Annotated in this window: 108 protein-coding genes, 2 tRNA genes and 1 pseudogene (2 of these 111 only partly in view); 50 read left to right on the forward strand and 61 right to left on the reverse strand. The window is 70.0% G+C overall.

Translation table 11 applies throughout. The annotated features are described in order from the left end of the window. Window positions 1-185, reverse strand: the 5' portion of a protein-coding gene (locus CLV67_RS05555; RefSeq protein ID WP_106316055.1) for a 4a-hydroxytetrahydrobiopterin dehydratase. It extends 127 nt beyond the left edge of the window; only the first 185 of its 312 coding nucleotides appear in the window; its start codon is at window positions 183-185; its stop codon lies off the left edge, out of view. Between the two features lie 183 nt (window positions 186-368). On the opposite strand from CLV67_RS05555, the gene CLV67_RS05560 reads away from it, so the two are divergent. Continuing rightward, complete coding sequence (locus CLV67_RS05560; RefSeq protein ID WP_203736872.1) at window positions 369-794, forward strand: (deoxy)nucleoside triphosphate pyrophosphohydrolase; 426 nt, start codon at window positions 369-371, stop codon at window positions 792-794. Here CLV67_RS05560 and CLV67_RS05565 read toward each other — a convergent pair. Continuing rightward, complete coding sequence (locus CLV67_RS05565; protein WP_106316057.1) at window positions 791-2,326, reverse strand: long-chain-fatty-acid--CoA ligase; 1,536 nt, start codon at window positions 2,324-2,326, stop codon at window positions 791-793. The two genes, CLV67_RS05560 and CLV67_RS05565, sit on opposite strands and share 4 nt — an antisense overlap. 100 nt (window positions 2,327-2,426) lie before the next feature. Between CLV67_RS05565 and CLV67_RS05570 the strand changes: the two genes are divergently transcribed. The 4 genes from CLV67_RS05570 (at window position 2,427) to CLV67_RS05585 (ending at window position 6,433) form a co-directional block, all read left to right on the forward strand. Next, window positions 2,427-3,056, forward strand: a complete 630-nt coding sequence (locus CLV67_RS05570; protein WP_106316058.1) for a TetR/AcrR family transcriptional regulator — start codon at window positions 2,427-2,429, stop codon at window positions 3,054-3,056. Beyond that, window positions 3,053-4,462: an aldehyde dehydrogenase family protein gene (locus tag CLV67_RS05575; protein WP_106316059.1), complete on the forward strand. Its 1,410-nt coding sequence runs from the start codon at window positions 3,053-3,055 to the stop codon at window positions 4,460-4,462. Before CLV67_RS05570 ends, CLV67_RS05575 begins: the two co-directional genes overlap by 4 nt. Window positions 4,463-4,532: 70 nt before the next feature. After that, window positions 4,533-5,609: an alcohol dehydrogenase catalytic domain-containing protein gene (locus CLV67_RS05580; RefSeq protein ID WP_106316060.1), complete on the forward strand. Its 1,077-nt coding sequence runs from the start codon at window positions 4,533-4,535 to the stop codon at window positions 5,607-5,609. 278 nt (window positions 5,610-5,887) lie between these two features. Beyond that, on the forward strand, window positions 5,888-6,433 hold the full coding sequence (locus tag CLV67_RS05585; RefSeq protein WP_106316061.1) for a DUF6886 family protein: 546 nt from the start codon (window positions 5,888-5,890) through the stop codon (window positions 6,431-6,433). 2 nt (window positions 6,434-6,435) lie between these two features. Here CLV67_RS05585 and CLV67_RS05590 read toward each other — a convergent pair whose 3' ends face one another. From CLV67_RS05590 to CLV67_RS05645, 12 genes are all read right to left on the reverse strand, one after another. Further along, entirely contained in the window at window positions 6,436-7,032 is a 597-nt protein-coding gene (locus tag CLV67_RS05590; protein WP_106316062.1) for a TetR/AcrR family transcriptional regulator, read from the reverse strand. Then, window positions 7,029-8,234 carry an acyl-CoA dehydrogenase family protein gene (locus CLV67_RS05595; RefSeq protein WP_106316063.1) on the reverse strand — a complete coding sequence of 402 codons (1,206 nt, stop codon included), beginning with the start codon at window positions 8,232-8,234 and terminating at the stop codon, window positions 7,029-7,031. The genes CLV67_RS05590 and CLV67_RS05595 overlap by 4 nt, the downstream gene beginning before the upstream one ends. Next, window positions 8,234-9,214: a phosphotransferase family protein gene (locus CLV67_RS05600; RefSeq protein WP_203736871.1), complete on the reverse strand. Its 981-nt coding sequence runs from the start codon at window positions 9,212-9,214 to the stop codon at window positions 8,234-8,236. The genes CLV67_RS05595 and CLV67_RS05600 overlap by 1 nt, the downstream gene beginning before the upstream one ends. Then, window positions 9,211-9,981: an SDR family oxidoreductase gene (locus tag CLV67_RS05605; RefSeq protein WP_106316445.1), complete on the reverse strand. Its 771-nt coding sequence runs from the start codon at window positions 9,979-9,981 to the stop codon at window positions 9,211-9,213. The genes CLV67_RS05600 and CLV67_RS05605 overlap by 4 nt, the downstream gene beginning before the upstream one ends. 53 nt (window positions 9,982-10,034) lie before the next feature. Beyond that, window positions 10,035-10,781: an SDR family oxidoreductase gene (locus CLV67_RS05610; protein ID WP_106316064.1), complete on the reverse strand. Its 747-nt coding sequence runs from the start codon at window positions 10,779-10,781 to the stop codon at window positions 10,035-10,037. A 44-nt stretch (window positions 10,782-10,825) separates the two neighbouring features. Further along, window positions 10,826-12,097, reverse strand: a complete 1,272-nt coding sequence (locus tag CLV67_RS05615) for an ABC transporter substrate-binding protein (RefSeq protein WP_106316065.1) — start codon at window positions 12,095-12,097, stop codon at window positions 10,826-10,828. Next, on the reverse strand, window positions 12,094-13,119 hold the full coding sequence (locus CLV67_RS05620) for a branched-chain amino acid ABC transporter permease (protein ID WP_106316066.1): 1,026 nt from the start codon (window positions 13,117-13,119) through the stop codon (window positions 12,094-12,096). The genes CLV67_RS05615 and CLV67_RS05620 overlap by 4 nt, the downstream gene beginning before the upstream one ends. Next, on the reverse strand, window positions 13,116-13,994 hold the full coding sequence (locus CLV67_RS05625; protein ID WP_106316067.1) for a branched-chain amino acid ABC transporter permease: 879 nt from the start codon (window positions 13,992-13,994) through the stop codon (window positions 13,116-13,118). Before CLV67_RS05625 ends, CLV67_RS05620 begins: the two co-directional genes overlap by 4 nt. Beyond that, window positions 13,994-14,713 carry an ABC transporter ATP-binding protein gene (locus tag CLV67_RS05630; protein ID WP_106316068.1) on the reverse strand — a complete coding sequence of 240 codons (720 nt, stop codon included), beginning with the start codon at window positions 14,711-14,713 and terminating at the stop codon, window positions 13,994-13,996. The genes CLV67_RS05625 and CLV67_RS05630 overlap by 1 nt, the downstream gene beginning before the upstream one ends. 261 nt (window positions 14,714-14,974) lie before the next feature. Further along, entirely contained in the window at window positions 14,975-15,682 is a 708-nt protein-coding gene (locus tag CLV67_RS05635; protein WP_106316069.1) for an ABC transporter ATP-binding protein, read from the reverse strand. A gap of 128 nt (window positions 15,683-15,810) precedes the next feature. Continuing rightward, entirely contained in the window at window positions 15,811-16,458 is a 648-nt protein-coding gene (locus CLV67_RS05640; protein WP_106316070.1) for an alpha-ketoglutarate-dependent dioxygenase AlkB, read from the reverse strand. 9 nt (window positions 16,459-16,467) lie between these two features. Next, window positions 16,468-18,033: an MFS transporter gene (locus tag CLV67_RS05645; RefSeq protein ID WP_106316071.1), complete on the reverse strand. Its 1,566-nt coding sequence runs from the start codon at window positions 18,031-18,033 to the stop codon at window positions 16,468-16,470. A gap of 89 nt (window positions 18,034-18,122) precedes the next feature. Between CLV67_RS05645 and CLV67_RS05650 the strand changes: the two genes are divergently transcribed. Further along, window positions 18,123-18,869 (forward strand): TetR/AcrR family transcriptional regulator, encoded by a 747-nt coding sequence (locus tag CLV67_RS05650; RefSeq protein ID WP_106316072.1) that lies wholly within the window; start codon window positions 18,123-18,125, stop codon window positions 18,867-18,869. Between the two features lie 100 nt (window positions 18,870-18,969). On the opposite strand, the gene CLV67_RS05655 is transcribed toward CLV67_RS05650, so the two are convergent. From CLV67_RS05655 to CLV67_RS05690, 8 genes are all read right to left on the reverse strand, one after another. Further along, window positions 18,970-19,548, reverse strand: coding sequence for a GNAT family N-acetyltransferase (locus CLV67_RS05655; RefSeq protein WP_106316446.1), 579 nt, complete (start codon window positions 19,546-19,548; stop codon window positions 18,970-18,972). A 120-nt stretch (window positions 19,549-19,668) separates the two neighbouring features. Continuing rightward, window positions 19,669-20,658, reverse strand: coding sequence for a succinate dehydrogenase/fumarate reductase iron-sulfur subunit (locus tag CLV67_RS05660; RefSeq protein WP_106316073.1), 990 nt, complete (start codon window positions 20,656-20,658; stop codon window positions 19,669-19,671). Further along, window positions 20,655-22,550 carry a fumarate reductase/succinate dehydrogenase flavoprotein subunit gene (locus CLV67_RS05665; RefSeq protein ID WP_106316074.1) on the reverse strand — a complete coding sequence of 632 codons (1,896 nt, stop codon included), beginning with the start codon at window positions 22,548-22,550 and terminating at the stop codon, window positions 20,655-20,657. The genes CLV67_RS05660 and CLV67_RS05665 overlap by 4 nt, the downstream gene beginning before the upstream one ends. Window positions 22,551-22,561: 11 nt before the next feature. Then, on the reverse strand, window positions 22,562-23,356 hold the full coding sequence (locus CLV67_RS05670; RefSeq protein ID WP_106316075.1) for a hypothetical protein: 795 nt from the start codon (window positions 23,354-23,356) through the stop codon (window positions 22,562-22,564). A 190-nt stretch (window positions 23,357-23,546) separates the two neighbouring features. Continuing rightward, window positions 23,547-25,004, reverse strand: a complete 1,458-nt coding sequence (locus tag CLV67_RS05675) for a TldD/PmbA family protein (protein WP_106316076.1) — start codon at window positions 25,002-25,004, stop codon at window positions 23,547-23,549. A gap of 349 nt (window positions 25,005-25,353) precedes the next feature. Beyond that, a complete protein-coding gene (locus tag CLV67_RS05680; protein WP_106316077.1) occupies window positions 25,354-26,790 on the reverse strand; it encodes a TldD/PmbA family protein in 1,437 nt (478 codons plus the stop codon). 31 nt (window positions 26,791-26,821) lie between these two features. Continuing rightward, window positions 26,822-27,049, reverse strand: a complete 228-nt coding sequence (locus tag CLV67_RS05685; protein WP_239166017.1) for a hypothetical protein — start codon at window positions 27,047-27,049, stop codon at window positions 26,822-26,824. A gap of 67 nt (window positions 27,050-27,116) precedes the next feature. Then, window positions 27,117-28,877, reverse strand: a complete 1,761-nt coding sequence (locus tag CLV67_RS05690; protein WP_373873118.1) for an alpha/beta hydrolase family protein — start codon at window positions 28,875-28,877, stop codon at window positions 27,117-27,119. A 92-nt stretch (window positions 28,878-28,969) separates the two neighbouring features. Between CLV67_RS05690 and mshB the strand changes: the two genes are divergently transcribed. The 3 genes from mshB to CLV67_RS05705 all read left to right on the forward strand — a co-directional run bounded on the left by mshB (window position 28,970) and on the right by CLV67_RS05705 (window position 30,912). Continuing rightward, entirely contained in the window at window positions 28,970-29,848 is an 879-nt protein-coding gene (mshB, locus tag CLV67_RS05695) for an N-acetyl-1-D-myo-inositol-2-amino-2-deoxy-alpha-D-glucopyranoside deacetylase (protein ID WP_203736870.1), read from the forward strand. Next, window positions 29,845-30,375 carry a hypothetical protein gene (locus CLV67_RS05700; RefSeq protein ID WP_239166016.1) on the forward strand — a complete coding sequence of 177 codons (531 nt, stop codon included), beginning with the start codon at window positions 29,845-29,847 and terminating at the stop codon, window positions 30,373-30,375. The genes mshB and CLV67_RS05700 overlap by 4 nt, the downstream gene beginning before the upstream one ends. Before the next feature lie 66 nt (window positions 30,376-30,441). Further along, window positions 30,442-30,912 carry a hypothetical protein gene (locus CLV67_RS05705; protein WP_106316081.1) on the forward strand — a complete coding sequence of 157 codons (471 nt, stop codon included), beginning with the start codon at window positions 30,442-30,444 and terminating at the stop codon, window positions 30,910-30,912. Here the strand turns inward: CLV67_RS05705 and CLV67_RS05710 are convergent. Further along, complete coding sequence (locus tag CLV67_RS05710) at window positions 30,909-31,880, reverse strand: GNAT family N-acetyltransferase (RefSeq protein WP_106316082.1); 972 nt, start codon at window positions 31,878-31,880, stop codon at window positions 30,909-30,911. The genes CLV67_RS05705 and CLV67_RS05710 overlap by 4 nt on opposite strands. Before the next feature lie 78 nt (window positions 31,881-31,958). Between CLV67_RS05710 and fdxA the strand changes: the two genes are divergently transcribed. Genes fdxA through CLV67_RS05730 form a run of 4 tightly spaced genes read left to right on the forward strand, consistent with a single transcriptional unit; the run spans window position 31,959 to window position 35,366 of the window. After that, window positions 31,959-32,285, forward strand: coding sequence for a ferredoxin (fdxA, locus tag CLV67_RS53140; protein ID WP_106316083.1), 327 nt, complete (start codon window positions 31,959-31,961; stop codon window positions 32,283-32,285). Continuing rightward, complete coding sequence (gene dapC / locus CLV67_RS05720; RefSeq protein WP_239166023.1) at window positions 32,282-33,379, forward strand: succinyldiaminopimelate transaminase; 1,098 nt, start codon at window positions 32,282-32,284, stop codon at window positions 33,377-33,379. The genes fdxA and dapC overlap by 4 nt, the downstream gene beginning before the upstream one ends. A 32-nt stretch (window positions 33,380-33,411) precedes the next feature. Beyond that, on the forward strand, window positions 33,412-34,068 hold the full coding sequence (locus CLV67_RS05725; RefSeq protein ID WP_106316085.1) for an SIMPL domain-containing protein: 657 nt from the start codon (window positions 33,412-33,414) through the stop codon (window positions 34,066-34,068). Window positions 34,069-34,118: 50 nt separating this feature from the next. After that, complete coding sequence (locus tag CLV67_RS05730) at window positions 34,119-35,366, forward strand: DUF4407 domain-containing protein (protein ID WP_106316086.1); 1,248 nt, start codon at window positions 34,119-34,121, stop codon at window positions 35,364-35,366. Window positions 35,367-35,370: 4 nt separating this feature from the next. On the opposite strand, the gene CLV67_RS05735 is transcribed toward CLV67_RS05730, so the two are convergent. Next, on the reverse strand, window positions 35,371-35,934 hold the full coding sequence (locus tag CLV67_RS05735; protein WP_106316448.1) for a hypothetical protein: 564 nt from the start codon (window positions 35,932-35,934) through the stop codon (window positions 35,371-35,373). Between the two features lie 623 nt (window positions 35,935-36,557). Between CLV67_RS05735 and CLV67_RS50940 the strand changes: the two genes are divergently transcribed. Further along, the gene (locus CLV67_RS50940) at window positions 36,558-36,854 is read left to right on the forward strand and encodes a hypothetical protein (protein ID WP_146168992.1); all 297 of its coding nucleotides are present in this window, start codon (window positions 36,558-36,560) and stop codon (window positions 36,852-36,854) included. Window positions 36,855-37,101: 247 nt separating this feature from the next. Here the strand turns inward: CLV67_RS50940 and CLV67_RS05745 are convergent, their stop codons facing one another. From CLV67_RS05745 to CLV67_RS05765, 5 genes are all read right to left on the reverse strand, one after another. Then, window positions 37,102-37,581: a hypothetical protein gene (locus tag CLV67_RS05745; RefSeq protein WP_106316088.1), complete on the reverse strand. Its 480-nt coding sequence runs from the start codon at window positions 37,579-37,581 to the stop codon at window positions 37,102-37,104. Between the two features lie 64 nt (window positions 37,582-37,645). Next, window positions 37,646-38,134: a hypothetical protein gene (locus tag CLV67_RS05750; RefSeq protein WP_106316089.1), complete on the reverse strand. Its 489-nt coding sequence runs from the start codon at window positions 38,132-38,134 to the stop codon at window positions 37,646-37,648. 520 nt (window positions 38,135-38,654) lie between these two features. Then, on the reverse strand, window positions 38,655-39,404 hold the full coding sequence (locus CLV67_RS05755) for a class I SAM-dependent methyltransferase (protein WP_106316090.1): 750 nt from the start codon (window positions 39,402-39,404) through the stop codon (window positions 38,655-38,657). 97 nt (window positions 39,405-39,501) lie between these two features. Next, a complete protein-coding gene (locus CLV67_RS05760; RefSeq protein ID WP_106316449.1) occupies window positions 39,502-40,539 on the reverse strand; it encodes a DNA polymerase III subunit beta family protein in 1,038 nt (345 codons plus the stop codon). A 47-nt stretch (window positions 40,540-40,586) separates the two neighbouring features. Beyond that, entirely contained in the window at window positions 40,587-41,186 is a 600-nt protein-coding gene (locus tag CLV67_RS05765) for a LysE/ArgO family amino acid transporter (protein ID WP_106316091.1), read from the reverse strand. Between the two features lie 71 nt (window positions 41,187-41,257). Between CLV67_RS05765 and CLV67_RS05770 the strand changes: the two genes are divergently transcribed. Continuing rightward, window positions 41,258-42,058 carry a LysR family transcriptional regulator ArgP gene (locus tag CLV67_RS05770; RefSeq protein WP_106316092.1) on the forward strand — a complete coding sequence of 267 codons (801 nt, stop codon included), beginning with the start codon at window positions 41,258-41,260 and terminating at the stop codon, window positions 42,056-42,058. Between the two features lie 3 nt (window positions 42,059-42,061). Here CLV67_RS05770 and dapD read toward each other — a convergent pair whose 3' ends face one another. After that, complete coding sequence (gene dapD, locus CLV67_RS05775; protein ID WP_239166014.1) at window positions 42,062-43,048, reverse strand: 2,3,4,5-tetrahydropyridine-2,6-dicarboxylate N-succinyltransferase; 987 nt, start codon at window positions 43,046-43,048, stop codon at window positions 42,062-42,064. Between dapD and dapE the strand changes: the two genes are divergently transcribed. Further along, on the forward strand, window positions 43,047-44,117 hold the full coding sequence (gene dapE, locus CLV67_RS05780) for a succinyl-diaminopimelate desuccinylase (protein ID WP_106316093.1): 1,071 nt from the start codon (window positions 43,047-43,049) through the stop codon (window positions 44,115-44,117). The two genes, dapD and dapE, sit on opposite strands and share 2 nt — an antisense overlap. On the opposite strand, the gene CLV67_RS51690 is transcribed toward dapE, so the two are convergent. Next, window positions 44,114-44,284: a hypothetical protein gene (locus tag CLV67_RS51690; RefSeq protein WP_170153743.1), complete on the reverse strand. Its 171-nt coding sequence runs from the start codon at window positions 44,282-44,284 to the stop codon at window positions 44,114-44,116. The genes dapE and CLV67_RS51690 overlap by 4 nt on opposite strands. Window positions 44,285-44,457: 173 nt before the next feature. On the opposite strand from CLV67_RS51690, the gene CLV67_RS05785 reads away from it, so the two are divergent. The 4 genes from CLV67_RS05785 to CLV67_RS05800 all read left to right on the forward strand — a co-directional run bounded on the left by CLV67_RS05785 (window position 44,458) and on the right by CLV67_RS05800 (window position 53,322). After that, window positions 44,458-45,222, forward strand: a complete 765-nt coding sequence (locus CLV67_RS05785; RefSeq protein ID WP_106316094.1) for an LOG family protein — start codon at window positions 44,458-44,460, stop codon at window positions 45,220-45,222. Window position 45,223: 1 nt separating this feature from the next. Continuing rightward, entirely contained in the window at window positions 45,224-45,814 is a 591-nt protein-coding gene (locus CLV67_RS05790) for an LOG family protein (protein WP_106316095.1), read from the forward strand. Between the two features lie 192 nt (window positions 45,815-46,006). Then, window positions 46,007-49,696, forward strand: coding sequence for an ATP-dependent DNA helicase (locus CLV67_RS05795; protein ID WP_106316096.1), 3,690 nt, complete (start codon window positions 46,007-46,009; stop codon window positions 49,694-49,696). After that, window positions 49,693-53,322 (forward strand): ATP-dependent helicase, encoded by a 3,630-nt coding sequence (locus CLV67_RS05800; RefSeq protein ID WP_106316097.1) that lies wholly within the window; start codon window positions 49,693-49,695, stop codon window positions 53,320-53,322. Before CLV67_RS05795 ends, CLV67_RS05800 begins: the two co-directional genes overlap by 4 nt. A 33-nt stretch (window positions 53,323-53,355) precedes the next feature. Here CLV67_RS05800 and CLV67_RS05805 read toward each other — a convergent pair whose 3' ends face one another. Further along, window positions 53,356-53,760, reverse strand: a complete 405-nt coding sequence (locus CLV67_RS05805) for a pilus assembly protein CpaE (protein WP_106316098.1) — start codon at window positions 53,758-53,760, stop codon at window positions 53,356-53,358. 223 nt (window positions 53,761-53,983) lie between these two features. Between CLV67_RS05805 and cspE the strand changes: the two genes are divergently transcribed. Beyond that, complete coding sequence (cspE, locus tag CLV67_RS05810) at window positions 53,984-54,187, forward strand: transcription antiterminator/RNA stability regulator CspE (protein ID WP_093619181.1); 204 nt, start codon at window positions 53,984-53,986, stop codon at window positions 54,185-54,187. A 114-nt stretch (window positions 54,188-54,301) separates the two neighbouring features. Here the strand turns inward: cspE and CLV67_RS05815 are convergent, their stop codons facing one another. Further along, the gene (locus CLV67_RS05815) at window positions 54,302-55,021 is read right to left on the reverse strand and encodes a lysophospholipid acyltransferase family protein (RefSeq protein ID WP_106316099.1); all 720 of its coding nucleotides are present in this window, start codon (window positions 55,019-55,021) and stop codon (window positions 54,302-54,304) included. A gap of 129 nt (window positions 55,022-55,150) precedes the next feature. On the opposite strand from CLV67_RS05815, the gene CLV67_RS05820 reads away from it, so the two are divergent. Continuing rightward, window positions 55,151-56,026, forward strand: a complete 876-nt coding sequence (locus CLV67_RS05820) for a hypothetical protein (protein WP_106316100.1) — start codon at window positions 55,151-55,153, stop codon at window positions 56,024-56,026. Here CLV67_RS05820 and CLV67_RS05825 read toward each other — a convergent pair. From CLV67_RS05825 to CLV67_RS05840, 4 genes are all read right to left on the reverse strand, one after another. Next, complete coding sequence (locus CLV67_RS05825) at window positions 56,023-56,931, reverse strand: ABC transporter permease (protein WP_106316101.1); 909 nt, start codon at window positions 56,929-56,931, stop codon at window positions 56,023-56,025. The genes CLV67_RS05820 and CLV67_RS05825 overlap by 4 nt on opposite strands. After that, the gene (locus CLV67_RS05830; protein WP_106316102.1) at window positions 56,921-57,667 is read right to left on the reverse strand and encodes an ABC transporter ATP-binding protein; all 747 of its coding nucleotides are present in this window, start codon (window positions 57,665-57,667) and stop codon (window positions 56,921-56,923) included. The genes CLV67_RS05825 and CLV67_RS05830 overlap by 11 nt, the downstream gene beginning before the upstream one ends. A gap of 89 nt (window positions 57,668-57,756) precedes the next feature. Continuing rightward, the gene (locus tag CLV67_RS05835) at window positions 57,757-58,836 is read right to left on the reverse strand and encodes an ABC transporter substrate-binding protein (protein ID WP_106316451.1); all 1,080 of its coding nucleotides are present in this window, start codon (window positions 58,834-58,836) and stop codon (window positions 57,757-57,759) included. 8 nt (window positions 58,837-58,844) lie between these two features. Further along, window positions 58,845-59,258, reverse strand: coding sequence for an RrF2 family transcriptional regulator (locus CLV67_RS05840; RefSeq protein WP_106316103.1), 414 nt, complete (start codon window positions 59,256-59,258; stop codon window positions 58,845-58,847). A 279-nt stretch (window positions 59,259-59,537) separates the two neighbouring features. Between CLV67_RS05840 and CLV67_RS05845 the strand changes: the two genes are divergently transcribed. From CLV67_RS05845 to CLV67_RS05860, 4 genes are read left to right on the forward strand one after another with little or no spacing between them, the layout of a single operon-like run. After that, window positions 59,538-60,845 (forward strand): M16 family metallopeptidase, encoded by a 1,308-nt coding sequence (locus CLV67_RS05845; protein ID WP_106316104.1) that lies wholly within the window; start codon window positions 59,538-59,540, stop codon window positions 60,843-60,845. Further along, window positions 60,842-62,158, forward strand: coding sequence for a M16 family metallopeptidase (locus CLV67_RS05850; protein WP_106316105.1), 1,317 nt, complete (start codon window positions 60,842-60,844; stop codon window positions 62,156-62,158). The genes CLV67_RS05845 and CLV67_RS05850 overlap by 4 nt, the downstream gene beginning before the upstream one ends. A 41-nt stretch (window positions 62,159-62,199) precedes the next feature. Continuing rightward, complete coding sequence (gene nudC, locus CLV67_RS05855; RefSeq protein ID WP_106316452.1) at window positions 62,200-63,153, forward strand: NAD(+) diphosphatase; 954 nt, start codon at window positions 62,200-62,202, stop codon at window positions 63,151-63,153. 59 nt (window positions 63,154-63,212) lie between these two features. Beyond that, entirely contained in the window at window positions 63,213-64,094 is an 882-nt protein-coding gene (locus tag CLV67_RS05860; RefSeq protein ID WP_106316106.1) for a phytanoyl-CoA dioxygenase family protein, read from the forward strand. 39 nt (window positions 64,095-64,133) lie between these two features. On the opposite strand, the gene CLV67_RS05865 is transcribed toward CLV67_RS05860, so the two are convergent. Further along, window positions 64,134-64,376 (reverse strand): mycoredoxin, encoded by a 243-nt coding sequence (locus tag CLV67_RS05865; RefSeq protein ID WP_106316107.1) that lies wholly within the window; start codon window positions 64,374-64,376, stop codon window positions 64,134-64,136. An 83-nt stretch (window positions 64,377-64,459) separates the two neighbouring features. Here CLV67_RS05865 and CLV67_RS05870 point away from each other — a divergent pair, with 83 nt between their 5' ends. The 3 genes from CLV67_RS05870 (at window position 64,460) to CLV67_RS05880 (ending at window position 67,568) form a co-directional block, all read left to right on the forward strand. Further along, window positions 64,460-66,607, forward strand: a complete 2,148-nt coding sequence (locus tag CLV67_RS05870; RefSeq protein ID WP_106316108.1) for an ATP-dependent DNA helicase UvrD2 — start codon at window positions 64,460-64,462, stop codon at window positions 66,605-66,607. Window positions 66,608-66,725: 118 nt separating this feature from the next. Further along, window positions 66,726-67,061: a hypothetical protein gene (locus tag CLV67_RS05875; protein ID WP_106316109.1), complete on the forward strand. Its 336-nt coding sequence runs from the start codon at window positions 66,726-66,728 to the stop codon at window positions 67,059-67,061. 144 nt (window positions 67,062-67,205) lie between these two features. Beyond that, window positions 67,206-67,568: a WhiB family transcriptional regulator gene (locus CLV67_RS05880; protein ID WP_106316110.1), complete on the forward strand. Its 363-nt coding sequence runs from the start codon at window positions 67,206-67,208 to the stop codon at window positions 67,566-67,568. A 284-nt stretch (window positions 67,569-67,852) separates the two neighbouring features. Here CLV67_RS05880 and CLV67_RS05890 read toward each other — a convergent pair whose 3' ends face one another. The 6 genes from CLV67_RS05890 to CLV67_RS51695 all read right to left on the reverse strand — a co-directional run bounded on the left by CLV67_RS05890 (window position 67,853) and on the right by CLV67_RS51695 (window position 73,091). Next, window positions 67,853-68,686, reverse strand: coding sequence for a hypothetical protein (locus CLV67_RS05890; protein WP_106316112.1), 834 nt, complete (start codon window positions 68,684-68,686; stop codon window positions 67,853-67,855). After that, window positions 68,683-69,639 (reverse strand): hypothetical protein, encoded by a 957-nt coding sequence (locus CLV67_RS05895; RefSeq protein ID WP_106316113.1) that lies wholly within the window; start codon window positions 69,637-69,639, stop codon window positions 68,683-68,685. The genes CLV67_RS05890 and CLV67_RS05895 overlap by 4 nt, the downstream gene beginning before the upstream one ends. Then, entirely contained in the window at window positions 69,636-70,013 is a 378-nt protein-coding gene (locus tag CLV67_RS05900) for a hypothetical protein (protein ID WP_106316114.1), read from the reverse strand. Before CLV67_RS05900 ends, CLV67_RS05895 begins: the two co-directional genes overlap by 4 nt. Window positions 70,014-70,224: 211 nt before the next feature. Further along, entirely contained in the window at window positions 70,225-71,571 is a 1,347-nt protein-coding gene (locus tag CLV67_RS05905) for an ABC1 kinase family protein (protein ID WP_106316115.1), read from the reverse strand. 27 nt (window positions 71,572-71,598) lie between these two features. Beyond that, the gene (locus CLV67_RS05910; protein WP_106316453.1) at window positions 71,599-72,723 is read right to left on the reverse strand and encodes a hypothetical protein; all 1,125 of its coding nucleotides are present in this window, start codon (window positions 72,721-72,723) and stop codon (window positions 71,599-71,601) included. Window positions 72,724-72,929: 206 nt separating this feature from the next. Next, a complete protein-coding gene (locus CLV67_RS51695; RefSeq protein WP_170153756.1) occupies window positions 72,930-73,091 on the reverse strand; it encodes a DUF5679 domain-containing protein in 162 nt (53 codons plus the stop codon). Between the two features lie 471 nt (window positions 73,092-73,562). Between CLV67_RS51695 and CLV67_RS05915 the strand changes: the two genes are divergently transcribed. Continuing rightward, window positions 73,563-74,090 carry a M48 metallopeptidase family protein gene (locus CLV67_RS05915; RefSeq protein WP_106316116.1) on the forward strand — a complete coding sequence of 176 codons (528 nt, stop codon included), beginning with the start codon at window positions 73,563-73,565 and terminating at the stop codon, window positions 74,088-74,090. A gap of 12 nt (window positions 74,091-74,102) precedes the next feature. Next, window positions 74,103-74,699 (forward strand): hypothetical protein, encoded by a 597-nt coding sequence (locus tag CLV67_RS05920; RefSeq protein WP_106316117.1) that lies wholly within the window; start codon window positions 74,103-74,105, stop codon window positions 74,697-74,699. 1 nt (window position 74,700) lies between these two features. Here CLV67_RS05920 and CLV67_RS05925 read toward each other — a convergent pair whose 3' ends face one another. Continuing rightward, window positions 74,701-75,936 carry a zinc-dependent metalloprotease gene (locus CLV67_RS05925; RefSeq protein ID WP_106316118.1) on the reverse strand — a complete coding sequence of 412 codons (1,236 nt, stop codon included), beginning with the start codon at window positions 75,934-75,936 and terminating at the stop codon, window positions 74,701-74,703. 90 nt (window positions 75,937-76,026) lie between these two features. Between CLV67_RS05925 and CLV67_RS05930 the strand changes: the two genes are divergently transcribed. From CLV67_RS05930 to CLV67_RS05940, 3 genes are all read left to right on the forward strand, one after another. Next, the gene (locus CLV67_RS05930) at window positions 76,027-77,055 is read left to right on the forward strand and encodes a YlbL family protein (RefSeq protein WP_106316119.1); all 1,029 of its coding nucleotides are present in this window, start codon (window positions 76,027-76,029) and stop codon (window positions 77,053-77,055) included. Window positions 77,056-77,160: 105 nt separating this feature from the next. Beyond that, the gene (locus CLV67_RS05935; RefSeq protein WP_249037933.1) at window positions 77,161-80,163 is read left to right on the forward strand and encodes a UPF0182 family membrane protein; all 3,003 of its coding nucleotides are present in this window, start codon (window positions 77,161-77,163) and stop codon (window positions 80,161-80,163) included. Between the two features lie 62 nt (window positions 80,164-80,225). Beyond that, a tRNA-Met gene (locus CLV67_RS05940) sits at window positions 80,226-80,299 on the forward strand. A gap of 461 nt (window positions 80,300-80,760) precedes the next feature. On the opposite strand, the gene CLV67_RS54160 is transcribed toward CLV67_RS05940, so the two are convergent. The 4 genes from CLV67_RS54160 to CLV67_RS54685 all read right to left on the reverse strand — a co-directional run bounded on the left by CLV67_RS54160 (window position 80,761) and on the right by CLV67_RS54685 (window position 81,898). Next, window positions 80,761-81,033, reverse strand: a complete 273-nt coding sequence (locus CLV67_RS54160; RefSeq protein ID WP_346265169.1) for a transposase family protein — start codon at window positions 81,031-81,033, stop codon at window positions 80,761-80,763. Continuing rightward, the gene (locus tag CLV67_RS54165; protein WP_275414865.1) at window positions 80,934-81,164 is read right to left on the reverse strand and encodes a hypothetical protein; all 231 of its coding nucleotides are present in this window, start codon (window positions 81,162-81,164) and stop codon (window positions 80,934-80,936) included. The genes CLV67_RS54160 and CLV67_RS54165 overlap by 100 nt, the downstream gene beginning before the upstream one ends. Further along, window positions 81,161-81,601, reverse strand: coding sequence for a transposase family protein (locus CLV67_RS53150; RefSeq protein WP_239166013.1), 441 nt, complete (start codon window positions 81,599-81,601; stop codon window positions 81,161-81,163). Before CLV67_RS53150 ends, CLV67_RS54165 begins: the two co-directional genes overlap by 4 nt. A 138-nt stretch (window positions 81,602-81,739) precedes the next feature. Next, window positions 81,740-81,898 carry a helix-turn-helix domain-containing protein gene (locus tag CLV67_RS54685; protein WP_428839480.1) on the reverse strand — a complete coding sequence of 53 codons (159 nt, stop codon included), beginning with the start codon at window positions 81,896-81,898 and terminating at the stop codon, window positions 81,740-81,742. A gap of 780 nt (window positions 81,899-82,678) precedes the next feature. Between CLV67_RS54685 and CLV67_RS51700 the strand changes: the two genes are divergently transcribed. Next, window positions 82,679-82,828: a hypothetical protein gene (locus CLV67_RS51700; RefSeq protein ID WP_170153757.1), complete on the forward strand. Its 150-nt coding sequence runs from the start codon at window positions 82,679-82,681 to the stop codon at window positions 82,826-82,828. Between the two features lie 745 nt (window positions 82,829-83,573). Continuing rightward, the gene (locus CLV67_RS53155; protein WP_239166022.1) at window positions 83,574-83,729 is read left to right on the forward strand and encodes a diguanylate cyclase domain-containing protein; all 156 of its coding nucleotides are present in this window, start codon (window positions 83,574-83,576) and stop codon (window positions 83,727-83,729) included. Here CLV67_RS53155 and CLV67_RS05955 read toward each other — a convergent pair. Next, window positions 83,687-84,517: pseudogene (locus CLV67_RS05955) on the reverse strand (alanine--tRNA ligase-related protein); the annotation flags it as partial. The gene CLV67_RS53155 and the pseudogene CLV67_RS05955 overlap by 43 nt on opposite strands. A 195-nt stretch (window positions 84,518-84,712) precedes the next feature. On the opposite strand from CLV67_RS05955, the gene CLV67_RS05960 reads away from it, so the two are divergent. From CLV67_RS05960 to CLV67_RS05990, 7 genes are all read left to right on the forward strand, one after another. Continuing rightward, window positions 84,713-85,591 carry an AAA family ATPase gene (locus CLV67_RS05960; RefSeq protein WP_106316122.1) on the forward strand — a complete coding sequence of 293 codons (879 nt, stop codon included), beginning with the start codon at window positions 84,713-84,715 and terminating at the stop codon, window positions 85,589-85,591. Further along, complete coding sequence (locus tag CLV67_RS05965; protein ID WP_106316123.1) at window positions 85,588-86,682, forward strand: vWA domain-containing protein; 1,095 nt, start codon at window positions 85,588-85,590, stop codon at window positions 86,680-86,682. The genes CLV67_RS05960 and CLV67_RS05965 overlap by 4 nt, the downstream gene beginning before the upstream one ends. Further along, on the forward strand, window positions 86,679-89,126 hold the full coding sequence (locus CLV67_RS05970; RefSeq protein ID WP_106316124.1) for a CHAT domain-containing protein: 2,448 nt from the start codon (window positions 86,679-86,681) through the stop codon (window positions 89,124-89,126). The genes CLV67_RS05965 and CLV67_RS05970 overlap by 4 nt, the downstream gene beginning before the upstream one ends. A 64-nt stretch (window positions 89,127-89,190) precedes the next feature. Then, a complete protein-coding gene (locus CLV67_RS05975) occupies window positions 89,191-90,555 on the forward strand; it encodes a hypothetical protein (RefSeq protein ID WP_106316125.1) in 1,365 nt (454 codons plus the stop codon). 16 nt (window positions 90,556-90,571) lie between these two features. Then, entirely contained in the window at window positions 90,572-92,401 is a 1,830-nt protein-coding gene (locus CLV67_RS05980; protein ID WP_106316126.1) for a caspase family protein, read from the forward strand. Then, window positions 92,401-93,174 (forward strand): gasdermin, encoded by a 774-nt coding sequence (locus tag CLV67_RS05985; protein WP_106316127.1) that lies wholly within the window; start codon window positions 92,401-92,403, stop codon window positions 93,172-93,174. The genes CLV67_RS05980 and CLV67_RS05985 overlap by 1 nt, the downstream gene beginning before the upstream one ends. A gap of 2 nt (window positions 93,175-93,176) precedes the next feature. Then, window positions 93,177-95,084 (forward strand): caspase family protein, encoded by a 1,908-nt coding sequence (locus CLV67_RS05990; RefSeq protein WP_106316128.1) that lies wholly within the window; start codon window positions 93,177-93,179, stop codon window positions 95,082-95,084. Here the strand turns inward: CLV67_RS05990 and CLV67_RS05995 are convergent. From CLV67_RS05995 to CLV67_RS54170, 3 genes are all read right to left on the reverse strand, one after another. Further along, window positions 95,018-95,494 carry a hypothetical protein gene (locus CLV67_RS05995; protein WP_146168995.1) on the reverse strand — a complete coding sequence of 159 codons (477 nt, stop codon included), beginning with the start codon at window positions 95,492-95,494 and terminating at the stop codon, window positions 95,018-95,020. The genes CLV67_RS05990 and CLV67_RS05995 overlap by 67 nt on opposite strands. 582 nt (window positions 95,495-96,076) lie before the next feature. Then, a tRNA-Met gene (locus CLV67_RS06000) sits at window positions 96,077-96,150 on the reverse strand. Window positions 96,151-96,239: 89 nt separating this feature from the next. Further along, a complete protein-coding gene (locus CLV67_RS54170; protein WP_275414864.1) occupies window positions 96,240-97,418 on the reverse strand; it encodes a lamin tail domain-containing protein in 1,179 nt (392 codons plus the stop codon). Between the two features lie 234 nt (window positions 97,419-97,652). On the opposite strand from CLV67_RS54170, the gene CLV67_RS06010 reads away from it, so the two are divergent. Together CLV67_RS06010 and CLV67_RS06015 are read left to right on the forward strand one after the other, a co-directional pair. Beyond that, window positions 97,653-98,408 carry a pentapeptide repeat-containing protein gene (locus CLV67_RS06010; protein ID WP_106316130.1) on the forward strand — a complete coding sequence of 252 codons (756 nt, stop codon included), beginning with the start codon at window positions 97,653-97,655 and terminating at the stop codon, window positions 98,406-98,408. Between the two features lie 9 nt (window positions 98,409-98,417). Beyond that, window positions 98,418-99,629 carry a TerC family protein gene (locus CLV67_RS06015; RefSeq protein WP_106316131.1) on the forward strand — a complete coding sequence of 404 codons (1,212 nt, stop codon included), beginning with the start codon at window positions 98,418-98,420 and terminating at the stop codon, window positions 99,627-99,629. A 92-nt stretch (window positions 99,630-99,721) separates the two neighbouring features. Here the strand turns inward: CLV67_RS06015 and CLV67_RS06020 are convergent, their stop codons facing one another. After that, window positions 99,722-100,534: a translation initiation factor 2 gene (locus CLV67_RS06020; protein WP_106316132.1), complete on the reverse strand. Its 813-nt coding sequence runs from the start codon at window positions 100,532-100,534 to the stop codon at window positions 99,722-99,724. Between the two features lie 160 nt (window positions 100,535-100,694). Beyond that, on the reverse strand, window positions 100,695-101,546 hold the full coding sequence (locus CLV67_RS06025) for a spermidine synthase (RefSeq protein WP_106316455.1): 852 nt from the start codon (window positions 101,544-101,546) through the stop codon (window positions 100,695-100,697). A gap of 142 nt (window positions 101,547-101,688) precedes the next feature. Between CLV67_RS06025 and CLV67_RS06030 the strand changes: the two genes are divergently transcribed. The 3 genes from CLV67_RS06030 (at window position 101,689) to CLV67_RS06040 (ending at window position 104,902) form a co-directional block, all read left to right on the forward strand. Next, a complete protein-coding gene (locus tag CLV67_RS06030; protein ID WP_239166012.1) occupies window positions 101,689-103,230 on the forward strand; it encodes a DUF1800 domain-containing protein in 1,542 nt (513 codons plus the stop codon). A 17-nt stretch (window positions 103,231-103,247) separates the two neighbouring features. Continuing rightward, window positions 103,248-104,495, forward strand: a complete 1,248-nt coding sequence (locus tag CLV67_RS06035) for a DUF1501 domain-containing protein (RefSeq protein WP_106316456.1) — start codon at window positions 103,248-103,250, stop codon at window positions 104,493-104,495. Between the two features lie 68 nt (window positions 104,496-104,563). Then, window positions 104,564-104,902, forward strand: a complete 339-nt coding sequence (locus CLV67_RS06040) for a hypothetical protein (protein ID WP_106316134.1) — start codon at window positions 104,564-104,566, stop codon at window positions 104,900-104,902. Here CLV67_RS06040 and malQ read toward each other — a convergent pair. Then, the gene (malQ, locus tag CLV67_RS06045; RefSeq protein WP_106316457.1) at window positions 104,857-106,836 is read right to left on the reverse strand and encodes a 4-alpha-glucanotransferase; all 1,980 of its coding nucleotides are present in this window, start codon (window positions 106,834-106,836) and stop codon (window positions 104,857-104,859) included. The two genes, CLV67_RS06040 and malQ, sit on opposite strands and share 46 nt — an antisense overlap. A 65-nt stretch (window positions 106,837-106,901) precedes the next feature. Here malQ and CLV67_RS06050 point away from each other — a divergent pair, with 65 nt between their 5' ends. Together CLV67_RS06050 and CLV67_RS06055 are read left to right on the forward strand one after the other, a co-directional pair. Beyond that, entirely contained in the window at window positions 106,902-107,147 is a 246-nt protein-coding gene (locus CLV67_RS06050; protein ID WP_239166011.1) for a hypothetical protein, read from the forward strand. Between the two features lie 24 nt (window positions 107,148-107,171). Further along, entirely contained in the window at window positions 107,172-108,404 is a 1,233-nt protein-coding gene (locus tag CLV67_RS06055) for a chitosanase (RefSeq protein ID WP_106316135.1), read from the forward strand. Here the strand turns inward: CLV67_RS06055 and CLV67_RS06060 are convergent, their stop codons facing one another. From CLV67_RS06060 to rsgA, 5 genes are all read right to left on the reverse strand, one after another. After that, complete coding sequence (locus CLV67_RS06060) at window positions 108,405-109,136, reverse strand: family 16 glycosylhydrolase (protein ID WP_106316136.1); 732 nt, start codon at window positions 109,134-109,136, stop codon at window positions 108,405-108,407. Between the two features lie 104 nt (window positions 109,137-109,240). Beyond that, the gene (locus CLV67_RS06065; RefSeq protein WP_106316459.1) at window positions 109,241-109,798 is read right to left on the reverse strand and encodes a DUF5709 domain-containing protein; all 558 of its coding nucleotides are present in this window, start codon (window positions 109,796-109,798) and stop codon (window positions 109,241-109,243) included. A gap of 29 nt (window positions 109,799-109,827) precedes the next feature. Then, window positions 109,828-110,556 (reverse strand): STAS domain-containing protein, encoded by a 729-nt coding sequence (locus CLV67_RS06070; RefSeq protein WP_239166010.1) that lies wholly within the window; start codon window positions 110,554-110,556, stop codon window positions 109,828-109,830. A 91-nt stretch (window positions 110,557-110,647) separates the two neighbouring features. Further along, the gene (hisN, locus tag CLV67_RS06075) at window positions 110,648-111,448 is read right to left on the reverse strand and encodes a histidinol-phosphatase (protein WP_106316138.1); all 801 of its coding nucleotides are present in this window, start codon (window positions 111,446-111,448) and stop codon (window positions 110,648-110,650) included. 36 nt (window positions 111,449-111,484) lie between these two features. Continuing rightward, on the reverse strand, window positions 111,485-112,420 hold the 3' portion of the coding sequence (gene rsgA, locus CLV67_RS06080) for a ribosome small subunit-dependent GTPase A (RefSeq protein ID WP_106316139.1). It continues 126 nt past the right edge of the window; only the last 936 of its 1,062 coding nucleotides appear in the window; its start codon lies off the right edge, out of view; the stop codon is at window positions 111,485-111,487.

Genomic DNA, 112,420 nt, shown 5'->3' on the forward strand with positions numbered 1-112,420 from the left:
ATGGTCGGACGTATGTGAAGGGTGTCGGCGGCCACCTTGATACGTTCCGTCAAGGCGGCGTGCTGACTGTCGTCACACGCCAGATCGCGGCGCAGCTGAACGCCGTCCCGGGTCCAGCCACTCAGCAACGCGAGCGCGTCACTGAGATAGTCCGAGCCGGTGTCTCGGCGTCTTCTCGCCCGCACTACCGCACCCCCTTAGCGTCGTTGCCGGCTTGTGGCCGAACTGTCGCCGTGTCGTCATGGTCGGTGCCCCACAGTTTCGTCCGTCCGGGCCATGGTGTCCACGCCCACATATCCGTGTTTGCGTGACGATCGGGGCACCAGCGGGCAACCTGAACGGTCAACTTTCATGAGATCTTGGAACGCATGCGGGCCGAACAATACGTCAAGCCGACGTCATCACCCAGGGTGATCGTGGCGGCTGTGATCATCACCGCGGGCCGGGTCCTGGCCTGCGAGCGCAGCTCACCGCCGGAAGCCGCCGGCCGGTGGGAGTTCCCCGGCGGCAAGGTCGAGCCGGGCGAGACCGACGCGCAGGCGCTGGCCCGGGAATGCGCCGAGGAGCTGGGTGTACGGGTCGAGGTCGGCGCCCGGGTGGGGCCGGACGTGCCGCTGGCCCACGGTCGCGCCGTGCTCCGGGTCTACGCCGTCGAGTTGCTCGGCGGAGACGTGCCGGAGGCGCTGGAGCACCGCTCCATGCGCTGGCTGACCGTGGACCAGCTGGACAGCGTCCCGTGGCTGCCCGCCGACGTCCCGATCGTCGCCGAGCTGCCACCACTGCTGCAGGGCTAGCTGTACTGCTTGCGCAGCTCCCGCTTGAGGACCTTCATGCTCGGGCCGAGCGGCAGCGACTCGGCGAACCGGACCTGACGCGGGTACTTGTGCTTGCCCAGGTGCTCCTTCGACCACTCGATCAGCTCGTCCGCGGTGAGGCCCTGCTGCTCGAGCACCACCACGGCGCAGATCTCCTCGCCGAGGGTCTCGTCGGCCACCCCGATCACCGCGACCTGCTGGATCGACGGGTGCCGGGCCAGGACCTCCTCCACCTCACGCGGGTAGACGTTGAAGCCGCCGCGGATGATCAGGTCCTTGGTCCGGTCGACGATGCTGATGAAGCCCTGCTCGTCCTTCACACCCAGGTCGCCGGTCCGGAACCAGCCGTCGACCAGCGCCTCCGCGGTCGCCTCGGGACGGTTCAGGTAGCCGGCGAACACGTTGTGGCCGCGGATCACGATCTCACCGAGCTCGCCGTCCGGCAGGAACTCGATGCTCTCCGGCACCTCCGGGCGGGCGATCTCCACCTCGACACCCCAGATGGGGTGCCCGACCGTGCCCGGCTTGGCGCCGAACGAGGGCTGGTTGGTGGTCGCCGTGGGGGAGGTCTCGCTCAGGCCGTACCCCTCCCAGATGTGCGAACCGAAAGCCGCCGCGAACTTCTCCAGGACCGCGACCGGAAGTGACGCACCGCCGGAGACGCACAGCTTCAGCTGCGGCAGGCGGTCGGCCTTGGCCGCCGCCTCGAGAAGTCCGATGTACATGGTCGGTACGCCGTGGAAGATCGTGACGTTCTCCTTGAGCATCAGCTCGATGGCCGCCTCGCCGGTGAACCGGGGGAGCAGCACGAGCGTCCCGCCGAGCCGGAACGTCGCGTTCATCCCGACCGTCTGTCCGAACGTGTGGAACAGCGGCAGGCAGCCCATCACCACGTCGTCGCCGGTCAGCGGGTGCACGTCGAAGACGTTGACGGCCGCGTTCATCACCAGGTTCAAGTGTGTGAGCAGTGCGCCCTTCGGCTTGCCGGTCGTGCCGCTCGTGTAGAGGATCACCGCGACGTCCTCGGCCTCGCGCGTGACGTATGTCCGCAGCGGCTCGAGTCCCGCCGAGATGTGGTCCAGGCGCGGCGGGTACTGCGGCAGGCCCTCGGGCAGCGGGCCGACATTGGCCAGCGGTGTCTGGGTCGCGGCTGCCGCCCCGGCGCCGACCTGCAGGAAGGCAGAGTGCGTGACCAACAGCTTCGCGCCGCTGTCGGCCAGCACGTAGCCGACCTCCTCGGCGTTGAGCAGCAGGGACACCGGCACGATCCGGGCGCCGACGGCGAGCGCGGCGAAGTAGACCCGCGGGAAGTCGGCCACGTTCGGGATCATGATGGCCACCGTGTCGCCGGGGCCGATGCCCAATTCCCGCAATCCGGCGGCGTACGACCGGGTCTGCGCCCAGAGTTCGGAGTAGGAGATCCGGCCTCCGGCCTCGTCGACGATCGCCACCTTCTCGGGATACCGGCGTGCGGCTTCGGCCAGAACGGTGGCGAGGGAAAGCGTCGTCATTGCTGATCTCCCTTAGTGATGTACGTCGCAGCTGTGCTTAAACTAGCGGCGTAAGTTTTTACACGTCCAGTGTTGATTCCGGTTTTCTCAGGAGGTTCACATGGCGCGGCCCCGGCAGGCGCTGCTCACGAGGGAGCGCATCGTCGAGGCGGCAGCCGCGTTGATCGACGCCGAGGGGCTGGACGCGTGCTCGATGCGGCGCCTCGCCACCGAGCTGGGCGTGCAGGGACCGTCGCTCTACAACCACTTCGCGACGAAGGCGGAGATCGTCGACGCGGTCGCCGAGGCGGTCGTGGCCCAGGTCGACATCTCGGTCTTCCGCGGCAACGACTGGCGCGAAGGGCTACGGCTGTGGGCGAAGTCGTACCACGGCGTGCTCTGCGCCCACCCGAACATCGTTCCGGTGCTGGCCACCGGCCCCGGCCGCCGGCCGGCCGGACTGGCCATGGCCGAGGCCGTCTACGGCGCGCTGATCGAGGCGGGCTGGTCGCGGGCCCGGGCCACCCACATCGGCGCGCTGATGCGCTACCTGATCACCGGCTCCGCGATCGGCTCGTTCGCCCTCGGCTTCGAGGCCGACCCGGAGCTGTACGACCGTTTTCCGCACCTGCACCGGGCCCATGAACTCGCCGCGCATCGCGACGCCGTCGACGAGGGCGCGTTCGAGCTCGGGCTCGACCTGCTGATCAACAGCCTTTCCGACCGATACGACCAGGGGGTACGCCGATGACGTCGGTCTTCCGCGATGAGCACTGGATCGGCGGCGCTTACGTGCCGTCCGGCTCCGGCGAGCGCATCGGAGTCGAGAACCCGTACACCGAAGAGGTGTTCGGACACGTGCCGGCCGGCACAGCCGAGGACGTGGACGCGGCCGTCTCCGCCGCCCGTTCCGCCTTCGACGGCTGGGCCTCGGCGTCGCCGGCCGAACGCGGTGCGGCCCTGAGCCGTCTGCACAGGACCCTCGCCGCCAGGGCGGACGAGATCGCCCGGATCGTCGGCCTCGAGCTCGGCACCCCGCTGAAGATCGCCAAGGCGGTCCAGGCAGGACTTCCGCTGACGGTCCTCGCCGGGTACGCCGAGCTCGCGACCCGCCCGGCGCACGAGGAGACGATCGGGAACTCGCTGGTCGTCCACGAGCCGATCGGCGTGGTCGGCGCGATCACCCCGTGGAACTATCCGCTGCACCAGGTCGTCGCCAAGGTCGGCGCGGCCCTGGCCGCCGGCTGCACGGTGGTCCTCAAGCCGAGCGAGCTGACGCCGCTCACCGCCTACCTGCTGGCCGACGCGTTCGCCGAGGCCGAGCTGCCGCCCGGCGTGTTCAATCTGGTCACCGGCACCGGTCCGGACGTCGGATCGGCCATCGCCGGTCATCCGGGCGTCGACATGGTGTCGTTCACCGGTTCGACCCGGACCGGCGCCGCCATCAGCCGGGCCGCGGCCGACCGCATCGCCAAGGTGTCGCTCGAGCTCGGCGGCAAGTCCGCCAACGTCATCCTCGAAGACGCCGACGTGGCCAAGGCGGTCAAGGTCGGCGTCGGCAATGCCTTCCTCAATTCCGGGCAGACGTGTACGGCGTGGACCCGCATGCTGGTCCACCGCAGCCACTACGACGAGGCCGTCGAACTCGCCGCCAAGACCGCGGCCGGATACACCCTCGGCGACCCGTTCGACGCGGCCACCCGCCTCGGGCCGCTCGCCTCGGCCGCGCAGAGGGAGCGGGTCCGCGGCTTCATCGAACGCGCCGGCGCCCGGCTCGTCGCCGGTGGACTCGACGCGCCCGTCCCCGCGCGGGGCCACTTCGTCGCGCCGACCGTGTTCGCCGACGTCGACCCGGACAGCGAGCTCGCGCAGGAGGAGATCTTCGGCCCGGTGCTGTCGATCATCGGCTTCGGTGACGACGACGAGGCCGTGGCGATCGCCAACAACTCCAAGTACGGCCTGGCCGGCGCGGTCTGGGGCTCCGACGAGCGGGCGCTCGCGGTGGCCCGGCGGCTGCGCACCGGAGCCGTCGACGTCAACGGCGGCTCGTTCAACCCGTTCGCGCCGTTCGGAGGTTACAAGCAGTCCGGTATCGGCCGTGAGCTCGGCGCCTACGGGCTCACCGAGTTCCAGCAGGTGAAGGCGATCCAGCGGTGATCGTCCCCGTCTCCGCCGGCATCCCCGTCCCTTCCCGCGCCACCCCGGAGGTCTCGCGTTGAGTCACTACATGACCGGACTCGTCGTGCGCGACACCGGAACCCCCGCCGAGCTCGTCGAACTCCGGCTGCCCGAGATCGGCCCCGGGCAGGTGCGGGTCAAGGTTCGCGCGGCCGGCGTCTGCCACTCCGACCTGTCCATGGTCAACGGCACGCTGAGGCCGCCGCACCCGCTGATCCTCGGACACGAGGCGGCCGGTGAGGTGGTCGAGGTCGGCCAGAACGTCACCCGCGCGGCGGTCGGCGACCATGTGGTGCTGAACTGGCAGCCGGCCTGCCGCAACTGCTGGTTCTGCGAGCACGGCGAACCCTGGCTGTGCAGCACGTCCCATGGGGTCGCGGCGCTGTCCAACGGCATCACTCTGGACGGCGACCCGGTCCATGTGACGCTCGGCGTGGGGGCGTTCGCCGAGCAGGTCGTCGTGCCGGAGAACGCGGTCATCCCCGTACCCGCGGAACTCGGTTTTGATCTCGCCGCCCTGCTGGGATGTGCCGTCCTGACCGGAACCGGCGCGGTCCGCAACACCGCCCGCGTCCAGCCGGGCGAATCGGTCGTCGTCATCGGTCTCGGCGGCGTCGGGCTGTCGGTCGTGACCGCGGCCCGTGCCGCCGGCGCCGGGCAGGTGATCGCGGTGGACGTCACCGAGGCGAAGAAGGGCCTGGCCGAAGCGGCAGGCGCCACCGATTTCGTGGTCTCGTCGGACGCCCTGTCCAAGGACATCCGGGCACGCACGAACCGGCTCGGCGCCGACCACGCCATCGAATGCGTCGGGCGTGCGTCGACCATCCGCGCCGCCTGGCGGGCCACCCGCTCCGGTGGCCAGGTCACGGTCGTCGGCATGGGCGCCGCCGACGACATGGTGCAGCTGAGCGCGCTGGACATCTTCTCGTCGGCGCGTACGCTGCGCGCCTCGGTGTACGGCCAGGCCGACACCGATCTGGAGATTCCGGCCCTGGCCCGCGACGTCCTCGACGGCAAGCTCGACCTCGATCACCTGATCACCGATCGCATCGGCCTGGCCGACGTCCCGGCCGCCTTCGAACGTATGACCCGCGGCGAGGGAGCCCGCTCGGTGGCCCTGCTCTGACGACTGTGCCCCCACCCCTACCCGCGTGGTGATCTGTGCCCGCCGGCGAGCCGCAGGTCACCACGCGGCCGGCTTCCTGCTCGTGTGTGGTGATCTCTGCCCGCTGGTGGGCCGTAGGTCGCCACGCGGCTGGTTTCTGCTTGTGTGTGGTGATCTGTGCCCGCTGGTGGGCCGTAGGTCGCCACGCGGCTGGTTTCTGCTTGTGTGTGGTGATCTGTGCCCGCCGGCGGGCCGCAGGTCACCACGCGGCGGAGCAGGGCGTGCGGTAGGAAGGGCTGATGCGTCCCGAGCCCGGCCAAGTTCTGCACTTCTCCGAGGACCCGACGATCACGCGGTTCGTGCCGCATGTGGCGGCGACGGCACAGCAGACCGAGGCTTACGTGTGGGCCGTCGACCACGACCGAGCGCCCGACTACTGGTTCCCGCGGCAGTGCCCGCGAGCACTGGCCTGGGTCCGGCCCGGCGTCACCACGGACGAGGACCGCGAACGCATCATCGGGCCCGGCTGCGGCGAACGGGTCCACGTGATCGAATACGCCTGGTGGGAGGCCATGAGCATCACCCGGCTGTACGCGTACCGGCTCCCCGCGGACACGTTCCGCCCGATCGGGGAGCCGGAGTCACACGCACACGTCGCCACCGAGCCGGTCGAGCCGCTCGGCCCGCCTGAACCCGTCGGCGACCTGATCGCGTGCCACGCCGCCGCCGGAATCCAGCTGCGCCTGCTGGACAACCTCTGGCCGTTCTGGGACCGGGTGATCACCAGCACCGTCGCCTTCAGCGGCATCAGGCTTCGGAACGCGGCGCCCCGGCCTCCGGTCTGAGCTCAGGCTTTCGTGCCGGTCGGGCCGATCAGCGCGGTGACCGTGCGGGCCAGCGCGGCCCGTGCCGCGTCGACCGGCAGGCCCATCGCGTCACGCCACGTCGCCCAGGTGGGCCAGAGACTGGTCGCGATCAGGGCGTTGAGGAGCACCTCGTCACTGCCGATCTCGGAGGCGAAGGTGGTGGTCAGCTCATCGCGTACCCGAGAGGTGTGCAGTTTGCGATAGCGCTGCAACCCCGCCGAGAACGGCTCCTTCAGCGCGGAGGCCCGTGCGGCGGGACCGATCTCCTCCAGCAGCCGGGCCCGCTGGTCACAGAACGCGTCGATCCGCTCCGGCAGCGGAAGATCCGCCGGAATCGGACGGTACGACGCGTCCCGCTGCTCCAGCACCCGCTGGCCGCTGGCGGCCATCAGCGCCTCCATGTCGGCGAAGTGGCTCCACAAGGCGCGCAGGGACACCCCGGCCAGCTTGGCCACCCGATCGGCGGTGGGGCGCATGTCCCCCTCGCCGATCAGCTGGAGATGCGCGTCGATGATCGCGTTGCGGGTCCGTTCGGACCGCGCGGTGCGACCGTCGACGCGCGTCGGTGGGTTGGTCACGAACGACTCCGGTAGCGCTTGAGTTCACGGTGGGCCAGCGAACGCTTGTGCACCTCGTCCGGCCCGTCGGCGAGACGCAGCATACGGGCGCTGGCGAACAGCCCGGCGAGCGGGAAGTCCTGGCCGAGACCAGCCGCGCCGTGCGTCTGGATCGCCTTGTCGACGATCCATTCCACGGTCGACGGCACCACGATCTTGATGGACTGGATCTCGGTGTGGGCGCCCTTGTTGCCGACCGTGTCCATCAGCCAGGCCGCTTTCAGGACCAGCAGACGGGCCTGTTCGATGCGGACCCGGGACTCGGCGATCCAGTCCTGGATGACGCCCTGTTCGGCGAGCGGCTTGCCGAACGGCGTGCGGACCAGTGCCCGCGTGCACATCAGCTCGAGCGCCCGCTCGGCCATGCCGATCAGCCGCATGCAGTGGTGGATGCGGCCGGGTCCGAGCCGTGCCTGCGAGATGGCGAATCCGCCGCCCTCCTCGCCGATCAGGTTGGTGGCCGGCACCCGTACGTTCTCGAAGATCACTTCGGCGTGGCCGCCGTGGTCGCCGTCGGTGTAGCCGAGCACCGTCATGCCACGTTTCACCGTCACGCCCGGCGTGTCCCGGGGTACCAGGATCTGGCTCTGCTGCAGGTGTCGCGGGGCGTCGAGGTCGGTCTTGCCCATCACGATGAAGATCTTGCAGTTCGGGTTCATCGCGCCGGTGATGTAGAACTTGTGCCCGTTGACGACGTAGTCGTCGCCGTCGCGTTCGATCCGGGTGCCGATGTTGGTGGCGTCCGAGGAGGCCACCTGCGGCTCGGTCATCGCGAAGGCGGACCGGATCTCGCCGGCCAGCAGCGGTGTGAGCCACCGCTCCTTCTGCTCCGCGGTCCCGAAGTCGGCCAGGACCTCCATGTTGCCGGTGTCCGGGGCGGCGCAGTTCAGCGCGGGCGGTGCGATCGCCGGGCTGCGGCCGGTGATCTCGGCGAGCGGGGCGTACTGCAGGTTCGTCAGGCCGGCGCCGTGCTCACCCGGCAGAAAGAGGTTCCACAGGCCCGCCTCCTTCGCGGCCGCCTTCAGGCCCTCCAGCGCGGCCGGCGGCTCCCAGCTGTCCGAAGCGGTGTGGAACGTCGCCTCGGCCGGGTAGACGTGCTCGTCCATGAAGGCGAGCAGCCGCTTGCGGTAGTCCTCGGTCTTGGCGTCGAACTCGAAGTCCATCAGTGTCCTTCCAGCGCTCGGTGGCCCTGCTCGACGAGTGCGGGAACCATGGCGCCCACCGTGTCGAAGCCGGGGCCGACCGTCTGACCCTTGGTGTATCGGTAGTGCACGCCCTCGAGGATGACGGCGAGCTTGAAAGCGGCGAACCCGACATACCACTGCAGGTCACCGACGTCACGCTTGCTGCGCTCGGCATACCGGGCGGCCATCTCGTCCAATGACGGATGTCCCGGGATCTCGATGGGGGAGATCGGCCGTCCGTCGCGCTCGAGAAGCGGGCGACCGGAGTAGACCAGCATCAGAGCGAGGTCGCTGAGTGGATCGCCCAGCGTGGACATCTCCCAGTCCAGCACGGCGTTCACCGTCAGCTCGTCGCTGATCAGCACGTTGTCGAGGCGGAAGTCGCCGTGCACCACGGCGCCCGGGCCGCCGGCCGGGATGTCGGTGGCGAGGCGCGCGTGCAGTTCGTCGATGCCGGACAGCTCACGGCTGCGCGAGGCGTCGAGCTGCTGCTTCCAGCGGCGGACCTGCCGGGCGTTGAAGCCCTCCGGCTTGCCGAAGTCGCCCAGCCCGATCGCCGCCGGGTCGAGTGAGTGCAGGTCGGCGAGGGTGTCGACCAGCGTGAACGTCAGCTCGCGGAACTGTTCCGGGCCGAGGCCGCCGGCATCCCGGTAGATCTTTCCGTCGACGTGCTGCATCAGGTAGAACGGCGCCCCGAGGACCTCGGTGTCGGTGCACAGCACGACCGGCGCGGGTACCGGGAATCCGGCCCTGGAGAGGGCGGCGAGGACCTTGTGCTCGCGCGCCATGTCATGGGCCGTGGGCAGTACGTGCCCGAGCGGCGGGCGGCGCAGCACCCAGCGGTTCGTGCCGTCGGTGACCGCGTACGTCAGGTTCGACCTACCGCCCGCGAACATCGTCGCCGTCAGGGGCGGGCTGTCCAGATATGCCTGGAGTTTCTCCAGGTCAAGGCCCTTCACTTGGACTCGAATCCGCGCTGGAGTTTGTTCATGCCCCCCAGCCAACGATCCGGATCGCCGGCGCGCAAGCGGTAGTAGTCCTCGACCTCGGGATGCGGGAGGATCAGGAACCCGGTGCCGTCGAGTGACGCGGCGACCAGGTCGGCGACCGACTCGGGTGGCAGCGCGCCCTCGGCGAGCAGTGACGCGGCCCCGCTGCCGCGGTCGTTGCCGCGCGTCAGCATGTCTGTGCGCACACCCTGCGGGCAGAGGGCCTGGACGATCAAACCCCGGTGGGCGTACGTCGCGCGCAGCCATTCCGCGTACGCCAGAGCCGCGTGCTTCGTCACCGAGTAGGTCGCGCTTCCCAGCAGTGTCAGCAGCCCGGCCGCGCTCACCGTGATGAGCAGCCGCTTCGGTTCACCGCTGTCCAGCCAGCGCGGAAGCAGTGCCCGGCTCACGTAGACGTGCGACATCACGTTGACCCCGAAGTCGCGCTGCCACTGCCCGTCCGGCGTCGTCTCGTCGCCGGCCGACAGCACCCCGGCGTTGGAGCAGAACAGGTCGATCCCGCCGAGCTCGGTCCAGGCCGTGTCGACCAGGTGCTGGACGTCCTCCTCGCGGGCCGCGTCGCCGGGCACCGCGATCCCGCCGATGTCGTCGGCGACCGCCCGAGCCGCCTCCGCGTTCAGGTCGTTGACCACGACCTTCGCACCGTCCGCGGCGAACCGGCGGGCCAGCGCCGCCCCGATCCCACCTCCGGCGCCGGTGACCACCACGCGTTTCACCGACGTCCCGGCCGGCTGTTCGGTGCCGCCGGTCTCGGCGCCGGTCTCAGAGCTCACTGCACGGCTCCGGTCAGGGTGAGCCCGCCGTCGATCACGATGGTCTGCCCGGTGATCCAGGACGCCTCCGGCGAGCAGAGGAACGCCACGGTGCCGGCCACGTCATCGGTGTTGCCGAGCCGCTTCAGCGGGTAGGTGGCCGCCACCTCCGCCTCGCGCCCCTCGTAGAGGGCAGAGGCGAACCGCGTCTTCACGACGGCTGGCGCGACCGCGTTGACCCGGATCTTCGGGGCCAGCTCGACCGCGAGCTCTTCGGTGAGGTGGATGAGCGCCGCCTTGGTGGTGCCGTAGAACGCGATCCCCGGTGCCGGGCGGACACCGGAGACCGACGAGATGTTGACGACCGAGCCGCCGTTCTCGGCGAGTCCGCCGCGCAGGGCCTCCTGGATCCAGCCGAGCGTGCCGATCAGGTTGACCTCGGCCATCTTGCGGGCGGCGTTGAGATCCAGAGTGGCCAGCGGCCCGTACGCCGGGTTGATCCCGATGTTGTTGATCAGCGTGGTGACCGGCCCGAACGCGTCGCGCACCGCGTCCACGACGGCGGCCCGGTGCGCCGGGTCGTCGCCCTTGCCGGCCACGCCGATCGCCACGTCGGGGCCGCCGAGTTCCTTCACGGCGGCCGCAAGGGCGTCGGCGTCGCGGCCGGTGACAGCGACCCGGGCCCCCTGGTTCACGAAGCGTTGCGCGATGGCCAACCCGATTCCCCGGCTTGCTCCGGTCACGATTGCTACCTGGTCAGCCATCGCTCAACCTCCTGAGTAGTGTTTTTGCAGTATTAGTGCAGATATTACGCGGCGGGCACGCCGTTCGGCGGGGGTGCCGCGGGCTGACCCTGGTGAGGCGCGACCGGGCCGTCCGCGTCGTCGGTGGTGTACGGCGTACCGAAGAACACCGCCTTGCCTCCTTCGACCTTGGTGAGCTGGGCTCCGGCATATCCCGAGTGGTCCGTCGCCGAGAAGCGCAGCGGAACCAGGCCGGGACCCTGGAAACCGTTCTTCGTCACGGCCTCGAGCAGCTTGTCGCGGTTCACGTCCTTGCCCGCCGCCTGAAGCGCCTGCACGAACAGGTAGCCGACCGACATGCCGTACACGATGTTGTTGTCGAACTCGGCGTTGCCGTTGTGCTCAGCGTTGATCTTCTTGAACAGCTGGATCCACGGGTTCGCCTCGTCGGTGTTCAGCGGCAGGTAGTTGGTCGCCACCACGCCTTCGAGCAGCGGAGCGCCCGCACCGAGCGCTTTGCCGACGGTGGTCGGGTCGGCGCCCACGTTGCTGACGACGAACTGAGGCTTGAAGGCAATCTTCGCCGCCGTACCGATGCTCAGGGCTGTGAAACCGGGCACAGTCGCGAGAACGACCACCTCACAGCCCGCCGCCTTGAGCGCACCCATCTGCGGTCCGACGTTCGGGTTGCTGGTCACGTAGCTCTCCTTGGCCGCGACCGCGCCCAGAACCTTCTCGACGCCGGCCAGGCTGTCCCGGCCGAAGTCGTCGTCCTGCCCGAGGAAGCAGGTCTTCTTCCCGGCCAGGTTCTCCTTGATGTAGGTGCCCAGGATCTTGCCCTCGACCGTGTAGTCCGGGTTGAAGCCGAACGTCCCCGGATACTTGTCGGGCTGGTTCCAGCTGCGGCTGCCGCTCGCCACGAACAGGTCGGGCACCCGGTTGGTCTTGAGGAAGTCGAGCACGCCGGTGTGGGTGGGGGTGCCGAGACCGTTGAGGATCGCGAAGACCTTGTCCTGCAGAACCAGCTCACGCACGACGGTCTGAGTGTTCGCCGGGTTGTACCCGTCGTCCTTGATCTTGTAGGTGATCTTGCGACCGTGCACGCCGCCGTTCGCGTTGACGTAGTCGAAGTACGCCTTGGTGGCCGGCGCGATCTTCGAGTAACCACCCGCGGCCGGGCCGGTCAACGGCATGTGCGTGCCGACGACGATCTCCGTGCCGGTCACACCCGGCACGTTCGTGCTGCCGCCCGAGTTGTTGCTGCCTCCGCCGTCGTTCGTGCAGCCGGCGGTCGCCAGCAGCACGACGGACAGGGCCGCCGTCGCAATGCGTTTCATCGGTTCCTCCTGATCAGGCGTGAAATTCGAGATGGGATCGAAGCGAGGCCGCCGGGGGCGGCGAGCATGACGACGACGAGCACGACACCGAAGACGATCAGCGCGAGGTTTCCCTCGAGCCGCTGCGAACCGGCGTGCTCACCGACGGACTGGGACAGGGTGGGAAGCACCACCAGCAGCAACGCGCCCCACAACGCCCCGAAGAGGCTCCCCAGCCCGCCGATCACGATCGCCATGAGCAGGAAGAGGGAGAGCGTCAGCGGGAAGGCGCCCGGCGACACGCTCTGCGCGAGGTAGGCGAACAGGGCGCCGGCGACACCGGCGCAGGCGGCGCTCACCACGAACGCCAGCACCTGGGTACGCGCGATGTTGATCCCGGCGAGCTTGGCCGCGGTCTCGTCGTCCCGGACGGCCCGCAGGTCCCGTCCGAAGCGGCCGCGCACCAGCAGCGCCAGCAACAGCACCACGATCAGCGCCGCCGCCCAGCACAGCCAGGCCTGCCACTGCTCCATCGGGTACTGCTCAGGCGGCGGGTTCAGCATCACCGACAGGCCCTGATCGCTGTTGAACGTCTCGTCGAACGTGCTGGTCACCGACGGCACCACGATCGCCACGGCGAGCGTCAGCCCGGCCAGGTAGGGACCGCGCAGACGGGCAGCGGCCAGGCCGATCACCGCTCCCACCGCCGTTGTCACCAGCACCGCGAGCGCGAAGCTGAGCGGCAGGTTCTCCCACTTGTTCTGCGACAGCGCCAGCGTGTAGGCGCCGGTAGCCATCAACGCGCCGTGGCCCAGCGACAACTGCCCGTTCAGTCCGGTCAGGACGGTCAGGCCCGCCGTCACGCAGAAGTAGGCGCCGACAGTGGCCAGCTGGTAGTTGCGGAACGGTGGCAGCACGTAGGTCAGTGCCACCACCAGCACGGCGCCGACCACGATCACTATCGCTGGATGCACGCGCCGTCTGCGTGGTGCTCCGGGCATGGTCTTCGTGCTCGTTGCGGGCCGAGCCTCGATCGCGGTCATGCCACCCTCGCCTTCGAGCTGGAGAACAGCCCGCCCGGCCTGCCGAGCAGGACGACCACGAGCAGGGCCAGGACGGCCATCGGGGCGACCGTGACGTCGATGTATCCGCTGACGTACGACAGCAGGAGCCCGACGACGAGCCCGCCGACCACCGCGCCGATCGGGCTGTCGAGCCCGCCCACCACCGCGGCCGCGAACGCCGAGATGAACACCACGTCCATCGCCGTCGGGTGCACGCCCAGCTCGGTGGGGACGACGAGCATCCCGGCGAGCGAGCCGACGCCCGCCGCCAGCGCCCAGCCGAGCGTCAACATGCCGCCCACCGAGACGCCGAGCAGCCGTGACACGTCCGGCGCGAAGGCCGCCGCCCGCATGCGCAGGCCGACCGCCGTACGCGTGAAGAGAAGCGTGAGCAGCACGACCACGGTGCCCACCGCCGCGATGACGAACAGGTCGTAGCGGGACAGCATCGCGACCCCGCCGACCTCGAAGGCGTCCCGGCTGAACGGCGTCTCGACCGGGAGGTACTCGTTGCCGTAGATGATGCCGAGGGTGCCCTGGATGATCAGGACCAGACCGAGGGCCACCACCACGCCGTTGAGCGGTGACGAGTGGTCCACGAACCGCATCACCACCCGCTCGACGGTCACGCCCAGCACCAGGCCGGCCAGCAGCGCCACCACGAACCCGAGCCAGTACGACCCGGTCGCGTTCGTGACCGAGTAGGCGACGTAGACCGCGGCCACCGCCATCGCGCCTTGGGCGAAGTTGACGATCCGGGCGGCCCGCCAGATCAGCACCAGGGCCAGCGCGAACGCCGCATAGACGAGACCGCGGCTGAGCCCGTCGAAAGTCAGATAGATGAATTCGCTCATCAGAACCCCAGGTAGGCGTGACGGAGGTCGGCGTCGTCGCGGAGCACCTCGGCCTTGTTGCGCACCACCACCCGGCCCAGCGACAGGACCACGCCCTCGTCGGCGATGGAGAGCGCGCTGCGTACGTTCTGCTCGACCAGCAGAACCGCCAGTCCGGTGCGTTCCCGCAGGTCACGAAGCAGGGTCATGATGTGCCGGGTCACCTTCGGCGCGAGACCGAGCGACGGCTCGTCGAGCAGCAGCAGGCGCGGCCGCGCGACCAGGGCCCGGCCGAGCGCCAGCATCTGCCGCTCGCCGCCGGACAGCTGGTGCCCGGCGAACGTCCGGCGCTGCGCCAGCGGTGGGAACAGCTCGTAGACCTCGTCGAGCGCCTTCTTGGCGTCGGCACGGTCGCGCCGCCACAGGCCGCCCAGCCGCAGGTTCTCGTCGACGGTCAGTTCGGTGACGACGCCGCGGCCCTCCGGTACGTGGGCGATGCCCCGCCGGACCAGGTGCTCCACTTTGGTGCCCGCGAGGTCCTCGCCGTCCAGCAGGACCCGGCCCTGACTGCTGCGGACCAGGCCGGACAGGGTGCGCAGGAGTGTCGTCTTGCCGGCGCCGTTCGCCCCGAGCACGGCGACGATCTCTCCCGGTTGGACGGCGAGGTCCACATCGTGCAGGACCGGGGCCGCGCCGTACCCGGCGGTGAGACCTTCGACCTGCAGCAACGCGCCGCTCACCGGTCGCCTCCCGCCGGTTCCGGGGTACGCGTGATCATCGGCGCTCCTCCTTCGTTCTCGGGTACGCCGAGCCTCGTTCTCCGGGTACGCCGAACCTCGATTTCGGGGTACGCCGAAGGAAGCCGGGTGATCACCGGCTTTCGGATATGTGAGGTCAGGGGCCGGTGAGGGCCCCTGGCGAAGTGCGGTGGTACGGGTCGGGCCGCCGCGCCTCAGAGGCCGGTCCGGCCCTGGTGACGTGCGGTGCCACAGGATTACGGGTCAGGCCGCCGCGCCGAGATAGGCCTCGGTGACCTTGGGGTTCTCGCTGATCTCGGCCGGCGAGCCCAGCGCGATCGGCTTGCCGAAGTCGAGCACCAGGATCTCGTCGCAGACCGACATCACCAGATCCATGTGGTGTTCGACCAGCAGCACGGTGGTGCCGGTCTCCTTGATCAGGCCGCCGAGCCAGGCGATCTCGTCGGAGTCCAGGCCACCGGCCGGTTCGTCGAGCATCAGGATGCGTGGCTTGGCCACCAGGGCGCGAGCCAGCTCGATGCGTTTACGGATCGCGTACGGCAGCGCGCCCGGATAGGCGGCCGCGTAGCGTGCGACGCCGCACCGCTCGAGAGCGGCGAGCGCCTCGGACTCCGCGTGCCGGTGCCGGGCGCCGACCATCACGTTCTCCAGCACCGTCATGCCGCCGAACTGGCCGACACCCTGAAGTGTCCGGGCGATCCCCAGACGGCTCAGGTGGTGTGGTCGGGGTCGCCATGGTTGCCCGTCGAGCGTGAGCGACCCGGAGGTCGGCTGCACGAAACCACAGATGACATTGAAAAGGGTGGTCTTGCCCGCGCCGTTCGGCCCGATGACGCCCACGATCCGCCCCGGCGCCACGCGCAGAGAGACGTTGTCGAGAGCGGTCAGACCGCCGAAGCGGACGCTGATGTCGTGGAGCGCAAGCTCCTTGAGCGGGGGTTCTGTTGACATGGCCGCCTCACCGGACCGGTGAATGTCCTGTGTGGGAGATGGAGCCTCAACTATTTACACTTGGAGTGTAACTTTCTCGGCGGACTCGTCAACCACTTGCAATGCCCCTGTTACCCGCGGGTTTCCGGTCAGGCCACGCCGTGCGGGCGGAACTGCACGCTGACGCGTGGTCCGACCGGTTTCGCGGTCTTCGGCACGGCGTGTTCCCAGGTGCGCTGACAGGAGCCGCCCATCACGATCAGGTCGCCGTGGCCGAGGGGGAATCGCAGCGTCTCGTGCCCGCCGGCGCGTGGTCGGAGCAGGAGGTTGCGGGGCGAGCCGAACGAGACGATGGCGACCATCGTGTCCTCGGTCGCGGACCGGCCGATGGTGTCGCCGTGCCAGGCCACGCTGTCGCGCCCGTCGCGATAGAGGCACATGCCCGCGGTCACGAAATCCTCGCCCAACTCGTCCGCGTAGTGCCGGTTGAGCTCGGCTTTCGCCGCGGTCAGTGCGGGATGTGGCAGCGGCTCCCGTGGGCCGAACCACCGCAGAAGCCGGGGGACGTCGACGACGTCGTCATACATCCGGCGTCGCTCGGCCCGCCAGTCGATGCCGAGCAGGGTCTCGAAGACCGCATCGGAGCCGTGCAGCCATCCGGGAAGCACGTCGACCCAGGCGCCTGCGGTGAGCTGATGCCGGGTGAGGTGGCCGGTCAGTGACTGGACCGCCTCACCCGGCTCGGAGGCCGGGCCGGCCATCAGATCGAGCAATGAAGGCTGGTACGTGCTGGTCATGCCGCGATGTTAGTACTGACGTTCGACTCCGGCGGGCTGGGAGGCCGAATCTGTGGATAACTTCTTCGCTGTTTCGGCTTCTGTGGACAACGGGCCGGCTGCCTCCGGAACCGTGGCAGGCTTCGGGCGCAGCATCGCGGCGGCCAGGATCGCCGCCGCGATGCCACCCGCCACGCCGATGAGAGAGGTGACCGCGATGGCCTCGACGAAAGCGGTCCGTGCCGCGTCCGCCAGCCGCGCGTTCCCGGTCGCGGTCGCCACACCCAGAGCGTCCCCCAGTGAGTCACGCGCCGGGCCGGCCACATCCTCCGGCATCGACGCGCGATAGGCCGTGGTCAGCACGCTGCCGAGCACGGCCACGCTGAGCGCCGTCCCGATCTGCTGCACCGTGTCGTTGACCGCCGACCCGACGCCGGCCCGTTCCGGCGGCAGCGCACCGAGCAGCGTGCCCACCGCGGCCGGCGAGGCCACGCCGCTGCCCATCCCGATGATGACCAGGGCGGTGGCGAGGGTGAGGTAACCGTCGGCCGGGCCCAGCGACGCGAGCACCGCGAAACCGCCCGCGACCAGCAGCAGGCCGGCCGACAGCGCCACCCGTGCGCCGAATCGTTTGTCCACCACCACGCCGACGCCGTTGAACACCATCGTCGTCACGAGCATCGGGATGAAGGCGGCACCTGCCTTGATCGGCTCGTATCCGAGGACGAACTGGAGGTATTGCGTGATCGCCAGCATGACGCCACCAGCCGAGAAGGACAGCAGAACCAGAGACAGGCTGGCGCCGCGGAAATTGCGATCCCGGAAGAGCGACATGGGCAGCATCGGCTCGGCGACGCGGCGCTCCCACACGATGAAACCGGTCAGCGCGATCGCGGCGACGGCGAAGCCGCCACTCGTGCGGAGTGACTCCCAGCCGTGCTCGGGTGCCGAGATCACGCCCCAGACCAGCGCGGTCATCCCGATCGTGGAGAGCAGTGCGCCCACGGTGTCGGGCCGTCCGGCCGGGCCCCGTGACTCCGGGATGATGACCAGCGCGGCCACGATGCCGAGGATGGCGATCGGGATGTTCAGCAGGAAGACCGATCCCCACCAGAAGTGCTCCAGCAGGAGGCCGCCCAGCGTCGGACCGCCCAGGGCGCCGAGCATCAGCACCGAGCTCCAGATCGCGATCGCCTTCTTGCGCTCGTCCTCGGCGAAGACCGTGGTGAGGATGGCGAGCGTGCCCGGCATGAGGAAGGCCGCCCCGAGCCCCATCAGGCCGCGGACCGTGATCAGTTGACCGGGTGTCTGGCAGATGGTGGCCAGGGCTGAGGCTCCGCCGAAGACGGTGAGGCCGATGACGAGGCCGAGGCGCCGGCCATGCCGGTCGGAGAGGCTGCCGGCTGTCAGCAGGGCGCCGGCGAAGACCAGGATGTAAGCGTCGATGATCCACTGAATGTCGGCGGTGCTCGCGCCCAGGTCGCGGATGAGTGCCGGGATCGCGATGTTGAGCACCATGTTGTCCACCACGGCCACCAGCAGGCTCAGGCAGAGCACACCGAGGATCAGCCAGCGGCGTGGATGACGTTCGACCATCGAAATTCCTCTCTCGTACAGTGTTCGGCAGGACTCGAACACCGTACCAGTGGACTCGAACAGTGTGCGATCCCCTTTAGGATGGCTGCATGGCCGACTTCACCGACTCGGTGTGGACCCGCCCCGCGCGTGCCCGTACCGGTCAGCCCACCCTCAGCCGGGAGCAGATCGTGCGTGCGGCGATCGAGCTACTCGACGCCGAGGGCGCGGCCGGACTGAGCATGCGGCGCCTCGGTGCCCGGCTCGGCTCCGGCGCCACCTCGCTCTACTGGCATGTCGCCACCAAGGACGACCTGCTCGAGTTGGCCGTCGACGAGGTGATGGGAGAGGTCTACGTGCCCGAGGTCGGGGACACGCCCTGGCGGATCGGGGTCTCGGTCCTGGCCAATGGGTTGCGGACCATGCTGCTGCGCCACCCATGGGTGATCGGGCAGCTCGGGACCAGGCCGACCATCGGGCCCAACGTGCTGCGGATGAGCAACCGCAGCGTGGCCCTGCTGTCCGCCGCCGGGTTCACCGGGCCGACGCTGTCGCACGTGCACTCGCTGATCACGGCGCACGTGATCGGGGCGGCCACCACGGAGGCCGCGGTCGGCGCCGCCATCCGCAGGTCCGGCAAGAGCGCCGCCGAGCTGCGGAAGTCGCTCGAGCCGTTCATGGAGAAGACCGCCGAGCAGTATCCGGAGTACGCGCGGTGGCGGGAGGAGGACGGCGTCATCGACATGCAGCCGGACCGCGTCTTCGACGAGAGCTTCGTCTTCGGGCTGGACCGCATCCTCGACGGCCTCGACCTGTGGCTGACCGGGCGGCCGCCCGCCACCACCGACGGCGACTGAGCCGCCGCCCTCGCCGCCGATCTGGTGACCTTCGGGCGGGACGTATCGCCCGAAACGCACAAGATCTGCGAGAGAACGGCGGGCGGGTGGCGGCAGAGCGTCAGGCCGCTGGGTCGGAGGCCAGTCGGGCGTGTGCGTGCATGTCGTGCCAGCCGTCCGCGTGGAGGGCCTCGCCCCGCTTGACGCCCTCCGGAAGGTAGCCGCAGCGCTGGGCCACCCGGCACGACGAGAGGTTGGCCGTGGAGTGGCTGAGTTCCAGGCGATGCAGGCCCAGTGTCGCGAACGACCATGTGGTCAGCGCCGTCAGGGACCGCGGGGCGACACGGCGGCCACGGGCCTCGGGTAACACCCAGTAGGAGATGGAGGCCAGCCCCTCGTCGAGGTCGATGCGGCGCAGGCCGATCTGGCCGGCCACCACGCCGTCGTCGATCACCGCCCAGGAGGCGGCGGTCTCCGCCTGCCAGCGTTGCGGCCACTGCCCGATCCAGTCGCCGGCTTCGTCGTCGGTGACGGTCCGGGCGTGCCACTGCTGGATCGCCGGATCGGTGAAGGCCGCCACCACCGCCTCGTGGTCGTCGGCGTGCCAGGGTCGGAGCAGTACGCCGTCGCCGGTGATGTCGGGCTGATCCGTCGAGGCCAGGGAGCCCGCGGGCAGCGCGGGCGTCACGAGGGAGGGCACACCGCGACTGTAGGCCGCCCGGTCCGCCGGGCCGGCGAGCGCATACACGGCAAAGGGCGGAACGCTTCACCCCGTACCACCGAAAAGGGTGAAACGCCCGCCCGGAGAAGCGCCGGAAGGCTAGTGGCCAGCGGGTCGATCGGGGTCCGGGTGGTGGTAGGTGACCTGCTCGGGTGCCATCGGGAAGGTCATGTCATCGCCGAACGGGGACATGCCGCCCTGCTGGGGAGCCAGCAGCTCGGAGACGTCCAGGTGGCCGTCGGGGCCGGTCGGGGCGTTCTCCGGAGGGCGCACGCTGGAGTTCGGGACGCCGCCGGAGGTGCCGGCGACGCCGACCGTCGAGCTGGGGGCCATGTTCTCCAGCTGATCACGGCGGAAGATCTTGCGGCCCAGCCAGACGAGCGGGTCGTACCGCCGGTCGACGACGCGTTCCTTCATCGGGATGATCGCGTTGTCGGTGATCTTGATGTGCTCGGGGCAGACCTCGGTGCAGCACTTGGTGATGTTGCAGAAGCCGAGGCCCTGGCTGGACTGCGCGTACTCCTTGCGGTCCTCGAGCGAGTCGAGCGGGTGCATGTCCAGCTCGGCGGCCCGGATGAAGTAGCGCGGGCCGGAGAAGGCCGGCTTGTTCTCGTCGTGGTCGCGGATCACGTGGCAGGTGTTCTGGCAGAGGAAGCACTCGATGCACTTCCGGAACTCCTGGCTGCGTTCCACGTCGACCTGCTGCATCCGGTACTCGCCGGGGGCGACGCCGGCCGGAGGGGCGAACGCGGGGGTCTCGCGTGCCTTCTCGTAGTTGAAGGAGACGTCGGTGACCAGGTCACGGATCACCGGGAAGGTCCGGATCGGGGTGATCGTGATCGTCTCGTTCTCCTCGAACGTCGACATCCGGGTCATGCAGCCGAGTCGCGGCTTGCCGTTGATCTCCATGGAGCAGGAGCCGCACTTGCCGGCCTTGCAGTTCCACCGGCAGGCCAGGTCAGGTGTCTCGGTGGCCTGCAGCCGGTGGATGATGTCGAGGACGACCTCACCCTCGTTCACCTCGACGTCGAAGTCGCGCAGGTCGCCGCCGGACGCGTCGCCGCGCCAGACACGGAATCGGCGTTTCACTCTGCCTCCACCTCGGCCAGTTCTTCTTCGGTCACGTATTTGGCCAGCTCACTGCGGTCGAACAGGTTGAACAGCTCGTCGCGCATGCGTGGCACCGGCTTGCGTTCCAGGAGCACCTCGCCGGACTCCTCGAGCGAGCAGACGAGGTTGACGCGCCGCCACTCGGGACTCATCTTCGGGAAGTCCTCGCGGGTGTGACCGCCGCGCGACTCCTCCCGCTCGAGGGCCGCCTTGGCCGTGCACTCCGAGACGACCAGCATGTTGCGCAGGTCGATGGCGAGATGCCAGCCAGGGTTGTATCGCCGGCCGCCGGCAGCACCGACGTTCGCGACGCGTACCCGAAGCTCCTGAAGGCGCTTGAGAGCGTCACTCAGTTCACCCTCGCGCCGGATGATGCCGACGAGGTCACCCATCACGGCCTGAAGATCATTCTGCAGCGTGTACGGGTTCTCGCCGCCCTCACGCACGAGAGGAGCGAGTGCCACCTCGACGGCACTCGCGACGTCGACCTTCGAAGGCTTCGGCCGTACGCGCAGCGCGTCCACATAAGCGGCCGCGTGCTCACCCGCCCGCTTACCGAAGACGAGCAGGTCGGAGAGCGAGTTGCCGCCGAGACGGTTCGACCCGTGCATGCCGCCGGACACCTCGCCGGCCGCGAACAGGCCCTGCACCGTGCCGAGTGCCGCGGCCGTGTCGGGTTCGACCTCGACGCCGCCCATCACGTAGTGACAGGTCGGACCGACCTCCATCGGCTCCTTCGTGATGTCGACGTCCGCCAGCTCCTTGAACTGGTGGTGCATCGACGGCAGCCGCCGGATGATCTGCTCGGCCGGCATGCGGCTCGCGATGTCCAGGAAGACACCGCCCGCCGGGCTGCCCCGGCCGGCCTTGACCTCGCTGTTGATGGCCCGTGCCACCTCGTCGCGGGGCAGCAGCTCGGGCGGGCGCCGGTTGTTGTCGGCGTCGGTGTACCAGCGGTCGGCCTCCTCCTCGGTCTCCGCGTACTGCTTGCGGAAGACGTCGGGGACGTAGTCGAACATGAACCGCTTGCCCTCGGAGTTGCGCAGCACCCCGCCGTCGCCGCGGACCGACTCGGTGACCAGGATGCCCTTCACACTGGGCGGCCAGACCATGCCGGTCGGGTGGAACTGCAGGAACTCCATGTTGATCAGGGTCGCCCCGGCGCGCAGGGCCAGCGCGTGGCCGTCGCCGGTGTACTCCCAGGAGTTCGAGGTGACCTTGTAGCTGCGGCCGACACCGCCGGTGGCCAGCACCACGGCCGGCGCCTCGAAGAGGACGAACTCACCGGACTCCCGGTAGTAGCCGAACGCCCCGGCCACCCGGTCGCCGTCGAGCAGCAGCTCGGTGATCGTGGTCTCCTGGAAGACCCGGATCCGGGAGTCGTAGCTGCCGGTCTCGGCGAAGTCCTCCTGCTGCAGCGACACGATCTTCTGCTGCAGGGTCCGGATCAGTTCCAGACCGGTCCGGTCGCCGACGTGCGCGAGACGAGGGTACTCGTGGCCGCCGAAGTTGCGCTGCGAGATCTTGCCGTCCTTGGTCCGGTCGAAGAGCGCGCCGTACGTCTCCAGCTCCCAGATCCGCTCCGGCGCCTCCTTGGCGTGCAGCTCCGCCATCCGGAAGTTGTTCAGGAACTTGCCGCCCCGCATGGTGTCGCGGAAGTGGACCATCCAGTTGTCGTTGCTGTTCACGTTGCCCATGGCGGCTGCTGCGCCGCCCTCGGCCATGACCGTGTGCGCCTTGCCGAACAGCGACTTGGAGATGATCGCCGTGCGCTTGCCGGCCATCCGTGCCTCGATCGCCGCGCGCAGGCCGGCGCCACCGGCACCGATCACGACGACGTCGTACAGGTGTCGTTCGATCTTCGTGCTCATCACGCCGTCCCTCAGTTGATGATGCGCAGGTCGTTGAACCAGTCGGCGGCGAGACCCATGATGTAGAAATCGGTCAGCGCCAGCGTGCCGAGCGTGATCCAGGCCAGCTGCATGTGGCGGGTGTTGAGCTTGGACACGAACGTCCAGAAGCGGTAACGCACCGGGTGCTTGGAGAAGTGCTTGAGTCGGCCCCCGGCGATGTGCCGGCACGAGTGGCAGGACAGCGTGTACGCCCACAGCATGATCACGTTGACCCAGAGGATGATGTTGCCGAGGCCGAGCCCGGTCTTCTGGGCCACCACCGCGTCCCAGGTGTTGATCACCGAGATGATCACGGCGGCGTAGAACGCGTACCGGTGAGCGTTCTGGAAGATCAGCGGGAAGCGGGTCTCACCGGAGTAGCTCTTGTGCCCGTCCGGGACCGCACACGCCGGCGGCGACAGCCAGAACGCCCGGTAGTACGCCTTCCGGTAGTAGTAGCAGGTCAGCCGGAACAGCAGCAGGAACGGCAGCGTGAAAGCCGCCTCCGGGAGCAGGAAGAAGCTCGGCAGCGGGGTGCCGAACATCGCCGCCTCGCCAGTGCACAGGTCGGTGATGCAGGGCGAATAGAACGGGGTCAGATAGTGGTACTCCGGTACGAAGAACCAGTCGTGCATGAACACCCGGACGGTGGCGTAGGTGACCCACGCGCCCAGTCCGATAAAGGTCACCAGAGGCGCGAGCCACCACCGGTCGGTACGCAAGGTTCGCGCCGCGATCGCCGCGCGCGCCTTGCCGCCGCCCGGCGTCGTTGCCGTCGTCGTCATTCCATCTCCCTGACAGTGCCGTGTGCAGGGTCGCGTCCGACGAGGTCAGGGCACAGTGATGCCCCACTCCGCCGTCGCACCGCGACAGTGATGTGGGGCACACGTTACGCCGAAGGTCAGACTCTTTGCGGACTGGGTCACAAAAACATCATCCTGCCGCGTAGAGATCATCGCCAATGGAGTAGTTGATCTATCCCGAGGCGTTCCCGGTGACGTTCCAACCGGCCAGGTGCAGGGCCGGAGCGGCATAGCGGGCACGACCCCACGACTCCGGCAGCAGCACCGTCTCGGAGCCGATCCCGAGCACCTGCCCCGGGCCGAGCGCCCGCGGATAGGACTGGGTGAACCGCACGTTGCTCACCGGCGAGACGATCTCGCCGTCCTCCACCAGCCAGACTCCGTTGCGGGTCAGGCCGGTGATCACCAGCGTCTTCGGGTCGAGCACCCGGGTGTACCAGAGGTCGGTGATCAGGAGCCCCCGGCGCATCCCGGCGACCAGCGGAGCGGCCGAGCCGACGATCACCCCGGTGCCGCCGGTCCCCGGGCCGGAGCCGGGCAACGGGGCCGCCTCCAGGCGTACGTGGGTGGCCCGTGGACCCCACGAGCGGGACACCGGCGAGGCGTGCCCGGTCGACTCGGCGCCGGCCGACGCGGCCGAGGTGCGGTCGTGCGTCACCGCGGTGGTCACCCCGTCGCGGACCAGCACCAGTGTGCGGCGCGGTGTGCCCTCGTCGTCGAACGGCAGGTCGGAGGCCGGCTCGTCGCGGCTGCCGAGCGGCTCGTCCACGATGGTCACCGACGGGTCGAACTGCTCCTTGCCCAGCTCGGCGAAGCTCTGCTTCTGGTGGTGGGCCTTGCCGTCGAAGCCGAAGACCGCCAGGTTCTCCAGGACGTCACGGACCGCGTCCGGCTCGAGCACCACCTCGTAGGCGCCGGGTGGCAGCTCCACCGGTCCGCGGGCTGCCCGCGCCTTCGCGGCCGCCCGGGCACCGAGCACCGCGCCGTCCAGATCGGCCAGCCGGGCGGCGGCCAGCCGGGCCACCCCGTCGGCCCCGTCACAGCGGGCGATGCCGTCCATCGCGGCCTCCGCCGTGCGGCCCTCGACGGCCTGGCCCGCGCTGTTTGCGAAGGCCGCGGACACGTAGACCGTGCGGCAGTATCCGGCCGTCTCCAGCCCGCCGGCCGCCCGCACGAAGTCACCGACCCGCGCGGCGCGCTCGGCCGGATCGGCCCGTGCGGTCGCCTCGTCGAACCCGAACGCCAGCCCGGACCGCTCGCCCGAACCCGGGTGCCCGGCCGACAACCGCAGCGGCACGGGCGGCGCCAGGCCCGCCCACGATCGGTCGACCGGCGAGACCCGCACCGCTGCGAGCGTCCGCTCGACCAGTGTCCGCAGGCCGTCGGCGCTGGTCACCGTGGTCGAGCCGCCGGCCGTGCGGCCGTCTGCGTGCAGCCGCAACCGGACGCCGGTCACCGCCGAGGCCACGTTCTGATGGATCCGCGAGTTCGCGAACCGGGTCAGCGCCTCGGCGTCGTGCCGGACGTTGACCTCGGCCTCCGCCGACCGCCCGGCCAGCTCACGGACGATCTCGATCACCCGGGCGGCCAGCTCCAGCTCGGCACCCGCGCGCCCACCCTCGCCGCTCATGCCGGCACCTCCGCTCCAGAAGAAAGACGGCTTGCAGGAAGAAAGAGAGCCGCCGGAAGCGGACGGTCAACGGGAGGAGGGGGAGCCGCGGGAGCACGGTGGCCGGCAGGAGAAAAGGGAGCCCCCGGAACCGGGCGGTCGGTGGGGACAGCTGAGGGAGCGGGGCGACTCACGGGCGGGAAGAGGGCTGCCGGCGCCAGGCGGTCGGCGGTGGGAGCCGAGGGAGCGGAAGGGACTGCGGGAGGGAAGGGAGCCGCCGGAACCGGGCGGTCAGCGGGAAGGAGGGGAGCCGCGGGGGCGTCATCGGCTGCCGGGAGGAAAGGGACCATGGGGGAACCCGCCGGGCGGCTCATCCGCGCACCCCCACCCGAACGTTCTTGAACCGGGCCGGCGCTGCCGGATGACCGGTGTGGCCGATCTGGCCGGGCTGACCCTTGCCGCAGTTGGGGGTGCCCCACGCGATCGTCTCGCTGGACAGCATGTCCATCGACTGCCAGAACCGTGGCCCGATCCCGGTGTAGGTCGGGTTGCGCAGCATCCGCCCCAGCTTCCCGTTCTTGATCTCGTAGCCGTACTCACAGCCGAACTGGAAGTTGAGCCGCCGGTCGTCGATCGACCAGGACCGGTTGATGTCCATGAATACGCCGTCGTCGGTGGCCGCGACGATCTCGTCGAGCGTGTGTGGCCCCGGCTCCAGGCCGACATTGGTCATCCGCACCATCGGCAGCCGGGACCAGCCGTCCGACCGGACACTGCCCGCGTAGTCGAGCCCGGCGACCGCCGCCGAGTCACGCCCGGCCAGCACCCCCACCCACAGCCCGTCGCGGACCGCGTGCCGTTTCGCCGCCGGTGTGCCCTCGTCGTCGAACCCGAAGCTGCCGAGCGCACCCGGGAACGTCGGGTCGATCGTGATGTTCATCAACTCGGACCCGTAGCGCAGCGAACCGAGCAGACTCAGATCGAGCCAGCTCGTGCCGGCGAACGCGGCCTCCCAGCCGAGGATCCGGTCCAGCTCGATGGCGTGCCCCACCGACTCGTGGATCTGCAGGGCCAGCTGCTCGCCGCCGAGCACCAGATCGGTCTCGCCGGCCGGGCAGAGCGGCGCGGTCAGCAGGGCCCGGGCCTCCTCGGCCATCCGTGGGGCGTTGCCGACCAGGTCGATCTCGTCGACCAGCTCCCAGCCCCGGGTGCCGAACTGGCCACGGTGCGACGGCCAGGACCTCCGCTGCACCTCGCCGTCGCCGATCGCGATCGCCGTGACACCGGCGCCGCACTCGCGGATGTGCTGGTCGATGCGATGGCCCTCGCTGGAGACGAACCACTTGCGGGTGTCCCAGACGGCATAGTTGGCCTCGGCCACGTCGGCGCCCGCGGCCTTCGCCGCGGCGGTCGCCCGGACCAGCAGGTCACCCTTGTCGGAGAGCGGCACGCTCAGCGGATCGATCACGCAGTCGCTGGCCCAGCTCGCGGTCACGGCCCGGGACGGCATCAGATCGGTGGGGGAGCCCGGGACCGCGGCGCTGGCGGCGGCGATCTGGGCGGCGCGCCTCCCGGCCGCACGGGCTGAGGATTCAGAGAGATCAGGCACGGCGTAGAAGCCCCAGCTGGAGCCGACCAGAGCCCGCACTCCCAGCCCGGAACTCTCGTCGAAGCCGAGGTCCTCGACGTCACCGTCACGGGCCGACATGGTCTCGGATCGTCTGATCATCACCCTGGCGTCGGCATAGCGTGCGCCCGCGTCGAGTGCGGCCTGCACTGCCGCCCCCGCCTCATCGAAGTGGGTCATGACCCGACCCTATGCGCCGGGTACGACAGTTTCAGCGAGGCGGCAGCAGATCCGCCGGATCGATGGTCACCGCCACCGGCTCGGTAAGTGTCAGAGGCAAACCGGGAGCACCGGTGGCGTGCTCCACATACTTTCCCTCGACGAGCGCATAGACCTGAAGTGTCGCGGTCCTGGGATCCACCAGCTCGGGCGTTTCGCCGATGGCCAGGAACTCCGACTCGGTCCAGGTCTGCTTGTCGAGGTGGAGGGGGGTCGTCATGGCGTCTCCCGCCTTGTCCATCGGCAGGTGTCTCACGGCATCATGCTCCATGACATCCTACGGGCGACTACCACTCTTTCAGGAAGGTCAGCTCCTCCTCGAGGGTCGCGGCCGGACACGACCGGAAGCCGTCCAGCTCGGCACCGACCAGCAGCACGTCCGGGGAGGACCCGGCCTCGCGCAGCGAGTGGTGCGAATATACGTCCGGGGAGTCGGCCCGGTCACCCAGATAGCGCTCGGCCACCGGCGCCGGAACCTGCGACCAGTCGGTGACCGGCCGGCGGGCCACCGCCCGGTGGAACACCTCCGGCCGGCGCAGCACGGCGAGCGCTGCCAGCCACCCGCCCAGCCCGGCTCCGAGCACCGCCACCCGGCCGAGATCGAGGTCGGGATGCTTGCCGTGCAGCGCCAGCAGGGCGTCGGCGTGGTCCGAGAGCACCACGTCGGCGAGCCGCCGGTGGACCGCCTTCTCGAAGCTGGGCGCCACTCCGGGCGTACCCCGGGAATCGACACTGACCACCGCGAAGCCGGAGTCGGCGAACCGCCGTCGCTCCACCCACGTCCCCGGGTCCGCAAGGACCTGCTGGTGGCCCGGCCCGTCGCCGAGGGTTACCAGCACCGGGAGCCGGGTCCCGCCGACGTGGCCGGTGGGGTAGAGGACCGCTGCCGGAAGCCGGCGATCGGTGACCCGCTCGAACGCGGGCGCGGGCCGGCCGGACGGTCCGGGCCGGTCCGACCGCAGCGTGATGACCCGGTCGCCGTGCCACACCCGGTTCCCGGCGACCATTACGTCACCGCCCACGGTGACCCGGTCGTCGCCGGTCAGCACGGCGACGCGGGTGACCTCCGGCCCGCCGCCACCGAGCGAGGTGCGCACCCGCAGCACCTCGCGGACCGCCGGATCGCCCATGCTGCCCTCGACGATCAGATCCGGCGCCCCGGCCGGACCGCCGGAGCGCGGCAGCGTCCCGGCCACCCGGCGGACGTAGAGACCGGGCGGCGTCAGCAGGCTGCCGTCGGCGAAGAGGCATCGGGCGTCGAAGCCGTCGTGCGCCAGCTCTCCGCCGACCAGCACCCGGCCGTCCGGCAGATGCCGTGGCGTGCCCGGGATCGGCTCCACCCAGCGGGCGTCGGCCAGCTCGGCGTGCACCTGCGTCTCGCCGGTCCGCGGATCGATCGAGAGGACGAGGCCGTGCTGCTGCATCCGGCGCAGCACGGTGATGAGCGGGCCGCCGCCGACCCAGCGGACCTGGGCCAGATGCGGGTATGTCTCCCGGTCCCAGTGCACGTCGACCCAGCCGTAGTCCAGGTCGAGAAGATGCAGGCTGACCGTCCGGGCGCTGCGAACGGCAAGGATCTGCGTGCCGTCCGGCGACCACCACCATCCCCGGGTACGCCCGAACTCGCTCGCGTACGCACCCGGCATCCCCCACGAGATCGTCCCGCCGTGTTCGCGCCACGCGTTGCCCGGCTCGCCGGCCAGCAGCCGGTCGCCCTCCGGCCCGGTGACGTGCAGCGACGCCGCCCCGTCCGGATCGGTGATGTACCCGATGGAGCCGCCGAGCGGATCGGGCCGGGCGTCGAAGGCGGGCCCGGCGGCCGGAACGCCGGTGACGGCGCCGGTGACGAGATCGGCCCGGAACAGCCGCCCGCCCCGGATCACGGCGGCCACCCGGGCGTCGCGGTCGGTCGCGTACGAGCCGACCGGCCCGTCCACCACCCGGCGCTCCACCCCGGCGGGGAGGTCGAGCTGCCAGAGTTCCGACGAGCGGAGGAACACGACTCGGGCACCATCGGCCCCGACGGTCACGGCGTACGGATGCTCCACGGCCCCAGCATCGCCGATCGGGGCGACTCGCGCCGGGCAAACCGCGGGCTGGTGAAGCGAACCTGTCGGTGGTCGCGCGTACAGTATCCGCCGTGACTGAAGAGTTGCCCGCCCGACGCCTGCTGCTGGTTCACGCGCACCCCGACGACGAGGTGATCGGCACCGGCGCGACCATGGCGCACTATGTCTCGTCCGGTGCCCACGTGACCCTGGTGACCTGCACCCTCGGTGAGGAGGGTGAGATCCACGTGCCGGCTCTGGAGCAGCTCGGCGCCGCGCACTCCGACCAGCTCGGCGGTTACCGCCTGGTGGAGTGGGAACGCGCCTGTGCCGCGCTGGGTGTCACCGACCACCGGATGCTCGGCGGCGTCGGCCGCTATCGCGACTCCGGCATGATGGGCCTGCCCACCAACGAGCACCCACGTGCGTTCTGGGGCGCCGATCTGGACGAGGCGGCCGCCCACCTGGTCGAGATCATGCGCGAGATCAAGCCACAGGTGATGATCACGTACGACGAGAACGGCTTCTACGGTCATCCCGACCACATCCAGGCCCACCGGGTCGCGATGCGCGCCGCGGAGCTGGCCGGCGAGGACGGCCCGTCCAAGATCTACTGGACGGCGATGCCGCTGTCCGTGCTGCTCGACGGCATGGAGGCGTTCCGCGATTCGGAGAGCAACCCGTTCGCCGAGGTGGAGAAGGTCGAGGACCTGCCGTTCGGCACGCCCGACGAGGCCATCGCGGCCCGCATCGACGGCACCGACCACTACGCCGAGAAGACCGCGGCGATGCGCGCCCACGCCACCCAGATTCCGGACAACTCCTGGCTGTACGGCATCGCCGGTGACTTCGGCGGCGAGTTCATGGGCGTGGAGTACTACACCCTCGTCAAGGGCGAGCGCGGCGTCGTGTCGGGCCCGTTCGACTGGGAGGACGACCTGTTCAGCGGCCTCGACGTGGCGGAGAGATGACCGGCCCGGAGGCGGCACCCGAGACCGCGCCGGTCCCCGTGCCCTGGCCCGCGACCGGCGGCCCGCAACGGGAGACGTCGACGGCGCTGGACGTCGTCATCCGGGCGGCCGGCGTCAGCATCTCGATCATCGCCACCGTGGTCACCGCGCTGCTCGAGCTGGAGCTGAGCTCGCTGCGGATCGGGGCGATCGGCGCGCTGCTGGACGGCCGCTCGCCGTACGAGGGGAGTGGCGCCGCGCTGCCGCTGGTCGTCCCGCTGACCATCGTGGCGAACTGGGGCATCGCCTGGTTCGCGGTGACCACGACCGGTCGTCGCTGGGCGGCCGGCCCGCCGTGGGCGCTCTGGACGCTGATCATGATGCTCGCCGCGAGCAGCCGGACGTCCGAGGGCGACTACCTGCTCGGCGGGGAGAACTGGGTGGCCCTCGTGACCATCCTGGCCGGGAGTCTGACCTTCGCGGTGTACGTGTACCAGCTGATCCTCAGTCCGTTGAAGAAAAACAGCGAACTCACAGGCAGTGTCTAGGAATCAACGCACACCATCCGCCAAGATGACCGGAGAAATTCACGGTGCTCTTCGGAGGAGAACGAGATGAGGCAGCAGCGCTGGTTCCGGATCGCGGTGCTGGCCGTCGCCCTGTTCCTGGTCAACGTGGTCGCCCGGCTGGTGATCAGGTTCAGCATCGACGACGCCGACAGCGGCACACAGGGACTGGCCTCGATCATCATGTTCGCGGTGATCGCGGTGGTCCTGGGCGTGCTCACCTTCATCCGCGCGCAGCGGGAGAAGCCGGGCGTCTGGCTGCCCGACATCGGGTTCGGCGCGCTCGGCGGCATGGCCCTGACCGTTCTGGTGGGACCGTTCGTCAGCGGCCACGGCCCGTTCGCGAACGGTGCGGGTGACTTCTTCGCGCAGGTCTGGCTCTACTCGGGCTGCGCGATCGCGGGCACGGTGGTCGGCTACTGGATCGCCGTCATGCTCGGTCGCGACTACCGCTCCAAGGCGTTGAAGGCGTACACCGAGGCCCGCAAGGTCCGTCCCCGCCGGGTCGTCGGCCGCTAGGACCCGTCCTGGTCCGGCGCCTGCCTGGTCAGGTAGGTGTGGTGGGTGCTGAACCCGAGCCGGCCGTACAACGCGACGGCCGGCGTGTTCCGTTCCTCCACCTGCAGGTAAGCCCGGCTCGCGCCGCGCTGCGTCGCCCACTGCGCGAGACCTCGTACGACATGCGCGCCCAGGCCGCGCCGGCGTGCCGCCGGAGCGGTCTGCACCAGCGACACGCCGAGCCAGCGATCCGGTCCGCTGACCGCGCCGCGCGCCACCGCGAGCAGTTCGCCGTCGCTGTCGCGCACGTGGGCGAACACGCGGTCCGGCACGCCGTTCAGGATGGTCCGGGCCGCCGCCGGCAGGCCGCCCTTGTGGTCGGCGACCATCGTGTACCAGTCGTCGCCACCGGAGTCGGCCAGATCGACCGGCGGCAGGTCGGTGCGGGCCGGAGCGGCCAGGATCGGGGCCAGCGAGGCGGTCTGCACCAGGGTGAGCGGGCGGCTCGTCCAGCCGCGCTCGTCGAGGGTCGCGTTCACCGGGGCGGCCAGCGGCATCGGCGCGTTGATCAGAGGTCGCTGGCCGCGTTCGCCGTACCACTTGACGACCGCGTCGATGGCCGCGTCGAGCGGGCGGTCCGGATCGCCGACGGCGAGCGCCGAGTTGGCCCGGCCGGTCCAGTTCTCCGCGGCACGCAGCAGCCAGCCGCCCAACCGGCCGCGGACCGGCGCCGGCCACGCCTCGTCGGCGGCGAGTTCGAGAGCGATCACGGCCGCCGCGCTGGGCCGTCGCGCCGGTGGGACCCGCTTGGCCCGGTGCACCTCCCGCAGCGGCACGCGGATGGTGCCCTTGTCGGTGGCGAGTGTGAGATCGGTCTCCGTGAGGTCCACGAGCTCACCGAGCGCATCCGTGAAGAGCGTGCGGTCCCCGGTTACGCCTACAATTCGCCGTACCACCACCCGGTGTCCCACATCCTGCTGTCGGAGCACGCATCACCTCCTTCGGCGGGAATACTAGGCTCTGCAATTCGTCGTCGGCTTCCGGCGTGGCTTTGAAGGGAAAGACCCGTGACCTACATCATCGCTGAGCCCTGCGTCGATGTTCTCGACAAGGCATGTATCGAGGAATGCCCGGTCGACTGCATCTATGAGGGCAACCGGATGCTCTACATCCACCCCGATGAGTGCGTCGACTGCGGGGCCTGTGAGCCGGTCTGCCCGGTGGAGGCGATCTTCTACGAGGACGACGTCCCGGAGCAGTGGAAGGACTACACGAACGCGAACTACGAGTTCTTCGAGGACCTCGGTTCGCCCGGCGGCGCCTCCAAGGTCGGCAAGATCGACAAGGACACGCCGTTCGTGCTCTCCCAGCCCCCGCGTGGGGACGCACACTGAGCGCCCTGTCGTCGGCACTGCCGGACTTCCCCTGGGACCTGCTGGAGCCGGCCAAGGCACTCGCGGCCGCCCACCCGGACGGCATCGTGGACCTGTCGATCGGCACCCCGGTCGACCCGGTCCCCGCGGCCGTCCGGCAGGCCCTCGCGGACGCCTCCGACTCGCCCGGCTACCCACTGACCGCCGGCACGCCGCGGCTGCGTGCCGCGATCGCCGGTTGGCTGGCGCGGGAGTGCCGGGCGAGCGGTGACCTCGGCGTGCTGCCGACGATCGGATCCAAGGAGCTGGTCGCCTGGCTGCCCACGCTGCTCGGCGTGCGCCCCGGCGACGTCGTCGTCATCCCGTCCGTCTGCTACCCGACGTACGAGGCGGGCGCGCGCCTGGCCGGCGCCGAGGTGATCCGGGCGGACTCGCTGACCGCGATCGGCCCCGACCCCCGGGTCAAGCTGATCTGGATCAACTCACCGTCCAATCCGACCGGCAAGGTGCTCCCGGCCGAGCACCTGCGCAAGGTCGTCGACTGGGGCCGCGAGCGCGGCGTCACCGTGGTCAGCGACGAGTGCTACGTGTCGCTCGGCTGGGAGACGACCCCGGTGTCGGTGCTCGCCGACGAGGTGACCGGTGGTGACTACACCGGCGTGCTGGCCGTGCACTCGCTCTCCAAGCGCTCCAACCTGGCCGGTTACCGTGCCGGGTTCGTCGGTGGCGACCCGGCCCTGATCGGCGAGCTGCTCACGGTGCGCAAACACGCCGGCATGATCGTCCCGGCTCCGGTGCAGGCCGCCATGGTGGCCGCGCTGACCGACGAGACGCACGTGGCCGAGCAGCGTGACCGCTATGCGGCCCGCCGCGAGATCCTGCGACCGGCGCTGCTCAAGGCCGGTTTCGAGATCAGCTGGTCGGAGGCGGGTCTCTACCTGTGGGCGACCCGCGACGAGGACTGCTGGGCCACCGTCGACCGGCTCGCCCGGCTCGGCATCCTCGCGGCTCCGGGCGCCTTCTACGGCCCGTCCGCCGCGAAACACGTACGAATCGCCCTGACCGCGACCGACGAGCGGGTGTCGGCCGCGGCCGAGCGCCTCGCCACTTTGTAGAGCTCGTCTCGCTGCAAGAAGGAGTGCCCGCCGTGGACCCCACGATCGTGACCGTCCACGGCGAGGCACGCCGTGACGTCCCACCGGAGCAGGCCGTCTTCTCGGTGACGGTCACCGCCAAGGACCGCGACAAGCCCTCCGTGGTCGCCCGCCTCACCAAGCGGGCCGCGGAGGTCAGCGAGATCCTTGACCGTTACGGCCCGGCCGTCGAGCGCCGGGAGACCGCCGGCCTGCACGTCTACCAGGAGTACCGCCGCCGCGGCGAGCGCAGCGCGATGCATTCGGGCTCCCTCACCACCACCGTGACGGTCCGCGACTTCGACTCGCTCGGCGAACTGCTCGCGCAACTCGCCTCCGGCGACTCCGTCCAGGTCTCCGGTCCCTGGTGGCGGCTTCGTCCGGGCAGCCGGGCCGGAGCCGATGTACGCCGTGAGGCCGTCACCGACGCCCTGGACCGGGCCCGGGAGTACGCCGCCGCGGTCGGTTCCGAGCTGGACCGCATCGTCGAGATCTCGGACGCCGACGCCGCCGGTGGCGGGTACTCGATGGCGATGCGGGTCGGCGCCGCCGGAGCGGGCGCCGAGGGTGACGACAGCGCGGCCTTCGAGCTCGACCCGCGTCAGCAGACGGTCGAGGCCAAGGTCCTGCTGCGGGTCACCATCACGGATCCGACGGTCCTGCGAGCCTGATCCGCCGAAAACGCCGCCGGGCGGCCGGGTGGTCGGCAAGACTCGGCAGCATGCGCAAGGGCCTCGGGCACCTGCTGCTGCGGGTGGCGAACGTGAATCCCCGGAGTGTGGCGACGCACTCGGACCGCGTTCTTTATCGATCGATCGGCGTCTTCATCCTGCTCTACTTCGTCTACGCGACGGTGGGCGGGGCCGCGTTCATCGACGCCAGTTCCGGCTACACCCATCCCTGGTATCAGTGGCTGGTCGGGCCGCTGGTGGCGGTCGGTGTGGTCGCCTACGACCGGGCCGTGGTGGGCCGGGTGACCATCAGCTACGAACGGCTGGAGTCGTCCGATCCGCGGCATCTGCTGCGCCCGCCCACGCTCGGCCTGTACCTGGGCCGGCTCAGCCTGGCGCTGCTGTTCGCGATCGTCATCACCGAACCGCTGATGCTGGCCCGGTACCGCGGCGAGATCGACGCCCACCTGGCCCGGGTGCACAGCGAGCAGCTCAGTGAACTCGACTCGGGTGGTGCGGTCGCCGGATACACCGCCCGCCTCGCGGAACTGCGCGACGAGACGGCCGCCGACGACTCCGCGGTCCGCCGCCTCGTCGACGAGGCCGCCCGCAAACGCGAGGACTCCCGCCTGACGTACCGGCAGGCCCTCGACGACTCGGCCGGCCGCGGTGTAACCCGCAGTCCCGGATGCCCCCGCGGCGGCTACTGCCATCAGCTGGTACGCCGCTCGCGCTCCCTCGACGACCAGGCCGGACGGCTCGAGAAGCAGGCCGCCGCCCTGCAACGCGACCAGCGGGAGGCGCGTGCCGCCCGGGCCGGCGAACAGTCACGGCTCGCCGAGCGGATCAGCGACGAACGCGCCGACAACGCCGAGGTGGTCCGTGGAGACTCCGGCTTCGGTGCCCGTACCGCCGCGATGTGGCATTTGATCCGCACCGACTTCTGGGGTGTCGGCGTCTTCTACCTCGGTATCGCGCTGCTGCTGGTGGCCCTGGACTGTGCGGCCATCGCCCTCAAGCTCGTGTCCCGCGGCAACGCCTACGAGCGGGCCGAGGCCCGGATCGCCCGGCTCCGCGAGCACGAGGCCTCCCTCATGCACGAGCGTGAGATCCACGACGCCCGCACCTACGGAGAGGCCACCGCCAAGGTCATCGCCGACGGCATCGAGGCGGCCAGCCACGACGGAGGCCTGGCCCGGGCCGCCACCGACCGGGCCAGGCACGTCCTGCACGACGCCGTCGTCGTCGACCCGGCGCGGATCGAGCGTCCGATCCCGCGCCACCGCATCAACGCCTGATCCTTCACGGCCGCGAGGCCTGGGCCCGCACCGGAACGGTGAACGTAGCCCCCTGACACGCGGCCGATCCACCGGCCCGCATCGTCAGAGCGCCGTTCAGGATGAACGCCCCCACCGTGTTCCGCGGCACCTCCCACGACACCGGGAACTCGCTCCGGGTGAACTCCACCCGGGGCTCGACACAGCCGGCCTCCCGATGCACCTCGTCGGCGATCACCGGCCCCGGGCCGGGAACGATCGAGGTCAGTTGTACGGAAGCCGCGTGCTGGTTGGTGACGGTGATTGTCAGGTTCCCGGTGGAGCCCGGCCGCAGCGGCCGCCCGGGATCCGAGATGGCGGTCAGGGTGACCTCCACCCGGGAGCCCGCCGCCCACTCGTCCTGAGGTTCCGGGCTGTTGAACCGCCAGTACGCCCAGGCCGCCCCCGCATTGGCCAGCAACGCCGCCACCGCCGCCGCGCCGAGGATCATCCGGGCCCGCCGGTCGAACCGGCGCCGCGGCCCGGGCTGCCGCACCTCCCAGGTCGGCTCCTCATGGTCGGCGGTGTCGAGCTCGAGATGCGACGCCATGCGGCCGTCGCTCTCGGTGAAACCGGGTAGGGTGTCGCGCCGATTCACGAAGCGACCTGGGTCGGGGCCGCCGCGCGGGTTTCGCTCAGGTCGGGCATGCGGCTCGTTCCTCCTCGGAGGCCGGTGGGAAAGATGCCGGGTTCGGCGCTCATATAACGTTCCCCGACGCAGATGTCCGATGTGATCGGTTTTCCGTCCGCCCTTCCAGCGCATAAATCGGACAGGTCTGCCGATACGGCTTACCCCTGCGGGGTGACGCGATCGACCGTACGGCCACGCGGCGCGGATGATCCCTGCCCGCCTGTAACCGGTTAACCCAGCCCCGACGCCCAACGGTCGCCGTCGCACACCCGTCCGGTTCCCGCGACCCTCATCCGGAGGTGCCGCCCCCACAGACGGCTACCGGCTGTATCGCATCGCTGCCGAGATCGTTCGAGCCCTCGGCGCAGCCGCGCCGAGGGCTCGAACAGATCTCGTCTTATTTCTCGGCCGGTGGCTCCGGCGCCTCGCCGCTGCTGGACTCGAACGGCTGTGGCGGAGGACCATCCGACTTCACCGGCTCTGGGGTCGTCGTCTCCGGTTGCTTTTCCGGCGCCTTCGTGCCGTCGGAGGCAGGGGACTTCATGGCCGCCGGCCTGGAACTCGACACGACCGTGGCCGGGCTGCGACTCGAACCCGAAGTCGGCGATGCGGTCGCCGAATCGCCAGGGGTCGCCGACCGGGCCACGGGAGCCACCGGGAAGGCTAGGTTGTGGCTTTTCCCGCTGGCTGCCCCGATCCATTCCTGGAACTTCGGCCTGATCGTCCAGTTCCATGTGCCGCCTGCCAGTTCGGCGCCGGTGAAGGTCACCGACTCGGTCGCGTTCCCGGACGCGACGACGGTTCGTGCGATGTCCGGCTTGGTGGAGGCGCCGGTGTGATGCGCCGTGACCACATAACGATCCATGAGAGATCCCGGCGCGATCTCCTGAGCCGGCCACACGACCACGGCCTGCCCGCTCTGCTTCGCCACGCTCGGCTTGACTCCACGAGGCATCGCTGCGACTCCGGCGGCGAGGGTGGCCTTGTTGTCGGGCAGGATCCATCCGCCCGCGTAGGCGAGAACTGTCCCACCCGTGCCCATGGCGATGACCACGGCGACCATCAGTAGGAACTTCGCGGAGCGCCTCATCGGTTCGTCCGGAGGCCGACACCGTAGATGGTGACAGTGAAGTCTGTTCCGGCGCAGTTGATGGATGCGCCCATCGGCATCGTGATCGGGATCGCTCCCGGCAATTCGGTGCGCCCGGCCGGATGCACGGTGACCGGCAGTCCGCCGCTGTAAGCACCGACTTGGAGGTTCGCGGGCATGGTCGGGCAGTCGTGTCGCGACGAGGAGGACACTTCGGCGGTCACCTGCTCCAACCTCAGGCGCTGGTCGAGCGGGTTCTCCACGGTGATCTTCATGTGCCGTGTCGAGCCGGGGTAGAGGTTCCGGACCGGCTTGCCTCTCAGTTCGAAGTGGACCTCGCCGCTTTGCCGGCCTTCGGATCGGCTGACCATCACCAAGGTGTCCTCGTCCGCGAAGGGGGAAACGACGGTGAGGGTGGCGACGGCACCGCTGAGCACTACCGCTGTCATGACCGCGATCCACCGGTTCTTCGGCATGGCCCTTCCTGATGTGTGTCGATGGAGTGGGGGCGCACCCATTGCCCCCACTCCGAGCGGTGGATCAGGCCTCTGGGAGGCTCTCGGCGGTGAACGAGTAGTTGATCTTGATCGTCTTACCCGCGCATGCCTGCGGGATGCTGCCGATGGTCACGTCACCGGGTACGGGCTTCTCCTCACCGGCGAGGAGGGTTGGCGTGCCGGGGAAGGTGGTGGTGAACATGCCAGCGTCCTTCATGGCGGCAGCGCAGGTGTCGGCGTCGGCTCCAGCCGGAGTAGCGGTCGCGGAGTCCACCTGAATCTGGCCGGTGAGCTGGACGCCGAATTCGTTCGGGTTCTTGATCGTGGAGTCCAGCGGCGACTTCGACCCGGGGTAGAGGTTCTCGGTGAAGGTGGTCGTCGCGGTCAGCTTTTTGACCTGCGCCGCCTTGGCGTTCGCCTTGCCCTCGCCGTCGATGCTCCAGCCGTTGATTGCGGCCCAGGCGGCACCGCCGCTGATGGTGAGAGCGGCGACGCCGGCGATGACTGCGGTGCGCTTGGTGAACTTGCCCATGGAAATGTTCCTCCTGGAACGTGGTAAGCGTGCGGTAACCCCGCGTTAGTCGGTCGCGACTGAAACGGGGATCGCGTCGTTAATCGGATGTCCGCCGGGGCCACAAGGCCACCCGGCGCTGCGACAAAGATGACCGACTCGTCCTGACTCGACGATCGTCCGCAAGGGCTGGCTAGTGCGTGCTGATCGGAGCCGCAGCGCGCCCGTCCCGGCTACCCCGCAGGGGTGAGGCCGCCCCGCAGGTCGATCCGTGGCGGCCGTCGGAAAGATCGACGAAAAGCGCCCGACCAGCGAAGCAGCCGCAGTGCACCGCCGTCGCCGGAGGGCAAGCCTGAGTCGCGTTCGGATTGCCGGAAAGGCCCGGATCCGACCTTCCGCGATGCTTGAAACGTGAAGCAACGCCACCGTTTCGTCGTGAAGCGGAGTGAAAACGGAAAAGGGCTCGGAACTATTTGTTGTCCCGGTACCCGGAAGGATTAGGCCGCCTGGCAGCGGCCATCCCCTGAAAGAAGCTTGCGCCTTATGCCTCTGTCGGCCGCTCGGCCCGGACGAGGAATCGGTGAGAGCGCACCGTGAACCCGCCCCGAGCCCGGATGGTCGCCGACAGGCGGGCGAGCTCACGTTCGTACCGCAGGGGGGTGAAGTCTCTGATCTGCCAGGGCACCGATCGCAGCTGGCGGACCACCGCGGCGATGTCGTGGAAGGACAGGAGCGGGTGCTCCTCGCGCACGTCGGTGACCCGCAACCCGGCCGCCCTCAGGGCCGCCGCCGCCACCTCGGCGTCCCACCTGCGCGGATGCGGGGGTGGGGCGCCGAGGGCGGTGTTCAGCTCGGCCATGTCGTCGCTGCCGACCTGCTGGGTGAGCAGCGTGCCGCCGGGCTTGAGCAGCCGGGCGATGTCGGTGGCCGGGAGCCGTCCGTGCCGGCTCAGGACCAGGTCGAACGCGTTCTCCTCGGAGGGCAGCTCGGTCTGCACGGCGACGCCGAACGGGGCGAGCCGCTCGCGGGCGGCCGGAGTGTTGCGTGCCCAGGTCTCCACCGCGACGGTGTGCGGAGGGAGCGGGGCCAGCTCGGCGAGCAGCTCACCGCCGCCGGTGTCGAGGTCGAGGACGCTGGCGGAGCGGCGCAGCAGGACGCGGGCCTGGTCAAGGTACGACCAGGACGGCTCGGACGCCACGGCCAGGCCGTCCAGCCAGGCGAATTCCCACCCGGTCATGGAGGCGCCGGTAGCCGCGGCGTCGAGTTCCTTCTCCTGCCGGTTGCTGCGCACGCCTGCGAAAGTAACCGGGCGAGGTCTCCACCAGCGACTCGATCCCACGGCCTTTCCAGGACCGGTGCCGGACTGTGGCTGAACGGTTACCAAGCTCTCAATGGCGGACCGGCATGAGTAGCGAGAAACGGGATTCGGCGCCTACCGCGCGCACGATCAACGGCTTCACCGGGCCGTCGAGTTCCAGCTCCAGCTGTCCGGCGGCGCCCGCGTCGAGGGCCTGGAGCAGGAACTCCCGGTTGACCGCGACGTGCGAGTCGGTGTCGGCGGCCCATTCAGCGGCTCCGGCGAAACGGAGGCCGCCCTCGGTGTCGAGGGCGAGCACCGTGACCGGGTAGGGACGGCCCTCGTGCTCCCGGTCGATCACCGGGGCGCCTGCGAGCAGTTCGCGCAGTTCGGCCACGTCGACGGTGACGGCGGGGGAGGCCGGGGGCAGCAGCCGGCGGTAGTCGGGGAAGTCCATGTCGATCGGCTCGCCCTCGACGGTCCGGTCGCCGGCGCGGGCGGTCACCAGTTCGGCGGTCAGGTCGATGGTGATCGCGCCGGTACGGATGTCGTGCAGTTGCTCGGCGAGACCGTACGGCAGGAACAGCCGGGCGGCCGAGCCCTCCACGGTGGCGGGTGCGGTGGCGACGGCGAGCCGGAACCGGTCGGTCGCGACCAGCGTGACGGCGTCGTCGCCGGTTTCGAACAGCACTCCGGCCGGGATCGGGTCGGCGGACCCGGCGGCGGCGAACAGCACGGCGCCGAGGGCAGCTGACAGGTCGGCGGCGGACAGGGTGATACGGGTCATCAGGTTCTCCTCCAGGTCGAGCAGGGTGTGCAGGCGGAGGAGCTCACGTCTGGCATCGGCGAGACCCGACTCCAGCCGAACGAGATGGGCGTCCAGCTTCACCCGTACCGAAGCAGGGTCTTGAAGAAGGTCTTGGACCGCCCCGGCGATCTCGGCGACCGGCATCCCCACCCGCCGTAGCCCGGCGATGAGCCGGGCCGCTCTGATCTGCTCGGCGGTGTACCGGCGATAGCCGGTCGACGGGTCCACCGCGGCCGGGACGAGCACGCCCGCGCTGTCGTAGAACCGCAGCGCGCTGATGCTCAACCCGCTGGCCCGGGCCACCTCGCCGATGCCTCGCATGTCGCTCTCCACGTCCCGGAACTCTGGTGTCTCGACCTTCTCGAGAGTCAAGCTTGCACGATCAGGGTGATGCCGAGACCGGCCATGACCAGCGCGATCGATCCGTCGAGCACCCGCCAGGCGGACGGCCGGGCCAGTAGTGGGGCGAGCCGGCGCGCGCCGACGCCGAGCGAGACGAACCAGGTCAGGCTGGCGGCCGCCGCGCCCAGACCGAAGGCCCAGCGGTCGGCGTGCTGCTGTGCGACCGAGCCGAGCAGCAGAACGGTGTCCAGATAGACGTGCGGGTTGAGGTATGTCAGGGCGAGGCACGTGAGCAGCGTCGCGCGCAAAGTCGCGGGCGCCTTCGACGCCGGGTCGAGGGCCTCCGGACGCAGTGCGCGACGGGCGGCCAGGACCGCGTAACCGAGCAGGAAGATCGCGCCGGACCAGCGGATCACGGTGATCAGCGCGGGCTGAGCGGTGAGGACGGCACCGAGGCCGGCGATGCCCGCGGAGATCAGGGCGAGATCGGAAAGAGCACAGGTCAAGACCACCGGGAGTACGTGTTCCCGACGCAATCCCTGGCGCAGGACGAACGCGTTCTGGGCCCCGATGGCGATGATCAGCACAGCGGACGCGACGAACCCGGCGATGGCGGAGGAGAGCATGCCCCGACGCTACGGCCGGCTCTGACATCACTCCAGCTAATCATTCTGACGATGGATTAGCGTTGCTTAACGTGGACCAGGTGCAGTTGACTACTTTCCAGGCCGTCGTCGAGCAGGGCAGCTTCGAGGCCGCGGCGCGTGCGCTGCACGTCACACCGTCCGCCGTCAGTCAGCGGATCAAGGCGCTCGAGCAGACCGTCGGCCAGGTGCTGATCCGGCGGGCGAAACCGTGCACGGCCACCACGGCCGGCCAGGGACTGCTCCGCTTCGCCAATCAGGTGGCACTCCTGGAGCGGGAGTTCCTGGGCGCCGACAGCGTCCGCATCTCGGTGGTCGTCAACGCGGACTCGCTGGACAGCTGGTTCCTGCGGGTGCTGACGGACGTGCCCGGGGTGCTCTTCGAGATCCACACCGACGACCAGGAGCACACCACCGAGCTGCTGCGATCGGGCACCGCGATGGCGGCGGTCACCTCCGAGCACGTGCCGGTGCAGGGCTGCCGGGTGGAGAAGCTGGGCGTCATGCGTTACCTCGGCGTGGCCGCACCAGGTCTCGACGCGGCGGCGCCGATGCTGGTCTACAACCGCAAGGACCGGCTGCAGCACCGATTCCTCGGTCTGACCCAGGACCCGCCGATCCACTACCTGCCGGCCACGTCCGCCTTCAACCGGGCTCTGCTCATGGGTCTCGGCTGGGGCATGCTCTTCGAGCACGAGGCCCGGCCGCACCTGGACGCCGGCCGTCTCGTCGAGATCCGCCCCGGCCGTCACCTGGACGTGCCGCTGTACTGGCAGTGCTGGCGGCTCTCCTCACCGGCCCTGGACGCACTGACGGCCGCCGTTCGCACGGCGGCCGCCCAGGTCTTGCGATAGAGATCAGTCGTTGGCGTGCAGCGCGCTGTTCAGCTCGATGCCGGTGCCCTTGCGCGACCTGGCCTCCAGAGCACCGGTGACCGAGTTACGCCAGAACAGGAGATTGTTCACACCGGAGAGCTCGATGGCCTTCACCACACGGCCGTCGGTCAGCGTGATCTTGGAGGCCGCGGTGATGTACGTGCCGGCCTCGATCACGCAGTCGTCGCCGAGCGAGATGCCGACGCCCGCGTTCGCGCCGAGCAGGCTGCGCTCACCGATCCGCACCTTGTCCTTGCCGCCGCCGGAGAGCGTGCCCATGATCGACGAACCGCCGCCGATGTCCGAGCCGTCGCCGACCACCACACCCTGCACGATCCGGCCCTCGACCATCGAGGTGCCGAGCGTGCCGGCGTTGAAGTTGACGAACCCCTCGTGCATGACGGTGGTGCCGGAGGCCAGGTACGCGCCGAGGCGGACCCGGTCGGCGTCGGCGATCCGCACCCCGGACGGCACCACGTAATCGGTCATGCGGGGGAACTTGTCCACGCCGTAGACGGCCAGCTGCCGGCCCGCCGCGCGCTCCAGGAAGCGCAGCTCGTCGACCCGCTCCGGCGGGCACGGGCCGGCCGACGTCCACGCCACGTTCGCCAGTCTGCCGAAGATGCCGTCCAGGTTCAGCTCGTTCGGCCGGACCAGCCGGTGCGACAGCAGGTGCAGGCGCAGGTACGCGTCGGACGCGTCGGCGATCGGGTCGGCCAGAGACTTGACCACCACCCGTACCTCGACGGTGCTCAGTCCGGGCAGCAGCTTCGGGCCGGCCTGTCCGGCGGGGAGCACCGGAGCGTCGGCGGGCTCATCGCCCAGGCCCAGGTATCCGGCCGGGAACCAGGTGTCGAGCACCTGTCCCTCGGCGGTCACGGTGGCGAGGCCGATGCCCCAGGCGGGCGAAGTCGAGATCGCGGTTTCCACGGTCCGAACCCTACCGGGACCCCGGTATGGTGCGCTCATGGCCAACCCGCTTACCCCGGACGTGCTGCTCGACCCGGTGGTGCTCACCCGTGCCCTGGTCGACATCGAGTCCGTGTCCCGCGACGAGAAGGCGATCGCCGACTGCGTCGAGGACGTTCTGTCGAAGGCCGGTCACCTGAGTGTCCGCCGCCTGGGCAACACGGTGATGGCCCGTACCCGGCTGGGCCGCGAACAGCGGGTGATCCTCGCCGGGCACCTCGACACCGTCCCGGTGAACGGGAACCTGCCGTCCACCGTGGTCGACGACCTGATCTACGGCTGCGGCACCTCCGACATGAAGAGCGGGGTCGCGCTCGCCCTGCACCTGGCGGTCACCCTGCCCGACCCGCGCTACGACGTGACCTACCTGTTCTACGAGGCGGAGGAGATCGAGTCCGAGTTCAACGGGCTCAACCTGGTCGCCCAGGAGCACCCCAAGTGGCTGCGGGCCGACCTCGCGGTGCTGCTCGAGCCGACGTTCGGCGCGGTCGAGGCCGGCTGTCAGGGCACCGTGCACGCGCTCGTGCGCACGACGGGCCGGCGGGCGCACACCGCCCGGTCCTGGCGCGGGACCAACGCCATCCATGCCGTCGGTGAGGTGCTGCGCCGGCTGGACGACTACCGCGCGCGGACCGTCACGATCGACGGCTGTACGTACCGGGAGGGTCTGAGCGCCGTCCGGATCGCCGGGGGCGTCGCCGGCAACGTGGTGCCCGACGCCTGCGAGGTCGAGGTCAACCTGCGCTTCGCACCGGACCGCTCGGAGAAGGACGCCGCCGAGCACCTGCGCAAGGTGTTCGACGGTTTCGACCTGGAGATCACCGACTCGGCTCCGGGCGCCATGCCCGGCCTCGACGCCGCACCGGCCGCCGAGTTCCTCACCACCATCGGTGTCGAGCCGGCCGCCAAGCTCGGCTGGACCGACGTGGCCCGGTTCGCGGCGCTGGGCATCCCGGCGCTCAATTACGGCCCGGGTGACCCGTCCCTCGCGCACGCTCCCGACGAACACGTCGAGATCGGCAAGATCCGCGACGGCGCGGCCACCCTGTACCGGTGGCTCGCGCCCTAGTACTCAACTGTCACCCGGCCCACCGCGCGCTGCGGTGGCGGGATCTCCATGGTCGCCTCCGGATCCACGGCGGGCTCGGAGTCGCGAGCGGCGAAGGCGGCTCGCCGTTCCTCCAGCACGAGGCGGATCCGGCGCTGCATCCGGAGGCGGTCGTTTCGATTGGTCACGGTGGTCGCTCCTTCGCCGGGAGCCCGGTGATGCCAGGTCGGTAACTGTACAGACGCGTCAGAGCTACTGTCGGTTGCTTCAATCTGGCAAAAAGGTCTGCGGGTCGCAATCCTCTTACCGAAACGCAGCCGGTTATTCACCGGGTACTGGCCGTCCGCACTACCTTTGTGGCATGACGGAGAGCACCAACGGGCGACAGCCGGGGCCGGAGCGTCATCGTGGAGCCGTCACGTTGCGCCGTGACGCGATCCCCCCGAGCACGGCTGATCAGAAGCTTCTCGACTCGCATCACCGTGACGACTGGAAGACCAAGGACGCCTGGCGGGCGCTGCGCATCCTCTCCGAGTTCGTCGAGGGGTTCGACACGCTCGCCGACCTGCCGAGGGCCGTCAGTGTCTTCGGATCGGCCCGCAGCGCGCCCGACAGTTTCGAGTGCGAGCTGGCGGAGAGTCTCGGCGCGGCCCTCGCCGAGGCCGGCTACGCGGTGATCACCGGCGGTGGGCCCGGCGTCATGGAGGCCGCCAACAAGGGCGCCACCGACGCGGGCGGCGTCTCCGTCGGCCTCGGCATCGAGCTGCCCTTCGAGCAGGGTCTCAACGCCTGGGTCGACATCGGCATCGACTTCCGCTACTTCTTCGTACGCAAGACCATGTTCGTGAAGTATGCCCAGGCCTTCGTGGTCCTGCCCGGCGGCTTCGGCACGCTCGACGAGCTGTTCGAGGCGATCACCCTGGTCCAGACGAAGAAGGTCACCAGATTCCCGGTCATCCTGATGGGCACCGAATATTGGGGCGGACTTCTCGACTGGATGAAGCGCCGGATGCTCGACGACGGCAAGATCAGCACCATGGATCTCGATCTCATCCAGGTCACCGACGACGTCGCCGAGGCCGTCCGGATCATCACGGACGCCGACCCCGCACAGGGGCAGCGCTGACGTGGCGGCGATCTGCGTCTTCTGCGCCTCCTCGACCACTCTCGAACAGCACCGGATCGACCTGGCCATCGAGACCGGCCGGGCCGTTGCCGACCGCGGTCACACGCTGGTCTCCGGCGGCGGCTGCGTCGGCATGATGGGCGCCGTCACCGACGGGGCCCGCTCGGCCGGCGGGCACACCCTCGGCATCATTCCGCAGTACCTGGTCGATCTCGAGGTCGCCGACCTGAACTCGGGTGAGCTGGTCATCACCGACGACATGGCTTCCCGCAAGATCGTGATGATCGACCGGTCGGACGCGTTCATCACCCTGCCCGGCGGCCTCGGCACCCTCGACGAGCTCTTCGAGGTCTGGACCACGGCGACCCTCGACGTCCACCGCAAGCCGATCGTGCTGCTGGACCCGGACGGCTTCTACGACGGCCTGGTCGGATGGCTCGGCGGCCTGGTCGACCAGAAGTTCATCCGGCCCGCGGCCATGGAGATGCTGCTGGTCGCCCGGACGATCGGCGAGGCGATCGACATGATCGAGGCGGCTCTGGCGGCACCGCCCCGGTCCACGTCCGGCACGGCGAGCCCGGCAGAACATTAACCCCTTCCTTCGGTACGGCTACGCGTTCACTTCCCGAGCCGGGCTCGGCAGTTCGTCCCGCGGTTCGGGCGGTGCGCCCGTCCGCGGGGCCGGGCTGCGCGCCCGTTTCCCGGTTCGGGCGTTGCGCTCGTTTCGAGGGCCGGGCTACGCCGCTCGCGAATAACGTCATACCGGCGTGCTTCCATTGGTGCCGTGAGCACGCCGGTTTCCCCAGCCCCGGTGCGCCGGCCCACCTATCGCCTGGTCCGCCGCCCCCGCCCGGTGACGCCCGAGCTGCCGGTCGACCCGGTCCAGCGGCGGGTCATCGAGCACGCCTCCGGTCCACTCCTGGTCGTCGGCGGCCCCGGCACGGGCAAGACGTCGCTGCTGGTCGAGTCGGTCGCGGCCCGCATCGCCGAGGGCACCGACCCGGAGCGCATCCTCGTGCTGACCTTCGGCCGGCGCGGCGCCGCGGCCCTGCGCGACCGCATCGAGGCCCGGATCGCCGACGACCCGGGCCGCATCGTCCACGAGCCCCTGGTCCGCACCTTTCACGCCTACGCGTTCGGCCTGCTCCGCCGAGCCGCCGCCGAGCGCGGCGAGCCGTCCCCGCGCCTGCTCACCGGCCCCGAGCAGGACCTGATCATCCGTGAGCTGCTGTCCGTCGTGGCCGACCCGGACGCGCAGGACGAGATCGGCTGGCCGGAGGGCCTGCGCCCGGCCCTGCCCACGAGAGCCTTCGCCCAGCAGCTGCGCGATCTCATGCAACGAGCCGCCGAGCGCGGCATCGGCCCGATCGAGCTGGCCCGCCTCGGCGAGGAGCTGGGCCGCGACGACTGGCCGGCCGCCGCCCGCTTCCTCCGTGAATACGTGGCGGTCCTTGCCCTCCGCGACGTCACCACGCGCGGCTCGGCCGCGTACGACCCGGCCGAGCTGGTCCGCGCCGCGACCGGCCTGCTCGCCGACGAGCCGGATCTGCTGGCGGCCGAACGCCGCCGCCTCTCCTACGTCTACGTCGACGAACTGGCCGAGACCGACCCGGCCCAGGTCGACCTGCTCGCCCAGGTCGCCGGCGGCGGCACCCCACTGGTCGCGTTCGCCGACCCCGACTCGTCGATCTACGGCTTCCGCGGCGCCGACCCGGCCGTGGTCCAGACCTTCCCGGCCCGTTTCCGCGCGGTCTCCGGCGCGCCCGCCGAAACCGTCGGCCTGCACACCAACTACCGCGCCGCCCCACCCCTGCTCACCGCCACGAGCCGCGTCGCCCGCCGCATGCGTGGCCCCATGGGCCACCGTCCCATGTACCCGCCGCCGGCCGCTGACGCATCGCCTCGCGCCGACCTGCCGCCCGGCATCACCCCCACGGCCGCGCCTCCCGCGATCGGCCCTTCATCGTCGCCGCCGGCCACGCCGGACACCTCCGCCGCTCCAGTTCCTCCCGGCGTCCCTCACCCACGCAGTGCCTCTTCCGCGCCGGTTGATTTCGGGGTGGTGCCGGAGGCGGTGGTCCGGACGTTCCGGTCGACGGCCGCCGAGACCGCCTACATAGCGCACGCCCTCCGCGAGGCCCACCTGCTGCATGGGGTGCCGTGGTCGCGGATGGCGGTGCTGATGCGTTCGACGACGTTGCAGCAGCCGTCGGTGCAGCGGGCGCTGGCCGCGGCCGGGGTGCCGACCGTGATCCACGCCGAGGACCTGCCGCTGCACCTGCAACCGGCCGTCGCCCCGTTCCTGCTGTTGCTGCGCTGCGCGGTCGACCCGGAGGCGCTCAACGAGGAGGCCGCCGTCGCGCTGCTGCACTCCCCGCTGGGCGGCGCCGACCCGCTTGCCGAACGGCGGCTGCGGCAGGGCCTGCGGGCGCTGGCGATCAGTGCCGGTGACCGCCGCCCGTCGGGTGAGCTGCTGGTCGACGCGGTTCGGGACCCGGCCGGACTCGACCTGGTCGAGCGCCGCTGGGCCCGCCCCGCGCAGAACGTCGCACGGCTGCTGACCGTCGCCCGCGAGGCGGCCGCCGAGCCGGGCGCCTCGGCCGAGCAGGTGCTCTGGACGGTCTGGCGGGAGAGCGGCCTGCACGACCGGTGGTACGCGATGAGCACCGGCAACGTCCCCATGCCCGATCAGCGCGACTCGGCCCGTGCCCGGGAGTGGCGCTCCGAGGCCGCCGATCGTGACCTGGACGCCATGGTGGTCCTGTTCGACGCCGCGGCCCGGTTCGTCGACCGGTTGCCCGGCGCCGGTGTCTCGGTCTTCCTGGACCACGTCCTCGGCCAGGAGCTGCCGGCCGACTCGATCGCCCCGAGCGCCGACCGCGGCGAGGCCGTCCGGCTGCTCACCGCACACGCCGCGAAGGGCCTGGAGTGGGAGGTCGTGATCCTGGCCGGTGTGCAGGAGGGCATCTGGCCCGACCTGCGGCTCCGCGGCAGCCTGCTCGGCTCCGAACGCCTCGTCGACGTGCTGGCGGGCCGTCCCGCCTCCGGCCCGGAGGCCATCCTCGGCGAGACGTCGGCCCTGCTCGACGAGGAACGCCGGCTCTTCTACGTGGCCGCCACCCGGGCCCGCCGCCGCCTGGTCGTCACCGCGGTGAACTCGGCGAGCGTCGGCGGCTCGGTCGGCGAGGAGCAGCCCAGCCGCTTCCTCACCGAGCTGGCCACCCCGAGCCGGGGCCCGGGCGGAGGACACCCGCCGGACCCCTGGGACACCGGCCCACCGGACCCGCCCCAGGGCCCGGCCGGCCCGCGAGGCCCGCAAGGCCCACCCGGCCCATCGGACACGACACCGGATCCGGCTCCGTCCGACATCCCGCCGGACCCGGGCCCCTCCGGCACACCACCGGACCCGGGTCCGGCGGAACTACCGGGCGACGGCGAGCCGAGCGGCGCGATCGAGGACGAGGCGGAGCTCCCCGTGGGCCGGCCGCCCCGGGCCCTGACACTGGCCTCACTGGTGGCCGAGTTGCGTACCGTCGTGGTGGGAAGTTCCGAAACGCCCAGCCGCCGCCGCGCCGCCGCCGCCGAACTCGCCCGCCTCGCGGCCGCCGGGGTCCACGGCGCCCATCCGGACGAGTGGTGGGGCCTGCGCCCGCTCTCCGATGACCGCCCGCTGGTCGACGAGGGCGAGCCGGTCAAGGTCACCCCTTCGTCGATGGAGAGCGCGCTCCGCTGCAGCCTGCGGTGGCTGCTGGAACGCCACGGCGGCGCCGCCCCGGCCGGACCGGCGCAGGGCATCGGCAACCTGGTCCACAACGCGGCGATGCTGGCCGAGGACGCGAACGCCGACCGGGAGAAGCTGGTCGAGTACGTGGCGGCCCGGTTCGACTCGATCGAGCTGGCCGCGCAGTGGCTGGCCGGGCCGGAGCGGGAGCGGGCCCAGGCCATGGTCGACAAGCTGCTGCGCTGGCTCGCGGTGAATCCGAGGCGGCTGCTCGCGATCGAGCACGAGTTCACCGTCCAGCTGGAGGACGAGCGCAACCCGATCCAGCTGACCGGCCGGGTGGACCGGCTGGAGGTGGACGAGTCGGGCCGGCTCGTGGTGATCGACCTGAAGACCGGCAAGACAACCGCGGTCTCCGCCGAGGTGGCCGAGAACGCACAGCTCGGCGGCTATCAGGCGGCGATCGACGCGGGAGCGTTCGCGGACTACGGCACCGACAGCGGCGGTGCGGCGCTGGTGCAGCTGGGCCCCGGCAAGGACGCCCGGGAGCAGATGCAGGTGCCGCTGGCCGAGGCCACCGACCCGAACTGGGCGGACAGCATGGTGCGCCGGACCGCTGCCGCGATGGCCGCCTCCACCTTCTCGGCGGTGGCGAACAGCCGGTGCCGGGTGTGCCCGGTCCGGACCAGCTGCCCGATCTCCGGCAAGGGCCGGCAGGTCGTCGAGCCGAACGGACCGGACGAGGAGCGATGACCCAGCCGACGCTGTTCGCCGAGGGGCCGCGGCCACGCCGCCGGGCCGCTGCGGGGCCCCGTTTCACGCCGCGTGAGCTGGCCCGTCTGCTGCGCCTGCCGGAGCCGACGGCCGAGCAGGACGCGATCATCTCGGCGCCGGTGGAGCCGCTGCTCGTGGTGGCCGGCGCCGGGTCGGGCAAGACGGAGACGATGGCCTCGCGGGTGGTGTGGCTGGTCGCGAACGGGTACGCCCATCCCGGTGAGATCCTCGGCCTGACCTTCACGCGCAAGGCCGCGGGGGAGCTGTCGCACCGGGTCCGGACCCGGCTGGGCCAGCTGGGCCGCCGCCTGGGCCGGGACGAGGCCCTGGCCGGTGAGCCGACGATCTCGACCTATCACGCGTACGCGGCCCGGGTGGTGACCGAGCACGGCCTGCGGGCCGGGTACGAGCCGTCCGCGCGCCTGCTGACCGAGGCGGCCCGCTGGCAGATCGTCGACTCGCTGGTCCGGACCTACACCGGTGAGATGACCGGGCTGAACCGGGCGCCCGGCACGGTCACCGACGACGTCCTGGCCCTCTCCGGCGAACTGGCCGAGCATCTGGTCGGCCCGGACGACCTGGCGGCCTGGACCGGCCGGTTCTTCGCCGATCTCCAGGAGTACCCGGGCCGGGTCTACAAGGACGTCTCCGAGGTGCTGCGCCGCCAGCAGAACCGGCTCACCCTGCTGCCCCTGGTCCGACTCTACGAGCAGCGTAAACACGACCTGGAGGCGATGGACTTCGGCGACCAGATGGCCCGGGCCGCCCTGGTCGCGCGGGATCATCCGGAGGTCGGCGCGACCGAGCGCGGCCGGTTCCGGATCGTCATGCTCGACGAGTACCAGGACACCAGTCACGCCCAGGTGACGATGCTGAACAACCTGTTCGGCGGCGGGCATCCGGTGACCGCGGTCGGTGACCCCTGCCAGTCGATCTACGGCTGGCGCGGTGCCTCGGCCGGCACGCTGGAACGCTTCCCCGAGGAGTTCCGCGACTCGGCCGCCCATCCGGCCTGGGTGCGGACCCTGACCCGGAGCTGGCGCAACCGGCCGGAGATCCTGCGGGTGGCGAACACCCTCTCGGCGCCGCTGCGGGCCCAGGTGCAGCGGCTGGAGGCCGCCGACCGGACGGCGGAGGCGGTCGGCGGGCGGACCGTGACGTGCGCGCTGCTGCCGACGTACGCCGACGAGGCCGCCTGGATCGCCGACTCGATGCTCACCGCCTGGCGCCTGGCCGCGGGCCTGCCACGGGCGCCGGCCGGTGAGATCCCGCTGGAACGCCGTCCGACCAGCGCGGTGCTGGTCCGGGTGCGCAGCCAGATCCCGGTGATCGAGGAGGCGCTGCGGTCCCGTGGCCTGCCGGTCGAGGTGGTCGGCCTCGGTGGTCTGCTGGACACCCCGGAGGTCCGGGACGTGGTCTGCACGCTGCGGGTGCTGGCCGACCCGACCGACGGCGCGTCGCTGTTGCGGCTGCTGACGGGGGCCCGCTGGCGGATCGGCCCGCGTGACCTGGTGGCCCTGCACCGGCGCTCGCGGACGATCGCGGCGGCCCGGGTGGCCGCGTCCGGCCGGACGGCCGCCGACCCGGAGCAGGTGAACACCGACCGGCTGGACGACGCGACCCTGGTCGAGGCGATGGCCGACCTCGGTGCCCCCCGCAACTATTCGGCCGAGGGCCACCGCCGCCTCCAGGAGTACGGCCGTGAGCTGGCCGCCCTGCGCCGCCGCCTGGACCAGCCGCTGCCCGACCTGCTCGCCGACATCGAGCGCACCATCGGCCTGGACGTCGAGGTGGCGGTGCGGGGCTGGGCGGCCGGCGACGCCGGTCTGGCCCGCGGTCACCTGGACGCGCTCGGTGAGGCCGCGACCCGCTACATCGGTGAGAACGAGTCGGGCACGGTCGCCGGGTTCCTGGCGTTCCTGGCCGCCGCCGAGGAGGAGGAGCGCGGCCTGGAACCGGGCCAGATCGACGTGGTCGAGGGCGCGGTGCAGATTCTGACCGCGCACGCCGCGAAGGGCCTGGAGTGGGACGTGGTGTCGGTGGCCGGCCTGTGCCGCGGTGTCTGGCCGGGCCTGGCCCGCGCCTCCGACCACTACCTCGGCGGGATCGGGGTGCTGCCGTTCCCGCTGCGCGGCGACGCGTCCGGGCTGCCGGTGCTGGATCTCTCCGACGCCGAGGAGCAGAAGGACGTGGCGGCCGCGGTGACCGCTTTCGGTCGCGCCTGGCGGGAGCACGACGAGCGTGAGGAACGCCGTCTCGCGTACGTGGCGGTGACCCGGCCACGCCGCCTGCTGCTCTGTTCCGGCTACTGGTGGGGCGACGGCGTGAAACGTCCGCGCGGCCCGTCGGTCTTCCTCGACGAGATCCGTGAGACGTGCGCGGCCGGTGCCGGGGTGGTCGACATCTGGACGCCGGAGCCCGCTCCCGGCGACACCAATCCGAGCGACCAGGTGGTGCCGACGGCCGAGTGGCCGGCCGACCCGCTGGGCCTGCGCCGTCCGGCGATGGCGGCCGCGGCCGACCTGATCCGTCGCATGATCGAGCAACCGGACGCCTCCGCGGCGGAGGCGTTCGCGGATCTGGCTGCCGCGGATCCCGAGGTGGCGGCACGGGCGGGCCTGGCGGCCGATCTGGTCGGCCTGGCCGGTCCGGGCGAGGTTCCCGGCCCCCAGGGCTGGTCAACCCCTGGGGCGGTACGGGAGAACGACGCACCCGAAGCCTCACCAGCACCTCCGGCCGCTCCCGCCCCTGACGAGCCGGACCCGGCTGACCTGGAGCGGGCCGGTGTGCCGGAGGAGGCCGGCGGGCCGGACCGGGCTGACCTGGAGCGGGCCGGTGTGCCGGAGGAGGCCGGCGGGCCGGATCGGGCCGGGCTGGTCGCGGCGGTGGAGGCGGCCGACCGTGCCGCCGAGGCCGCGGACCCGGACATCGCCCGCTGGCGCCGCGAGGCGAAACTGCTGCTGGCCGAGCGCTCCGAGCGCGCCCGGCGGGACGGCCCGATCGAGGTGGCAGTGCCCAGCCACCTGTCGGTGTCGCAGCTCGTGGTGCTGCGCAAGGATCCGCAGGCGCTGGCCCGGTCGTTGCGCCGCCCGCTGCCGCACCGCCCGGCGCCGCAGGCCCGCCGCGGCACGGCCTTCCACGCCTGGCTGGAGCAGCGGTTCGGCGCGGTCCGGCTGATCGACATCGACGACCTGCCGGGTGCCGCGGACGAGGGCGCGGCCGACGACGAGGAACTGGCCGCCCTGCAGGAGGCGTTCCTGACCGGTGAGTGGGCCGAGCGGACACCGGTCGAGGTGGAGGTGCCGTTCGCGACGACCGTGGCCGGTGTGGTGGTCCGTGGGCGGATGGACGCCGTCTTCGCCGACCCGGACGGGCGTTTCGACGTGATCGACTGGAAGACCGGCCGCCGGCCGTCCGGTGCGGAGGCCGAGGCCGCGGCGGTTCAGCTCTCGGCGTACCGGATCGCCTGGGCCTCACTGGCCGGGGTGCCGGTCCGGAAGGTCCGTGCCGGCTTCCACTACGTCCGCGAGCAGGTCACTGTCCGCCCCGCCGACCTGATGGAGGCCGCCGAGTTGGCCGCCCTGATCGAGGACATCCCCGTATGACCCCACAGGCAGCGGTACAACACAGCCGGGGTTCTACAGGGCGGCGGCCAGCAGGTGCTGGAGTGCCTGGGCGTACGCGTCCTCGGCGGTTCCGGCTCGGAAGTCCTGCTCGGCGCCGAGCAGCTCCATCCGTACGACATAGGTTTCCCTGTCCTGATGCAGCGACCGGAAGGTGCCGCCGAGCAGCTCGCGAAGCTGATCTTCGCGGGGTAGCCACAGCGCCTCGTCCAGATCGACGTCGTCGAGCGCCCACTCGGTGGTGCCGTTGAAGCCGATGATTCGCCCCTCCGGGCGATCGTGGACCTGGATCGTCATGTTGCTGAGCACGAACAGCTCGTCGTCGAGGTCGCGGTCGGGAACGGTGAAACGGTCTCCCAGCTGTGGCTTCCATGTGAGTCCGGCAGCCTTCAGCTGCCGCGCCACTTCTATGCCGAGCACTTCGCAGCCTCCTTCGCCGTGCTAGGCTCCCCATCGTTGTCAGTTTGGTTCCCAAGTACTCAGGAGCGCCTGTGGGGAAGTCTGCCCCAGGCGCTCTTTGTCGTAACCCGGGTTTCTCCGGTAGGGCGATCAGTACGGCAGCACGAGACCCACAGAATGCGGGTCTTATTACCTCGTTCCCGTCCATAATGGTCGGGAATGATCGATCGTCGAGGAGACGAGCATGGTTACCGGTGTTGTGAAGTGGTTCAACGCGGACAAGGGCTTCGGGTTCATCACCCCGGACGACGGCGGCGCCGACGTCTTCGCCCACTTCTCCGCGATCCAGATGTCGGGCTACCGGGCCCTGGAGGAGAACCAGCGGGTTGAGTTCGAGGTGACCCAGGGTCAGAAGGGCCCGCAGGCCGCCAACATCCGCGCCCTCTGATTCACGTCTGAACTTCGGCCGCCTAGCGCGACCGACAGCGTGTAGAGACAGGTGGGTGAGACCCGGGTTCGCCCGGATCTCACCCACCTGCTGCGTTGTGGGGAGGGCCTGAGGTCAGACCGTGTTGGCGGAGCTGGGCGGCAGCGGCGCGGTGCCGCCGAGGTGCGCCGGCAGCCACCAGCGGTCGTCCGGGCCGGCCGGCTTGTCCGGGTAGGCCTGCTGGACCGCGTCGAGCAGCACGGTGAGCCGCTCCTTCAGCGTCGCGGTGATCGCCTCGGGGGTGGCGTCCGCGGGCACCGGGATCGCCTCGCCGATCCTGATGATGACCGGCACGTGACGCTTGGTCAGCTCCTTCTTGCGGCCCTTGGTCCAGAGCCGGTGCGGACCCCAGACGGCCATCGGGATCAGCGGGACCGAGGCCTCCTGGGCCATCCGGGCGGCACCCGACTTCAGCGCCTTGATGGTGAACGACTCGCTGATCGTGGCCTCCGGGAAGACGCCGACGATCTCACCGCTGCGCAGCGAGTCGATGGCGTGCTTGAAGGCCGCGGTGCCGGCCTTGCGGTCGACCGGGATGTGCCGCATGCCGCGCATCAGCGGGCCGCTGATCTTGTGGTCGAAGACCTGCTTCTTGGCCATGAACCGGACCAGCCGCTTGGCCGGCTGGGCACCGAACCCGCAGTAGATGAAGTCCAGATAGCTCGAGTGGTTACTGGCCAGCACCGCCCCGCCGGTCGTGGGGATGTGCTCGGCGCCCTCGACGGTGATCTTGTTGTCGAGCACGCGGAACATCGTCTTGGCGAGGGTGACGACCGGGGGATACACCAGTTCCATGGCAGCACGGTAGCCGAACAGTCTGGGAACGTCGCGGGTCGGCCGGACATTTCAAACCCGGCTCACCGCCGGTGTGGGACGTCGCGGTAGCCACGGCGTTCGCCGCGGTCGTGGTGTTCACTGGTGTGCATGTCCGAACCCCACCCGCAGGCCTTCGTCCCGGACCGGCCGGGCGGGACGTGGTCGTCGGGGATGGTGACCGCGTACGGCGTACCGCCGCAGAGGTCGCAGCCGCCCGCACCACCGGAACCGCCCCGTCCCGACGGGGCACAGCGGCGCAGGCGGCAGTTGATGATCTTCGGTGGGGTGGCCGGTGCGATCCTCGCGGCCGGGATCACGGTCCTGCTCGTGGTGATCCTCGGCGGGGACGGCGACCCGTTCGGTGACCGGGCCGCACCGCCCGCCGACGTGCGGCCGCCGCTCGCGCAGGCCTGCCCGGCGCCCAGCGTCCTGCCCAGCGAGGCCCCGAGCGCCCCGGCGCCGGCGACCGGGGAACGGACCGTCGATCAGGAAGCCGGGATCTCCTACCGGAAGTACGGCGCGCCGTGGATCCCCTGGAACGAGGTGTGGAACGCCGGCACCCTGCAGGTTCCCTACCGGGTCGGGCAGCACATCGTGACCGAGATCTATCAGGGCGGGCGGTACCACGCCTCGATCCTGTCGGCGGCCGTCCCGGCCGCCGACAACGACGCCTTCACGCTGGATCTGGAGTGCGTCGGCCGGCAGATCGCGGCGGACGTGCGTGCCGAGTACTACCCGCAGCCCAACACCATGCAGCCGCTGCGCGACGAGCTGACGACACTCGGCGGGCGGCCCGCATGGGTGAGCGAGTTCCGGCTGAGCTTCCGACAGACGGGACTGACCGCCACCTCGGAACTCTCCGCGGTGGCGGTCGTCGACGTCGGCAAGCCGACGGCAGCGGTGCTCTACGTCTCGATTCCCAACACCCACGACGAGTACGACCACATCGTGGACGAGGTGCTGGATTCGGTCCGGCCGGTCTAGTTGCCGGTCAGGCCCCAGCGCCGGCGGAGCGCGCCGTCGGCCGCATTGAACAACTGGTCGACCAGGATGCCGATGACCAGGACGACGATGATGTACGCGAGGACCGCGACCGCGTCGTTCAGGTCACGGGCGGTCTGCATGCGGACACCGATCGAGACCGTGCCCGGCACGATGACCAGCAGCTCACCGGCCATCAGGCTGCGCCAGGAGAACGCCCAGCCCTGCTTGAGCCCGGAGACGAACGACGGCAGCGACGCCGGCAGGATCAGGTGCCGGTATTTCGCGATGCCGCTCATGCCCATCACCTGTCCGACCCGCAGCCAGGTCCGCGGCACATAGTCGATGCCGCTGATCAGGCCGTTCGCCACCGACGGCGCGGCACCGATGACGACCACGAACAGGATCGCCTCCTCGCCGAGCTGGAAGAGCAGGATGGCGAGCGGGAACCACATGATCGACGGCATCGTCTGCAAACCGGTGATCAGCGAGCCGATCGCGGCCCGCAGCGGTTTGAACTGGGAGACCAGGGCACCGATCAGGGTGCCGATCGCCACGGCCAGCGCGAAACCGGTGATCGCCCGGGTCATGGTCAGCTGAACGCCGTCCCAGAATCTGGGTTCGGTGATCAGCTCGCCCAGCTCGGCGAAGACCTCGGCCGGTGCCGGGAAGACGTACGCCGGCCGCCATTCGGACAGGTAGACGAGCTGCCAGGCCGTGACGACGATCGCGATCGCCAGCAGCTTCGGCCAGGTGCTCGCCCAGACCCGCTTGCCGACCTTGCCCTTTTCCTTCTTCGGGCCCAGTTCGAGCGCGTCGAGTCCGCTGACCCGGTCGGCCGCGGTCGCCCTTTCCTCGGGCCGGGATCCGGTGAGGGTGTCTCCACCGGTTGGCAGCTCAGTTGGCATGACGGGCGACCTCCGCGCGGAGCCGGTCGGTGATCTCGGCGGCCTGGCCGGAGACCTCGGGGGAGTCGATACGCCGGGGACGCGGGTGGTCGATCTTGAAGTCCTCGATCACCCGGCCGGGCCGGCTGCTCAGCAGGATCACCCGGTCACCGAGGCGGACCGCCTCGCGGACGTTGTGGGTGACGAAGAGAACGGTGAGCTCCTGCTCGCGCCAGATCCGCTCCAGCTCGTCGTGCAGGATGTCGCGGGTCATCGCGTCGAGCGCGCCGAACGGCTCGTCCATCAGCAGGACGTCGGCGTTCTGGGCGAGCGCCCGGGCCAGCGCGACCCGCTGCCGCATGCCGCCGGAGAGTTCGTGCGGCCGCTTGTGACCGAAACCGCTCAGCCGGACGATCTCCAGCAGCTCCTCGGCGCGCTTGCGGCGCTCGGCGCGGCCGACCCCCTGGAGCTTCAGCGGCAGCTCGACGTTGCCGGCCACCGAGAGCCAGGGGAAGAGGGCGGCCTCCTGGAACATCAGCGCGACATGCCGCCCGCCGATGTCCAGGGTGCCGGTAGTGATCTTGTCGAGGCCGGCCACCAGCGAGAGCAAAGTGCTCTTGCCGCACCCGGAGGCGCCCAGGAGGCAGACGAACTCCCCCTTGTCGACCTCGAGCGAGACGTGGTCGAGGGCGAGCAGGGCGCTACTCCCCGAACCGTACTGCTTGGTCACATCGTCGATCCGGACAACCGTGCTCATACTCGCCCTCCTCCCATCAAGGTTGCTGTCAAGTGATCTTCTTGACAGCAACCTTGAGGTTTAGATCTTTTTCAATGGGTAAGCCCGGATCAGGCCGCGGCGTCGCTGACCTCGGCCAGACCCTTGGCCTTCAGCAGCTCGTTCAGCAGGGTCAGGTCGTAGATGCCCTTGAGGTCCACCGGGTCGAGCAGGCCGACCTCCTCGGCGTGCTTGGCGCTGGTGTAGAGCGAGGGCGCGATCGGGTCGTAGGTGAACTTCAGGTTCGCGAACGCGGCCTTGAGGATCTCCTCCTTCAGCGGCTTGCTGGTGAGGGTCTCGATCTGGGCGTTCGCGGCCTTCTGCGCCTCGGCGTCGTTGGCCTTGATGTACTCGACCGAGGCGATGTGGCCCTCGATCAGCTTCTTGACCGTGCCGGGGTACTCCTTGAGGAACTTCTGGCTGACGATCAGGTGGGTGGTGACGAACTCCTGGTTCGGCCACAGCGTCTTCTCGTCGACCAGGACCTTGGCCTTGGACTCGAGGATCAGCTTGCTGTAGTTGGGCTCCGGCACCCAGGCGCCGTCGATGGTGCCCTGCGCGAAGGCCTGGACGGCGGTCGCGTTGTCCTGCGGCAGGATCGAGACGTCGCCGCCGCCGCTGGTGTCGGCGTTGAGGCCGTTCGACTTCAGCCAGGCGCGCAGCGCGACGTCCTGGGTGTTGCCCAGCTGCGGGGTGGCGATCTTCTTGCCCTTGAGGTCGGCCGGGCTGTTGATGCCCTCCTTGACGACCAGGCCGGCGCCGCCCGAGGTGCTGCCGGCGACGATCTTCAGCGCCTCGCCCTTGGACTTGGACCAGCCGTTGATCGCCGGGTTCGGGCCGATGTAGGTGGCGTCGATCGCGCCGGAGAGCAGCGCCTCGATCGCGGCCGGGCCGGCGTTGAAGGTGGTCGCCTCGAGGTTGGTGCTACCCAGCTTCTCCTTGAACAGGCCCTTGTTCACACCGACCAGAGCCGGCGCGTGGGTGATGTTCGGGAAGTAGCCCAGCTTGAGGGTGGTGGCTTCGGGAGCGTTGCCGGAGGCCGCCTCGGCGGCGGTCTTCTCCGGCTCGTCGGAGCCGCAGGCGGCCAGGGCGGTCGAGGTGACCAGGGCGGCCGTGGCGAGGGCGAGCGCACGTATGGTGCGGGAGCTCATGCTCACTCCTAATTTCGTTTCACTGAGATGCTGGAGAGTTCGGCCAGGGTCTTGTGGTCGACGACACCCTCGATGGCGGCCTCGACGGCGACCCACACGTCGTGCAGCGCCGTCGCGGCGCCGTGATACGTCGCCGTGGACGTGGGCAGTCCCCGGACCGTGGTGAGGGCGCCCCCGACGGCGCGGACCACGTCGCCGACGGTGATCTCCTCCGCCGGGCGGGCCAAGGCGTACCCGCCGTCCACTCCGCGATGGCTGTGCAGCAGCCCGGCGCGGCGCAGATCGAGCAGGATTCCCTGCAGAAAACTGAGCGGGATGTCCTGGGCGGCCGCCAGTCCGGCGGCTTTGACCAGGCGTGGGTGCTCGGCGGTGACCGCCAGCATCGCGCGTACGGCGTAGTCCGTTCGAGCCGAGACGTACACGACGCGCTGCCCTCCCGCGGATACTTCCGGTCAATACTTCGGTTAACCTATCTGTTGGATGGGAATACTGGAGCATGTGGGTTTGGTGCGTCAACCCCGGTCCGCCTTCTGGGAATCCGGCATACCGGCGGGCATCGGGGCGATTCTTGCCCGCTGTCCGCCGTCGGAGTGACGGGGGTGACACTCGTCCGATTCGCGGCGGAAGATCGCGAACGGATATTGATGTATTTACTCGCCGTCGCCACTCGACTACGGATGTGTGTCCGCTAGATTCGTACCGTGGCGCCCAAAATCAAGATCCCCGCGACGAAATACCCGGTCGAGCGGTTCACCCTCGGCAATGGTCTGCGCGTGGTCCTCTCCCCGGATCGCAGCGCCCCGGTCGTCGGTGTGGCAGTCGTCTACGACGTCGGCATCCGCAGTGAGCCGGAAGGCCGTACCGGTTTCGCCCACCTCTTCGAGCACCTGATGTTCCAGGGCTCGGAGAACCTGGAGAAACTGGCGCACTTTCGCCACGTGCAGGGCGCCGGCGGCAGTTTCAACGGCTCCACCCACCTCGACTACACCGACTACTTCGAGGTCCTCCCATCCGGCGGCCTGGAGCGCGCGCTGTTCCTCGAGGCCGACCGCATGCGCGGCCCCCGCCTGACCGAGGAGAACCTGCGCAACCAGGTCGACGTGGTCAAGGAGGAGATCCGGGTCAACGTGCTGAACCGGCCGTACGGCGGGTTCCCGTGGCTGAAGCTGCCCCCGGTGATGTTCGAGACGTTCGCCAACGCGCACGACGGCTACGGCTCCTTCGAGGACCTGGAGAGCGCGACCGTCGAGGACGCGCAAGGCTTCTTCGACCGTTACTACGCCTGCGGCAACGCGGTGCTGTCGGTCGCCGGCGACTTCGACGTGGCCGAGGCCACCGCGATGATCGAGCGGCACTTCGGTGACGTCCAGGCGCGGCCCGCCCCCACGCTGCCCGACTTCGACGAGCCCGACCTGACCGCCGAGCGGCGCGAGTCGTACACCGATCGGATCGCCCCGCTCCCGGCCGTGGCCGCCGGATGGCGTGTGCCCGACCCGATCGGCACCTTCGAGGACTATCTGCCGTACGTGGTGCTCGCCGAGGTGCTCACCGACGGTGACGCGTCCCGCCTGGTCGAGCGGCTGGTGCAGCGTGACCGCACCGCCACCACGATGGGCGGCTACCTCGGCTTCATGGGCGACGAATATCTGGTACGCAACCCGACCGCCCTTCTGCTGCAGGCGCACCTCCCACCCGGCGGGGACGCCGACAAGGTGCTCCGGACCATCGACGAGGAGCTCGACCGGCTGGCCACCGACGGCCTCAAGCCCGGTGAGCTGGACCGGACCCAGGCCCGGATGGGAACCCGCGCCCTGCACGGCACCGACGACGTGCTCGGCCGGGCCCAGCCGATGGCCGTCCTGGAACTGCAGCGCGGCCGCCCGGGCCTGCTCAACGACCTGCCCAAGCTGATCAGCGAGGTCCGTCCGGAGCAGATCTCCGCCGCCGCGTCCACCCTGCGGCCGGAGCGCCGCGCATCCGTCGAAGTGATCCCGGGAGCATCCTCGTGACCAAACCCCTGCCCGATCTGGTGCCGGACGCCGAGCTGAACCTGCCGCGGGAGAGCGAGCGCAGACTGCCCAACGGCCTCACCGTGATCGCGATCCGCCGCTCGGCGGTGCCGCTGGTCGAGGTGCGGCTGCGCATCCCGTTCGCGCGGGCCCCGCTGGCCCAGGCCACCCTGCTCTCCCAGGCGCTGTTCACCGGCACCAGCGGTATGAACAGCATCGACATCGCCGCCGAGCTGCAGGCGGTGGGCGGCAGCCTGGCCGCCGGGCTCGACCCGGACCGTCTGCTGATCAGCGGCAACGCGCTCGCCGACGGGCTCGACCGGACGCTGGAGCTGCTCGCCTCGGTGCTGACCGACGCCACGTACCCGGTCGAGGAGGTGTCCACCGAGCGAGACCGGCTCGTCGACCACATCCAGGTCGCCCTGAGCCAGCCGGCGCACCTGGCCCGGGTGGCGCTGCTCAAGCGGATGTACGGCGATCATCCGTACGCCGTCCAGACGCCCGGTCCGGAGGACATCCGCGACCTGACGCCGGACCCGCTGCGCGAGCTGCACGCCTCCCGGGTCCGTCCCGAGGGCGCGGTGCTGGTGCTGGTCGGCGACATCGACCCGGACCAGGCCATCGACACCGCGGAGAAGGTCCTCGGCGGCTGGACCGGCAGTTCCCCGAACGGGAGCCTGCCCGGCACCCCGGCGCTGACGCCCGGTCCGCTGCTCCTCGTCGACCGGCCCGGCGCGGTGCAGTCCTCGCTGCGGATGGCGCTGCCCGCGCTCACCCGCACCGATCCCGACTACGCCGCCCTCAACCTGGCCAACCTGGTGTTCGGCGGCTACTTCTCGTCCCGCTGGACGGAGAACATCCGCGAGGACAAGGGCTACACGTACGGCTCGTACTCGTCGATCGAGCACTACGTCGCGGGCTCCGCCCTGGTCGCCACCGCCGAGGTGGCCACCGAGGTGACCGGCCCGTCGCTGCTCGAGACGGTGTACGAACTGGGCCGCATCGCCAGCCTTCCGCCCGGCGAGGAGGAACTGGAACAGGCCCGGCGCTACGCCCTCGGCACGCTCCGGCTCGGCATGTCGACGCAGGCCGGGCTCGCCGGTCTGGCCAGCGTGTACGCCGGATTCGGGCTGCGGCTCGAACACCTGAGGGAGTACTCGGCCGCGCTGTCGGCGGCCACCCGCGAGGAGGTCGCCGCGGCGGCCTCGAAGTACCTCGCACCGTCCCGGGCCGTGACCGTGGTCCTCGGCGACGCCGAGCGCATCGAGTCGCAGCTCTCCGCCCTGACCCTCGTGGAGCGCAGCGCAGCGTGACCGGCTCCGAACCACCGAGCGCTCCTCCGCTCGCCCGTACCATCCTCGACCGTGCGGCCGAACCACCGAGCGCTCCTCCGCTCGCCCGTACCACCCTCGACCGTGCGGCCGAGCACCGCCGCGACGAGGTCTGGCTCGCCGCCGCCTGGGAACGTGGCCAGGTCCTGATCGTGGACCTGGCCAAGGGCGGCCGTGCCCTGGTCACCGAACGCCCCGACGGCGGCACCGCATTGATCCTGGTGCCGCCGTCGGAGGCGCCGGAGGCCGAGCGCTGGTTCCTCGGGCTGGGTCCGGACGGCACCCCGTACTGGGCCGTCGACGCCCCGCTCGAAGGCGACGGGGAGACCCGGACCGGTGATCTGCGCGCTGTCGGTCACCTGCTCGACGCCCGCGACACCGGTCTGCTGACCACGGCGGTCGCCCTCGGCAACTGGCACCGCAGCCATCTGTTCTCGCCGCGCACCGGGAAGCCGACCACCACCATCGAGGCCGGCTGGGCGCGTGTCGACCCGGACGGCGTGATGATGTGGCCGCGGACCGACCCCGCGATGATCATCCTGGTGCACGACGGTGTGCCCGGCCCGAACGGGCGCTGCCTGCTCGGCCACAACGCGGGCTGGCCCGCCAGGCCGGACGGCAGCCGGCGCTTCTCCTGCCTGGCCGGGTTCGTCGAGGCCGGCGAGTCGGTCGAGGCGGCCGTCGCCCGCGAGGTGCACGAGGAGGTGGGCGTCGATCTTTCCGAGGTCCGGTACGAGGGGAGCCAGTCCTGGCCGTACCCCGGCTCCCTGATGCTCGGATTCTTCGGCGTCGCCGACCCGGCGCAGGCGCTGACCCTGGACCCGGAAGAGATCGACGAGGCGCACTGGTTCACCCGCGAGGAGATCGCGAAGATGTTCTTCGGCGAGGGTTCACAGACGGTGGCGATGAACTCCTCGATCGCGTTCTACCTGATCGAGAAGTGGCTGCTCGAAGATCAAGAAAAAATTTCTGGTTAGGAAGCAACCGATTCGAGGGGCTGCGGCGTCTTCCTCTCAAAGGACGAGAGGGGTACCTGATGACTCAGGTGGAGGCGCCGGCGTGGACGCCGATGACCGCGGAGGAGCGGGAGGCGTTCGACCGCGACGGCTACATCGTCGTGCCGTCGGTGCTGAGTGAGAGCGAGATCGAGGCCGGCCGGGCCGCGATCCTGGGGTACTACGAGAAGCAGAAGTCCGAGGGCAAGCTGAGCGCGACCGGTGCCCTGCACCAGCTGTCGCCGATCGCGCACGTGCCCGAGCTGGCCTTCCTGATCGACCACCCCAAGGCTTTCAAGTACATCTGGTCGCTGCTCGGATGGAACCTGCACATCTACCACTCGCACATCGATGTGCACCCGAAGCTGCACGAGCAGCAGAAGGAGTGGTGGCACTGGCACCAGGACGGTGGCCGCCAGAACCGTGAGATCGAGACCGACCCGCGGCCGATGCTGTCGGTCAAGCTGGCGTACTGGTTCTCCGACGTGAGCGAGACCGGCCGGGGCAACTTCACCGTCCTGCCCGGCAGCCACAAGACCAACTGGCTGCCCGGCCCGCCGAGCCGTGGCGTCCCGTGGCCGCAGCCCGAGGGCGCGACCCAGATCACGGCGAACGCCGGCGACCTGGTCGTCTTCGACCGTCGCATCTGGCACGCCCGGTCGGACAACTACTCCGACATCACCCGTGTCGGCGCCTTCTTCGGTTACACCCCGCGCTGGATCGCCATGCGCGACGAGAACGCCGACCTGCCCAACCGGCCGGAGTGGGCGGGCCTCAACGAGGTGCAGAAGCAGCTGCTCGGCGGCTTTGGCAACGGTGACGGTGACCACCAGTGGGGTCACTACCCGGAGACCACGCCGCTGTACGGCGCGCTCAAGGAGCGGGGCCTGCTCGACTCGAGCATCCCGGCGCTCATTCCGTAGGTGTGTTTATGGGAGGGCCCGACGGCCCTCCCATAAAACTCAGGCCGCGATGGCGGCGAGGTGCTGCTTGACCTGGACGATCGACGGGTTGGTCAGCGCCGAGCCGTCGGCGAACTTCAGGGTGGGGACCGTCTGGTTACCGCCGTTCACGCTGCGCACGAACGCGGCCGAGGCCTCGTCCTGCTCGATGTCGACGACGTCGTAGGCGATGCCCTCCCGGTCGAGCTGCGACTTCAGGCGGTGGCAGTACCCACACCAGGACGTCGAGTACATGGTCAGCATCGGTCAGGGCTCCTTCGATACAGGTCACACGGCGGTGCGGCTGACAAGCACAACACCCCCTCGGGGTGTCATGATTCCCTACCGTGCGGACTGAAGGGGTGCTGACCGGGCTCGACCCGGAACAGCGGACTGCGGTGACCGCGCCCGCCGGTCCGGTGTGCATCCTGGCCGGGGCGGGTACCGGCAAGACGAGGGCGATCACCCACCGGATCGCGTACCGGACGATCTCCGGCGAGATCAGCCCGCGCCACGTGCTCGCGGTCACCTTCACAGCGCGGGCCGCCGCCGAGATGCGCGCCCGGCTCACCTCGCTCGGCGCCGGCGGGGTGCAGGCCCGGACCTTCCACGCGGCCGCTCTGCGCCAGGTGCGTTACTTCGCGCCGCGCCTGCTCGAGGGCCGGCAGATGCCCGAGCTGATGGAGAGCAAGGCGCGCATGGTCGGCCTGGCGGCCGCGCGGGTGGGGGTACGTGCCGACCGTACCGCCGCACGCGACCTGGCGAGCGAGATCGAGTGGGCGAAGTCGTCCCTGGTCGAGCCGGGGGAGTACGTGGTGGCCGCCGCCAAGGCGTTACGCGAGCCGCCGTACGAACCGGCCCGGGTCTCCGAGATCTTCGCCGCCTACGAATCGCTCAAACGCCGGCAGGGCGTGATCGACTTCGAGGACATGCTGCGCGCCGCTGTCTGGGGCATCGAGGAGCACTCCGACGTCGCCGACCAGATCCGCGCCCAGTACCGCCACTTCGTCGTCGACGAGTACCAGGACGTCAACCCGCTCCAGCAGCGGCTGCTCGAGGCCTGGCTGGGCGGCCGGGACGACCTCACCGTGGTGGGCGACGCGAGTCAGACCATCTACTCGTTCACCGGCGCGACCTCGGCGTACCTCATCGATTTCCCGCGGCAGCGCCGTGACGCCGTCGTGGTCCGGCTGGTCCGCGACTACCGCTCCACGCCGCAGGTGGTCGGCCTCGCCAACGCGGTGATCTCGCAGGCCCGCGGCACCGAGGCGAGACTGCGCCTGGCACTGGTCGGCCAGCGGCCGTCCGGACCGGAGCCGGAACTCAAGATCTTCCCGGACGAGCACGGCGAGGCGCTGGCGGTCGCACGGCGGTGCAAGGAGCTGCTGGCCGCCGGCACACCGGCGAGCGAGATAGCGGTCCTCTTCCGGACCAATGCGCAATCCGAGACGTACGAGGAGGCGCTGGCCGACGCCGGGGTGCCCTACGTGGTGCGCGGCGCCGAGCGGTTCTTCGAACGGGCCGAGGTACGCCAGGCGATGATCGCGCTACGCGCCGCGGTCCGGTCCACCCCCGGTGAGACGCCGCTGGTCGAGGCGGTGGTGGAGGCGCTCGCCGCGAGGGGCTGGAGCCGCTCCCAGCCGCCGCCCGGTGGTGCCGCGCGGGAACAGTGGGAGGCGCTGGCCGCCCTGGTGGCCCTGGCCGAGGAGCATGCGGCGTCACCCGAGCTCCTGCCGATCGGCGATGCGGGCCGCGTCCAGCGGGACGTCTCGCTCGCCGCCTTCAACGACGAACTCGCCCGCCGCGCCGAGCAGCAGCACGCGCCGACCATGGCCGGTGTCACCCTGGCCTCGCTGCACTCGGCCAAGGGCCTGGAGTGGGACGCGGTCTTCCTGGTGGGCCTCGCCGACGGCACACTTCCCACGACGTACGCGAAGACGGCCGAGCAGTTGGAGGAGGAGCGCCGGCTGCTCTACGTCGGTGTGACCCGCGCCCGGCAGGTGCTGTGGCTCTCGTACGGCCAGTCCCGCGCCTCCGGTGGCCGTACCCGCCGTCCGTGCCGCTTCCTGCCGCAGCTCACCCGCGACGGGTCGGTACGCGCCTCGGAGACGCGCGTCACGGAACCGGGTCGGAAACCCGACCGTCGTCGTCCCCAGGTGGCGTCTTGCCGAATCTGCGGCGCCACCCTGCTGGCCGGCGCCGACCGCAAGCTGGGCCGCTGCCCGACCTGCCCGTCCGACCTGGACGAGGAGCTCCACGAGCGCCTCCAGAGGTGGCGCGCCAGCACCGCCGCGGAGCTCAAAGTCCCTGCGTACGTCGTATTCACCGACGCCACCCTGGTGGCCGTCGCGGAACGGCGCCCGTCGGACCCCGCACAGCTGCTCGCGATCGCCGGGATCGGCCCCCGGAAGCTGGGCCAGTACGGCGACGCGGTCTTCGCTCTGGTGGCCGGAGCGAGCCCCGATGATCTTGCGTCGAAAAACTTTGAAAACTAGTCCGTTAATTCGTTTGCCCTCCCGTGTAGGGGCGGCATAGCCTCATTGCACACCTAGGCGAGCAGTGGGTTCGGCTGGGTTCGACTACGAGTGCAGTTCAACGGAGGAGGTGGCAAACATGAAGCTCGACATCACGAAGACGGCTCCGTCGATGCCGCTGACCGCTGCCTGCGCTCTGCCCGTTCTGCTGCCCACCAACGTCGCCCCGTTGGCGTGGTCGGCCGCTGAGCGGACCCAGGTCGAGCTTGTCCGGGCACTGCCGAACATGGCGATGTTCGCTCCGGCTCCGCGGGTGCACCAGGTCCAGATCCAGTCCGAGCTGGGCAAGGCCGCTCTGGTGCGCGTCGAAGGAATCAACGGGACCACTGGCTTCAAGGGCAGCAACAGCACCATCTCCAGCAAGCGCTACACGGATGGTGGCAGCGGTGTCCCGCCTCGAGGAAGGCCGGTCTGACAAACAGACCTCCGGCTCACCTCGAGGCCGCGGAACCCCTAACCGGGATCCGCGGCCTCAAATCTTTTTCCGGTCAAACCGGCCGGATGCAAGACCCGAACTGCGATCCAGAAGATCGAGAGAAGAGAGAGGTGACCGGGCTTTATGAGTCTGGCGCTGGCCCCGATCGACATGAACGTCGACCTCGAGGCAAACCTGCCCTGTCGGAAGTTCGACCCGGACCTGTGGTTCTCCGACTCCCCGGCCCAGCTGGAGCTGGCCAAGTCGCTCTGCGGCGACTGCCCGCTGCGCGCTGAGTGCCTGGCCGGTGCGGTCGACCGCGCGGAGCCCTGGGGTGTCTGGGGTGGCGAGATCTTCGAGCGCGGCGCCGTCGTCGCCCGCAAGCGGCCGCGTGGCCGTCCGCGGAAGGTCGACGTCGCTCGTGACGCCGAGCTGGCTGTCGAGGTGGAAGAGCGCCTCGCCGCCAACGGCCTCGAGTCCCGCAACTCGGTTCGACTGGCTGCATGACATGTACACCCTCCCCGTGACCGAGATCGAAAACCGAAAGCCGAGTACCGAGATGACTTCGAACGGAGACACCAAGATGAGACTCATCCAAGAGGCGTTGTCGAGGGCTCGAATGCCTCGGCCTCAGCGTGACCGTGCACCTGAGGCTTACCGCTCCGCCCGCCGCATCACGATGGAGGCCCGCACCCGGACCTCCCGTGAACTCGGCGCCGGACTCTGACAACCACCAACGATGAGAAACGGCCCGTCCGCCGATGCGGACGGGCCGTTCCTTCTGCCGGACCTCAGTTGTACGGCGCCCCGGAAACCGGTGGGTGCCGAGGCCGGTCGAAGTCGCAGTAGACCGTGATTGCGGTTCGATCCAGATCGGCATCGGCCGGTACTCCCGGCTGTCCGGTGTTCGCGCTGGTGACCTCGTGTCGTCCTGGCTCACAGACATAGAGTTCGGGACCGTTGTTCAAAGTTCCACCGACGATCTTGCCGGTATCGGACCGGAACACCATGGCTACACCGCGCGACGTCATCGCCGCACAGTGCGGCGATTCCGCGAGATAGGCCACCGAGCCCAGGCCATCCGATGAACGTTTCCCGCTTCCAGCGACGAGGGTGGCCTTGACCCCGCCCAGCCCGTCTGCACCGTCTCCCGCATCGAGCCACTGACCGATACGGATCGTTACTCTTACTGAGATCCGGCCATCCTGAAACTCCTCGCTCAAAGCGAGCGAATTGCCCACGGCTACGCTGCCGCCCGGCGGGATGACGGGGACCACCTGTGTCTCGGCGACCTCGTGATCAGCCCAGATGACAGCGCGGCCGTCGGCGCCCAGGGCATCAAGCGTCACCTCGGTGCGGTAGGCGACCCGCCCGGTCGTGTTCCGCAGGACGGCGCCCATGCTCACCCACGGAGTCTCACCCACCACGCGGCTGTGTCCCTGTTCGACGACCTCGATTCCCGAGGTGCCACCGACCGGCTCCGCTGATCCGGGTGTGGCGAGCCGGCACGAGGATGTACCGGAAGTCGGTGCCTGGCTGCTCCGAAGCACCAGAACGACACCGGCGACCAGCACGACGACGATCAATCCGGCCAGGAGCCACTTCCTGTGAAGTACGCCGTTCACAGATTCTCTCCCAGTCCGCGATCGGTAGTGACGGTTGTTGCGGTGTGATCAGCCAGCCAGGGCCGCGGGGCGGTGAACATGTCCCTGTTGGAGACCACGATGAGCAGGGACATCGCGAGGCCGTAGGCGATCTCGGTTTCCTTCGCGTGGATCTCCAGGGCCAGCGCGTTGAGCGCCCTCTGCGTCTGATCGACCACCTCGTGGGCGGTGCCGCCGTCGATTGCCAGCTTGGGAGCGTCTTCACGGGGCACGGCTCCCGCGGCCTGCGCCGCAGCGCCGGCCACGGTCAGAGTCAGAGAAGTGGCGGCGGCTGTCGTGGCGATGGCAGCCGCTCCGACGCTGAACACGGAAGCGGCTACGGTGAGAGCGAAGACCTGCATCTTAGGATCGACCTTGCCGGTTCCCTGCATCGCCGTGATTGCCAGGTGGGCGATCTCGTCGACATTCTTACGGGCCTCGGTCCACAGTGCTATCTCGGCCTTCACCGCGCCGGCCAGGACCGCGAGCAACGTGAACTGATTGGCGGCGACCGCGGGCCACGGCTTCAGAAACTTGCTCTTGAACTCCTCGGCCGCGACACCACGCCAATCCTGAAGAGCAGCACCGACCGCGGTCATGCCATTCATGACCTGGTCTTCGATGATCATCGCCCCGGTTGCCGGGTCCATGAGGCCGCCCTTGCCGGTGGATAGCTTGCCCTGTGCCTGCGTCAGCCTCAGATGCAACTCGCGCAGATCGTTCGGGTCCGGGAGCCCGAAGAATGGGGTGAACATCTGCGCGATGCCGGAGTAGCGGCGGTGGGCCGCCGCCACGATCAGGTCGGCACCGTCCTCCGTGCCGAACGGCGGATCCCATCCGCTACCGGATTTCCGGAAACCCTGAGCCTGCAGGGACGCCTGGATGGCGAGTGCCTCGAATGTCACGGAATGCTCGGCGAGCTCGGGATAACTCATCGGGGCTGCTCGCCGCCTGCTCGGCCGGCTACCGCGGCGGATTTAAGCTTCTCGAATTCTCTGGCCGCGACCGCGTCGGTGACGAGGTACTCCTCGGATGCCATGGTCAGCACGTCGGCTGTCGCGTCGAGGTTTTCCGCCGATTCGCGCAGCGCCTGAATCGCGACTTCCGCCACTCGCTCCCAGACATCGCGGACAGGCCCGAAACTGCCACCGAGGCTTTCGTGACGCCAAAGGTGGCTCATCCCGGACTCGGCGCCGGCGATCAGATCGATCACCTGGCGATAGTGGGCAACGAGCGGCTTGAGTTCGTACTCGCCGGCCTTCCACAGATCGACGCAGTCCGCCGCGAGTTCCGTGCCCGTGCTGCCCATGACGCACCCGCCTTCACGACATTGATCAACATCAGTTCATCGTCGTGATGGAATACGCCATCAGTCGCGGCGGCGTTCAGTCAAGCTCCCGACTGGTCGCACCGGCCGGGGACATGCCGCCTGGTCGTGCCGGATGCTGGGGCGAGGGCTTCAGGGACGGGACTTCAGGAGTTGAGGGCTTCGGGGATGGGGGCTTCAGGGGACGGGGGCTTCAGGGGACGGGGGCGAAGCCCGGCAGCCATTTCTCCAGGATCTCGCGGTACGACGCCTCAGCCTCCAGCTGGGACAGCACGCCGATCGACCCGAGCGTCACCCGGTGGATGAGCAGGTAGGACGGTGGCAGGTTGAGTTTGCGGCTCAGGGCGTACGCCGGGCCGCGTGGATTGGCCAGGCGGCCGGCCTCGTTGCGGATCCACGCTCGGGTGAAGCGGAATCGGTCGACCGCGACCGGTTCGATCATCGGCAGGAGGAAGTCGAGCAGGGCCTGGGCGTCCAGGTCGTCGGTGGCCTTGACGAAACCCTCCTCGCGCAGGCCGTCGACGACCGCCTGTGCCTCCCCGTTCAGGGCCAGCCTCACGAGGCGTCCGATCGGCTCCGGATGCCCCTCGGGCAGGCGGGCGACCGCGCCGAAGTCGATGACGCCGAGCCGGCCGTCGGGCAGGATCCGGAAGTTGCCGGGGTGCGGGTCGGCGTGCAGCAGGCCGGCCCGGCTGGGCGCGGAGAAGTGCAGGATCGCCATCAGGCGGCCGGCCTCGTCGCGCTCCTCCCTCGTGCCGTCGGCGATCACGGCGGACAGCGGGGTGCCGTCGACCCACTCGGTGACCAGGATCTGTGGGGCGGAGGCCACCACCCGGGGCACGTAGATCTCCGGGTCGTCCTGGTAGGCGGCGGCGAACGCGCGCTGGGTCTCCGCCTCCATCTCGTAGTCGAGTTCCTCGACGATCCGGTCACGAAGCTCGGCGATCAGCGGCTTCACATCGATGCCGGGCTGGATGATCTTGAACATGCCGGCCAGCCGGGACAGCTGTTTCAGGTCGGCGACCAGGGCGTCGCCTGCGCCCGGATACTGCACCTTGACGGCCACCCGGAGCAGTTTCGGCTTTGCGTTGCGGCGGGCCGGCGGCAGTTTCCAGACGGCCCGGTGCACCTGACCGATGCTGGCCGCGGCAGCCGGGCTGTCGTCGAACTCGGCGAACCTGTCCCGCCAGTCCGGCCCCAGCTGCTCGGCGAGCGCCTTGTGCACGTTCGCCACCGGCATCGGCGGCGCCGCCTCCTGGAGCTTGGTCAGCGCCTGGCGGTACGGCCCGGCCATCTCGTCGGGCAGGGCCGCCTCGAACACCGACAGGGCCTGACCGAATTTCATCGCTCCGCCCTTGAGCTGCCCGAGCACGCTGAAGAGCTGCTCGGCGGTGCGCTGCTGGATGTCGGCGGAGATGACGTCGGAGGCTATGCCGACGGCCCGCTTGCCCAGGCCCAGAGCGGCGCGCCCGGCGAAGCCGAGCGGTAGTGCGGCGAGCTTTGCTGTCCGGGATGCGGCGCGGCGCGGTATGTCCGTCACCAGATCATTGTTACCGACGGCTAGCCCTCATCCGGCCCGCTGCAAGGTGGTTTGGTGGTTATGCGGTGAAGGTCCGGTGAAGGTTGGCCCCCGCCGACGCCTCTGACAGCCGCAAGCGGGATGCGGTGTCCAGGTCCGGCGGCGGAATCGGCCGGGCGCCGAGATCTCCACGGCGGTGCCGAGCGTCTCCGGTGTGGCGCCGTCCAGGAAGGCGAGAGCCTCGCCGGTGGCGTAGGCGGTGGCGGCGAGCAGTGTGGCGACGGCGCAGGGCTCGGCGCCGCCGGGGACCGGTGCCGACATGCCGGCCCAGCCGCCGCCGCGCTCGCGCCGGTGCAGGTGAAGGCAGTTCAGGCAGGGGGCGCCGGTGGCGGGCACCAGCGGGCCGATCACCGCGACGCCGTCGCGGACGGCGGCGGCGAGATGCGGCTGACGCCGCGCGGCGTGTCCGGCGGCGAGAAGGCCGGGCGGCTCGTCGTGGGCCAATTGCACGATCAAGGACGCGGGGGTACGGCGAAGCGGGTGCACCACGGTGCCGGGTGCGGTCCGGAGTATCGCCGCCTCGACGGCGGCCCGCCGTGGTGTGCCGACGTCTTCCGGCTGGAGCGGGGAACCGGTGAGCTCGGCCGCTCCGACAGCACCGGACAGGTCGGGATGCACGTGACCGACGCCGGCCTCGGCGAGGGCGACCGCGATGGTGGCGCCGAGCCTGCCGTGGCCGCTGACAACGACCCGGGCCGCTCGGCGGTGGCGCAGGATGCGCGCCGGCGACGGACCGGTGCGTTCGCGTTTCGGAGGACCCGCCGAGCCGAGGGCCAACGCGGCCGCCTCGCAGGTGAGACGGTGCCGTGTGACGGCAGGCAGGGCGGGCGGCAGCAGAGCCGGGGACGGCAGCACCAGACCCACCGAGTGCAGCAGCTCGAGCAGTGTCAGGGCCTCGGCGGCGGGCATGCCGAACTCGGCGGCCCTGGTCAGGACGGCGCGCTCGGAGTGCCGGCCGTCGAGCAGGTCGAGGACCCCGGCGGCGCGTCTGTCGGGTAACTCGAGGACCACGGCGTGCGCGGGATCGAGCCCTAGTTGCAGCTCGCCGGGACCGCGCCAGAAGCGCGGCAGGCCGGGGATGAGGGTGGGCCGCGGGAGGGGTGTCCGATTCATGAGTGACAGGGTGTCACTGCGAAGATGCGGAACGATGATGTTATCCACAGGCCCCCATCGCCGTGGCGCGGGTTGTCCACAGCTTTGGGGGAGTTATCCACAGGGGCTGGTGGGACTCCCGTTGACTCAACGTGTCTGAGTGAATACGGGTTACGGCTGGGCCGCCGGGGAGGACGACCCGACGGGCCGTCCTCCCCGGATCTTTGTCATGCCTTGGCCTTACCCAGGATCCGGTTCATCGTCGTCCCGCAGACGGGGCACTTGCCCTTTGCCATGTTCATGCCAGTCTTGGAGACGGCAACCTCACCCTGGAAGTCGCGCTTCTCCTTGCACTTGACGCAGTAGCCGTTGTAGGTGTTGTCGGCCACGGTTCCTCCTCGTCGTATCGTCGGCCGCCCGGCCCGGTGCCTCGTTCGCGGCGGCGGGCGCGAACCTCTCTGCGGCGCTGGACCGCTTTGCGGCCACGTGGATGTGGCCACCCGTCCGGGCCGCTCACTTACCCAGGTCAGGGCGGTTCCATGTCAGCGCAGCGTCGGCGCTGTCGCCGACGACGTGAGTGTGCCGGTAGTCCGTCCCTTTTTTGCCAGTTTTGCCGGGACACGCCGACGATTCCCATCGTAAAGGCATAAAACGGACATGAAAGCCGGTTGGTCGCGTGGGTCGACGATGGTCTAGGTTGACGGAAGTCGCCGATGTTGCCGGTGGGCAAAATTTTTTCGGGTATATGCGGGCGAAGTGCGCATATTCCGCGACCGTCATTGTCCGTACTCTTGCGGTGACAGGGGTGCGGCGGATTAGCGTCTCAACGTGAACCCGAATCTGGGCCGCGCGAGCCGGTAATGGCCCGCGTGCGCAAGCCTGTCGTGGAAGTGCGGCGCAGCCAGCGCCGGCGACGGACGGTGTCCGCGTATCGCGACGGCGAGCGAGTCGTGGTGCTCATCCCGGACCGCTTCTCCCGCGCGGAGGAGACGGAGTGGGTCGAGCGCATGCTCGCGCGCTTAGCGGCCCGCGAGGAACGACTGCGGTGCACCGACGCCGAGCTGCTGGCTCGCGCCCGCCGCCTGACCGACCGCTACCTGGCCGATCACGCCGACCGCGTGGTCCCGGCCAGCGTACGGTGGGTGACGAACCAGAACGGGCGCTGGGGCTCCTGCACACCGGACGACGCGACCATCCGGATCTCGCACCGGATCCAGGAGATGCCCGACTGGGTCATCGACTACGTGCTTCTGCACGAACTGGCCCATCTCGTCGTGCCCAGCCACAACGCGCGCTTCTGGGACCTGGTCAACCGCTTCCCCAAGGCCGAACGCGCCCGAGGCTACCTCGAGGGCGTCTCGGCGGCCGGCATGGTGATGGCCGAATAGTAGGCTCGGCCCGTGACTCGGCGGGTCGTTGTGGTGATGCTGGTCCCGGTCCGGTGGAGCCCGCCGGGAGTCGGTCTCGCGGCCTGGCGCGCCGCCATGGCCGAGGACGTGGTCGACCTGCTCGCCCGCCTGGCCCAGGCCGAGGCCGCGATCGCCACGACGCCCGAGGATCGGTCACTGGCCGAGGAGATCGTCTGGCCCGGCACGCGGATCTATGAGGTGCCCGCGCCCACAGTCCTCCCCGTGCTGGCGGCTACCGCGGCCGACGGGTTCGATCAGGCGGCCGTGATCGCGGCCGACGCGCCAGACGTACCCGGAATGACTCTGGGAAAGCTCCTGCGGCCCCTCGAGGGCAAATCCGTGGCCGTGTCGCCCGGAGGACCCTCCGGAGGGCTCTTCGGTGTCGCCACCAGTCTGCCCGCGCCGGAGTGGCTGATCGACCACGACCTGGACACCGCGTCGGCCCAGTCGCTGCGCAAAGCGGCGCCCGCCCCCGGCGAGGTCACCTCGACCCCGCAGTGGCGGCGCCTGCGCGGCCCGGCGGATCTGGCCACGCTGGACCCCGCCCTGGAGGGCTGGGAGAACACCCGAGCCCTCCTCGGCGGATAGGTCAGTCCTCTTTCGGGCCTTCGCCCAGGTTGTCGAGCTCGCTGATGTCCCAGTCCGTACGGGTGCGGGCGAAGACCTCGGGGTCGGCGAAGTCCTCGTCGGTGGGCAGCAGGTCGGGGTGGTCCCACAGCGCGTCCCGGCCCGGAATGCCCCGGTGCTCGGTGACGGCGGTCCACAGCGCGCCGGCCTCGCGCAGGCGGCGTGGCCGCAGCTCCAGGCCGACCAGGGCGGCGAAGGTCTGCTCAGCCGGACCGCCCGCGGCCCGGCGGCGGCGGAACGCCTCACCGAGCGGCACCACCGACGGCAACCGGTCCCCGGCTGCGGCGTCGACCACTTGGCCGACCCAGCCCTCGATCAGCGCGAGCGCCGTCTCCAGCCGGGCCAGACCGGCTTTCTGCTGCGGGGTGTCCTCGGGCGTGAAGATGCCCTCGAGCGCCATCGCCTGCATCGACTCCGGGTCGGTCGGGTCGACGCGGCTCATCGCCTCCTCGATCGCCTCCCGGTTGACCGTGATGCCGTTCGCGTACGCCTCGACCGCGCTCAGCACGTGCGCGCGCAGCCACGGGACGTGGCCGAAGAGTCGCTGGTGGGCCGCCTCGCGCAGAGCCACATACAGCCGGACCTGGTCCTCCGGCAGCTCGAGGCCGGAGCCGTACGCCTTGATGTTGGAGGGGACCAGCGCGGCCGTGCCGGCCGGACCGAGCGGAAGCCCGATGTCGCCGGCCGAGAGCACCTCGGCGGCGAGCTGGCCGAACGCCTGCCCGAGCTGACCGCCGAAGAGCGCGCCGCCGAGCGTGGCGACCATCGACTGCATCGGGCCGAGCTGGAGGCGGGCCTCCTCGGGCACCAGGTCGCCCATGGCGCCGACCATGCGGCCCGCGATCGGCTCGCACAGTTTCTTCCACACGTCGAGCGTGTTGTAGATCCACTCGTTGCGGTTCCACGCGACGGACTTGCGGATACCACTGGGAAGCGCGGTCACCGGGTCGAGCCAGAGGTCGGCGAGGCGCAGCGCCTCCTCGACCTGGTGGCGCTCCAGCATGTTCACCGCTGGGTCGCCTGTCGCCGAGAGCTGGCTGGCGGCGACCTGGCGGGCCAGGTCCCAGTTGACCGGGCCGCTGCCGGGCGCGGCGAACATCTGCTGCAGCTGCGCCATGAACTGCTGCATCTGCTGCGGGTCGGAGGGGTCGGGCGGCTGAGCGCCCGGCAGGGAGAAGCCGAACGGGATATCAGGCACGACCCCAACGGTACGCGCGAAAAGCCCGTAGCGGACGGAGGGAGGTATCAGCTCAGAGAGAACTCAGACGAGGTGGGTACGCTCACGCGCATGAGACGTCGCGGTGTCACCGTCATCCTCGGCGCCCTGATCACCGCCCTGCTGGCAGCCGGTGTCATGGTCGCACCGATGCCCTACGTGGTGCTCAAGCCAGGCCCCACCGTCGACACCCTCGGCACGGAGAACGGCACCGAGGTAATCCAGGTCACCAAGGGCGAGACCTCGAAGTCGGCCGGCCAGCTGCGACTCACCACGGTCAACGTCCAGTCGCAGGTGGAACTGGTGTGGGCGATCCGGGGCTGGCTGAGCGACTCGGACGCGGTGGTGCCCCGCGAACTGATCTATCCACCGGACCGCAGCGAGCAGCAGGTCCAGGAGCAGAACGCACAGGAGTGGAAGGCCTCGCAGACCAGCGCCGAGACGGTCGCGCTGCGGGAGCTGGGCTATCCGGTGCGGGTTTACGTGCGCAAGGTCACGAGCGGCGGCGCCGCCGAGGGCGTGCTCCAGGTCGACGACATCATCACGGCCGTCGACGGGACGCCGATCACCGACCCGGGCCAGATCACCGAGACGATCCGGGCCAAGCCCGCGGGTACGACCCTGACCGTGGCTTACGAGCGGGCCGGCAAGGCCGGCACCGCTCAGATCACCTCGAAGGCCGACGCGAAGGACGGCACTCCGCGGATCGGTATCGAGATCGACACCAAGCAGCCGCATCCGTTCGAGATCGAGATCGACCTCGACAAGATCGGCGGCCCGAGCGCGGGGCTCATGTTCGCGCTCGGCATCATCGACAAGATGCGTCCCGAGGACCTCACCGGCGGAAAGATCATCGCGGGCACCGGCACGATCGACGACGACGGCAAGGTCGGCCCGATCGGAGGCATCCCGCAGAAGCTGGTCGGAGCTCAGAAAGCCGGAGCTCAGCTCTTCCTGGTACCGAAGGACAACTGCGCGGAGGCGCTTCGCAACGCCCGGTCCGGTCTGCCCATGGCAGAGGTGGCCACGGTGGACGACGCGCTCACCGCACTCAAGACGTTCACCGCCGGCGGCACACCGAAGCCATGCTCGGCGTCGTGATGCACGGAGCCGGTAGTGACGGGACAGTTCTCCCGCGTATTGAAGCTGGATGCGACATCGTAAGGTGAAACACCGGCCAGACGAACTGTGGAGCCAACGTTGGTCATGCGTAACAGTCCTCTGCCGAGGATGAGCCGGCGCGGTCGCGTCACCGTCGGCGTCCTGGTCGGGGTCTTCATTCTATTCACGCTGCTGGGTTGGGGTATCGACGCGTACACCGACTACCTGTGGTTCGACGAGGTAAAGAAGACCAGCGTCTTCTCCGGAGTGCTCGTCACCCGGCTCGTCCTGTTCCTCGTGGTCGGTGCGGTGATGACGCTGATCGTCGCCGGAAACCTCTACCTGGCATACCGCCTGCGGCCGCTGCTGCGCCCGCATTCCAATGAACAGGTCACCCTGGAGCGCTACCGGATGATCCTGGCGCCCCGCCTGGGCACCTGGATCACCGTGACCGGTCTCGTCATCGGATTCTTCGCGGGTCTCTCCGCCCAGAGCCGGTGGGGCGACTGGATGCTGTTCCGCAACGGTGGCGACTTCGGGGTCAAGGACCCCGAGTTCAACGTGGATATCTCCTTCTACATCTTCGAGTACCCGCTCTGGCGTTACCTGCTCGGTCTCGCCTTCACCGCCGTGGTGCTGTCGGTGATCGGCTCGCTCGCGGTGCACTACATCTTCGGCGGTGTGCGCCTGCAGGGCGTCGGCGACCGGATGACCACCGCGGCCCGCGCCCACCTGACCACGCTGGTCGCGATCTTCGTGCTGCTCAAGGCGGTCGCATATGTCCTGGACCGGCGGGCGCTGCTGCTGGAGCAGCACGTGTCCCCGGGGCTGTACGGCGCCGGCTACACCGACGTGAACGCCCTGCTCCCGGCCAAGGAGATCCTCGCCTACATCTCCGTGGTGGTGGCGATCGCGATCATCGTGTTCTCCAACGCGGTGATGCGGAACCTGGTCTGGCCGGGCGTCTCGCTGGCACTGCTGGCGATCTCGGCCGTGGCGATCGGCGGCATCTACCCGCTGGCCGTGCAGAACTTCCAGGTCAAGCCGAGCCTCCTGGACAAGGAACAGAAATACATAGAGCGATCGATCGAGAGTACGCGTACGGCGTTCGCGCTGGAGAACACCGAGGTCACGCAACTGCCATCGAGCAGCGGCCGGCCACCGGAGACACTGCCGAGCGACACCAGCGCGCAGAACGTACGGCTGATCGATCCTCAAATCGTCTCTCAGGCGTTCACCCAGTCGCAGCAGTCGAGAGGCTTCTACGACTTCGGTGACAAGCTCGACGTCGACCGGTACACCGTCGACGGAAAGACCCAGGACTACGTGGTCGGCGCCCGGGAGATCGACGACAGCAAGCTGACCGCCCTGCAGCGCAACTGGCTCAACCGGCACACCGTCTACACGCACGGCTACGGCCTGGTGGCGGCGCCGGCCAACGAGTTCTGCGGCACCGGCCTGCCGTACTTCGCCTCTGGTCTGATCGGCAACCAGGGGGCCGAGAACACCGGCGACTGCATCACGCCGACCGCGGCACTCGAGGCGGAGCAGCCACGGATCTACTACGGCGAGAAGTCCACCGAGTACGCGATCGTCGGCCAGGTCGACTCCGGCAAGAACGTCGAGTTCGACCGGCCGCAGGACCAGAGCACCCAGGGCGGCGAGGTCTACTACACGTACTCGGGTGAGGGCGGCGTCGAGATCGGGTCGTTCTTCCGCCGGATGGTCTTCGCCATCAAGAACACCGAGAGCAACTTCCTGCTCTCCGACGCCGTCAACGCGAACTCCAAGCTCATGTACATCCGTGAGCCGCGGGAGCGCGTCGCGAAGGTCGCACCGTTCCTCACCGTCGACGGGGACCCGTACCCGGCCGTCGTCGACGGACGCATCAAGTGGATCCTCGACGGCTACACGACCGCGAAGACGTACCCGTACGCCCAGAGGATCAACCTGGCCACCGAGACCAAGGACGAACTCACCGGCACCGGGTCGTTCGCCCTGGCCCGTGACGACGTCAACTACATGCGCAACTCGGTCAAGGCGACCGTCGACGCCTACGACGGCACCGTGACGCTCTACGAGTTCGACGACAAGGACCCGGTCCTCAAGGCGTGGAACAAGTCCTTCGGCGGCGACCTGATCGTTCCGAAGGACCAGATCCCGCAGTCGCTCGCCGACCACTTCCGCTACCCGGCCGACATGTTCAAGGTGCAGCGCAACCTGCTCACCAGGTTCCACGTCACCGACGCGCGGACGTTCTTCTCCGGCGAGGACTTCTGGCAGGTGCCGAACGCGCCGGACTCACCGCAGAGCGGATACCAGCCGCCGTACTACCTCAACGTCAAGCTGCCCGACCAGAACGAGACCCGGTTCCAGCTCACCGCCGGCGTCACCCCGCTCAACCGGGAGAACATGGCGGCCCTGGTCTCCGGCTCCTACGTCGCCGGACAGCCGCGACTCGAGATCTTCGAGCTACCCGACGGCAAGGTGGTGCCAGGCCCGGTCCAGGTCCATCAACAGATGGTCAACGCCTCCAACATCTCCCAGCAGCTGACACTGCTGAACCGAGGAGGCCAGGCGTCGGTCCTGTACGGCAACCTGATCTCACTGCCACTGGGCGGCGACATCCTGTACGTCGAACCGGTGTACGTGCGGAGCAGCCAGGCCAACGCCGCACCACTGCTGCAGAAGGTCCTGATGTCGTACGGCGACGGCCGTTACGTCGTCCTCGAGGACAACCTGCAGAAGGGCCTGGAAGCCCTGGCCGCTCTCGGCAAGAGCAACGCGCCACCCAACACCGGAACCACCGACCCCGGCGGTACGACCGATCCCGGCCCCACACCCAGTGCGGGCGCCACCACCACACCGCCGGCCAACCAGCCGCCCACCCAGATCACGCCCGAGCTGTCCCAGGCGGCGGCCGCAGTCGACAAGGCGATCGCCGACCTCAAGGCAGCCCAGCAGGCCGGTGACTTCGTCAAGCAGGGCGCGGCACTGAAGGCCCTGGACGACGCGATCAACCGCTTCCAGGCGGCCCAGCAGGCGGCCGGCACGAGTACACCGGCCACCGCCACATCGACAAACCCGTCACCCACTCCAAGCGGGTGACGATCGTCTCCGGGGGTCGTTTCGCGGCCCCCGGAGACGATGCGCTAGGGTTTAGCTACCGACGCGGGGTGGAGCAGCTCGGTAGCTCGCTGGGCTCATAACCCAGAGGTCGCAGGTTCAAATCCTGTCCCCGCTACGAGTGCAGAGGGTCTATGTCCGCGGAGAACGCGGACGTAGGCCCTCTTCGCATTTCTGCCGGGGGCCGAGCCTCCAGACCCCGCGTCACGGTGGTTGCGGTTCGCGGTTCCCTTCCGGTGGGTTGCGCTGGCTGGGGTTTGCGGTCCGCTTTTTGGTCGTTCGGTCGCGGTGTCGGCACTGGCCGCGGTTCGCGGTCCGCTCCTGGCTGGCTCGATCGCGGTGTCGGCACTGGCCGCGGTCCGCTTCCTGGTGGCTCGGTCGCGGTATCGGCGGTGCTTGCGCGGCTGGGGATCCATGGTTCGGTCGCGGTGGTGGCCGTGGCTGGGCCAAACGCTCAGCGCGTGAGCCTTGAGTGCCTGAGCACCTGAGTGCCTGGAGCCCATGGGCTGAGGGCTTTGACATCCGAGGCCCGAGAAGCTGATCAATTCCTGGAGATCTTGGACACTTACTGAGGTGATCTCAGCGACCTTCGGATAGATAGCGATATTCGAATTGTGTGAGGTGGAGTGCGGCTGCGACGACGTCGCCGATTCTTGTCGGGCTGATGGTGCTGTGCCGCAGCGTTTTCCATCGGCCGGTCACCATGGCGTAGCCCCGTTCGTCCTGCCAGCGCAGGCCGCGCAGCAGCCGGTTCACGGTGCGGTTGGCGACAGCGAGGAGCTTGCCGTTGGCCGGCTGCCGGGTCGGGGTTTTGATGCCGAGACCTGCACCTTCGTAGCCCGCGTCGGCCAGCGCGGGCGGTCGAGCTCGGCGGCCGCCCAGTTCAGGGCAGCGGTGACGCCGGCTTCCCGGGCACAGCTCAGGTCGTGCAGATGGCCGGGCATCGCCTCGGCGGTCCAGATCGGAAGGCCAGCCGGATTCATGATCGCCTGGATGTTCGCGCCGAAGCCGCGGTGCTTTCCCGAGTACCAGGCGTCGATCGTTTTCCCTTGATGCTGGCGGTGGTCTCGGCCAGCCGGTCGCAGTCGAACAACTTGCCGTCGAGGATCACGAACGCCCAGCCGTCGTCGGCTGCGCGGCGTAGAGCGTCGTGCAGGTCGGGCCGCTGGGCGGCCAGGACCGCGACGCCTTCGGCGATGTAGCGGTACGCGGTCGCCCGCGAGATCCCGAACCCGGCACCGAGCAGAGCGGTGTCCTGTGCCTTGCGAAACCAGACCAGCACCATCAATGCCTGGTAGTAGCAGGTCAAGGCCCGTGTCCGGCGGCGTGTCCCGAGTAACCGGCGCTGCGCGGCCAGCAGCCGTGCGAGGTGACGCACGAGTTTCCTGGGCACGTCGAGCATGGCTCGATAACCGATCACGTGGAGCCCTCTCGAAGACCTGTTTCTGTCGCAAGGACATGTCTATCGATGGCTCCACGCCTATATCCAGTACTGCCCAGCCTGTCCGGATATGACCGTGTTCATCAGGCCAGGCGCATTCCTCTCGCTGAGATCATCTCACTGTCCGGCTGCATTCCTTGTCTCGGTTCTTACCAGATAGCCGGCCGCCTCGATCTCGCGTAGGGCTGACTGGATGGAGTCGCGCCCGCAGCCATTAGCTTTAGCTATCTGCTCGGTGCGGACTATCCAGTTGTCCGGCTTGCTCAGAATGTAGATGAGAAACTCCGCGAGCTTTGAAACTCAAGCGGTGTCCTCTATCAGCGCATTGCTGATGATAAAGAAGTGCGCCTTCGGCCGTGGTGCCCTGTAAATCATTTCTGCCTCAAATCGCTGTGCTCATCCTCGCCGCCGATTTGAAGTGGGGAGCCGGGGTCTAATCCAGCTCCGCACCTTTAGACCGCACAGCGACGAGGACCTGTTGAGTACTACGGTTTGAGTTCTTGCCGAACCTGCTCTTGCGCGGTTTCACGTGATCATGGATGAATCCGTCGTGCGCCGAGAAGTCGGTGGGGCTACCTCTAACATGGCGGCGCGGCCGTCTCGTTGAAGGAGGTGCGCTGACTATCGTGATGACGGTGAGCAGCGACGCACTTGGTCGATCTGTTCGCGGGATGCGGCGGCATGGAGATCGCTTTCCTTGCGGGCCATCGCCAACACATGCGGGAGGACGAGATGCCCGACCGTCATGTTGGTGGTAGGCGTGCCAGATCCTCAAGCCCAATGGGGACGAGCCGGAGAAGGTGAGCCCGCTCGACAACGAAATCTCCAAGCGCACCGAGTTCGAGGACCACATCAAGCGCACCGTCTACGAGATCGAGCACGACAGGATCGCCCACGGCATCGTCAAGCAGGAGAAGTAGGGGCTCGACACCTTCGGTGTGGTCGTTATCCACCTCATCGCTGGAGAACCACCGTGCCAGGCGTTCTGATCAACGGGTTGCCCGAGATGAAGGCCTTCGACAACAAGGTCTCCAGGTCCGTCCTCAAGGCGGCTTCGTGGAGAAGGTGAACCTGCTCGACATCACCGAGGATGACTGCGTACTCGACGAGTTACACGAGGAGCACCCCAAGCGGGCCGTCTTCGACATCCAGTACGACAGGTTCACCAACGACTTCCTCAAGGTGTGGTTGAGGTTCAAGAACTAACACTGCTTCAGAACGGCCAGAACCCGAAGGACGTAGTCCGAGGCGTTCTGTGCCTTACTGGTTCTCGTAAGAGAACTACTTGTTATCTCAGTGAGGTGATCTCAGCGAGAGGAATGTGCCTGGCCTGATGAACACGGTCATATCCGGACAGGCTGGGCAGTACTGGATATAGGCGTGGAGCCATCGATAGACATGTCCTTGCGACAGAAACAGGTCTTCGAGAGGGCTCCACGTGATCGGTTATCGAGCCATGCTCGACGTGCCCAGGAAACTCGTGCGTCACCTCGCACGGCTGCTGGCCGCGCAGCGCCGGTTACTCGGGACACGCCGCCGGACAAGGGCCTTGATGATAACCGCGCCGGTCGAACTGGTGCACCCGGGCGGACTGCTGAACGTCGTCTTGTTGCCGTCCAACCTCATCGCGGGGGCTGCGGCCCTGCACCCCTCGATGCGGCAGCTCACAATCCCGTTGCCGCAGCCTCCGACGTTTGTTCGCCCTCGCCTGGCGCTTCTTTCCGCAGCGACCCTGCTCGTCCCGGCTCTGATCTTTTTCCAGGGCGCGGCGGGCCGTCCTGGGCGGGGCTGGCTCGCGATCGGGTTGGGCTCTGTTGTATTGATTCTGCTCGTTACCGTACGAATGGTCGGCCTGGTCGGGCGGATCGAAACCCAGGCAGGTCACCTGACAGCGATGGTGCGGCTTGATCCGCTCACCGGTCTGGCCGACCGCCGCAGTCTGGACGAACGGATGGCGGAGGCGATCACCCGCAGCCGGGCGACCGGAGAAGCCCTCTTCGCGGCGCTGATCGACCTGGACCACTTCAAGCGGTACAACGACACCTACGGCCACCAGGCGGGTGACGAGTTGCTGACGGAGGCGGCGGGGGCCTCCTCTCGCGCATAGTCGCCGACCTCGACGACCCTCACCTGCTCGCCGTATTTCTCGCCGAAGAGCGCAATCGCGCCGAGCCGGCGCGCTTGCTGTGGGGAGGTGATGAACGCGTGTACCACAAGGCCTTGCAGGAGAATCTCGTTAACCTGGTGGATCAGGTGGGTCGCCGTGTGCGAACGTGAGATTGCCCGCCGCCGGGTCACATCGATCTCGGCGAAACCGGCCTCACCCGCGCGTACCTCGCCGCGCAGCACCCGCGCCTTGGTGCACGATCAGGCCCGGGATCGGCTGCTGCACGTCCACGGCCTTGAGCTCGGCGCCGCCGACCCGGATCACGCCGGTGTCGGACTGCTGGCCGCCGCCCTCCGCGTAGAACGGGGTGGTGTCGAGCACCAGCTCGACGTAGTCACCCTCACCGGCCACCTCGACGCCGCCGCTGGCGATGAGCGCGCGGACCCTGGACTCGCGGGAGACCTCCTGGTAGCCCGTGAACTCGACCGGGCCTCCAGCGTCCAGCGCCGTACGGTACGCGGACAGGTCGGCGTGACCCGCTTTACGTGCGTTGGCGTCGGCCTTCGCGCGGGTCCGCTGCTCGGCCATCAGCCGCCGGAACCCGCCCTGGTCGATCTGAAGGCCCGCTCCTGCGCGATCTCCAGGGTCAGGTCGATCGGGAAGCCGTACGTGTCGTGCAGCTGGAACGCCTGGCTGCCCGACAGCTGCCTGCCGCCGACCGACTTGGCCTTGGTGATCGCGGTGTCGAGGATGGTCGTGCCTGCCTTGAGCGTGGCGAGGAATACGTTGTTGCCATAGATCACCCAGATCTACGAGGGCCCCAACCAGGTCCAGCGGATCGTGATAGCGCGCCAGCTCCTGAAGGGCTGAAAGTCGCTGTTCTAGCAGCTCAGATGGTGCCGTCAACTCGCCGCCCGCCCTTGGCGATCTCCTGTCCGTCAGAGATGACTGAACGGTGACGCACGGCGGACCAGGGAGCCCGGATGGACGTAGTCGACGCGAAGCAGCTCGAAGACCGGCTGAACAAGCGGGACTACTTCCCCGACGAAGGTCTGGTGGCGGCGGCCGTCCTGGCGCAGCGCCTGCGGAAGCCGGTGTTCCTGGAGGGCGAGCCGGGCGTCGGCAAGTCGACGTTCGCCGAGGCGATGGCCGGCGTCCTGGACCCGGACGCCGTCCTGATCCGGCTGCAGTGTCACAGCGGGCTCGACGCCGGTCAGGCCCTCTACGACTGGGACTTTCCCCGCCAGGTGCTCACGCTGCGCGCCGCCGACCGGGGCGACGCGGTGCCGGTCACCGACCTGTACCGCCCGGAATTCCTGGTGCGGCGACCGGTGCTGGCCGCCTTCGAGAAGCCGTCGGTACTGCTCATCGACGAGATCGACCGCGCCGACGACGAGTTCGAGGCCTGCCTGCTGGAGGTGCTGGACAAGGGCACCATCTCCATCCCGGAGCTGGGTCCGGAGCAGTCCGGCATCACGATGCGGATGCCGTTCATCGTGCTGACCTCCAACGACACCCGGGAGGTGCACGGGGCGCTGAAACGGCGCTGCATTTACCACTGGATCGAGCACCCGAAACCGCCCCGGGAGGCGGAGATCCTCGAGCACAAGATCGACGGCCTGACCGTTGAGCTGGCCGCGGAGATCGCCGAGGCCATGAAACGGCTGAGGGCCGACGGCGTGCTGACCCGGCCGCCGGGTGTCGCGGAGGCGATCGACCTGGCCCGTTCGGTGGTCGCCAGCGGCGCGAAGACGCTGGCCGAGGATGCGGCGATCTCCTGCGCCGGCGCGGTTGCCAAGCACCGCGACGACGTCGATACGGTCCGGCGGGTGCTCGGCGAAGTCGGACGGGACTCTGCGTGATCACGGCCGAGCGGGCACTGGCCGGCGGGCTGACCGCGTTCGCCGAACGGCTGCGGGCGGCGGGCATGGTCGTGGAGTTCTCCCGGCTGCAGGCGGCGGCCGAGGCGCTGATCTCGGCGTCGTTGCTGGAGCTGCCCGGCCCGTACTGGCCGCTGCGTCTGACGCTGTGCGGGCGGCGGTCCGACCTGGCCGTGTTCGACATGGTGTACCGCGACTGGACCGCCCCGCCCGAGCAGCCCGGCGACGAGCCGCTCGTCGAGGTGATCATGCCCGCCGGCACGGTCGCCGCCACCGAGGCCGGCGCGGCGCAGACGATCACGGGAACGTCCGGCTCGTCCTACAGCGCCGAACTCGCCGCCCGCGACATGCGCACCCTCAGCGATACGGAGAAGCAGCAGGTGGCGGCGCTCGTCACCCGGCTCCGGCCGGTCGGCCGGCCCCGGCGGGTGGCGCGGCGGGTCAGCGACGGGTCGGGACGCGTCGACGTGCCCCGGTCGGTCCGGCCGATGCTGCGCAACGGCGGGGAACCGACCCGGCTGCGGTGGTGCCGGCGCGACGTACGGCCGCGCCGCCTGCTGTTCCTGATCGACGTCAGCAAGTCCATGACGCCGTACGTCGACATGTATTTGCTGTTCGCGCACGCGGCGCTGGTCGCCGGGCCGGGCATCACCGAGGTGTTCACGGTCGGCACCTGCGCCACCCAGATCACCGCTCAACTGGCGGCGCCCGATCCGCAGGAGGCGATGAGTCGAGCCACCGAGGTCGAGGCCGACTGGCAGCAGGGCACACGGCTGGGCCATTCGTTGCGGTCGTTCCTGCGCCGCTGGTCGGGTAACCGCCTGCTGCGCTCCTCGGTCGTCGTGATCTGCAGCGACGGCATGGAGGAGGATCGCGACCCCGGTCTGCTGCCGCGCCAGGTCGCGCGGCTCTCCCGGATCGCCCACCGGGTCATCTGGGTCAACCCGGCCAGCCGCCGCAAGAACTTCCGGCCGATGCTGCCATTGCGCGACAGTCTGCGCTACGCCGACCGGGAACTCATCGGTCACACCCTGAACGAGGTGCACGCTTTGGTGGAGGCGATCAAAGGATGAACGAGCCGGGCTACGTGACCCCCGAGGTCCATCGGGTGATCGCCCGCGACGACCTGCTGATGCTGGCCGCGGAGACCGACGAGGTGGTCGGCATCGTCGGCAACCAGGTGTCGCTGGCCAAGCTCAAGAAGGACGACGAGAGCCTGTTCGAGGTCGCTCTCGCCCACTACCTCAAGACCGCCCGCGAGGGCCGCCAGGCGTCGGTGCGCACCAACGCCTGGGACAGCGCCGCGGTGATCGTCCGGTTCGGCGACCTGGTCGGGCTCCGGCCGGCCAGCGCGGGCTCCCCGGAGGAGATGCACGAGAACGCCCTGGCCGAGAATGTGTCGCGCAAGGCCGGATCCCGGCTTGACCGGGCCCTCGCCACCGGGGTGATCAACCGTTACCACGCCGCCCGCAACCTGCGGCTGATCGGCAAGTTCGAGCGGGCGTTGCCGCTGGTCGCGCGGCCCCTGGCCGACCTGATGGGTACCGGCGCCGAGCCGTACATGGCGCACTACCTGTTCGAGCGGGGCGCCGGCCTGCTGGCGCAGGGCCAGGCGGGGCAGGTCGACGACGCGCTCGGCGAGTGGGACGAGTACTGGGAGAAGACGCGCGCCCAGGGCTACTCGACCCGGTACCGGTTCGAGTTCCTGCGGGCGCTGGCCTATTGGGACAGTGACGAGCGCAGCCCGCAGGAGGCGCTCGCCCAGCTCGACTCGTCCCTGGGCCGGCTCCTCGGCGGCGTGCCGGTGCCGGTGCCGATGGCCGACGGCACGTTCCGTCAGTCGGACGACGACCGGGGCGTCCGGGAGATCTCGGTGACCCTGGCCAAGGCCGAGTTGCTGACCGCCTGCGCCACCTCCGACGGCGAACGGGCCGAGGCGGCCGCCCTCGGCCGGCGGGCGCTGGAGATCGCGAACCGGGTCCGCGGGCGGATGCGGGTGATCTCCCGGTCCCGGTCACCGCTGGCCGAGGCCTTCCGGCGGCTGTACGGCGACATCGCGCTGCTGGCCGCCCGGCTGGCCGACGCCGGGACGCCGGGCGCGGCCGAACTCGGCCTGGAGGTGGCGCTGACCGCGAAGCAGACCGGCTTCGCCACCCGGATCCGTGCCGACCGCGGCCTGATGAACGCCAACCTGCAGGGCATCCTCGACCGGATCGTGGAGTTGGAGAACAAGCCGGAGAACGACCTGTTGTTCGCCGACGATCCCGACGCGCGCGACCGCATGCTCGGCGAGCTGCACTTCCAGCTCGGCGACAAAATCTCCGCGATGCTGGCCGAGACCGTTCTGCCCTCCCGGGTCGACCTGGGTCGGGTGACAACCGCGCTGGGCGGGCGGACGGCGCTGGATTACCTCGAACTGCCGGGCTCGGTCGGCGGGCCGCCGTCGCTGTACCGCTCGCTGCTGCGACCGGGACAGCCGATCCTGTTCGAGCGCTTCGAGCCGGACGCCGGGGTGGTGGCGTTCTTCCAGGACCGGCGGGCGACCCGGGACCTGTTCGACTGGGTCGGCCGCTTCGGCCCGGCGCCCGGCAGCGATCCGGCCACGCCGGGCGGCAACCGTGAGGTGGTTCCGCGGAACGCGCGGTCGGTGCCGACCGTCCTGCCGACCTGGGCGGAGATCGCCGGCGTGCTGCCGAAGGCGCTGCGGGCGGACCTGGCCGGCTCGCCGGACGACCCGATGCCGCTGGTGATCTCGGCCCACTCCTGGCTGAGCCTGGTGCCCTGGGTCGCGCTGCCGATCGGCGAGGCCGGGACGCGCCTGGTCGAGCGGGCGGTGGTCACCCAGACACCGGTGCTGACCTGTCTGACCGCGCTGGAGGTGCCCACGGCCGACGGACCGGCCCTGGTCCGGCTCGTCGGCGCGAACAAGGCCGGCCGGGGCGTCAACGTCTCCCGGGAACGCGAGGCCTGGCTGCTTCCGGCGGGAACCGATGAGGTGCGGCTCAGCCGGGCGGTGGTCCGTTCGGACCAGGTTCCCGAGCTCTGCCCCGAGCTCCAACTCGGTGACGTACTCACCAGGGATGCCTCCTGGTCGTTCCTGCACGTCGCGGCGCACGGCGGCCTCGGACCGGAAGAGGAGGCGCAGGGCTCCCACGACGGGCTGCGGCAGGTTCTGGAGATCCCGGAGCAGCGGCTGACCGCCGCCCGGGCGCTCGGCCTGCACTGGCCGGGATCGGTGCTGATGGCCTCCTGCCATGTCGGGCAGGTGGTCAACACGCGTGACGCCGAGCCGCTGAACTTCGTGATGGCCCTGCTCACCGGCGGCGCGCGGTGCGTCGTGGCGGGCATCGCGGGCATCGGCGACGAGGGGACCGGCAACGTCGCCCACGACATCGTGCGGGCGCTTCGGGGCGGGCCGGGCAGCCTCGACCGGGCGCTGCGCTCGGCCCAGCTCGAGGCGATCAAGCGCGACGCCGCGCCGGCCGGCTGGGCGCTGCTCGCGGCGTACGTCAAATGACGCGGTGCCGAAGATCCGGCTGTCCGTCAGATAGCAGCGACCGACGAGCAGCGGGAGGCGACCCATGGGACTGACCACTGAGGAGATCGAAAAGCTGGCGCAGGGGGTCCGGCACCGGAGCCAGCCCATCGACGACGAGCTGACGCGCACCGTCGAGCGGGAGGTCGAGCGGTACCGCGACGTCCTGGAACAGCACCCGAGCCAGCGTCCACCGGCCGAGCTGGCGGGGCCGCAGCGGGCGATCGGCTGGCTGATCTACGAGGCGTCCATGGGGCTGCTGTGGAACATCGCGCCAGCGTTCGAGTCTCTCGAAGGGGCGAAGGGCGAGCAGTCGCGGGCCGACGCCGCCCTGGTCGTCCGGCTGGCCGACGCGGCCCGTGAGCTGCCGTGGCCGGAGTACGCGCCGCGCGCGCTGGGTGCGATCCGGGCGCACGCGCTGGTGGAGTCCAAACGCGACACCGAGCTCGGCTTCGACGCGGCCTACATCTGCCACAAGGAGGCCCGCGACCTGCAGCAGGTTTACCTCGACAGCCACGGCACGGACCCCGACCGCGAGCAGTTCGTCCTCGACCTGGACGAGGTCATGCTGCAGCTCGCGCTGGCTGAGACCGGCACCGCCTGCCGCACCGCCGAACGCGTCCTGGGACTGTGGGCCGAGGAGCTGGAGAAGGACGAGCCGACCTGGACCGCCGACGAGAGCGGCATCTGGACCCAGCGGATGTTCCGCCAGCTCTACGACGGTGTCGCGGTCGGCGAGCACGCCCTGCGGGTGGCCGAGAAGATCGAGGGGGAGCACGGCTTCACGTTCGAGGTGGACGCGGAGCGGCTCGCGATGCCGACCGCGTACCGCAATCCGGCCATCATGACCTGCCGCGCGTTGCTGCTGGTCTACTCAATGTCCCCGGAGATGGAGCAGCTCGGCAACGACCCGATCGACGCCAAGAACTGGACCAAGTTCCGCGATCGGCTGATCGAGCGGTTCGACTGGGCCTTCGAGCACCTGTGCCGGCCGGTGAAGCGGGCCGACGGCACCGAGTGGACCATGCTGTTCGACCACCTTCGCTCGATGGTGCAGCTCTGCCTGCACCTCGGGCTGCTGATTCCCGAGCATGCGCTGGCGCAGGACCTCGTCGTCGACGACACCCTGACCCTGCGCTGCCTGAACGACGAGGCCGTCGAACAGATCTCGAAATGGCTGGCCACGAGGGTGAGCGACGAGAAGGGCGGCGAGAAGCAGCGCGGCGACGCCAACATCATCGGCACCGCCTCGAAGCCGAGCTTCATCACCTCCGTCGAGGCCTGCCGCACTGACACCGGGCCCGCGGCCGAGTACCGGGAATGGCGACGGCGCTGGTTCGAGCTGGACCGGTACGCCGAGTTCACTGGCCGCCGCGAGCGCATCTTCCGGATCCTCGACGCGCGGGACTGACGGAGGACGCGGCACCATGGGAGACATCTACGCGCTTCTGGTCGGTATCAACCAGTACCAGGATCCGAGACTCAATAACCTGGCCGGCTGCGTGAACGACGTCCGTGACGCGGTCGCGTTCCTGAAACAGCACCGGAGGCCGGACACCGGCCTGGACGTCAACGAACTGCTCGACGACGAGGCCACCGGTGAGGCGATCGTCAGCGGCATCCGACAGCACCTCGGGCAGGCCGGCCCCGGCGACGTCGCGTTGTTCTGGTTCAGCGGCCACGGGGCGACCGAGCCCGTCGGTGACTTCTGGTATCTGGAGTCGAACGGCGAGGAACTCCAGACGCTGGTCTGCGCCGACAGCCGTGTCGCCGGCCGCCCCGACCTGCTCGACAAGGAACTCGCGGTGCTGCTGGGCGGAGTGGCCGAACGCGGCTGTCACGTCGTGGCGATCCTCGACAGCTGCCACTCCGGCGGCGCCACCCGCGACGGCGTCACCTACCGCGCCGCCGATCAGGCCACGGAAAAGCCGTCCTACCGGCTCCTGCCGGACCTCGCCGGACATTATGCCGACGGCCCGCCGCCGGTCCGGCACGTGCTGATGGCTGCCTGCCGCCCGGAGGAGAAGGCGGGCGAGGCGTTGGCCGAGGGCGATGTCCGCGGCCGGTTCAGCCATGCCCTGCTGCAGGTCATGGCGGCCGCGCCGGCCGGCACGACGTACCGCGACCTGGTGTTGCTCGCCCGCAACCAGGTCGAGCAGCGCACCGCCACCCAGCGGCCGATCGTCTTCCCGGAGGGGCGAGGACTCGCTGACGCGCCGCTGTTCGGCGGCGGCGCGATCGTCGACCCGCCCACGTTCACCATGCGGCACGGGAAGCGGGGCTGGCAGGGCAACGCGGGCGCGGCACACGGGATCGCGGCCGGACGGACGCGGTTCGCCGTCGAGGGCGCCCGTCCCGCCCTCGAGGTGGACGTGACCGCCGTCGAGACCGGGTTCAGCCTGGTCGCACCGCTCGACTGGGAGCCCGACAAGACGACCGTGTACCGGCTCGTGCTCGCCTGTCCGCCGCACCCGGTTCTGTTCGGCATCCATGCGGCCGATACGGGCGCGCTGCGGGCGGCGTTCGCGGACGACGACCCGTACGTCCGGCTGGTCGGCGTCGAGGACGCGGAACTGATCCTCGAACCGCGCCCGGACGGCGTCCGGCTTCTCGACCGCGGGAACGAGCGGATCGCCAGCTTGGACAGCCTGCACGGCGTCGAGCACCTGCACCACATCGCCCGGTGGTGGCGGGTCCTGACGCTGCACAACGACGACTCGGCGATCGCGTACGGCGTCCTGCTGGAGATCGTCGTTCCCCGGCCCGGCGAGGACAGGCTGTCCCCCCAGGCGGTCGCGACACCGCCCGACGGCGACGGTGTCCTGCGGCTGTCCTATGCGGACGACGGCACGCCGCCCGGCTGCTTCCTGCGCCTGCGCAACACGACCGGCCGGCCGTTGCACTGCGTGCTGCTCGACCTGACCGAACGCTTCGGGATCGACGACGTCTACCTCCCCGACGGCCTCGTCCGGGCGGGCGCGACGGTGGCCGTCTCCGAGGGAGAGGTCATCGACGTCCTGGTGCCCGAAGGGTGGCCGACCGAGTACCACGACTGGCTCGTGCTGATCGTGTCGACTGACGAGATCGACGCCTCCCCCTATCGACTGGCCCGCTTCGATCCGTCCCGCTTCGAACCGTCCCGCGACGTGCACCCCCGTCGCCGGCGGCGCGGAGATTCCGTGCCGGTCGAGGGCGACTGGTGGACCTGCGTGCTTCCCGTTGTCACCACCGGCCCCCGACAAGGAGAAACCCGTTGATGCTGTCGAAAGCGGCCACCCGCCTGCTGCGCGTCGAGGACCGTGACTACGTCCCGCTGGCGCTGCCCACGACCGACCTGCGGCTCTTCGACGTGCTCGCCCGGGCGGGCCGGGTCCTGCGCCGTTACAGCCGGCTCGACGAGGTCCTCACGGTCGAGCCGGCCACGCCGCCGGTGAGCGTCACCGACGACGAGCCCGTGGTCGCCACCAGCGGCTCCGGCCAGGGAACGGCGAAGCTCGGCATCGGGCTCGCCGCGGTGTCGGCCGTCCTGGAGGCGTTCGGCGGCAAGGGTGATTTCACGATCAAGACCGAAAAGGCCAACCGCATCCGGTACGCCTATACGGACGTGACCGCCGACCGCGTCGACCTGGTCTCGCTCGACGCCTGGCTGAACCACGCCGACATGCGGACCGACGTGCGTCGTGTCGCCGACCTGCTCGCCGCGCAGCGCCTTTACGTCGTGGTGGCGACCCTCAAGGCCCGCAGCCTCAAGGTCAGCTTTCTCGACGAGAACTCGGCCGCCGCCGAGATCGACGTGGCGGCCGTGCAGGACATCGCCGGCGGGAACATCACCGTCTCCGGTGACCGCAAGCGCACCTCGGAGCTGGTCTTCACCGGCGCCCGGCCATTGACGGTGGCGGCGAAGGCGGCGCAGCTGAGCATCGACGACCACGGCATCTGGGTCAACGAGCGCTATGGGGGGTTCGGCGAGATCCGGGGGCTCGGCGACGGTCGCGTCTTCTTCGAGCACGACGTGCTCCACCTGGCCTGACCGTGGCCCATCACGCGCTCGTCGTCGGGTGTGACGCGTACCCGTCGATGTCGAATGCCGACCTGGCCGGCGCGGTCGGTGACGCGCTCGCGGTCCAGGACTGGCTGGTCGGTCCCGGCGGCGTTCCGGCCGGTAACGTCGTCCTGCTCGCCTCGCCGGCGGCTCACAGCGCGAGCGTTGCGGCGGGTACGCGGGTGACCGGCGAGGCGAGCAGGCTGGCCTTCGCGCGCGAGGTTGGCCGGCTGGCCGGGCTGACCGACGTGGGCCACGCCGACCGGTTGTACGTGTACTTCGCCGGCCACGGCTGCGGCACCGACCCCGTCAACGCCGCTCTCTCCGACGACGCGCTGGTGTTCTCTGGCTTCTCCGAGGACGACCCGAGCGCCCACGCGATCGCGCTGCGGGACCTGCTGGCCCAGCTCGACCAGGCCCGTTTCGGCGAGGTCGTCATGTTTCTCGACGCCTGCCGGGACTTCCCGTACGGGCGGCCGTTCCGGCCCGGGGGCCTCCGCTTCGACTCGGCCGCCGGTCGCGGCGTCCCGCCCCGGCTCTACCGGCTGCAGTCGACGCTGCCGGGACGCCGGACCTACGGCGGCGCGTTCACAGCGGCGCTCCTGGCCGGCCTGGCCGGTGCTGGCGCGGCGAAGGAGTTCGACGAACGCGCCGACCGGCCTTACGTGGTGCGGTGGTCGACGCTGACCGCGTACCTGGAGTCTGAGATGCGGAACCAGGAGCCGTTCGTCAGCGGCCGCGGTGACCTGGTCCTCGCCGACTTCGCGGACGGGACCTTCGGCGAGGTGGAGCTGACCGTCTCGGTCGCTCCCGTCGCCGGTGACTCCGGGGACGGCTTGGAGATGGCGGTGACCTACCGCGATCCGTCGTCCTTCGAGGAGCCGCGGCTCAAGCGGCCCGGCCCGGCTCCCGCGCGGTTCCGTGTCCCGCCGCGACGTCACCGGGTGACCGCGCGAACACCCTCGACGTGGGGGCACAGCGCGGTCGATGCGTACGCCGACACAGCGGTGGCCGTCACCCTGAGCCGAACGCTTCCGGACGTCGTTTCCGGTGATCGTGACCCGGGATCGGCCCCGGCCGTGATCACGACCGACGACCCGGCGGCCGCGATCATGGTGACCACGCCCGGCGGAGGCACGCTGATGCGCGGCGCGGGATCGGTCGCCGGCACCCTGGCCGACGGCCTTTACACCGTGACTGTCACCGATGCCCTGGGCTGGCGCCATCGCGAAGTGCTCGACGTTCACGAGGGGTCCGGCGGGGAGGTGACGCTCGACCTGCCGAATCCGCCGGGCGGCGCCGAACGCGACGGACCGCTGCGCTGGGTCGGACCCGCGGCGGCATTCGTCTCGAGCACACCGCTGTTCGCCCGGCCGACGGAGCCCGGCCGGCCCGGCCGGTTCGTCTGCGTGGCGACGGACCGGTTCCGGGCCACGGGCCGCACGGCCGGCGGGGCGCTCACCGAACTCCGGGTCGAGTCGGTGGCCGACCGGTGGTGGTGGGTGGCCGCTCCGCCCGAGGCGCAGTGGTTGGAAGTCCGGTTCGGCGATCACCGCCTCGAACTTCCGGCCGCTCCGGGCCTGCGCGCGACGATCGAACTGGCGGCCACCGGGCTGCTGGTCATGTACTTCGACCGGGCCCACCTAGAGGATCAGGCGTCGCTGGTCTTCGTCGAGCGGGCGCAGCGCCTGATGAGCGCCGGCCGCCTCGACGCGGCCGACGTCGTCCTGGGCGCGGACCGGCGGCGGACCGCCCTCGACGGTGTCCTGCTCGGGGCGCACACCCCGTTGCGGCGGCTCGGCCGGACGGCGGTCGCGCCCGGGAACCGGCCCTACCTGCTGCCGGGCAACCAGTGGGGCGTCCTGCTGGACCGTCCACCGCACCCGGACGACCGGTAGCGGCAGCCGTTACTTGGCTGCCTGCGGAGGGCCTTGAGCTGGGTGTGAGCGTCTTTGGCGGCGTCCCGGACCGTCTTGACCTCGGCGCGGATGGCGTCGCCGTCCGGGCCAGGCGTGAAGCCGAGCAGGGTATCGACCTTGCCGTTGAGCCCGGCAGCGACCGCGTCGAGCTTCGCGTCGTCGATGTTCTTGTTGTCGTGCAGCTTGGTCACGGCGGCCAGTTCGGTGTCGATGGCGGCGGTGAGGCGCATCTTGGGACCGGTGAGGATGAAGACGCGGTAGTCGACGATCATCTTCTTGGCGTCGTCCTTGAGGGCGGCGACCGTGGTCTCGGTTCCGACCTTGGTCTTGAGCGCGGTGAGGCCGTCGGTCTGCGACGTGATCCGCAACTCGCGGATCGCGCCTGTCAACCACGCATCGCGCGCCCGCGTGAGAGCGGTGAGCCGGTCTGGCCCTCCGAGGTAGCTACGGATGGAGCCGGTCATCGCGGGTCCGTCGCGGCGGCCTGCTGACCGGCCTGATAGCCAGCCGCTTGGCGCCGACTCCAGTTGGCACTTTCCGTGGCACTCCGTTCGCTGCGTGGTGACCTGCGCCCGTATGCGCGTCGTAGGTCACCACGCAACAGGGAGCGGCGGGCGTGCCTGCATCACCGGGTGGCGCTGTGGCCAACGCCTGGCATGCGAGGACGATTGAGGGCCAGCGCTGGGTACGTTCCGGTAATGCCCCGAAGCCGCGTCACTGCAGTGAAGGGAACGGAGCCGCCAAGTCTGCTGTCGCCACCGTGGAAACGCGATCCGTGACCGCCGTCACTGCAGTGATGGAAACGCGGGTCGCAACGCCGTAGTGACCGTGACCGTGATCGCGAACCGTCACCACCGGGAGCGGAACGCGAATCGCCACCACCGTGACGCGGGGTCCGGGGGCTCGGCCCCCGGGAAATGCGAAGAGGGCCTAGGTCCGCGTTCTCCGCGGACATAGACCCTCTGCACTCGTAGCGGGGACAGGATTTGAACCTGCGACCTCTGGGTTATGAGCCCAGCGAGCTACCGAGCTGCTCCACCCCGCGTCGGTAGGTAAACCCTAGCGCACCTGCTACCGAGGCTGCAAAACGGCCCTCAAGATTGGATCTGGAGGGCCGTCTCACGCATGGTGGGGTCAGCAGTTGGTGTAGCCCCGGCCCGCGGTCGTCCACTTGCAGGTGTCGATCGACTTGCCTTCGGCGGTTCGCAGGGAGGCGGTGTCGCCGCTGTTGTTCCAGACGTGGTTGCTCTTGCCCCAGTAACGGGTCGCCGTGGTGTTGGTGCCCTTGCCGGTGCGGACCACGACGCTCTTGCCGGCTCCCAGGGTGTAGCTGGTGGTGAACCGGTAGAGGTTGCCGGCGGCGTCGCGGACGGTCCAGCCCTTGAGGTTGATCGTCTTGCTCGTCTTGTTCGTCAGCCGGGCGTACTCGCCGTTGATGCTCTTGTTGGTCTTCTTGTCCACGCCGGCCGCGTTGTACTGGATGCGGGTGAACTGGATCGAGCCGACGGCGGGGGTGGTGGACGGCGGCGTCGTCGGCGGCTTGGTGGTCGGCGGGGTGGTGGGGTTGGTGGTGGGCGGCGTGGTGCCGCCGCCTCCGCCGGTGCCGCCGACGTTGACGCTCTGCGTGTACGTGTTGCTGGTGATCAGGTTCTCGGCGGAGGCGTAGGCCGCGTTGCCGGTCTCGGCGATCACGGCTCGGTACGTCTGCTGGCCGCCGGGCTGGTCGGTGACGGTGCCCTGGAACTCGGCGTTGGTGTCGCCGTCGTCGTTGGGCGGGGTGGCGCCACCCTCGCCGGCGGGGCCGTCGGTGACGCCGGCGGCGATCTGGACCCAGCTGCCGCCGCTCTGACGTTCCACCCGGACCGGGAAGTACGGCTGGTCGGGGCTGGTGTGCACGTTGAACGTCACGGAGTTGTTGGCCGACGACGTGATGGTGAACGTGGCGCCGACCTTGAGGGGCGCCTGTACGACCCGCGAGTACTCGCCGCCGGACGAGACGGCCCAGACGAACCCGGAGTCCATGACGCGCCGGATGGTCCAGCGGCCGCTGGCGTTGGCGGTGACCGTGGTCGGCATGTCGCCCTCGAACTGCGTGGCCGGGTCCAGGGCGGCCCCCGAGGTGGCGTCCTTGCCCCACTTGTACGCGGCCTCACGCAACGTGACGCTGGCGTTCGGCGTGGCGGTGCCGGTCAGGGTCACCGTGCCGTAGCCGGTCTGGCTCGGTGGGGTGTCGAAGGTCGGCGCGGCGGCCCAGGCGGGCGCGGTCCCGAACGCTCCGGTGCCGGCAATGAGCACGCCGAGAGCGCCACCCACACCGAAAGACTTTTTCGATGGTCTGTACATGTTGTTGGAAATCCTCCGTAGTGCGGGCAGCAAAAGGGAACCCGCTCCGGCATCGGGCGATGAGGCTATCGAGAATCAATCGGCGAGGTCATCATTCGTCCCGCCCGCGCACCCTACCCGCAAGTGCAGTCTATGCAGGTCGGAGGGGTTTGAAGGGCTGTCGGTAAAGTTGTCTCGAGCGTCGACTGGGAGAATGTAGAAGAAATGATTGAACTAGCCGCCGATTGTTCTCGGTGCGCCGCGTTGTGCTGCGTTGCCCCGGCCTTCGCCAAGTCGTCCGATTTTGCGGTCGACAAACCGGCCGGGCGGCCCTGCCGTAATCTGGGCGACGATTTCCTCTGCACCATTCACGAGGAACTGCCGCAGCGCGGATTCCGGGGCTGTGTGGTGTTCGACTGCTTCGGCGCGGGGCAGCGGATCACGGGCGAGACGTTCGGCGGGCAGGACTGGCGCTCGGCGCCGGAGCTGGCCGGTGACATGTTCGCGTTACTCCCGGTGATGCGTCAGCTGCACGAGCTGATGTGGCTGCTGACCGAGGCGCTGAAGCTGGACGAGGCACGGCGGCTGCACCCGAAACTGCGGGCCGCGCTGGAGGAGACCGACGCGCTGGCCGGCCGGAGCCCGGCCGACCTCCGTGGGATGGACGTCGACCCGTACCGCATGAAGGTTGTCCCGATCTTGCGAAGGGCGAGTGAGATGGCCCGGGCGGGCCGCAGAGGCCCGGACCACAGCGGAGGCCGCCTGATCGGGCGACGGATGCGGGGCGCCGATCTGCGCGGCGCGAGTTTCCGCGGCGCGCTGCTGATCGGTGCGGACCTGCGCGGGGCGGATCTGCGGCGGGCCGACTTCACCGGTGCGGACCTGCGCGGCGCGGATCTGCGGGGAGCGAATCTGGAGGGTGCGATCTTCCTCACCGCGTCGCAGCTGAGGTCGGCAGTGACGGACGCCGATCACCCCTAGGATGTACGAATGCAGCAGGTGTCGGGTGTGGTGTGGGTCCTGACCGTCCTCGGAATCGTCGGTCTCCTACTGTTCGACTTCTTCTTCCACGTCCGTAAGGCCCACGTGCCGAAGCTGCGCGAGGCCGCCCTGTGGACGTCGATCTACGTGTCGATCGCGATCCTGTTCGGGGTCGGTGTCTGGATCTTCGGCGGCTCGACGATGGGCACGGAATACTTCGCCGGCTACGTCACCGAGGAGGCGCTCTCGGTCGACAACCTGTTCGTGTTCCTGCTGCTGCTGAGCAGCTTCAAGGTGCCGCGCGCCGACCAGCAGAAGGTGCTGCTGTTCGGGATCGTGGTGTCGTTGCTGGCCCGGACCGGGTTCATCCTGCTCGGCGCCGCGCTGATCAACTCGTTCGCCTGGATCTTCTACATCTTCGGGCTGATCCTGCTGGTCACCGCCGGCAACCTGCTCAAGGAGAAACACGACGAGGGCGAGGCGCCGGACAACATCGTGATCCGGCTGGCCCGGCGGTTCCTGAGGACCTCGGACACGTACGACGGGGACAAGCTGTTCACCTACCAGGACGGCAAGCGGGTGCTCACGCCGATGCTGCTCGTCATGGTGGCGATCGGCGGCACCGACATCCTGTTCGCGCTGGACTCGATCCCGGCGATCTTCGGGCTCACCCAGAACGTGTACCTGGTCTTCACCGCGACCGCCTTCTCGCTGCTGGGGCTGCGGCAGCTGTACTTCCTCATCGACGGCCTGCTGGATCGTCTGGTCTTCCTGTCGTACGGGCTGGCCGCGATCCTCGGGCTGATCGGTGTGAAACTCGTCCTGCACGCGCTGCACGAGAACAACGTGCCGTTCATCAACGGCGGCGAGCCGGTCGACGTGGTGGAGATCCCGACCACGGCTTCCCTCGGGGCCATCGTCGGTGTCCTGGTGATCACCGTGGTCGCGTCGCTGCTCAGTCCCAAGGGCCGGGCCCGCACGGCGGCGGCCGCGGCCCGCCGGTCGGCGCACGATTTCCTCGACGTCGAGACCGACCCGGAGTACTGCGACGAGATCTACCACCGGCTGCTCGCCGAGGAGGAGAAGCTCAAGCGGCTCCCGGAGAAGCAGCGGGCCATGATCAAGCAGGAGGGGCAGCTCACCGAACTGCTGGCCCGCGCGCACCAGGTGCACGACGAGAGAGTCGCCGCCGGACGCTGTTTCGTCCCGGCCGCCACCTGACCTGAGGACCGGCCGGCGACCCTGACCTCAGGCCCGGCCGGCAACTCTGCCCTCAGGACCGGCCGGCGACCTGATCCTGAGGGCCTGAGCGCTCAGTACTCCCGGTTGAGGTACGCGGAGAGGTTCGTCTGGCCGTCGTCGGGGCCCTGGGAGACCAGGTTCGCCACTCGTTCGGCCAGGCTGGACGCGCGGGAGGCCAGATCCGGCTCGGCCTGCCGGGAGGCCAGCTCGGCACGGTGTGCCTCTTCGGCGCGGAGCGCGTCGGCCTCGAGTCCGGGACGGTCGATCCAGGCGCGCGGAGCGGAGACGGGCTCGTCGAGATCCTTCACTTCGGGAGCGGGTACGGGGACCTCGCCGAGCAGCGTCACGGTCTGGCCCTGCCCGCCCAGGTGGTTGCTGAACTCCGGGCCGATCACGAGCCGGGACAGCATCCGGGCCTGCACGGCCGGCACCCCGATCAGGTCGGCGTTCTCCACCCGGAACCGGGCGATGGCCTGCCGGATCGTGTTGGCCAGGTGATCCGCGGCGCCGACCGTGGACAACTCGCCACCGGCGAACACCAGGGCGGGAAAGGTGCCCTCGGGGCCCTTGCAGACCAGCTGGATCTGGGTGACGGTGCCGTTGCGGCCGGTCTCCCGATTGCCCGGCTGCACACGGAGGTGCTGTGGCCAGAGCCAGAACAGCTCGCCGCTACTCTGCGTTTCGGCCGCATCGAGGACGTAACGCACCCGGCGGTCCGTGACGATGACGTCGGTCTCCTCCGGGAGCGTCCATCGCGGCAGTGAGGACGCCTCGTCGAACGCATACTCGGCCACGGCGCAGCGGCCGCGCCACAGCACGCGCTCACCGCCGTCGAGCGGTCCGAGGTCCGTGCCCGCGGGGGACAGGAAGTGCTGGTGGAACATGGTTGCCTTCCCCGTGCCTGCCGCGATCTCGTGAACAGCGGCCGCAACGATTACAACCGGGTACCGGCGGTGTAGCCAGTCACCGGGCGTTAATCACACCGGAACTCGCGGAATCGACACAGGACGGTGACCAGTGATACACCAACGGCCGATTCTTCGATTACTTACGGTTACCGAAGAGCCCTTCGGGCGGTAGGGGAGAGGGTACCGCCGTGGCGTCCGGAACGGGAGACGCTCCACCGGTGAAACGATCAAGATCGGTCTCGACCCGGCCCGGGAACCAGTCGCCGGCGGCTCGGCGGGACAGTTCGGCGATCGGCGGCGGGGTACGACCGGCGATCACCACGAGATTGCCGAAGCGCCGCCCGCGCAGCACCGCCGAGTCCGCCACCAGACACGCCTCCGGCAGCGCGGCCCGGATCGTGGCCACCTGCGCACGGGCGTGACGCAGCGGCGGCCCGTCGGCCACGTTCGCGATCAGCCGGCCGGCCGGGTCCAGCACCCGGGCCACCTGCTGGGCGAACTCGGCCGACGCCAGATGTGCGGGGGTGCGGGCCCCGGCGAACACGTCCAGGACCACCACGTCGTACCCGGAGTCGCGCATTCCCTCGACCGCGGCACGGGCGTCGGAGACGCGTACCCGGATGTTGCTGTTGTTCGGCAGCGGCAGAGCCTGCCGGACCAGCTCGACCAGCGGGCCGTCGATCTCGACCACCCGCTGCGCGGAGCCGGGCCGGGTGACAGCGACGTACCGCGGCAGGGTCAGCGCGCCGCCGCCGAGATGCAGCACCCGCAGCGGCCGGCCCGCCGGTGCCGCCAGGTCGATCGCCGCGGCCATCCGGCGTACGTACTCGAACTCCAGGTGGGTGGGGTCGGCCAGATCGACGTGCGACTGCGGTGCCCCGTCGAGCAGCAGCGTCCAGGCGGTGTCTCGATCCGGGTCCGGAACCAGCTCGGCCACGCCGGAGGCGACCGTCTCCACCCGTCGCCGGGACGCTCTGCGCTGTGCCATCCGGCCATTATTCGGGTTGCGGATCGGGAGCACCGAACCGCGAGGGTTGCGGATCGGGAGCACCGAACCGCGAGGGTTGCGGATCGGGAGCACCGAACCGCGAACCCGCAAGTGACCCGGGAAACTTCCGACGTTTCTCCCCGTGAGTGCAACAGAGCAGACGATGACGCGGCGCAGCGTCGTGGCCGGGATCGCGGCGGCGGGCGCCGCGGCCGCCCTGACCACCGGTACGCCTGCCGCTGCGGCTGTCGCAGAACGAGCCCTCCTGCCCGCCGACCCCCTGCTGCACCTGCTGCGCCGGGCCACCTTCGGCCCGAGTCCGGCCTCGATCGCCGAGATCCGCCGGCTCGGCGCCACGGCCTGGCTGGACCGGCAGCTCAACCCGTCGGCCATCGCCGACCCGGTGGCCGACGGCGTGGTGGCGCGGCTGCCGCTGGCCCGGCTGTCCATCGCCGAGATCCGGTCCCGGGTCACCGCCGGGACGCTCAAGCAGTACAGCTGGGACCCGATGTGGCAGCTCGGCTTCGCCGCGGTCGCCCGGGCGCTGTGGAGCGAACGGCAGCTGCTCGAGGTGATGACCGACTTCTGGAGCAACCACCTGAACGTGACGTGCCCGCAGGGCGACGTCTGGGACAGCCGGATCGACTACGACACCACGATCCGCAAGTACGCCCTCGGCACGTTCGCCGACCTGCTCAAGGCCTCGGCCCGGCACCCGGCGATGCTGACCTACCTGGACAACCGGTTCTCCGGCAAGGACGCGCCGAACGAGAACTACGGGCGCGAGCTGCTGGAACTGCACACCGTCGGACTGGCCTACACCGAGGCGGACGTGAAGAACGCCGCCCGCCTGCTGACCGGCCTCACCGTGGACACCGCGACCGGGAAGTACCGGTACGACGCCACGCGACACGCCGTCGGCGCGATCCGGGTGCTTGCCTTCCAGCACGCCAACGCGACCGCGGCCGAGGGTGAGACGGCGGTCCTGGCGCTGCTCGACTACCTGGCCATGCACCAGGCGACGGCCCGCCGGATCGTCACCAAACTGTGCGTTCGGTTCGTCGCCGACACCCCGCCCGAGTCGCTGATCACCACGCTGATCAAGGTCTACCTGGACAACCGGACGGCGATCGCGCCGGTGCTGCGGGCCCTGTTCACCTCCGCCGAGTTCGCCGCCTCGATCGGCGACAAGACCCGGACCCCGCTGGAGGACCTGGCCGCGACCGTGCGGACCCTCGGTTACGGGCCGGCGGCCAGCGGCACCAAATTCCTGGAGAGTCTGTACGGGATGGCTCGCGACGCCGGGCACGCCCCGCTGTTCTGGGGGCCGCCCAACGGCTACCCGGACGTGGCGGCCGCCTGGGCCTCGCCGTCCGGGCTGCTGGTGCGGTGGAACCTTCACCTCTCCATCGCGGCCGGGTGGTGGCCGGACACGCTGGTCCGGCCGGCGAACCTGCTGACCGGGATGGTCGGGCCGCTGCCCGCCACCTACGGCGTGTTGATCGAGAAGACCGCGATCCGGCTGGCCGGGATCGCGCCGACTCCGCAACAGACCGCCGCGCTGGCCGAGTTCTACGGCAAGACCCCGGCGTCGCCGCTCAAGGCAGGCGACCCGGCGGCCGGCTGGATGTATCCGTACCTGATGGGGATGATCTTGAACTCCCCGTCCTTCGCATTGAGATGAACGCCGAGGTGACGACGATGAGCGAACAGTGTGGATGCGCCGAGAACGCCCTGCTGAACCGGCGGACGTTGCTGGGCGGTGCTCTCGCCGGGCTGGCCGGTGCGACCCTCGACACGAGCCTCGCCTTCGCGGCCGATCCCACGTACGCCGGGGACGTGCTGGTGCTGCTCTCCCTGCGCGGTGGCTTCGACGGGCTCTCCGCCGTGGTCCCGGCGGGCGACGCCGCCTACTACACGGCCCGGCCGTCGATCGCCGTACCCCAATCGCAGTTGATCGGGGGTGGGTCCTTCTTCGGTCTGCACCCGGCCCTGTCGCCGCTGCTGCCGTATTGGACCGGCGGGCAGCTCGCCGCGATTCAGGCGGTCGGGCAGCCGGCGCCGAACCGGTCGCACTTCTCGGCCATGGAGGATCTGGAGCGTGCCGCGCCCGGCACCTCGATCCGGACCGGATGGCTGAATCGGATGCTCGGTGTCACCGGCTCCACCGACCCGATGGGCGCGGTGGCGATGGGCACCGCGATGCCGGCCCGGGTGCTCGCCGGTCCGGCGCCCTACCTGGGCGTGACCTCGATCGACAAGACGACGCTGACGGGTGAGCAGGCCGGCCGGCCGATCTCCGCGACGATGGCCAAGGTCTACGCCGACGCTCCCGCGGCCCTCAAGCAGACCGCCGGGCAACTGGGCGGCGCCCTGCAACGGACCACGCAGATGCGGGCCGCCGGATACACGCCGGCCAACGGCGCGGTCTACCCGAGCACCGACCTGGGCGCGGCGCTGCGCGACGTGGCCCGGCTGATCAAGTCGGGGAACGGGCTGAGGAGCGCGACTCTCGACTCCGGCGACTGGGACATGCACGAGAACCTCGGTCCCGCGGTCGCCGGCCGGCGGATGTTCGACCAGCTCAAGGCGCTGGCCGGTGCGCTCGCGGCATTCGCCGCCGACCTCGGTCCGGACGGGTTGCGCCGGGTCACGCTGGTCACGATCAGCGAGTTCGGCCGGCGGGTCACGCAGAACGGCTCCGGCGGGCTCGACCACGGTTACGGCAACGCCATGTTCGTGCTCGGCGGGGGAGTCAAGGGCGGCAAGGTGTACGGCCGATGGCCCGGCCTGACCTCCACGCAGCTGCGCGACGGCGACCTGGCGGTGACCACCGACTACCGGGCGGTGATCGGTGAGATCCTGCGCGCCCGGTGCGGTGTGGGCGACCTGGCGACCGTCTTCCCCGGAGTGACCGCCTCGAACCTGGGGGTGGTCTCAGCCCGCTGAGCGCTGGAAGCGGCAATATTCCGTAAAACGCCTATCTGTCCCACGTAGGGCGTTCCACACTGATTCTCATGTCCAGCAACCTGCTCTCCGAGATGATCGGAGCACAGCGACGCCCCGCGCGGACGGATCGGCCACCGTCCGCGCCGCCGCTGCTCATCCGCCGGCACACCTCCGACGAGGGCTCGCCGTTCTGGCGGTGGGACTGCTCCGGATGCGGCGAGTACGGCGGCGGACGGCACCACGACGACGCGGTGAGCCGGGCGCTGCGGCACTGCGCCGAGCACCCGGACCACCGCTCCTCACTGCTGCCGCCGGCCCGCTGCCGGGAGCCGCACACCTACCTGCCGCTGCACCCGATGCTCTACGCGCTCGACGACGACCCGCCGCCGGAACCGCTGGCGATCTGACCCCTCGTCGCTGGATGCCGTCCCGGAAGCCGTGCGGCGAGGATCCCGGCGACGCGGCGGAACAGCGGATCGGCCAGCACCCCGGTCAGATCCGGGCCCAGCGGGATGCGCCAGTTCGGGTACTCGTCGAACGTGCCCGGCAGGTTCGGCTGGCGGCGTTCCAGCAGCACGTCGTGCAGGGACGCGGTGACCAGCCGGCACGGGGTGCGGGCCAGGAACTCGTGCATGGCCACCACGACGTCCTCGTCATCGCCGTCGAGCAGCCCTTCGGCCCGGAGCCTGTCGAGCAGCAGATCACGGTCCTTGCGCCAGGACGCCCTCTCCTGCTCCACCGGCCCGGCCAGCTGGCCCAGCTCGGCGCGCACCTCGACCTGCTCACCGGCCAGGAACCCGGCCGCGGTCGGCAGGTCGTGGGTGGAGATGCTGGCCAGGGCGTTACGGGGATAGCCTGCCGACGGCCGGTAGCCGCCCTCGTCGTCGCGGGTGAACCAGAGCACCGCCGAGCCCATCATGTTGGTCCGCTGCAGGCCCTCGGTCACCACCGGCATGACGGTGCCCAGGTCCTCGCCGATCACCACGGCGTTCGCCCGGTACGCCTCCAGCGCCAGGATGCCCAGCATGGCCTCCGGGTCGTAGTGGACGTACGTGCCGTTCGCCGGGCCCAGGCCGGACGGCACCCACCACAGCCGCCAGAGCCCCGCCACGTGGTCGACCCGCAGGCCGCGGGCGTGCCGGAAGATCCGCCGGAGCATGTCACGGTAGGCGGCGTACCCGGTCTCGATCAGCCGGTCCGGCCGCCACGCCACTCCGCCCCACTCCTGTCCGAGCTGGTTGAACGCGTCCGGCGGGGCGCCGGTGCGCGCCTCCATGGCCAGCACGTCCTGCAGCAGCCAGCCGTCCGCGCCACCCGGATCGACCGCCACCGCCAGGTCGTGCACGATGCCCACCGGCATGTCCCGGGCAGCCTCCCCGGCCGCGTCGAACTGCTCCTCGAGCAGGTCCTGGACCCACACGTGGAACGCCACACGGTCGCCGCGCAGCTCCCGGACCGCCGGGGCGTCCGGCCGGGCCACCCGCTCCGGCCACTGACGCCAGTCCGGGCCGTGCTCCTCGGCCAGCACACAGAACCGGGCGAAGTCGGTCAGCCCGGGATCCCGGTCGAGGTCGACGGCCTCGGCGAGCGGCCAGAGCAGTTCCAGCGCCTCGAGCTTGGCGGCGAACACCGCGTCGTAGTCGATCAGGCCGTCGCCGGTCGCTCCCGGCCGTAGCGCGTCCACCCTCGCGCGCAGTTCCCCGGGGGCCCGACGGTACTCGGCGGTGTCGGCCACCCGCAGGTAGAGCAGGTTCGCGAAACGACGGCTCGACGGCGAGTACGGCGAGGCCGGCACCGGCCGCACCGGGGTGATCGCGTGCAACGGGTTCAGCACCACCAGCCCGGCGCCCGCCGACCCGGCCACGAAGTCGCGCAGGTCACCGAGATCGCCCATGCCCCACGACCCGGCCGAGTGCAGCGTGTACAGCTGCAGCATCCAGCCCCAGGTGTCCGGCGGCTCGGGCAGCTCGGACGGCACCACCACGAGGGTCACCTCCTGGTCGCGGCAGCGCAGGCGGTGCCAGCCGAGCGGCAGATCGGCCGGGAGCCGGTCCACCCGGCGGACCTCCCCGTCCTCGCAGGTGATCTCGGCGGGTGCCGGCAGGGCCCGGCCGGTCCCGTTACGCAACACGATCGTGGCCGGCAGCCGGTCGGCGGAGTCACGTTCCCGGGCCGCCGCCAGCGCGGTCCGGACCGATTCCGGGGTGCTCGCGTCCACACCCAGCATGCCCAGCACGCCGATCACCGATTCCGGGGCGACCTCGGTCTCCTGGCGCTGCCAGTTCTCGTACCGGGTCGCCACTCCGTGAGCCTCGGCCAGGGCCTCCAGATCCGCGTTCATGCCCATCCCTTCCCCCTCGGTACACGATCCCTAACGCGTTGCGTACATCGGTCAGCATGGGGCACATGGGTGACATGATTCGAAAACTTCAGCGATGGTTCGCCGCCGCACTCGCCGGTGTGACACTCGCAGTGCTGATTCCGGCGCAGGCCTGGGCCGCCGACAACGGCACGGCACAGCTGGTGGTCGAGGCGGCCCGCAGGTCCCGGCGCAGCGGTTTCGGCTTCTTCGGCCTGATCTGCTGCCTCGGCGTCGTCGCGATCATCGTGATCGTGGTCCTCCTCATTTCCCGGAACCGCAAGCGTCGCTGAGGCTGCTCGGCCTAGCGTTGACGCATGCGATCTGTGGTGCTGGGCGGGTCGATCGCGGTGGTCCTCTGCGTTCCCCTGGCGATCTCGGTGGCGGCCAGCGCCTCCGACGACGTGGTGCTCACCAGGGGACGTCCGGCGCTCGCGTCGGCCACCGAGAGCGTGGCCTGGGCCGCCTCCGGCGTCACCGACACCGCATCCGGCACGCGGTGGTCCAGCGGGGCGGCCGGCGCCGGCACCCAGTGGGTCGCGATCGATCTCGGTGCGGCCCAGGAGATCCGGCGCGTACGGCTGCACTGGGCCAGGGCGTACGCCGAGGCGTACCGGCTCCAGGTCTCCGACGACGGTGCGACGTGGCGTGAGCTGTTCGCGACCTCGTCCGGCGACGGCGGTGTGGACGACGTCCGCGGCCTCTCCGGAACGGGACGGCACCTGCGTGTCCTGGCCACCCGGCGGGGCACCCCGGAGGGCTTCTCGCTCTGGGACGTGCACGCGTACGGGCCCGGCCGTGCGGCTCCGGAAGCCGAGTCGGCCGCCACCGCCGACATTCCGCCGGCCGCCGCCGGGCTGACCGACGCCACCAAGAAGGAGACCGCGCTCAAGCTGGTCTCCAGTGCGGAGAACTCCACCCTGGAGTGGCGCGACGAGTTCGGCTACATCGAGGACCTGGACGACGGCCGTGGCTACACCGCCGGCATCGTCGGTTTCTGTTCCGGCACCTCGGACATGCTCGCCGTGGTCACCGAGTACACCCGCCGCAAGCCGGACAACGGTCTGGCCGGATATCTGCCGGCACTGCGCGCGGTGGACGGGACGGACTCCCACGACGGCCTCGACCCGGGCTTCCCGGACGCCTGGCGCAACGCCGCCGCCGACCCGGTGTTCCGCAAGGTCCAGGAGGACGCCCGGGACCGGATGTACTTCTCCCCGGCGGTGCGCCTGGCCGAGGCAGACGGGCTGCGGGCGCTCGGGCAGTTCGCCTACTACGACGCGGCGGTGATGCACGGCGTCTCCGGGCTGCGGTCGATCCGGGAACGGGTCGTGGCCGGGCAGCGGACACCGGTGCAGGGCGGCGACGAGATCGCCTACCTGACGGCGTTCCTGGACGCGCGGACCGCCGAGATGCGCACCGAGGTGGCACACAACGACACCAGCCGGGTCGACACGGCGCAACGCGCGCTGCTGCGTGCCGGCAACCTGGACCTGGTCACACCGTTGCGCTGGCGGGTCTACGGCGACGAGTACACGCTGCCGCGCTGATCACACCTTCTGGAACAGGGCGGGCACCAGGTCGGGACGCCAGTCCGGCAGCGACGTGTGCGCCTCCCGGACCCGATAGACGGCCTTGCCATAACCGACGAACTGACCGGCTTTGTACGAGGTGAAGGCCTTCCACGCGGCCGGGGCGGGCACCCGGACCGTCACCTTCATCGAGTCGACGACCATGCCACTCGAGTACCGCCCGCCGGCCGCCAGATTGAGCACGAAGGCGAGTGGCACACCCTTCTCGGTGCGGGTGAACCGGAGCACCTTGCGGCCGTCCAGCGACCAGGTCAGCGTGGTCGGCGTCCAGTCGACGGCGTAGGTGTGGAAATCGTCGGCGCCGACCCGGTCCGAGCCGAGGGTCTCCACGGTACCGGCCGGCACCCGGCCCGACCCGTCGAGCACGCCCAGTGCCTTCCAGGCGCCGTCCGTGCGCCACATCCTGATCCGGGCCTCGGCGCGGCCGTACGCCTGCCCGAAGGTCTTCTCGGTGCGCAGAGCCGAGCCGAGCGCCAGCCGCCCGTCACCGTCCAGCCAGGCGAAACCCCGGCCGCCCTCGGTCGTCCAGACGTCGTCGTCGGGCCCGGCACCACGATCGCCGGAGAAGTCGTCGCTGAGCACGACCCGGCTCACCGTCGCGGCCTCGGCGATGTCGCCCGGCCCGACGGCCAGCGCCGCGGCCGCGACCACCGCGGCCACGGTCAGAGCGCGCGGCAGGCTCCCCTTCATCAACCGTCCCTCACTAAGAAGATCAGGTGGGCACTGTGCTGAACTGGGAGCGCTACCGGCAAGAGATTTTTAGATCGTTTTACGAAAATGTGGCCGGACGGCCATCAGTCGTAGTCCGGAGCGCGGGTCTCGTGCATGGCGAGCTCCTCGGCGCTGGCGCCCCCACCGGCCGCACCGGCGTCCCAGGCGATGCTCTCCGCCTCGTCGTCCAAGCCCGAGCCGCCGTCCGGGGCGACCAGACGGCCCACCGGCCGGGGCGAGTCCCCGTCGAGCTGGCCGTCGTCGTAGAGCGACACCTGGGAGTTCGGGTCCGACGTCGGGCTCGGGCTCCACACGTCGCGGTCGAACTCCCGCTGCTCCGAGTCGTCCACCGTTTCGTCGATCGGATCCCGGCGCGGCGGATCGGCCGGCTCGGCACCGAAGTCCGGCTCCTCCTGCCGCAGCCGGCGGTCCAGCGACTCGCCGCGCAGCTGCTCCTCGGCGGTGTCGCCGAACCGGTTCGAGCCGCCCGGGCCGACCCCGGCGAGCGCGGCAGGGTCCGGTCCGTCGGCCCACCGCGGGCTGTTCACCTCGTCGTAGGCGGTGGAATCGTCGTCAGCGGTGTCCGGCAGCCCTGACGCCTCCGGATCGGTGACCTCGGCCGGGTAGTCGTTGTCTCGCATGCCCGCGAAGTACCCATGATCGGGGTCGATCATGCGGCGGACGAGGCCTCGAGACGGGCCCACACCACCTTGCCGTCATCCAGCGGCAGATGGCCCCAGCGAGCGGCGACAGTGTCGATCAGCAGCAGACCCCGGCCGCCGTACGCCGTCGGCGCCACCGGTCCCGCGAACCGGGGCACCACCGAGGACCCGTCCCGGACCGCCACGCTCATCGAGTCGCCGTGCAGGGCGAGCAGCACCCGCATCGGCGTGCGGACGTGCGCCACCACGTTGTTGACCATCTCGGTCGCCGTGATGCACGCGTCACCGACCAGGTCCGGGCGCTCCCATCGGGCACACGCTTCGGTGATCAGCTCACGGGTGTACCGGGCAGCGCCGGACTCCGGAGCGAGTTCCAGGCTGATCCGGTGCTGTTCCGGGCCGGGCTCGCCGAGCGCGGCGAAGGCGCCGGCCGGGTCCGGCCAGACCGGCCAGCCACTGGGCCGCCACGCGATCGTGTCGGCCGAGCCGCAGAGCGCCAGATGACTGCCCGGCCAGTCCCGGGTCTCCTCGAGCACCTCACGCAGCACCGTGATCGCGGCCGCCTCGATCACACGCAGACCGGCGATGTCGACCACCAGAGCCTCGGGCTGGGCCGCCAGGACACCGAGCAGAGCCGAACGGATCGGGGCGGTCGTGGCGTCGTCGAGCACCCCGGCCAGCCGGACCAGAGGATAGGCCTGGCCGCGGTCCACCCGGTGACGAACCTCGCTCGGCATGATCGCTCCATTGTGCATAGCCCGATGACCGCGCGCATTTCGAGAGAGCGCGGGTACATCGGGTTACCCCGAAGCGGGGTGGTCATGCCCTTCAGGCGCGGCGGGCCAGCGCGGTGAGCACACTCTCGTGCAGCAGGCCGTTGGTACCGATTACCGAGCTCTTGTCGGCGGTCGGCCGGCCGTCCAGATCGGTGATCTTCCCGCCGGCCTCGGTGACGATCGGGATCAGCGCGGCCATGTCCCACAGCGACAACTCCGGCTCGGCCATCGCGTCCAGCGCACCCTCGGCGAGCAGCATGTACCCGTAGAAGTCACCGTAGGCCCGGCTGCGCCACACCCCGAGCAGGATGTCCATCATCTGCTCGAGCCGGCCGTTGTCGGCCCAGCCGTTCAGGCTGGCGTAGCAGAAACTCGCGTCGGTCAGCTTGCGCACCGACGACACGTTGATCCGGGTCGCCGAGTGCTGGTTACGCCCGGCGAACGCGCCCAGGCCGCGACCGGCCCACCAGCGCCGCCCCAGCGCCGGTGCGGAGACCAGGCCGGCAACCGGCGTGTCACCCTCCATCAGCGCGATCAGGGTCGCCCAGATCGGCACCCCGCGGACGAAGTTCTTGGTGCCGTCGATGGGGTCGATCACCCAGTGTCGGTTACCCGGACCGGCGGTCGCGGCGGTCCTGCCGAACTCCTCGCCGAGCACCCCGTCACGTGGCCGCGCCCGGGCCAGCGTCGCCCGGATCGCCTTCTCCACCGCGGTGTCCGCGTCGGACACCGGCGTGAGGTCGGGTTTCGACTCGACCTTCAGGTCCAGTGCGCGGAACCGGGCCATCGAGATGGCGTCGGCCGAGTCGGCGAGAACGTGGGCGAGCGCAAGATCGTCGGCATATCCGGCCATGCCAGAAAGCTAGTCCATCAACCCGGCGTTCCGCTTTCAGACCTCATCCGCGGTGGTGTCCCGCACGTCGCCCTCACCGGCCCGGGAGGACAACAGGCGGCGGTACGACGTCAGACGGCGCTCGTCGGCCTTGCCCTCGGCCACCCACGCGTCCAGGCGGCAGTCGGCGTCGGCGGCGGTGTGCCCGCAGTTCGGCTGATCCTCCAGGGTGCCCTCGACCAGGTCGGGGAACCCGTGCAGCAGGCTCTCGGCGCTCACGTGGGCCAGGCCGAAGCTCCGGATGCCCGGGGTGTCGATGATCCAGCCCGGGTCCTTGCGGGACCGGCCGACCGCCGGCAGCCGCAATGCCACCGCGCTGGTCGAGGTGTGCCGGCCCTTGCCGATCGCGCTCACCACGCCGACCGCGCGCAGAGCGTCCGGCACCAGCCGGTTCACCAGCGTCGACTTGCCTACACCGGAGTGGCCCACCAGCACCGAGATGCGACCGGCCAGGAGGCCGCGCAACTCGTCCAGATCGCTGCCGGGACGGACCAGTACGTGCGGCAGATCCAGTTCGGCGTAATACCCGAGCACCTGTTCCGGGCCGGCCAGATCGGCCTTGGTCAGGCAGAGCAGCGGTTCGATGTCCGCGTCGTACGCCGCGACCAGGCACCGGTCGATGAACCCGGTCCGCGGCGGCGGGTCGGACAGTGCGCTCACGATGACCAGCTGGTCGGCGTTGGCGACGACGACCCGCTCCAGCCGGCCCTCGGGCGTGGTGTCGTCGTCGTCCGCCGTCCGGCGCAGCACCGACGTCCGCTCACTGATCCGCACGATCCTGGCCAGCGTGCCGGCGTCGCCGGACGAGTCGCCGACCAGCGCCACCCGGTCACCGACCACCACCGACTTGCGGCCCAGCTCGCGGGCGCGCATCGCGGTGATCACGTCGTCGCCGGTGCCGTCCTCGCGGACACAGCCGTAGCGGCCCCGGTC

It is taken from the genome of Actinoplanes italicus (assembly GCF_003001815.1).
Taxonomy (GTDB): domain Bacteria; phylum Actinomycetota; class Actinomycetes; order Mycobacteriales; family Micromonosporaceae; genus Actinoplanes; species Actinoplanes italicus.

What these genes read in the sequence shown, in the direction of transcription:
- CLV67_RS05915 (WP_106316116.1), top strand. Translation starts at nt 73,563, where the DNA reads ATGGCCCGCGTGCGCAAGCCTGTCGTGGAAGTGCGGCGCAGCCAGCGC.
- CLV67_RS06035 (WP_106316456.1), top strand. Translation starts at nt 103,248, where the DNA reads ATGAGCGAACAGTGTGGATGCGCCGAGAACGCCCTGCTGAACCGGCGG.
- CLV67_RS05910 (WP_106316453.1), bottom strand. Translation starts at nt 72,723, where the DNA reads ATGAATCGGACACCCCTCCCGCGGCCCACCCTCATCCCCGGCCTGCCG.
- CLV67_RS05735 (WP_106316448.1), bottom strand. Translation starts at nt 35,934, where the DNA reads ATGGCGTCGCATCTCGAGCTCGACACCGCCGACCATGAGGAGCCGACC.
- CLV67_RS06040 (WP_106316134.1), top strand. Translation starts at nt 104,564, where the DNA reads ATGTCCAGCAACCTGCTCTCCGAGATGATCGGAGCACAGCGACGCCCC.
- CLV67_RS05560 (WP_203736872.1), top strand. Translation starts at nt 369, where the DNA reads ATGCGGGCCGAACAATACGTCAAGCCGACGTCATCACCCAGGGTGATC.
- CLV67_RS06070 (WP_239166010.1), bottom strand. Translation starts at nt 110,556, where the DNA reads ATGCCGAGCGAGGTTCGTCACCGGGTGGACCGCGGCCAGGCCTATCCT.
- CLV67_RS05570 (WP_106316058.1), top strand. Translation starts at nt 2,427, where the DNA reads ATGGCGCGGCCCCGGCAGGCGCTGCTCACGAGGGAGCGCATCGTCGAG.
- CLV67_RS05665 (WP_106316074.1), bottom strand. Translation starts at nt 22,550, where the DNA reads ATGAGCACGAAGATCGAACGACACCTGTACGACGTCGTCGTGATCGGT.
- CLV67_RS05980 (WP_106316126.1), top strand. Translation starts at nt 90,572, where the DNA reads ATGGGAGACATCTACGCGCTTCTGGTCGGTATCAACCAGTACCAGGAT.
- hisN (WP_106316138.1), bottom strand. Translation starts at nt 111,448, where the DNA reads ATGGCCGGATATGCCGACGATCTTGCGCTCGCCCACGTTCTCGCCGAC.
- CLV67_RS06010 (WP_106316130.1), top strand. Translation starts at nt 97,653, where the DNA reads ATGATTGAACTAGCCGCCGATTGTTCTCGGTGCGCCGCGTTGTGCTGC.
- CLV67_RS05620 (WP_106316066.1), bottom strand. Translation starts at nt 13,119, where the DNA reads ATGACCGCGATCGAGGCTCGGCCCGCAACGAGCACGAAGACCATGCCC.
- CLV67_RS06020 (WP_106316132.1), bottom strand. Translation starts at nt 100,534, where the DNA reads ATGTTCCACCAGCACTTCCTGTCCCCCGCGGGCACGGACCTCGGACCG.
- CLV67_RS05765 (WP_106316091.1), bottom strand. Translation starts at nt 41,186, where the DNA reads ATGCTCTCCTCCGCCATCGCCGGGTTCGTCGCGTCCGCTGTGCTGATC.
- CLV67_RS05785 (WP_106316094.1), top strand. Translation starts at nt 44,458, where the DNA reads ATGACGGAGAGCACCAACGGGCGACAGCCGGGGCCGGAGCGTCATCGT.
- CLV67_RS05680 (WP_106316077.1), bottom strand. Translation starts at nt 26,790, where the DNA reads ATGACCCACTTCGATGAGGCGGGGGCGGCAGTGCAGGCCGCACTCGAC.
- CLV67_RS05650 (WP_106316072.1), top strand. Translation starts at nt 18,123, where the DNA reads ATGGCCGACTTCACCGACTCGGTGTGGACCCGCCCCGCGCGTGCCCGT.
- cspE (WP_093619181.1), top strand. Translation starts at nt 53,984, where the DNA reads ATGGTTACCGGTGTTGTGAAGTGGTTCAACGCGGACAAGGGCTTCGGG.
- CLV67_RS05935 (WP_249037933.1), top strand. Translation starts at nt 77,161, where the DNA reads ATGCGTAACAGTCCTCTGCCGAGGATGAGCCGGCGCGGTCGCGTCACC.
- CLV67_RS06025 (WP_106316455.1), bottom strand. Translation starts at nt 101,546, where the DNA reads ATGGCACAGCGCAGAGCGTCCCGGCGACGGGTGGAGACGGTCGCCTCC.
- CLV67_RS06055 (WP_106316135.1), top strand. Translation starts at nt 107,172, where the DNA reads ATGCGATCTGTGGTGCTGGGCGGGTCGATCGCGGTGGTCCTCTGCGTT.
- dapE (WP_106316093.1), top strand. Translation starts at nt 43,047, where the DNA reads ATGGCCAACCCGCTTACCCCGGACGTGCTGCTCGACCCGGTGGTGCTC.
- CLV67_RS06060 (WP_106316136.1), bottom strand. Translation starts at nt 109,136, where the DNA reads ATGAAGGGGAGCCTGCCGCGCGCTCTGACCGTGGCCGCGGTGGTCGCG.
- CLV67_RS54165 (WP_275414865.1), bottom strand. Translation starts at nt 81,164, where the DNA reads ATGAATCCGGCTGGCCTTCCGATCTGGACCGCCGAGGCGATGCCCGGC.
- CLV67_RS05825 (WP_106316101.1), bottom strand. Translation starts at nt 56,931, where the DNA reads ATGCCAACTGAGCTGCCAACCGGTGGAGACACCCTCACCGGATCCCGG.
- CLV67_RS05895 (WP_106316113.1), bottom strand. Translation starts at nt 69,639, where the DNA reads ATGAGTTATCCCGAGCTCGCCGAGCATTCCGTGACATTCGAGGCACTC.
- CLV67_RS05625 (WP_106316067.1), bottom strand. Translation starts at nt 13,994, where the DNA reads ATGAGCGAATTCATCTATCTGACTTTCGACGGGCTCAGCCGCGGTCTC.
- CLV67_RS05580 (WP_106316060.1), top strand. Translation starts at nt 4,533, where the DNA reads ATGACCGGACTCGTCGTGCGCGACACCGGAACCCCCGCCGAGCTCGTC.
- malQ (WP_106316457.1), bottom strand. Translation starts at nt 106,836, where the DNA reads ATGAACGCGGATCTGGAGGCCCTGGCCGAGGCTCACGGAGTGGCGACC.
- CLV67_RS53155 (WP_239166022.1), top strand. Translation starts at nt 83,574, where the DNA reads ATGGCGGAGGCGATCACCCGCAGCCGGGCGACCGGAGAAGCCCTCTTC.
- CLV67_RS05960 (WP_106316122.1), top strand. Translation starts at nt 84,713, where the DNA reads ATGGACGTAGTCGACGCGAAGCAGCTCGAAGACCGGCTGAACAAGCGG.
- CLV67_RS05585 (WP_106316061.1), top strand. Translation starts at nt 5,888, where the DNA reads ATGCGTCCCGAGCCCGGCCAAGTTCTGCACTTCTCCGAGGACCCGACG.
- CLV67_RS05685 (WP_239166017.1), bottom strand. Translation starts at nt 27,049, where the DNA reads ATGACGACCCCCCTCCACCTCGACAAGCAGACCTGGACCGAGTCGGAG.
- CLV67_RS05975 (WP_106316125.1), top strand. Translation starts at nt 89,191, where the DNA reads ATGGGACTGACCACTGAGGAGATCGAAAAGCTGGCGCAGGGGGTCCGG.
- CLV67_RS05615 (WP_106316065.1), bottom strand. Translation starts at nt 12,097, where the DNA reads ATGAAACGCATTGCGACGGCGGCCCTGTCCGTCGTGCTGCTGGCGACC.
- CLV67_RS06050 (WP_239166011.1), top strand. Translation starts at nt 106,902, where the DNA reads ATGGGTGACATGATTCGAAAACTTCAGCGATGGTTCGCCGCCGCACTC.
- CLV67_RS05880 (WP_106316110.1), top strand. Translation starts at nt 67,206, where the DNA reads ATGAGTCTGGCGCTGGCCCCGATCGACATGAACGTCGACCTCGAGGCA.
- CLV67_RS06065 (WP_106316459.1), bottom strand. Translation starts at nt 109,798, where the DNA reads ATGCGAGACAACGACTACCCGGCCGAGGTCACCGATCCGGAGGCGTCA.
- CLV67_RS05750 (WP_106316089.1), bottom strand. Translation starts at nt 38,134, where the DNA reads ATGGGCAAGTTCACCAAGCGCACCGCAGTCATCGCCGGCGTCGCCGCT.
- CLV67_RS05985 (WP_106316127.1), top strand. Translation starts at nt 92,401, where the DNA reads ATGCTGTCGAAAGCGGCCACCCGCCTGCTGCGCGTCGAGGACCGTGAC.
- CLV67_RS05860 (WP_106316106.1), top strand. Translation starts at nt 63,213, where the DNA reads ATGACTCAGGTGGAGGCGCCGGCGTGGACGCCGATGACCGCGGAGGAG.
- CLV67_RS05730 (WP_106316086.1), top strand. Translation starts at nt 34,119, where the DNA reads ATGCGCAAGGGCCTCGGGCACCTGCTGCTGCGGGTGGCGAACGTGAAT.
- CLV67_RS05930 (WP_106316119.1), top strand. Translation starts at nt 76,027, where the DNA reads ATGAGACGTCGCGGTGTCACCGTCATCCTCGGCGCCCTGATCACCGCC.
- CLV67_RS05700 (WP_239166016.1), top strand. Translation starts at nt 29,845, where the DNA reads ATGACCGGCCCGGAGGCGGCACCCGAGACCGCGCCGGTCCCCGTGCCC.
- CLV67_RS05595 (WP_106316063.1), bottom strand. Translation starts at nt 8,234, where the DNA reads ATGGACTTCGAGTTCGACGCCAAGACCGAGGACTACCGCAAGCGGCTG.
- dapD (WP_239166014.1), bottom strand. Translation starts at nt 43,048, where the DNA reads ATGAGCGCACCATACCGGGGTCCCGGTAGGGTTCGGACCGTGGAAACC.
- CLV67_RS05610 (WP_106316064.1), bottom strand. Translation starts at nt 10,781, where the DNA reads ATGGCTGACCAGGTAGCAATCGTGACCGGAGCAAGCCGGGGAATCGGG.
- CLV67_RS05875 (WP_106316109.1), top strand. Translation starts at nt 66,726, where the DNA reads ATGAAGCTCGACATCACGAAGACGGCTCCGTCGATGCCGCTGACCGCT.
- CLV67_RS05865 (WP_106316107.1), bottom strand. Translation starts at nt 64,376, where the DNA reads ATGCTGACCATGTACTCGACGTCCTGGTGTGGGTACTGCCACCGCCTG.
- CLV67_RS05635 (WP_106316069.1), bottom strand. Translation starts at nt 15,682, where the DNA reads ATGTCAACAGAACCCCCGCTCAAGGAGCTTGCGCTCCACGACATCAGC.
- CLV67_RS06015 (WP_106316131.1), top strand. Translation starts at nt 98,418, where the DNA reads ATGCAGCAGGTGTCGGGTGTGGTGTGGGTCCTGACCGTCCTCGGAATC.
- CLV67_RS05640 (WP_106316070.1), bottom strand. Translation starts at nt 16,458, where the DNA reads ATGACCAGCACGTACCAGCCTTCATTGCTCGATCTGATGGCCGGCCCG.
- CLV67_RS05970 (WP_106316124.1), top strand. Translation starts at nt 86,679, where the DNA reads ATGAACGAGCCGGGCTACGTGACCCCCGAGGTCCATCGGGTGATCGCC.
- CLV67_RS05565 (WP_106316057.1), bottom strand. Translation starts at nt 2,326, where the DNA reads ATGACGACGCTTTCCCTCGCCACCGTTCTGGCCGAAGCCGCACGCCGG.
- CLV67_RS05670 (WP_106316075.1), bottom strand. Translation starts at nt 23,356, where the DNA reads ATGACGACGACGGCAACGACGCCGGGCGGCGGCAAGGCGCGCGCGGCG.
- CLV67_RS05815 (WP_106316099.1), bottom strand. Translation starts at nt 55,021, where the DNA reads ATGGAACTGGTGTATCCCCCGGTCGTCACCCTCGCCAAGACGATGTTC.
- CLV67_RS05675 (WP_106316076.1), bottom strand. Translation starts at nt 25,004, where the DNA reads ATGAGCGGCGAGGGTGGGCGCGCGGGTGCCGAGCTGGAGCTGGCCGCC.
- CLV67_RS05575 (WP_106316059.1), top strand. Translation starts at nt 3,053, where the DNA reads ATGACGTCGGTCTTCCGCGATGAGCACTGGATCGGCGGCGCTTACGTG.
- CLV67_RS05800 (WP_106316097.1), top strand. Translation starts at nt 49,693, where the DNA reads ATGACCCAGCCGACGCTGTTCGCCGAGGGGCCGCGGCCACGCCGCCGG.
- CLV67_RS05760 (WP_106316449.1), bottom strand. Translation starts at nt 40,539, where the DNA reads ATGCGAGGCATCGGCGAGGTGGCCCGGGCCAGCGGGTTGAGCATCAGC.
- CLV67_RS05645 (WP_106316071.1), bottom strand. Translation starts at nt 18,033, where the DNA reads ATGGTCGAACGTCATCCACGCCGCTGGCTGATCCTCGGTGTGCTCTGC.
- CLV67_RS05900 (WP_106316114.1), bottom strand. Translation starts at nt 70,013, where the DNA reads ATGGGCAGCACGGGCACGGAACTCGCGGCGGACTGCGTCGATCTGTGG.
- CLV67_RS05820 (WP_106316100.1), top strand. Translation starts at nt 55,151, where the DNA reads ATGTCCGAACCCCACCCGCAGGCCTTCGTCCCGGACCGGCCGGGCGGG.
- CLV67_RS05830 (WP_106316102.1), bottom strand. Translation starts at nt 57,667, where the DNA reads ATGAGCACGGTTGTCCGGATCGACGATGTGACCAAGCAGTACGGTTCG.
- CLV67_RS05835 (WP_106316451.1), bottom strand. Translation starts at nt 58,836, where the DNA reads ATGAGCTCCCGCACCATACGTGCGCTCGCCCTCGCCACGGCCGCCCTG.
- CLV67_RS05705 (WP_106316081.1), top strand. Translation starts at nt 30,442, where the DNA reads ATGAGGCAGCAGCGCTGGTTCCGGATCGCGGTGCTGGCCGTCGCCCTG.
- CLV67_RS05745 (WP_106316088.1), bottom strand. Translation starts at nt 37,581, where the DNA reads ATGCCGAAGAACCGGTGGATCGCGGTCATGACAGCGGTAGTGCTCAGC.
- CLV67_RS50940 (WP_146168992.1), top strand. Translation starts at nt 36,558, where the DNA reads ATGGCCGCCGGCCTGGAACTCGACACGACCGTGGCCGGGCTGCGACTC.